Origin of the sequence: Delftia sp. WY8, assembly GCF_018437695.1 — a bacterium.
Lineage (GTDB): Bacteria > Pseudomonadota > Gammaproteobacteria > Burkholderiales > Burkholderiaceae_C > Comamonas > Comamonas tsuruhatensis.
In genome coordinates, this window is record NZ_CP049795.1 from 3,001,491 (window position 1) to 3,111,931 (window position 110,441).

Consider the following 110,441-nt stretch of genomic DNA (forward strand, 5'->3'; position numbering starts at 1 on the left):
GCGCCATGCCCAATACGCCTGCCCTGGTGGGCAAGGGCATGACGGGCCTGTTCGCCCGCGCCCAGGTCGATGCCGCAGGCAAGAGCGCCATCGAGCAGGTGGTGGCCACCACGGGCCAGTTCGTCTGGGTCGACCAGGAAGCGCACCTGGACGCCGTGACCGCCCTGTCGGGCTCGGGCCCGGCCTATGTCTTCCTGTTCCTGGAAGCCATGACACAGGCTGGCGTGGACATGGGCCTCACGGCCGAGCAGTCCTACCGCCTGGGCGTGGCCACCTTCCAGGGCGCCTCGGAGCTGGCCGCCCGCTCCAGCGAAAGCGCCGAGGTGCTGCGCCAGCGCGTCACCAGCAAGGGAGGCACCACCCACGCCGCCATCACGCACCTGCAGGCGCAGCAGGTGCCCGAGCATTTCGTGGCCGCCATGCGGGCGGCGGAAACACGGGCCAAGGAGCTGGCCGCAGAGTTCGGCCGCTGAGCCCGGCGCAGCGCGCCCAGGCACCATGCAAAAGGGAGGCACCGGCCTCCCTTCTTTTTTCAGCGCTGAGCCCTCAGCGCAGCGCAAACCCCAGCGCCACGCCCGCGAACAGGCTGGCACCGATCCAGTGGCTCTTGCTGAATGCCACGAAGCAGCCTTCGCGCGTGCGGTGGCGGATCAGGGTGAAGTGCCAGATCACCTGGGCCGCAGCCACGGCCAGGCCCAGCCAGAAAGGCCAGGCCAGGCCGAAGGGCGCCAACGCCCAGACCGTGAGCAGGCCGCAGAGCACGAAGAAACCCATGACGGCCACCACGTCGAAGCGGCCCAGGGTGATGGCCGAGGTCTTCATGCCGATCTTGAGGTCATCGTCACGGTCCACCATGGCGTATTCGGTGTCATAGGCCAGCACCAGGAACATGTTGGCCAACCACAGAATCCAGGCCGTGGCGGGCACCTGCCCCTGCACGGCGGCGAAGGCGATGACGATGCCGAAATTGAAGGCGATGCCCAGAAACGCCTGGGGCATGGCGAAGAAGCGCTTGGTGAACGGGTAGAGGATGGTGAACAGCACGGCGGGCACGGACCAGGCCACGGCCTCCCAGCGGGTGGTCAGCACCAGGCCCAGCGAGACCAGGGCCAGGGCCGCGCCCAGCAGCGCGGCCTCCTTCACCGAGACCAGTCCCGAGGTGATGGGGCGCTGCGTGGTGCGCTTGACGTGGCGGTCGAAGTCGCGGTCGGCGATGTCGTTGATGCAGCAGCCGGCGCTGCGCATCAGCACCGTGCCCAGCACGAAGACCACCAGCAGATGCCAGCCCGGAAACCCGCCCGCCGCCACCCACAGTGCGGCCAGCGTGGGCCAGACCAGGACCAGCCAGCCGGCCGGCCGGTTGAAGCGGACCAAGTCCAGGTAGAGCGACAGTTTGCTGCGCCGGGGCGCAGGCATGGGCGTAGAGGAGGAGGTAGGCATGGCGTCTGGGCGCCGATGGCGGCCGTGGGCCGACCATCGCACGCATCACATTCGAAAATGCCCGCATTGTCGCCGCTGGGCGGGCGGGCTCGGCGGCGCGCCTCAGCCGCGCCTGCCGGCAACGCGGGTTTGCGCCCACTCCACGGCACAGATCACCAGCGCCATCCAGGCCAGGCCCAGCAGCCAGCCAGCCAGCACATCGCTGGCATAGTGCACGCGCAGCACGACGCGGCTGGCGCCCACGCCCAGGGCAACGGCCAGGGCCGCCAGGCCCACGCACCAGCGCCAGGCAGGCCGCAGGTACGGCAGCAGCAGCCAGGCCAGCATCAGATAGAGCACGAAGGTGCCGGCGCTGTGGCCGCTGGGGAAGCTGAAGCCGCCCTCGGGCACCCAGCCGCCCACGGGGCGCGGGCGGCCCACGCTGGTCTTGATGGCGCGTATCCACAGGCCGACTCCCGCCGTGGCCACCACCCAGGCGGCCGCATGCAGCCAGTCGCGGCGCCACAGCAGCAGCGCCAGCACGGCAACAGACAGCGACACCATCCAGCCCACATGGCCCAGCTGGGTGAAGGCGACCACGGGGCGCACCCAGGCATCGGTGGCATGGCCAGCAAGCCACTGGTGCAGGGCATCGTCCAGCACCGGCCAGTCGGTGCAGGAGTCGCAGCCTGCGGGCTGGCCCAGGCCCAGCATGTCGCGCACCATCACGCCCAGGGCCAGCGTGGCCAGCAGGCCCGCCGCAACCAGGCCCTGCCATGCGGCGCGTGGCATCGGCAGGCCTGCATGGCGCAGCCGCGCGGCGGCGGGCAGGCGCAGGTAGAAAAAAAGGCCGCCCAAGGCGGCCAGTACCAGGCACAGGCCGCTCGTGGCGGCGTGTGCGTCAATCCAGGTCCGGAGCATGCGCGGTCATCACTCCCGGGCCGTGGCAGGTGCTTGGGACATGTGCAGCATCACTCTTCAAGCAGGGCACGCAGCATCCAGGCGGTCTGCTCATGCACGGTCAGGCGTTGGGTCAGCAGGTCGGCCGTGGGCTCGTCGCTGGCTTTGTCGGCCAGCGGGAAGAGGCTGCGCGCCGTGCGTGCCACGGCTTCATGGCCTGCCACCAGGATGCGCACCATCTCCAGGGCCTTGGGCGGATCGTGGGGCACGTCGGCCAGGCTGGTGAGCTTGCCGAAGTCGGCATAGGAGCCCGGTGCGAAATGGCCCAGGGCGCGGATGCGCTCGGCGATGGGATCAACGGCGTTCCACAGTTCCGTGTACTGCCCCATGAACATGGTGTGCAGTGTGTTGAACATCGGGCCCGTGACGTTCCAGTGGAAGTTGTGCGTTGTCAGATAGAGCGTGTAGGTGTCGGCCAGCAGGGCCGACAGGCCCTTGGAGATGGCGGCACGGTCCTTGTCGCTGATGCCGATGTGGATGGCGCTGGAGCGCACGGACACCGGTGCGACATCGGCCGTCGCTGCCTGCACGGTCTTGGCGGCCTGCACGGCCTCTGGCTTCTTTGCACCGGACTTGTCTTTGCTGGCATTTTTGGCCATGGGATCCCTTTCAACTTCGTACGGATGGAATATGCCCCGGGCAGACCGCCCGGAGACCGAAAGCAACGATAACGCAAGCGCGGTGGCCCTGGAGGCACGGCCCGCGCAGCGGTGCAGTCATCAGGACAGGCGTTTGACGCCGGGCAAGGCGCAGGCGTAAACCGCGTTGCGCAGGGCGGCGATGGCCTCGTAGCGCGTGAAGCTGCGGCGCCAGGCCAGGACCACGCGGCGCGTGGGCGGGGCCGAGCCGTCGTCCTCGAGGATGGGCAGGTAGCGGATGTGCGGCTCGTCGGTCTTGCGGCGGCGCGCCGTGGTCTCCAGCGCATCGGCGGGCACGGACAGGCGCGGCACCAGGGTCACGCCCATGCCGGCGGCCACCATGTGCTTGATGGTCTCCAGCGACGAACCTTCGAAGGTGCGGCGAATGCCTTCGGCATTGCTGGCATAGCGTGCGAACTCGGGGCAGACCTGGAGCACATGGTCGCGGAAGCAGTGGCCCGAGCCCAGCAGCAGCATGGTCTCGTTCTTGAGATCGCTGGTGGAGACATGGTCCTTCTGGGCCAGCGCATGGGTGCTGGGCACGGCAGCCATGAAGGGCTCGTCATACAGCGGCGCCAGCGCCAGGCCGGTGTCGGGGAAGGGCTCGGCGACGATGGCGCAGTCGATCTCGCCCGTGCGCAGCATCTCCAGCAGCTTGATGGTGTAGTTCTCCTGCAGCATCAGCGGCATCTGCGGCGTGCGCAGGATGGAGTTGCGCACCAGATCGGGCAGCAGGTAGGGGCCGATGGTGTAGATCACGCCCAGCGTGAGCACGCCCGACAGCGGGTCCTTGCCGCGCTTGGCGATTTCCTTGATCTCGGCGGCCTGCTCCAGCACGCTTTGCGCCTGCCGGATGATCTCCTCTCCCAGCGACGTGACCGACACTTCGCCGGCGCTGCGCTCGAAGAGCTTGACATCGAGCTCCTCCTCCAGCTTTTTGATCGCCACGGACAACGTGGGCTGGGACACATAACAGGCTTCGGCGGCGCGGCCAAAATGCTTTTCACGTGCCACGGCCACGATGTATTTGAGTTCGGTAAGTGTCATTGGCGAGCTGTGTCTGGGAGGGAACCTCGGGAAATACGATGGTCTTAGACCTGGAACCTGGGCCGAAACCTTTGTGTAACCAGGCCTTGCGGCCCGGTTGCCGGGGTGCTCCCCTCAAAAGTTCCTGTGCAGACTCTAGGATTTGTCCTATTTCGATTGTGCCAGTCCTCGTCCACGCATGACCACTGCGCGCTCCCCGACCTGCCGGCTTTTTGCATTTATCCACCTAGTGCAGCGGCCGGCGCATCCGGTCGCGCTGCTGCATGAGCTGGTCCATGCCTATCAATGCTGCCAGGCCTATGGCCACGATCACGGTAAAGACGGGAAGGTCCAAAGCGCTGATCACGGCAAAACCTTGCGGCCGAGCATACCGCTGTGTCTCGGAAATGCATACAAAGTCTGCTGCGGCCATGCCCGTGTAATGCATGGAGCATACTGCCGCCCCCATCACGGCAGCCGCCAGCGCCCGCATGCCCAGCGAGCCGGTGCGAAACGACAGCCAAAGAGCGGCGCTGGCCGCCACCACGGCAATGGCCACGGACAGCACCACGGTGGGAACGGACCAGACGATGAAGCCCGGAAAGCGCATGCCGTACATGCCCAGGTAATGCATGAAGGCCACGCCCAGGCCCAGCAGGGTGCCGGCGCCCAGCACGCGCAACCCGCTTTCGGGCCGCCGCGCGACAAAGGCCAGCGCCACCGAGGTCGCAGCGACGGCAGCCACCAGGGACACCAGGGTTTCGACCATGGAGTAGCCCGAGCCCATGCCCAGGTTCAGCGCCAGCATGCCCGTGAAATGCATGGACCACACGCCTATGCCGCCCAGCGCCGTGCCGGCCGCCAGCAGATTCAGCCAGCTGATTCCCGTGCGCCTGCGGATGCGCTGTGCCGCCGTGAGGGCCACGAAGGAGCCCAGCACGGCAATGCCATAGGACAGGGCCACCAGGCCCATGCGCCAGGAGGTCTCGACGAGTTCATTCGCTTGAACGGCTTCATTCATGTGGACGGCTCCTCATTCTCAGAAAGATGGGACAACACAAGAGTGATCACGGCCGTCCTCCCCGTGGGGAAGCGTGGGGAGGAGTGGCAGGCCATCCCCTCCCGGATGGACCTACCCTGTTTTTTGCGACTCAATGTACCAAAATGTCACAAATACTCAATGCCGTCGCCGCGCGCAGCTGTCACCGCCAGGACCGCATGAAGCGCTCCCTACCGACAGCTACAACGCACACGCAAACCTTGTCTGGCGCGGGCTGCAGGCCTGCGGAGCAGGCCGCCACCAGGCAGCGCCCGGGCGCGTAAAAATACGTAACAGGAACATCCCGCAAGCAGGGGCCGGCCCATCAGGCCTTGAGGAATTCGGCCTTGCCGCCCAACCAGCGGTCCACATGCCGCTGGGCCAGTTGCGGGTGCTGCTCCAGCATGCGAGGCGCAAGCTCGCGGGCCCAGTCGAGCAGCATCAGGTCCTGCTCCAGATCGGCAAAGCGCAGCATGGGAGCGCCTGATTGGCGCGCACCCAGGAATTCACCCGGACCGCGAATCTCCAGGTCGCGCCGCGCGATCTCGAAGCCGTCGTTGGTTTCGGCCATGGCACGCAGCCGGTCCTTGGCCGTCTCGCCCAGGCGGCCGCTGTCTCCCACCGAATACAGCAGCACGCAGGCCGAGGCCGCCGCCCCCCGCCCCACGCGCCCGCGCAGCTGGTGCAGCTGCGACAGGCCAAAGCGCTCCGCATGCTCGATCACCATGAGCGAGGCATTGGGCACATCGACGCCCACTTCGATCACGGTGGTGGAGACCAGCACGCCCATGACGCCGGCCGAGAACAGCTCCATCACCGCCTTCTTCTCGGCCGTGGGCATGCGCGAATGCAGCAGGCCGACCATGACATCGGGCAGCATCTCGCTGAGGTAGGCGTGGGTGGCCGTGGCGTTGGACAGGTCCAGCGCCTCGCTTTCCTCGATCAGCGGACACACCCAGTAGACCTGGCGCCCCTGGGCGACCTGGGCGCCGATGCGTTCGATGACTTCGTCCTTGCGGCTGTCGGCAATGAGCTTGGTGACGATGGGCGTACGCCCAGGCGGCAACTCGTCGATGGTGGAGACATCCAGGTCGGCGTAGTAGCTCATGGCCAGGGTGCGCGGGATCGGGGTGGCGCTCATCATCAGCAGATGGGGCTCCATGCCCGAGGCTGCGAGTTTCTGGCGCAGCGCCAGCCGCTGGGCCACGCCGAAGCGGTGCTGCTCGTCGATGACGGCCAGCGCCAGGTTCTTGAACTCCACCTGGTCCTGGATGACGGCATGCGTGCCCACCACCAGGGCCGCCTCGCCGCTGCGGACCAGCTCCAGCATGGCGGTGCGCTCCTTCTTCTTCTGCGCGCCGGCCAGCCAGGCCACGCGCTTGCCCAGCGGGGCCAGCAGCGGCTCCAGCCAGCCGACCAGCTTGCCGAAATGCTGCTCGGCCAGGATTTCGGTGGGCGCCATCAGCGCGCACTGCCAGCCGGCCTCGATGCAGGCCACGGCCGACAGCGCCGCCACCACCGTCTTGCCCGATCCCACATCGCCCTGCAGCAGCCGGTGCATGGGCATGCGGCGCTGCATGTCGGCGAGGATCTCGCCCACCACGCGCTGCTGGGCACCGGTCAGGCCAAAGGGCAACTGGTCGAGAAACTGGCGCGCCAGTCCCTGGGCGCTGTCCATGGGCAATGCGCGCAGCACGGGCGCCCTGAGCCGCGCGCGCTCGCGCTTGGCCTCGTATTGCGACAGTTGCTGGGCCAGCAGTTCCTCGGCCTTCAGGCGCTGCCAGGCCGGATGCGAATGGTCTTCCAGCGTGGCCAGGGCCACATCGGGCGTGGGATGGTGCAGGAACTGCAGCGCGTCACGCAGGCTGAACAGCGGCGGCAGCCCGCCGTTGCCGTGGAAATGGGCCACGGGCGGGTGCTCTCCTGCGGGCAGCGTATCGGAGAGGTCGGCCCGCAGCATGGCCGTGGCCGCTGCGCGGCGGATATAGGCCTGGGGCAGTCCTGCCGCCACCGGATAGACGGGCGTGAGCGCCGTGGGCAGATCCCCCCCGGCCGCGCGGAACGCGGGGTGCAGCATCTGCCGTCCCCAGAAGCCGCCCTTGACCTCGCCGCGTATGCGCAGCCGCGCGCCCACGGACAGGGTTTTCTGGTGCGAAGGGTAGAAGCTGAAGAAGGTCAGCACGCATTCGGCCGTGCCGTCGTCCACCGTGACCTTGAGCATGCGGCGAGGGCGCAGCTGCACTTCGCTGTGGGTGACCGTGGCCTCGATCTGCACCGTATCGCCTTCGCGCGCATTGCGCAGCGCGGTGATGCGGGTCTCGTCCTCATAGCGCAGCGGCAGGTGCAGCGCCAGGTCGATGTCGCGCACCAGTCCCATTTTCTGCAGCGCCTTCTGCGCGGGACTGGCGGCAGGCCTGGCAGCGGACTGTGCAGGCGTGGCGGCCTTGTCGCCCGAAGTGGCCGAGGCCTTGCCGGCCTTCCTGGCGCCGCCCTTGCCTGCGCCAGCCTTTGCCTTGCCGGCACGCGCGGCCTTGCCACCAGGGGCGTCGCGCCCCAGGTCGGGAAAGGCAGAGGAGACGTTCAGGGGCATGGGCTTTCCTGTTTCAGAACATGCGCGTTGGCTGGCAGCATAGTGTATGAATATACAGGTGTAGGCAACACGCCACGTTCATGCCGGCCGGCCCTGCCCAAAGCACCCTTGACGCCCCGGGTCTCTGGGGAAGCCGCTACCATGCACGCTGACGTTACGTAGTGTTACCCCGCCACCGAATGCCATGTTGAAGCGTATCAATGTCCAGCATGTCACTCTGGGCATGTTCCTGCACGAGTTCTGCGGCTCCTGGATGGAGCATCCCTTTTGGCGAACCCGTTTCCTGCTTCGCTCCGAGGCCGATCTCCAGCGTCTGCGCGCCACCTCCATCCAGGAGGTCTGGATCGATGTGCGCAAAGGCCTGGACGTGGGCGTGCAGGTGCCCTGCCTGCGCTTCGACCCGCAGGACGAGCTTCGCCACCAGATCCCCGACAACGCCCGCCCTGCGTCCGAGCAGAGCACGGCCCCCATCTCCACCGCCACCGAGCTGCGCCGCGCGGCCCAGACCTGCGCCCAGGCCAGGCAATTGCTGAGCCGCCTGTTCAGCGATGCGCGGCTGGGCCGGCCCGTGGACGCCTCGGCCGCCGGACAGCTGGTGGACGATGTGACGGCCTCCGTGGCACGCAATCCCCATGCGCTGATCGGCCTGGCCCGCCTGAAGACCGCCGACGACTACACCTACATGCACAGCCTGGCCGTGTGCGCGCTGATGGTGGCCCTGGCCAAGCGCATGGGCCTGGACGACCACAGCCTGCGCAAGGCCGGCATGGCCGGCCTCATGCACGATCTGGGCAAGACCGCCATTCCGGTGACCGTGCTCAACAAGCCCGGCCCGCTGGACGACGCCGAATGGGCGCTGATGCGCGCCCATCCACGCCACGGCGAGCAGCTGCTGCGCCCGCTGGGCCTGGACGACGAGGTCATCGATGCCTGCCTGCACCACCATGAAAAGGTGGACGGCAGCGGCTACCCCGACGGGCTGCAGCAGGGCGACATCGGCCTGCTGGCGCGCATGACGGCGATCTGCGACGTCTACGATGCCATCACCTCGGACCGGCCCTACAAGAAGGGCTGGCCGCCTTCGGAGGCGCTGCGTCGCATGGCCGAGTGGAGTCCGCGCCATTTCGACAAGCGGCTGTTCGAGCAGTTCGTGCAGACCGTGGGCATCTACCCGCTGGGCTCGCTGGTGCGCCTGCATTCGCAGCGTCTGGCGGTGGTGGTCGATGCCTCGCCGGCCAGCCTGCTGGCGCCGCGCGTCAAGGTCTTCTATTCGCTGCGCCAGTCCTGCCGCATCACGCCGGAGATCGAGGACCTGTCCGAAAGCCAGGGCAACGACCGCATCATCGCGCGCGAAGACCCTGCGGACTGGGACTTCCCCGATCTGGAATCGCTGTGGCTGGAGTTCGAGCGCCAGCCCCAGGCCGCCATGGCCAGGTGATCGCCGGCAATTCCGGGGATGACCCCAGGGTTTGCGACAATTGCCAGCTTCCGTTCAACGAACTTGGAACGGGCCATGTCCGGCCCTCAAGCACTGCATGTCCTCCCTGTCCCGTGTGTTCTCGCTCAGCGATTTCGACTTCGAGCTTCCCGAGAAGCTGATTGCCCAGCATCCTGCCGCCCAGCGCAGTGCCTCGCGCCTGCTCGACGGCCGCGACGATGCCAACCCGCCCACCGACCGCATCTTCCACGAGCTGCCCGATCTGCTGCAGCCCGGCGACCTGCTGGTGTTCAACGACACGCGCGTGATCAAGGCGCGCATCTTCGGCGAGAAGGCCAGCGGCGGCCGGCTGGAGCTGCTGGTCGAGCGCGTACTGGAAGGCAACGACGTCGTGGCCCACATGCGCGTCAGCAAGAAGCCCCTGCCCGGCTCGAGCATCCACCTGTGCGGCGGCAAGAACGGTGGCGGCTTCGACGCCGTGCTGCGTGGCCGCTGGCCCGACGAGAACGGCCCGCTGTTCCACCTGAGCTTTGAAGGCCCGCGCGGCGAGACGCCCCATGAGCTGATGGAGCGCTTCGGCCATCTGCCGCTGCCGCCCTACATCGAGCGCCACCAGGAAACCGGCAACGACCCCGATGCCGCCGAAGACAGCGAGCGCTACCAGACCGTCTTCGCGGCCCGCCCCGGCGCCGTGGCCGCGCCCACGGCCGCACTGCACTTCGACGACGCCGTGCTGGCCCGCCTGGCCGAGCGCGGCATCGAACGCGCCAGCGTCACGCTGCACGTGGGCGCCGGCACCTTCCAGCCCGTGAAGACCGAGAACCTGGCCGACCACCAGATGCACAGCGAGTGGTACGAAATCCCGCTGGCCACCCTGGCCGCGCTGGAACGCTGCCGCCAGCGCGGCGGCCGCATCATCGCCGTGGGCACGACCACGGTGCGCACGCTGGAGTCCTGGGCCCAGACGGGCAACTTCTCAGGCGATACGCGCATCTTCATCACACCGGGCTTCGAGTACCAGGTGGTCGATCTGCTGATCACCAACTTCCACCTGCCCAAGAGCACGCTGATGATGCTGGTCAGCGCCTTCGCCGGCTACGAGCAGGTGATGGCGCTGTACCGCCATGCGATCGCGCAGGAGTACCGCTTCTTCAGCTATGGCGACTCCATGCTGTTGAAGAAGAAAAGCACCCCCTGAGCGGCCGGCTTAGGCCCTTGCTTGGTGTCCCTCGCCTCAGGCCGCGCCAAGCCCGAAACACCGCATGTTCAACCAAAGTAATGGCAAAGCCTGCGGCCCTTGACCTCGTGCACGCTGACGGGGATGCCGTAGAGGCTGCTGAGGACCTCGTCCTGCACGACCTCGGCCGGCGTGCCCGCCACGGCCAGGCGGCCGTCCTTGAGCGCGATGATGTGGTCGGCGTAGCAGGAGGCGAAGTTGATGTCGTGCAGCACCATGACCACGGTCTTGCCGCGCTCGGTGACGGCACGGCGCAGCAGGCCCATCATGCTGACGGCGTGGGCCATGTCCAGGTTGTTCAGCGGCTCGTCCAGCAGGATGAAAGGCGTGTCCTGGCACAGCACCATGGCGATGTAGGCGCGCTGGCGCTGGCCGCCTGACAACTCGTCGAGAAAGCGCTCGGCCAGCGGCGTGAGCTGCAGGTACTCCAGCGCCTCGTCCACATGGCGCACGTCCTCGGGGCCCAGCCGGCCCTTGCTGTGCGGAAAGCGGCCAAAGCCCACCAGGTCGCGCACCGTCAGGCGCAGCGCGCTCTGGTTGTCCTGGCGCAGGATGGCCATGATGCGCGCCAGCGCCTCGGTGGGCGTGGTGGCCACGTCGCGGCCAGCCACCAGCACCTGGCCTTCCGTGATCGGCATGAGGCGGCTGACCAGGGACAGCAGCGTGGATTTGCCGGCCCCGTTGGGGCCGATGATGGCCGTCAGCGCCCGCTCGGGCACGTTGAAGTTGAGCTCCTGCAGCACGGTCGTGCCGCCATGGCGCTTGAGCAGATCACGCACCTCGATCATTGGGTCCCCTTGCGCATGAGCAGCACGATGAAGACGATTCCACCCAGGAACTCCACCACGATGCTCAGCACGGTATTGAATTGAAAAAGCTGCTCCAGCAGCACCTGGCCGCCCATGAGCAGCACGCAGCCCCAGAGCACGGCCGCAGGCAGCACCCAGGCATGGCGGCGCGTGCCCATGGCGTGATACGCCATGTTGCTGACCAGCAGGCCGAAGAAGATGACAGGCCCGACCAGGGCCGTGGACACGGCCACCATGCAGGCCACCACGGCCAGCAGCCGCAGCACGCGGCCATCGTAGTCCAGGCCCAGGCCGATGGCGGCATCGCGCCCCAGCGAGATCACGTCCAGCACGTGGCGCTGGCGCCAGATCCAGGCGCTGCCCAGCGCGATCAGCAGCAGCGACGGCACCAGCAGCTGCAGGTTCACCGCGTTGAAATTGGCGAACATGCGGTCCTGCAGCGCCGTGAACTCATTGGGATCGAGCACGCGCATGGCCAGCCCCGCCAGGCTGCGAAAGAAGATGCCGCCCACCATGCCCACCAGCAGCATCAGGTGCAGGCTGCTGGCATGGCCCACGAAGAGCCAGCGCATCAGCAGCACGCTGAAGCCCACCATCAGCACGATGTTGAGCGCATAGCGCCCGACCTCGCCCATGGCGGACACGCCTGCCGCGCCCAACATCAGCACCATGGCCGCCTGCACGAACAGGTACAACGCATCCAGCCCCATCACCGAAGGCGTGAGGATGGTGTTGTGCGACACGGTCTGGAACACCACGGTGGACAGGCCGATGGCGCAGGCCACCAGCGCCATGGTCAGCACCTTGGCGCCCCGGTGCTCCAGCACGAAGGCCCAGTCGGTCCTGACGCCCACGGTCATGAAGGCCAGCAGGCACAGCAGCGCCAGCCCTCCCAGCAGCGCCAGGCGTCGGCCCCGGCCCCAACTGCGCGCAGACGGATCGGCGCAAGCAACGGATTGCGGCAGGCTGCTCATGCTCGGTCCTTGCGGCGGCGCAGGATGAGCGCCAGGAACAAGGCACTGCCCAGCACGCCCAGCACGGTGCCCACGGGGATTTCATAGGGCGCGATCAGCATGCGCCCGACCAGATCGCACAGCAGGGTCAGGCCCGCGCCGATCAGCGCCACCCACAGCACGCTGCGGCGGACGTTGTCACCCAGGACCAGGCGCACCACGTTGGGCACGATCAGTCCCACAAAGGGAAGGCTGCCGGCCGTGACCACCACGGCGGAAGTGGCCACGGCTACCACCACCAGCCCCTGCCAGACCAGGCGCCGGTAGTTCAGGCCCAGATTGGTGGCAAAGCTCTCGCCCAGGCCGGCGACGGTGAAGCGGTCGGCCGCCAGGCAGGCCAGGGCGGTGACACCCAGCGACAACCACAGCAACTCGTAGCGGCCCTGAACCACCAGCGAGAAATCGCCGTTGGACCAGGACTTGAGCGCCTGCATCATGTCGAACTGCAGCGCCAGAAAGCTGGCGGCTGCCTCCAGCACGCCGGCCAGCACCAGGCCGACCAGGGGCACCATCCACGACGAGCGCAGCCGGATGCGCGAGAGCACGGCCAGGAACAGCGCCGTGCCCAGCAGTGCCGCCACGGCCGAAATTCCCATCTTGGCCATCACCGGCCAGTGCGGCACCCAGAGGAACGCAGCCAGCATGCCCAGGCTGGCCGACTCCACCGTGCCCACGGTGGAAGGCTCCACGAAGTGGTTGCGCGCCAGCATCTGCATGAGCAGTCCGCAGACCGCCATGGACGCGCCGGCCAGCAACAGGGCCAGGGTGCGCGGCACGCGGCTGTAGACCAGCACCTGGCTGGCCAGGTCGTCCTCGCTGCGCGACCACAGCACGCTCCAGTGCATGTCGCCCGCGCCCACCATCAGGCTGGCCAGCGACAGCGCCAGCAGCAGGCCCAGCGCGAAAAGCCAGGCAAGGGCCTGGCGAGAGGGGCGTGACATGGGCACGGCGTGCGCGGTGGCGACAGGCGGGCTCAACGCTTTGGCGTCATGTGCGGGCAAAGGCATCCGACAGCTGCTGGATATTGGCCTTCAGCGCGCCCGGCCCGGCGTTGGACAGGGTGTACCAGTTGGCTGCGTTCAGATAGACCACCTGCTTGCCGCGCCAGGCCTTGGTGGCGCGCACCAGCGGGTTGTCCAGCAGTTGCTGGGCGGTCTTGCCATCCTGGCCGATGGCCACGTCGCGGTCGATGACGAACAGCCAGTCGGGATTGGTCTTGAGCAGGAACTCGAAGGAGACCACCTGCCCATGGCGCGCCACCGTCAGGTTGTCGATGGCCGGCTTCACGCCGAACACATCGTGCAGCATGCCGAAGCGCGAGCCCGGACCGTAGGCGCTGAGCTTGCCGCCCGAGGTCAGCAGCACCAGCCCCTTGCCCGCGTTCTGCGCCTTGCCATGCAGCGCGGCGATGGCCTGCTCCACGGCCCGGACCTCGGCCTCGGCCTTGTCCTGCAGGCCGTAGACGGCGCCCAGCGTGCGGATGTTGCGGTAGATATCGGCCATCTGGTGCTGGTCGCTGACGCTCAGGTCCAGCACGGGGGCGAAGCGCGACAGCTCCTTGTACTTGGCCTCGGAGCGGCCGCCCACGATGATGAGGTCGGGCGACAGCGCCTTGACGGCCTCGTAGTCGGGCTCGAACAGGCTGCCGATGCGTGCGTATTTCGCATCGGCATAGCGGGCCAGCAGCGGCGGCATCTTGAACTCGGGCACGCCACGCACCTCGCCGCCCAGCGCCTGCAGCGTGTCCAGCGCCGCCAGCTCGAACACCAGCACGCGCACGGGCTTGAAGGGCACCTGGACCTCGCCCTTGGCGTGCGGCACGGTCACGGTCTTGCCGACCGCTGCCGTCTGCGCATGGGCCATGGACAGTGCCAGAGGCAGCGTGACCAGCATGCCCGCGCCCTGGCCCATCGTCGCCAGGATGTGGCGCCGGGAATGATTTGCATTCAAGGTGTTCATTCTTTCAATGATTGCTGTATCGCCAGGAAGTTCAAACATTGGCCTTGGCGGCCTCAGGGAAGTGCGGGCGTGCTGTCCGGCGTGCGCTCGCAGGCCGGCAGGCCCTGGGCAAAGCGCCCGGGGTTGAGCAGGGCCACCAGGCCGCAGGCCAGCGATCCCTGCCATTGCAGGTAGTCATGGCTGGTTTCATGCTCGGCCTGCGTGACCTCGTAGCCCTTGGCGCGCAGCACGTCGGCCAGGTGGCGGTTGGTTTCCAAGATGCCGTCCTGCCCGCCGCGTGCACGCTCGTAGCGGCCTGCATCCAGATAGAAACGCACGGGCTGGCGCGGCTCCTGGGCATAGCGGCGCTGCACCCAGCCCGGCACCTCGCCGGCCGGCGACCACCAGAACGATCCCGACATGCTCAGCACATTGCCGAACCAGCGCGCATTGACCAGGCCCGCATAGGCCGAGGCCAGGCCGCCGAAGCTGGAGCCGCCGATCACCGTGCGCGCCGCAGGCTGGCCCAGGCCCTGCTCCCCCACCCAGGGCATCAGCTCCTCATCCAGAAAGCGCGCGAAGGCGGTGTTGGGCGGCAATTCCCTGCCGCGTGCCTGCGGGCTGGCGTTGTCCACCAGGACCACGGCCGTGGGCGGGATAAGGCCGTCGGCCATGAGGTTGTCGATGAGGGTGGGCGTGGACACCTGCTTTGCATAGGCATTGCCGTCGAACAGCACCAGCAGCGCCTCGGGCGCCTGGCCGCCCGCCGGGCGGTAGGTCCAGACATCGCGGCTGCTGCCCAGCACGCGGCTGGACAGGCGGTGCTGCACCAGCGCCCCCTGGGCCACGCCCGCGCGCGGCACCACCCAGGGCTGGGGCGGCGCCTTGGGCAGCTCCAGCACGGAGGCGCCCTGGAAGACATCGATGAAGCCGCCCTCGGGCGGCTGCGGGAAGGTCTTGGGATTGAGCGGATCGCGCTGCGCCGTGGCCAGCAGAGCGCGGCGCTGCTCCATGGCCGAGCCTTCGATCAGCGGCACATCGGGCGCCAGCCGGTAGCTGAGCCTGGCGTTGTCCGCCATGCGGAAGCTGGCCCACCAGACATCGCTGCCGGGCAGATGCTGCAGCGGATCATGGTTGCCGGCCGGGCTGCCGAACAGGCGCACGCCCTGCATGCCCGCACGCGGCTGGCCGCGCCACAGGAAGGTGACCAGGGAGTGCCCCTCGGACAGAGGCTCGACCATGGGTGTTCCTTCCTCCTGCACGCGCCGCCAGAAGGCGTCGGCAGCCACACCAGCCCCCGCGCCGCGCTGGATTGCCTGCGCCAGAGCCCGCAGCCGCGGGCTTTGCAGTGCCGGAGGCTCGGAGGTGGCCGAGGCCTTGTTGCCGGCAGGCGCCAGGCTGGAGGTCAGCCGCAGCGCGAAGCGCCCCGCTTCTTGCGCCTCACCGCCGGAACGGGGGTCAGCCAGGGCCACACGCCTGGCCACCAGCCGCTGCCGTCCGGCTCCCTCCGTGACCCACATCAGCGACTGCGCGCCGCCATCGGCCCGCGCCAGGCGGCGCAGGTGCCGGCCCTGGACATCCTCCAGGTCCAGGGCCACGCCCTGCCCCTCGAATTCACCCTGGACCACGTGGCCGGCGGGCAGATCGACGCGCCAGGACTCGCGCCCACCGGCAGCCAGGACCCCTGTGGCCGCCTGGCCCGGCGCCAGCGTGCCCGACCGTGCGGCCAGGGCCTGCCGTGATGCGGCTGCCGTCATGTCTTCAGCGGCATGGACGGCTGCGCCCAGCAGGCACAGCAGCGAGGCGGCCAGGCACAGGCCTTGTCGTGCAGCTTGTGCCATGGCGTCAGAAGTCCACCGTGGCCGAGACACGCACCGTGCGCGGGCCGCCCGTGGTGGCGAAGTTGTCGTTGAAACTGCCGGCCCAGTAGGACTTGTCGAACAGGTTCTCCACCGTGGCGCGGAAGGTGACGGGTTTGGCCGCGATGCGGGTGGCATAGCGCGCGCCCACGTCCACGCGGGTCCAGCTGGGCATCTTCAGCGTGTTGGCCGAATTCACCCATTGCGCGCCCGTGTAGATCAGGCGGCCGGTGAGCGTGGCGCCCGGCAGCGCGGGCACATCCCACTCGCCGCCCAGGTTGGCCGTCCAGCGCGGCACGCCGTAGACGCCGTAGCCGTCGCGCGCGCCGCCCTGGGTCTTGCTCTGGATGGCCTGCGTATAGGCCAGGCCGCCCAGCACGCGCGTGCCGCGCAGCGGCTCGCCGAACACATTCCACTCCAGGCCCCGGTTGCGCTGCTCGCCATCCATCAGCAGGCGGTTGGTCGCAGTCTCCACCACGGACGAAGGCCGCTCGATCTGAAACAGCGAGACCGTCTGCGTGAAATCACCCGTGCGCCACTTGGCGCCGATCTCGAACTGCTTGGTCTTGTAGGGCGCGAACACTTCGCCGGCATTGGCGTAGGTGGTGCCGACGATGGAGCCCGCGCTCAGGCCCTGCACATGGTTGGCGTACAGCGAGACCGTATCGCCCCAGGGCTTGACCACCAGGCCCAGCGCGGGCGAGATGGCATGTTCGTCATAGCGCGCCATCTTCTGGTTCACGCGCTGCAGACGCGCGCCCACGGTGAGCTGTACGGTGTCGCCACCCCAGCTCAGCGTGTCGGCCAGGGCCAGGCTGCTGAGCACGTCGTCGCGCTCCTGCTTGATGGCGCCGTAGGGGCCGGCCAGCGTGATGGGCGCAGGGTCGTAGATGTTGGTGATGTAGCTGGCGCTGGTGGCCACGGCCGCGCGGCCGCCCTTCTGGTTCATCCAGTTCACGGAGGCGACCAGCAGATGGTTCACGCTGCCCGTGCGCAGGCGCCCGCGCACGCCGAACTCGGCCGCCATGCTGTCGGTGTAGCCGTACTGGTTGTAGGTCTGACCCACGGCCGAGCCGTCGCCCTGGGCGCGCAGCACCACGCGCGTGCCGTTGAGCATGCCGTCATAGGAATGCTTGCCGCTGCCCACCGAGCCGAACAGCGTCCAGTCCGCCCCCAGGTCCACCGAGCCGCGCAGCATCAGCGCATCGCTTTGCTGCTGGGCACGTATGCCCGGGAAGAGATTGGTCTTGGCGTCGGGCGCTGCAATCACCTGCTTGAGGTTCTGCATGCTGACCATCATCGGGCTGCCGTCACGGATGTTGGAGCGGTAGCTGTAGGCATCCAGGCCCAGCGTGAATCCGTCGCCCTGGTAGTCGAGCGCCAGTGCGCCCAGGCCATGGCGGCGGTTCTGGCCGTCGATCTCGGTATCGCCGCCCGAGGTGCTGCCGTTGATGCGTATGCCCAGGCGGCGTTCCGGGCCGAAGCGGCGCGACACATCGGCCTGCAGGCCCAGCTGCGAGGAGCTGCTGAGCATGGTGGTCACGCGCGTGAGGTCCCGGGCCAGCGGGCGCTTGGTCACCAGGTTGATGGTGCCGCCCACGGCGCCGCCCGGCGTCATGCCGCTCAGCAGCGCACCCGGGCCCTTGAGCACTTCCACGCGCTCGATCATCTCGGTGGGCACATGGCCATCGGGCGCCAGGCCGTACAGGCCGTTGAAGCCCAGTTCCGAGGCATTCACACCCAGGCCGCGGATGGTGAAGTTCTCGTAGGCGTGGCCGGTGTTGGTGGTGAAGCGCACGGAGGGGTCGTTTTCCAGCACCGACATCAGCGTGGTCGCGTGCTGGTCGGCAATGCCTTCGGCCGTGTAGGAGGTGATGTTGAACGGCGTATCCATCACATCGCGCTGGCCCAGCACGCCCAGGCCCGCGCCCTTGGCCACCTGGCCGCCCGGCGCCACGGTGGGCAGTGCCTGGGGATCGGTGGTGCTGCGCACCGTGATCTCGCCCAGTTCGGCGTCGGCCGCCCAGGAGGCGGCGGGCAAAGCGGCAGCGGCAACCATGGCGCAGACACGGGCGATGGTGCCCAGGCCGTGGAACGGTGAAACGGGGGCGAAGGGGCTGACAGCGCCTGCGCGCGGCAGGCCGGTGCGGGAACGAGAGGACATCCGGGAGGGCTTTCAAGGCGGAAGAAAATGCGCCGCATCCAGGCCCGCAGCCCGTCGGGACACAGGCCGGATACGGCATCTGCCCGAATTATAGAAAATGAGAATTATTCTTATTTGAGAAAACAACGACAACGCACCGCGCGCAAACATGGGCGCACGGTCCGCAAACAATCCCGGGGAAAACAGTGGGGCCCAGGCAACAGGCCGCCGGCAACAGGCAGCCGGACGCCACGACGGCGCAGACCGCTAGAAGGTGTCGCCGCGTTCCATGGCGCGGCGGTGGCGCTGCACGAATTCCTGGTAGGTGTCGATGCCGCGCAGCTGCAAGATGGCATTGCGCACGGCCGCCTCCACCAGCACGGCGATGTTGCGGCCCGCCACCACCTGGATCACCACCTTGCGCACGGGCACGCCGAGCACATCCTGCGTCAGCGGCTCGGCTGGCAGCCGCTCGTATTCGCGCTCCATGGTTTCCTTGCGCACCAGGTGCACGATGAGCTTGAGACGCATCTTGCGGCGCACGGCCGTCTCGCCAAAGATGGCGCGGATATCGAGCAGGCCGATGCCGCGCACCTCCAGCAGGTTCTGCAGCAGCTCGGGGCACTTGCCTTCGATCGTGGTCTGGTTGATGCGGTACAGGTCCACGGCATCGTCGGCCACCAGGCCGTTGCCGCGCGTCACCAGCTCCAGCCCCAGCTCGCTCTTGCCCAGGCCCGATTCGCCCGTGATCAGCACGCCCATGCCCAGGATGTCCATGAACACGCCATGCATGGTCGTGCGGTCGGCGAAATGCTTGGCCAGGTAGGCACGCAGCACATCGATCACGAAGGCCGACTGCTCGCGCGTGGCGAACATGGGAATGTGGGCGCGCTCGCACATGGACAGCAGCGCCTCGGGCGCCGTCTGGCCATCGGCCAGCACCAGCACGGGCGGCTCCAGCGTGACGATGCGTGCCACGCGGCGCTGGCAGTCCTGCGGCGTGGCGTTGGTCAGATAGGCGATCTCACGCTCGCCCAGCACCTGCAGCCGGTAGGGATGGATGTAGTTCAGGTAGCCGACGAGATCGGCGCCCGAGCGCGCCGAGCGCACGGCCATCTCGTCGAAGCGGCGCTCCGAGGCCCCCAGGCCCGCCACCCACTCCCAGCGCAGGCTGGAGCGGAACTCCTCGAAAAGGACGTCGGCGCTGATGGCACTGGGTCTCATGGCAAGGCCCGTGAAAAGGGGAAGACGAAAGTCTAGACCAGCGGGGCGGCGGAAGACTGCCAGCCGGCAATCATTCCATGCAGCCGGGCCGCATCGCCGCAGGACTTCAGCCGCTCGCGCAGCTGGCTGTCGCTGAGCAGTTCGGCGATTTCAGAAAGGATTTCCAGATGCTTTTGCGTCGCCGCTTCGGGCACCAGCAAAAAAATCAGCAGGCCCACGGGCTGCTCATCGGGCGCATCGAAGCCAATGGGATGGTCCAGCTGGAACACGGCTGCCATCGGAGCGGTCAGCCCCTTGATGCGACCGTGGGGAATGGCCACGCCATGGCCCAGCCCCGTCGAGCCCAGGCGTTCACGCGCGAAGAGGCTGTCGGTGATGAGTGCGCGGGACAGGCCATGCAGGCTCTCGAATAGCAGACCTGCTTCTTCGAAAGCGCGCTTTTTGCTGGTGACGTCGACGCTCACGAGCACTTGAGCGGCGGGCAGGATGGAGGCAAGACGGTTCATGGTTCGGGAAACAATTATGCACCGCAGTGCCGGAAACCGTGGGGAAACCCTGACCCCCATCAAAAACCGCCCCGAAGGGCGGTGGTCATGCGTGGCACATCAGCCACAAAAACGCAGGTATTGTAAGCGCCCGCACAGGGCCGGCGCCTTACCTGTCACCCGACTGACGCCAGGGTCAGTCCAGCATCATCGAGCCGCTTGGCCGTGCCGTAGCGGCTGCCCTGCTGGCGGGTCTTGTAGCGCACCACGAGGCGGTCCAGCTTGTCAGCCAGCGCGTCGACGGCGGCATAAAGGTCGAAGTGAGAGGTTTCGACAAAGAGATCCTGGCCCTTGACGCGCAGCGTGCAACCGGCACGTTGGCGCTTTTCCTTCTCCTTCTGGTTATGAACGGTCAGCAAGACCTTGACATCCACCACCTGGTCAAAGTGTCGAAGAATGCGTTCGAGCTTGGCCATGACGTAACTGCGCAGCGAGGGAGTGACCTCCAGGTGATGCCCACTAATCGTCAGATTCATATCTAAACACTCCTTGCTCTGGATGGAAACAGCCCGGTCCACCGGGGGACGATCCGCCGGGACAGGTGCTTGCAGGCCGGAATGCGCATTCGTTTGCTTGCGAATCCACTATGCGCCCGGGTCGGGTCAAAAGCAACGCCGCAAGCCGATAGCGCAGGACGGTGCAGGGCCTTGGAGGCGGGTTTTGCGCGCCATGCGATTGGGCGCACAATCGGCGGGTTTGCCAGGCTGCGCCCCTGGGGTGGGGGTGGCCACAGGCCGTCCGTCACCGTGAGGCGCCGTTGGGTAGAATCGCGCTCCTGCGCGTGCCGCTTGCAGCCCTCCGGCCCCTGCAGCCTCTTTGCCAGATTGCCCCTTGCCTCACATGACCACCCAGTCCCGTCCCTCCGCCCTGCACACTTCCAACATTGCCTCGCTGCCGCTGCTCGCGCGCGGCAAGGTGCGCGACAACTATGCCGTGGGCGATGACCGCATCCTGATGGTGGCCTCGGACCGCCTCTCGGCCTTTGACGTGATCATGGGCGAGCCCATCCCCGGCAAGGGCGAGCTGCTGACGCAGATGGCGCTGTTCTGGTTCGACAAACTCGGCCACATCTGCCCCAACCACCTGACCGGCGAAGCGCCCGAATCCGTGGTCACGCCCGCCGAAGTGCCCCAGGTCACGGGCCGCTCCATGCTGGTCAAGCGCCTCAAGCCCGTGCTGATCGAGGCCGTGGTGCGCGGCTACCTGGCCGGCAGCGGCTGGAAGGAATACCAGGAATCGCGCTCGGTCTGCGGCGTTCCCCTGCCCGAAGGCCTGACCAACGCCGCCAAGCTGCCCGAGCCCATCTACACGCCGGCCGCCAAGGCCGAGATGGGCGACCATGACGAGAACATCACCTACGAGCGCACGGTGGAGATGGTCGGCGAGAAGCTGGCCTCCCAGATCCGCGATACAGCCATCCGCATCTACAAGGAAGCCGCCGCCATCGCCCTCGAAAAGGGCATGATCATTGCCGACACCAAGTTCGAATTCGGCCTGGACGAAAACGGCGAACTGGTGCTGATGGACGAGGTGCTCACGCCCGACAGCTCGCGCTACTGGCCCGTGGAAGGCTATGCCCAGGCGCTGGCCAAGGGCGAGAACCCGCCCAGCTACGACAAGCAGTTCGTGCGCGACTGGCTGGAGCAGGCCCAGGTCAACGGCAAGCCCTGGGACAAGAGCGCCCCGGCGCCCCGCCTGCCCCAGGAGGTGACCGAGAAGACGGCCGCCAAGTACCGCGAAGCGCTGCAGCGCCTGACGGCCTGAGCTGCAGCCTGCCTGTCCCCGCAAAAGAGAGCTTCGGCTCTCTTTTTCATTGCGCGGGCCCGTTTCTGCAGCCGGTCACGTTGGCGTCACCGACACTGCCACAATGCTTGTTCCCTCTGACTTTTTTCGAAGGAGCAAGCACATGGCCGGCAAGAAGATTCTGATGATCTGCGGAGACTACTGCGAGGACTACGAAACCATGGTCCCGTTCCAGGCCCTGCAGGCCGTGGGACACACGGTGCACGCGGTCTGCCCCGACAAGAAGGCGGGGGACCACATCAAGACGGCCATCCATGATTTCGAGGGCGCCCAGACCTACAGCGAAAAGCCCGGCCACAACTTCACGCTCAACGCCAGCTTCGCCGACATCAAGCCCGAGCAGTACGACGCCCTGGTGATCCCCGGCGGACGCGGCCCCGAATACCTGCGCAACTACGATGCCGTGCGCGCCGCCGTGCGCCACTTCTTCGACAACAACAAGCCCGTGGCCGCCGTCTGCCATGGCGCCCAGCTGCTGGCCGGCGCCGGCGTGCTCAAGGGCCGCACCTGCTCGGCCTACCCGGCCTGCCGTGCCGAGGTCGAACTGGCCGGCGGCACCTACGCCGACATCGGCGTGGACCAGGCGCACACCGAAGGCAATCTGGTCAGCGCCCCCGCCTGGCCGGCCCATCCGGCCTGGATCGCACAGTTCCTGTCCCTGCTGGGCACGCGCATCAGCCACGGCTGAGCACGCAGCCGCCGTTGGCGCCGGGCGGATCAACCGCCCCAGCGCACCAGCACGATGCCGCCGAACACCAGGGCCGAGGCCAGCATGCGCACGCGGCCCAGGCGCTCGCGCATCAGCCAGGCGGCAATCCAGCCTGCAAACAGCACGCTGCTTTCACGCAGTGCAGACACAAGCCCCATGGGCGCCTGCGACAGCGCCCAGGTCGCCATCCAGCTGGCGCTCAGCTGCATGGCGGCGGCCAGGGCACACAGGCGCCAGGTGCGTGCATCGGCGCGCAGCACGGCGGGGCCGCGCCGCCAGGCAACGATCAGCACCGTGGCCAGGCCATCGCCCAGCGTGAGCAGGGCCGCATAGAGCAGCGCGGAGCCGGATGCGCGCGCACCCAGCCCGTCGATGACCGTGTAGCAGGCAATCATGGCGCCCGTGGCCAGCGCATAGCCGCTGCCGCCATAACCGCTGGCCGCGCCGCTGCGCAACGACAGCGCCAGCACGCCCAGCGACAGGCACAGCACGCCGGCCAGCCCGGTCGCGCCCGGCCACTCTCCGGCCAGCAGCGCCGCGCCCAGCGTCACGAACAGCGGCGCACTGCCGCGTGCCACCGGGTAGACCACGCCGAACTCGCCATGCTGGTAGGCCCGCGGCAGCACGAAGTGGTAGACGGTGTGCACGGCCACCGAGGCCGCCAGCCACCCCCAGACCGATGCATCCCACAGCGCCGCCGCACGCCAGTCCAGCCAGGGCAGCACCAGCAGCGACCACAGGCTGGCCAGCCCCGTGGTCAGCGCCATGGCGACCATCTTGTCGCCGCCCAGCTTGATGGCGCTGTTCCATCCCGCATTCATCAGCGCGGCCCCCAGGGCCGCGGCCAGCACCGCGTTGCTCAATTCCATTCCATGGCCTCGTTCCTGATACGGGACGGGATGATGGATTCACATCCAGATTAGATAAAGTCGAATCTTCGGAACCTTATCTTCAGGAAACCTGATGCGACGCCTGAACCTCGACCAGCTCCAGACCCTGGTGGCCGTGGCCGACCTGGGTACCCTGGCCGCCGCCGCCCAGGCCCTGCACCTGTCGCCGCCTGCCGTCAGCCTGCACATCCAGGAGCTGGAAGCGCGCCTGGACACACCGCTGCTGGTGCGCGGCAAGCGCCAGGCGCAGCTGACGCCTGCGGGCGAACTGCTGGCCGAAGGCGGACGCAGCCTGCTGGCAGACAGCGAATCCCTGCTGCGCCAGGTGCGCAAGCGTGCCGAGGGCTTTGGCGCCAGCGTGCGCATAGGCGCCTCGGCCGGCGTCAGCCCCCTGCTGCTGCCCGAACTGCTGCAATGGCTGGCCGAGCACGCACCAAGCGTGGAGCTGCGCCTGGAAGTCGTGAGCTCGGCCCAGGCCATGCAGCGCCTGGCGGCCGGCAGCCTGGACCTGGCCCTGGTCGGTCTGCCCCAGCCCGTGGCTGCGGGGCTCGAGGTGCTGGCCTGGCGCAACGACCCCATGGAGCTGTTCGCGCCGCCGCAGATGCCGCTGCCCGACCAGATCACGCCCGAATGGCTCAACGCCCAGCCCTGGATAGGCTTTGCCGCCGGCACCCAGATGCACCGCCTGCTGTCGCAATGGTTTGCCCAGGCCGGCCTGCTGCCCCAGCCGCGCATGGAGATCAGTTATCCCGAAGGCATACGCGCCCTGGTCGCCGCAGGCCACGGTCCCACCGTCCTGCCACGCGAGGAGCCCATGGACGCCGTCAGCCGCACCCTTCAGCAGCGCGAGCTGAGTCCCGCCCTGACACGCCCGCTGGGTCTGGCCTGCCGCAGCGCCTCGCAGCAAGACCCGGCCGTGCAGGCCGTGGTGCGCGGGTTGATGCGATTTGCCGACACTCTTTGATCGCGGCAGCCCAGCCCTCGAAATCCCATAGTCGGGGCCTATGACATCGGACAAAATGCCTCCCCACATCATTGAGAGGGAGTGCAATGCTAGTTGGAATCGATCTGGGCACCACCAATAGCCTGATCAGCATTTATCGCGATGGCAAGACCGAACTCATACCCAATTCGCTGGGCCATTTCCTGACTCCGTCGGCCATCAGCATTTCGGACGATGGTGCCATTCTGGTGGGCCTGGCGGCCCGGGAACGTGTTACCACGCATCCCCAACAATCGGCCATGGCGTTCAAACGCTGGATGGGCACGGACCACACGGTTGTGCTGGGGCCCAAGCGTCTGCGCGCCGAGGAGTTGAGCGCGCTGGTCATTGGCGCACTGGTGGCGGATGCGCAAGCCTATCTGGGCGAACCCGTGACCGAGGCAGTCATTACCGTGCCGGCCTATTTCAACGATGTGCAGCGCAAAGCCACGCAGGCGGCTGGCCAATTGGCAGGTATCAAGGTGGAACGGCTGCTCAACGAGCCCACGGCAGCCGGCCTCGCCTATGGCCTGCAGGAAAGGCCGGATCACTCGACCTTTCTGGTGTTCGATCTGGGCGGCGGCACCTTTGACGTTTCCGTGCTCGAGTACTTCGAAGGCGTGGTGGAAGTGCGCGCCAGCGCCGGGGACACGCGCCTGGGCGGCGAGGACTTCGCGCAGGTATTGGTGGATTGGTTCATTGAGCAGACGCCTGCCCTGCGCAGCGTTCCGCGGGAGACCCTGTCTTCGGACGGGGGGCTCTGGCATGCCGCTGAACAGGCCAAACGCGACCTCAGCGAGAGCGAGTCGACTGAAATGCGGTTTACCTACCAGGAGACGCCGCATGCATTGACGCTCAGCCGTGCCGACTATGAAAACCGCTGCGCAGACCTGCTGCAGCGACTGCGCAGGCCGCTGGAACGCGCCATGCTCGATGCGCAATTGGACATCGCCAATCTGGATGAAGTGGTACTGGTCGGGGGCGCCAGCCGCATGCCCATGGTCCGCCAGTTGGTCACGCGCCTGTTCGGCCGACTGCCGCTGCGCACCATCCATCCCGATGAAACGATTGCACACGGCGCAGCCATTCAGGCCGGCCTCAAATCACGCAATGCCGCACTCAGCGAAATCGTGTTGACCGATGTGATGCCTTATTCGCTGGGAGTCGTGAGTTCGGAAAATATCGATGGACGGCATTACAGCGACCGCTTTTCACCCATCATCGAACGCAATACGCCGGTGCCGGTATCGCGTGTCCAGACCTACAGCACCGTTCAGGATGGACAGACGCGCATCGTCATCGACGTGCGCCAGGGCGAGTCACCCATTGGCACAGAGAACCTGAAACTCGGCGATCTGGAGGTCGAGATACCGGCGAAGGGACGCGGCGAGATCAGCATCAATATCCGCTTCACCTATGACGTCAATGGTCTGCTCGAAGTGGAAGGGCATATTCCGGCAACCGGCCAGACCACCAGCACGCTGATCAAGCGCAGCGATCATGTCCTGAGCGACGAGCAGATCCAGGAGGCCCTGCTCAAGCTGCGCGCACTCAAGATCCATCCGCGCGACAAACAGGAAAACGCTTATCTGGTCGCCCGGGCCAAGCGGCTGTACGAAGACAGGCTGGGCCCTGCGCGACAGGACATAGGTCACGCGCTGGCGCGTTTCGAAGCCATTCTCGACAGCCAGGACGAGCAGCAGATCCGCCAGTGGCGCGGCGAGTTCAGGAAGTACCTGGACAGCATCGACAAGGGCTTCGTGCTATGAGCTTCTGGCAAGTACTGGGCATTGAAGCCACGACCGACCTGCCGGCCATCAAGAAGGCCTACGCATCCAGGCTCAAGCACACGCGGCCCGATGACGATGCGGCCGCCTATCAATCACTGCGCGAGGCCTATGACCTGGCCCTGCAGCACGCCAGGCGACCGGCCACGGGCGATACGCAGATGCCGAGCATGGCTGCAGTTGAGCAGGTATCCAGTGCCAGGTCTGCGCAGCAGGAACAAGAGCCTGCACCGCTGTCGGAGCCGGTCCCGGGCCCCGGGACTCAACCTCTGCCCGGCAACACGGACGCAGCAGAACCCCAGGCACAGGAAGCCGCCTTCATCCCGCCCAGGGATCTGGCGCACGAAACGCTCAACTACCTCAAACAGGCAGGGCCTGATGCACTGCTGAACGGCTGGCCCAATCTGCGGCGGGAGCTGGACAAGCTGCCCCTGTCACAGCGTCCTGACGCCTGCAACTGGTTTGCGCAGTTGGTGATCGAGGTGCCCGAGCTTCCGCCGGCATTTGCGCGCGCCCTGTCGGAGTATTTCGCCTGGGAGACGGATTTCCGCGCCTGGCAATGGATGGGGCATGCCCGCGCCACCGCCTTGCGGGAGCAACTGGACCAACTGGAATCCCGTTTCTACCCCGATCCTGCCTTCAGGCAGTACTACGGCCAAATCGCGCTGTTCGGGCAACTGGTGCAGCAGCTTGCAAAGTGGCGCATCTACCTGCTGGCGATGCTCGCCCCCAGCCGGTTTGCCCGCCTATGGAACGAACTCAGCCCGGGGCAGCGCTATGCGCTCGGCGTCCCGAAGCCGCCGCTGCATTCACTTGCCGACCACGCCATGGAAATGGGCTGCGCCTTCCGGACTGCCCTGGTGGTCTTTCTCTCGTCCGTGCTGATGTCCTGGAGCGAATATGCCCATGAGCCCTGGTGGGTCCGACTCATGGCGGTGCTCCTCATCGGGTATGGCACGTTCGTGATGGCCGGCTACGCCTACCGCGGGGTGCTGCACGTCAAGCACGCCCAGCACGCGGCACTGTGGAAGGGGCGACTCAGCCGCAACAGGATGCTGGCGATGGTCTGGACTGCCGTGGCGCTCATGGTGACGGCGACGGCCATTTTCGGCATATGGGAGGCCCGCATGTGGCCCGTGCTCTTCACCTCGGTGGACAGCACGCCGCTGCTCTTCGTGGCCGTGATGCTGGTGCTGGTTGCCTACTGGCTGGCGCTGCTGCCCGCCAGCCCGGCTGGCAAGGCCTTGCCGCCTCTGCTGCTGTGGTGCGCCCTGGCCGTGCAGGCCCTGCCATGGTTCAAGGGCATGCCCTGGACCGGAGCCCTGGTCGGCGCAACCTGGTTTCTGGTCTGTGCCATCGCGTACACGCTGCACGGTGACCGCATGGAGCAGGCATGGCATGGATTCAGGCAGTCGGTCGTTCTGCGCAAGCAGCAGCGGCGCAGTTCGAGCCTGCAGGAAATACTCGTACTCTCGCTGGCATTGCTGCGCCGCACAATCGCACTGCCCTACCGGCTGATGGTGCTGGGCTCGGAACAATCCCCCCATTTCTTGGCTGCTGTACTTTGCATGTCGATGGTGGCCATCGTCCCCGAATATCGTGCGTGGCAGATCCCTCTGACGGCCTGTGCCATGGCCGCTGTATCCCTGTTCAGCAGTCTCTGCTTCGACAACGCAGCGACCGCCCTGATACCCGACCAGCCGAAGTCCGCCTGGCGCGGCTGGCTCGGCTTGGCGATGCTGGGCCTGTGGCTGATCTGGGCCGGGATGTACTGGCGCGATCCCGCTGCGATCCACGCACTCCTTGGCGGTGCGCCGCACAAGGAGGCCGCGGGGTCACCTTTCCTGGACGCCATCGTCTTTTATCTGGTGCCGCTGCTGCCCCTGTTTCTCAACCAGGGCTGGTTCCAGTTCCAGAGGATCAAGCCTGCGAACACCTGAATCGCAGGCTCAGGCGGGCAGCAGCCCGTCTCCTGCCAGCCCGGCCTCTTGCAGCACCCACGCACGCAGCGCCTCGATGGCCGGCTGGCCCTGGCTGCGCCGGGGGTACAGCAGGTGGTAGGCATAGGCCGGGCCCAGGCCCACGGCGATGTCGAACAGGCGCACCAGGCGGCCACGGGCCAGGTCTTCGGCCACCAGGTCCTGCTCGACCAGGCCCACGGCGCCGCCGTCCAGCACGGCCTGCACGACATGGCTGGAGTCGGTGAATGCGATGCAGCGGCCTGCGTCCAGGCCCTCCACGCCGGCCGCCGCCATCCACATCGGCCAGTTCGGCCAGACCTGGCCGTCCACCATGCAGTCCACGTGGCACAGCGTGTGGCCCAGCAGGTCGGCGGGGCTGGCCAGCGGCGGGCCGGACTGCAGCAGGGCGGGGCTGCAGACGGGGATGACCCTGGCGTCGAACAGGCGCACCGCCAGGGTGTGCGGATCACGGCCGGTGCCGAAGCGGATGGCGGCGTCGATGTCATCGGCGTCGAAGTCGCGCACCTCGTCGCTGATGTCAAAGCTCAGTTCGATCTGCGGATGCGCGGCGCGAAAGCGCGGCAGCCGGGGCAGCAGCCACTGCGTGGCAAAGCGCGCGCCCAGCGACAGGCGCAGCCGCGTCTCGCCCCGGGCCAGCTGGCGCGCCCGGCCGGTGGCGCGCCGCAGCAGGCCCAGCGCCTCGGCCGTGGCCTCCAGCAGCACGCTGCCTGCGGGCGTGAGCTGCATGCTGCGGCTATTGCGCGTGAAGAGGACGAGGCCCAGCTGTTCCTCCATCTCCTTGATCTGGTGACTGACCGCCGCCGGGGTCAGCCCCAGTTCGTCGGCCGCACGCGTGAAGTTCAAGTGGCGCCCTGCGGCCTCGAAGCTGCGCAGGGCGCGCGTGCCGGGTGGAAGCTGGCGCATGGATCTTCAAATCTTTCTTGATGGAGCATCGAATACTACTTGCTTCCTCTTTTGGAACCGCCATCGAACAATCAAGAAAACTTGTTGATGGATGAATCCATGGAAACCGCCTCTTTCTTCACCAGCCTTATCGATGGGCAGCCCGCTACGGCGGCCGAACTCGCCGCCCTGGCCTTTGCCGGCCATGCCCATTTCACGGCCATGCAGGTGCGCGGCGGCAGGCTGCGCGGGCTGGACCTGCATCTGCAGCGCTTGCGCCAGGCCTCGCTGGAGCTGTACGGCCAGGCCTTGTCCGATGACCATGTCCAGGCACAGCTGCGGAAGGCGCTTGCCAACGGCCCGCAGGATGTGTCGCTGACCGCCACGGTGTACTCGCCTGCCGGTGAATTCACGGCCGCCGATGCGCGGCCGCGCATGCTGGTGCGGACCTCGGCACCCGCCTCGGGCCCTGCCGGGCCCTTGAGCCTGGCGCTGTTCGAGCATGAACGCATGCTGCCCCACCTCAAGCATGTGGGCGAGGTGGCGAAGACGCATCTGCTGCGTCGCGCCGTAGCCCAGGGCTTTGACGATGCCGCCTTTGCCGATCGCCACGGCCGTATTGGCGAGGCCACCATCTGGAACCTGGCCTTCTGGGATGGAGATGCCGTGGTCTGGCCGCGCGCCCAGGTGCTGCCGGGCACGACCGAGTCCATGCTGCGGCGCCAGCTGCAGCGCCTGGGCGTGGCGCAGCGCGAGGCCGTGCTGACCCTGGCCGACCTGCCATCCCTGGCCGGCGCCGTGGTGATGAATTCATGGTCCCCCGGCATTGCGGTCAGGCGCCTGGCCGATGTGCATCTGCCGGATGCGCCCGGCTTCGTGCAGTTGCTGCACCGCGCGCATGCGGCCGAGGAGCCGGTTGCACCCTGAGCCCTCGCCATGAAAAAAGGGAGCCGCAAGGCTCCCGTCTCTTCACCGGCGCGCGGCCGGACTCAGTTCAGCGCCATGCTGAGCTTGCGGCGGTAGCCGTTGACCAGCTGCGTGGCCTCGTCCTGCTCGGCCGCGCCCTTGCCCAGCAGCTCGATGCCGCCGCTGCTCTTGCCGGGGATGGCGTCCTGCTTCTTGGGCTTCGGGGGTGTGAGCAGCTCCAGGATGCCCACATAGAGCTTGCGCGCGGCCTGGCCGTTCCATTCCTTGTCGCGCATGATGATTTCCAGCAGCTCGTCCATGCTGGCTGCCCACTGGCCTTCGGCGGCCAGGGCCTGGGCCTTGCCGAAGCGGGTGTCGAAGTCGCGCTTGTTCTGTGCGATGACGGCATCGAACTGGGCAAACTCCCAGTTGCCGCGATCGTCGTTGTGCACGAAGAGCATGCACTGCAGCCATTGGTTGAGCGCCTCGAAGCGTGTGGGCTGGGGAATGCGCTTGAGCGGCTCGGTCAGCAGGGCGCCGGCCTCTTCGTAGCCGCCCGTGGCGATCAGCAGGCGCACGTAGTCGAAGCGCGCATCGTCATTGGCCGGGTCGGCGGCCAGGGCGTCGGCCAGCTTTTGCAGGGCGGCCTGCGTGTCGCCGGCTTCCAGCAGCTGGTGGGCCTCGTCGGCTTCGGCCTCGGCCGCCAGCTCGCCTTCGGAGGGCAGGTGCTTGTCCAGGAACTCGCGCAGCTTGCCTTCGGGCTGGGCGCCCATGAAGCCGTCCACGGGCCGGCCGCCCATCATCAGGATGCAGGTCGGGATGGAGCGGATGCCGAACATGCCGGCCAGCTGCTGCTCCTGGTCGGAATCGATCTTGACCAGCTTGAAGCGGCCTTCGTAGGCCACTTCCAGCTTTTCCAGGATGGGGCCCAGCGTCTTGCACGGGCCGCACCAGGGCGCCCAGAAGTCGACGAGCACCGGCACCTGCATGGAGGCGGCGACGACTTCGGCTTCGAAATTCTCAATGGTGACATCAATCATGTGATCAGACCCTGTGGCAAGGCGCGCGGCCAGGGCGCGCGAACTGTGGCGGTTCGGAGTTCGGCGGCCGGATGCCTCCGATGCGGACCGTGTGATTCTCCAGCAATTCCAAGGCCCAGGGCGTGAACGCCATGGACGGCAACCACCCCAGTTGGGAGCCGGCTGCGTGCATTTCAAGCCGCCCGGCCGGGGACGAGGCGCGGCAGCGCTGGGCTATATTGGCGCGCTGAGCCGCCATTGCGGCCTGCCATCAACACAATGAGGGAGGGCTCGCCTTGATCAAGGTTTCGCAGCTGGTGTTCGAGTACCCGGGCCACCGCGCGCTGGACGGCGTCAGCGTCCATATCGCCGCAGGCACCGTCACGGCCCTGGTGGGGCCCAACGGCGCCGGAAAATCCACGCTGATGCGCTGCATCGCCGGGCTGGACCAGCCGCTGTCGGGCCAGGTCGAGGTGCATGGCATTGCCGTGCAGGAGCAGCCCCGCGAAGTGCACCGGCACCTGGGCTATCTGTCGGATTTCTTCGGCCTCTATGACCGCCTGAGCGTGCGGCGCTGCCTGCAGTACGCAGCCCTGTCCATGGGCGTGCCCCCGTCCGAGGCGCCGCAGCGCGTGGCGCACGTGGCCGGGCAGCTGGGCCTGGCCGATCTGCTGGAGCGCCTGCCCACCGAGCTGTCTCGCGGCCAGCGCCAGCGCGTGGCCATCGGCCAGGCCATCGTCCACCAGCCGCGCGTGCTGCTGCTGGACGAGCCGGCCAGCGGCCTGGACCCCGAGGCACGCGCCAGCCTGTCCCGGCTGATGCGTGCGCTGCAGGCCCAGGGCATGACCCTGATCGTCTCCAGCCACATCCTCAGCGAACTGGACGAGTACTGCACCCACATCCTGAGCCTGCGCGGCGGCCGCGTGGAAAGCCACGAGGCCCTGCACGGCGGCATCAAGGCACCTGCCGCCGGCGGCGATGCGCCGCTGGCACTGTCCGCACTGGAGCTGGCGCCGCCCCCGGGTGCCTCGGCCGGGTCGCTGGCACGGCAGCTGCACCTGGTCCTTCCCGACACCCCTGTGCCGCCGCCCGATGACCAGGGCCTGGTGCATCTGCAGCTGTGGCTGCCCACCCTGCCGCGCGAGCGCGCCGATCTGCTGGCCCGCCTGGTCGGTACCGGCCTGCCCGTGGCCAGCCTGGCCCCGATGCGCGAGCGCCTGCAGGACCGCTATGCGCGCGGCCTGCAGAACGCAGCAACCCCCACCCCTGCGGAGCAGCCATGACGCACAACCCCGAATTCCAGCGCCAGCTCTGGCTCAACTGGCGGCCGTCCCAGCTGGGCTGGAGCCTGCTGCTCACCGCCTTGCTGCTGGCCACGCCAATGGCCCTGGTCCAGCCCGACCGCCGCTTGCACACGCTGCTGATCGCCGCCCTGGTCGGCATGTGGATCGCCGCGGCCGGCCTGGGCAGCGTGCTGGCCGGGCGCGGCCTCAACGAGGAAGCGCGCCAGCACACCTGGGACTGGCAGCGCCTGTCAGCCCTCACGCCCTGGCAGATGGCCTGGGGCAAGCTGCTGGGCGCCCCGCTGCCGGCCTGGCTGTACATGCTGTGGTGCGCGCTGGCCGTGCTGGCCACCTCGGCAGGCCAGCCGGGCGGGCTGGCCTGGGGCGTGCACGCCGTGCTGCAGGCCGCGCTGTGGGGCCTGGCCCTGCAGGCCTGGAGCATGCACTCCGTGCTCATGGGCTGGGGGCCGAAGGAGCAACCCGCGCGCCGCATCCGCTTCGTGCTGGTGCCGCTGCTGTTCGTGATGGTGCTGCCCGGCCCCATCCTGGGCCGGTTGACCGAGCAGCTGGGCCGCGAGGAAGGCCGCCCTGTGCTGTGGTGGTCCGTACCGCTGCACGGGCGCGGCGCCATCTACCTGTTCGGCGCCATCGCGCTGGGGCTGGGCCTGCTGGCCCTGTGGCGGCTGCTGTGCACGCGGCTGGATGTGCGCACCCTGCCCTGGGCCTGGCCGCTGGGCCTGTGCGTGGCGGGCCTGGCCTTTGGCGGCATGCACCTCGATGCAATGCAGTTGCAGGGCCCCGGCCCGGCCTCCTTCTTCGCATGGACCACGGGGCTGGCGCTGGCGGGCACGGCCTATGTCTGCCTGCACGGCATGGACGAAGGCCTGCGCAGCTGGCGCCAGGTGCAATGGTGCGTGTTGCAGGGGCGCTGGCGTGGCGCGCTCGAGGCCCTGCCGCTGTGGCCCGTGAGCTGGCTGCTGGCCGTGCTGGCCTGTGCGCTGTGGCTGCTGTGGCCCGCAGGCGGCCAGCCCATCCTGCCCGGTACAGCCCAGTTGGCGGCACTGGCAACGGCGCAGTTGCTGCGTGATGCCGCGCTGGCCACGGGCTTTTCCCTGCTGGCCGGGCGCATCAAGTCGCCGCTGGCCGCGTTCGCCGTCACCTGGCTGCTGGTCAACATCGTGCTGCCGCTGCTGGCCTTTGGCCTGGCCGGGGCCGATGCCGCCATGCTGGCCCAGCCGCTGGCAGCCGGCCTGACCAAGCCCGTCACCAGCGGCATGTGGCTGTCGCTGGCCGTGCAGGTGGGGCTGGCCCTGGCCTGGCTGGCCCATGTGTTTCGCCAGCGTGTGCTGGGTTTTGCGCGCGAGCAGCACACGGCTGTGCGGTGATTTGCAGGGGGATGCGGGCCGATCCGGACTAAAAAAGTAAAATCGCGGGTTCCACTAGGCCGGGCCGCAGGCGCCCTCACGACATGAACTCCATCCAGATCGGTGTGGTCATGGGCTCCAGCAGCGACTGGGAGACCATGCAGCACGCAGTTGCCATTCTTCAGCAATTTGGCATCGCCCATGAAGCCCAGGTCGTCTCGGCCCACCGCATGCCCGACGACATGTTCGCCTATGCCGAAGCCGCCGCCGGCCGGGGCCTGAAGGCCATCATCGCGGGCGCCGGCGGCGCCGCCCACCTGCCCGGCATGATCGCCGCCAAGACCGTGGTGCCCGTGCTCGGCGTGCCGGTGGCCAGCCGCCACCTGCAGGGCGTGGACTCGCTGCACTCCATCGTGCAGATGCCCAAGGGCGTGCCCGTGGCCACCTTTGCCATCGGCGCGGCCGGCGCGGCCAATGCGGCCCTGTTCGCCGTGGCCCTGCTGGCCAATGAGGACCCGGCCCTGCGGGCGAAGCTCGAAGCCTTCCGCGCCGAGCAGACCGCCGCCGCGCGTGCCATGACGCTTCCCTCGGTGGCCGCATGAGCGCCGCTGAAGTGATCCTGCCCGGCGCCACCCTGGGCGTTCTGGGCGGCGGCCAGCTCGGCCGCATGTTCGTGCAGTCGGCCCAGGCCATGGGCTATTTCACGGCCGTGCTCGACGCCGACCCGACCAGCCCCGCGGGCCTGGTGAGCCACCACCACATACGCACCGGCTACGAAGACCCGCAGGGCCTGGCCGAGCTGGCGCGCCTGGCGGCCGCCGTCACCACCGAATTCGAGAACGTGCCCGCCGCGGCGCTGAACCTGCTGGCCGCCCAGCGGCCGGTCTCGCCGGCTGGCTCCTCCGTGGCCATTGCCCAGGACCGTGCCCAGGAGAAGGCCCACTTCGTGCGCTGCGGCGTGCCCTGCGCGCCCTATGCGGTGATCGAGACGCCGGCCCAGCTGGCGGCCGTGCACGCCAGCCTGCTGCCCGGCATCCTCAAGACCGCGCGCATGGGCTACGACGGCAAGGGCCAGGTGCGCGTGAAGAACGCCGCCGAGCTGGCCACCGCCTGGGAGCAACTGGGCCGCGTGGCCTGCGTGCTGGAAAAAATGCTGCCGCTGGCCCATGAATGCTCGGTCATCGTGGCGCGCGGCCGTGACGGCTCCATGGTCAACCTGCCCGTGCAGCGCAACCTGCACCGCGAGGGCATCCTCTCCGTCACCGAGGTCTACGAAGGCAACCTGCCACAGGCCCAGGTCGAGCAGGCGCTGGCCGCCGCACGTTCCGTGGCCGACGGCCTGGCCTACGTGGGCGTGCTGTGCGTCGAATTCTTCGTGCTGCAGGACGGCATGCTCGTGGTCAACGAGATCGCGCCGCGCCCGCACAACAGCGGCCACTACAGCCAGAACGCCTGCGATGTCTCGCAGTTCGAGCTGCAGGTGCGCTGCATGACCGGCCTGCCGCTGACGCAGCCGCGCCAGCACAGCCCGTCCATCATGCTGAACCTGCTGGGCGACCTGTGGTTCAAGGACGGCGAACAGGCCCAGGCGCCGGCCTGGGACCAGGTCCTGGCCCTGCCCGGCTGCCACCTGCACCTGTACGGCAAGCACGACGCCAAGCGCGGCCGCAAGATGGGCCACCTGAACGTCACCGGCCCCACGCCCGAGGCCGTGCGCTCCACCGCCCTGCAGGCCGCTGCCATCCTGGGTATAGAGCCGTTCTGAAGGCCCGCGCGATGATTCTTGATGGAACGCTGGCGGCCTCTGTCCAAGCCGCCGCACAGGCGCTGCAGCGCGGCGAACTGCTGGGCCTGCCCACGGAAACCGTCTACGGCCTGGCGGCCGATGCCGACAACGACGCGGCCGTCGCGCAGATCTTCACTGCCAAGGGCCGGCCGCCCAACCATCCGCTCATCGTGCATGTGGCCGACAGCGGCGCCATCACGCGCTACGCACGTGAAGTGCCGCTGTTCGCGCAGCAGCTGATCGACGCCTTCTGGCCCGGCCCGCTGACCCTGATCCTGCCGCGCCTGCCCCAGGCCGCCCGCGCCTCGACCGGCGGCCAGGACAGCGTGGGCCTGCGCTGCCCCTCCCACCCCGGCGCCCATGCCGTGCTGGCCGCCTGCCAGCAGTTGCAGCCGCCCGTCTGGGGTGTGTCGGCGCCCAGCGCCAACAAGTTCGGCCGCGTCAGCCCCACCACGGCGGCCCATGTGGCCGACGAGTTCGGCGACGCGCTGCTGGTGCTGGACGGCGGCGCCTGCGAAGTGGGGATTGAATCGACCATCGTGGACTGCACGCGCGGCGTGCCCGTGCTGCTGCGCCCCGGCGCCATCACGCGCGACGACATCGAGCGCGCCTGCGGCCAGCGCCCGCTGTCCAAGGAAGAGCTGCAGGAGAACACCCCACGCGCCTCCGGTACCCTGCTGGCCCACTACGCGCCCAACGCCAAGGTCCGGCTCATGGATGCAAGGCAGCTGCAGGCCGGGCTGGACGTGCTGGGCGCCGACGCCCGGAACCTGGCCGTCTACCACCGCGCACCGCTGCGCACCGCCTCGCGCGCCGTCACGCTTCGCGCCATGCCCGCCGACGCCGCCGCCACCGCGCGCGAGCTGTTCGGCGCCCTGCGCGACTTCGACGAGATCGGCGCCCAGCTGATCTGGATCGAGACCCCGCCCGACACGCCGGACTGGGAAGGCGTGCGCGACCGGCTGCTGCGCGCGGCGGCGGCCGGCTGACACCAGCACCCTCTTCTAAGGCTTGCGGGACGGTTCGTACGCCAGCTCCATCCGGTAGGCCAGCGCCAGGAACAGCGACTGCGCCAGGGTCAGCGTGCTGGTCAGGGAGCGAAAGCCGAAGGTGGCTGCGTCCTGGGCCAGCAGGGTGACGGTGGCGCGGGATGCCAGGGGGCTGAGCTGGCTGTCGGTCAGCGCCAGCAGGCGCGCGCCGCGTGCCAGGGCCGCGTCCACCACCTCCAGCGTTTCGGGCGCATAGGGCTCGAAGGAGACGGCCAGCATCACGTCGCCGGGCGACAGCGCGCGCAGCTCGCCCTTTTGCATGGCGCCCAGGCCGTGCAGCCAGTGCACGGGCTTTTCGGTGTGCTGCAGCGCATAGGCCAGGTAGGCGCCCACGGGGAAGGCGCGGCGCGAGGCGGCCAGCCACAGCGAGGGGGCATCCAGCATGAGGTCCACCGCCGCCTCGAACTGCTCGGGCGGCAGGCCGCGCTGCAGGGCCTGCAGGCTTTCGATGCTGCCTTCGATGACCTCGTGCGCCAGGCGCGCGCTGCTGCGTGGCTCGTTGCCCGAGGCGATCAGGCCCCGGATGCGGTCCTGGTAGTCATGCTGGGCCGAGAGCTGGCGCGCCGCATCGGCGCGGAACAGCGCCTGCAGTTCCGAGTACCCCGAGAACCCGAAATGCTTGGCAAAGCGCACCACGGCAGAAGGCTGCACACCGCACTGTTCGGCCGTGGCCTGGATGCCGTCGAAGGCCAGGCGGTCGCCCTGCATCTCCACATGCCGGCCTATGGCCTTGAGCTGGCGGCTCAGTGCCTCGAAGCCCTGGCGCAGCACGTCCAGGAAGGCAGCGCGGTCGGCGTAAGGGCCGCAGGCCGCAGTGGCGCCCGCATCGGCCAGTGTTTTTCTATTTTTCATATTTGTGGAAAATATTTTCTATTTCGATCTATGATCGCACGAACGCAACGATTATGGGGAGGCCCGCACGCCCCGGGCCCCTCGCAACGCACGGGCCTATGACCATGAGCATGCTGAACTTTCCCTCCGACCGTCCGCTGGACGTGGCCTGCCTGGGCCGTCTGGCCGTGGACCTGTACGCGCAGCAGATAGGCTGCAGCCTGGAAGAGGCCAGCAGCTTTGCCAAGTACCTGGGCGGCTCCTCCGGCAACATGGCCTTCGGCACGGCGCGCCTGGGGCTGCGCTCGGCCATGATTTCGCGCGTGGGCAATGAGCACAACGGCCGCTTCCTGGTCGAGACGCTGCAGCGCGAGGGCTGCGACACCAGCCAGGTGCAGGTCGATGCCCGGCGCCTGACCGGCATGGTGCTGCTGGGCATCAAGGACCAGGAGACCTTCCCCCTGCTGTTCGCCCGCGAGGACTGCGCCGACATGGCGCTGGACGCCGCAGCCATCAGCGAGGAATTCCTGGCCCGCTGCCGCTGCCTGGCCATCACGGGCACCCACCTGAGCGCGCCCGGCGTGCTGGCCGCCAGCCGCAGGGCGCTGGAGATCGCGGGCCGCCACGGACTGGTGCGCGTGCTGGACATCGACTACCGGCCCGTGCTGTGGGGCCTGACCGGACGGGGCGACGGCGAGACACGCTATGTCGCCAGCGCCGAGGTCAGCCGCAGGCTGCAGGCCGAGCTGGGCCCGTTCGAACTCATCATCGGCACCGAGGAGGAATGGCTGATCGCCGGCGGCGTGGAGGGTGACCTGATCGCCAGCCTGCGCCGCGTGCGCGAATGCAGCCGCGCCGTCTTCGTGGTCAAGCGCGGGCCGCTGGGCTGCTCGCTGATCGAAGGCGCGGTGCCCGATGCCATCGACCAGGCGCCCACGGTGCCGGGCGAACGCGTGGAAGTGCTCAATGTGCTGGGCGCGGGCGATGCCTTTGCCTCCGGCCTTCTGTCGGGACTGCTGCGCGGCAAGAGCCTGGCCGAATCTGCGGCGATTGCCAACGCCTGCGGCGCCATCGTGGTCTCGCGCCATGGCTGCGCGCCGGCCATGCCCACGCAGGCCGAGCTGGCGCACTGGTTCTCGGGCCACCGCCATCCGCGTCCCGACCAGGACCCCGAGCTGTCCCACCTGCACCGCGTCAGCCGCGCGCGGCCGCAGTGGCCCGCGCTGTGCGTGCTGGCCTATGACCACCGCAGCCAGTTCGACGATCTGGCGCGCGAGGCCGGCGCAGCGCCCGCGCGGCTGCGCCCGCTCAAGCGGCTGATCAACGAGGTGGTCGCCCAGGTCGAGCGCGACCCGGGCAATGCGGGCCGCATGGGCGTGCTGATCGACGGCCGGCACGACCTGGGCGAGGCTGCGCTGCACGACGCCACGGGACGCGGCTGGTGGATAGGCCGGCCCATCGAGCTGCCGGGCTCGCGCCCGCTGCGCTTCGACGGCACGGACTCGCTGGCTTCCGAGCTGCTGCACTGGCCGCAAAGCCATACCGTCAAATGCCTGGTTTTCTACCACCCCGACGACACGCCCGCACTGCGCGCCGAGCAGGATGCCTGGCTGCAGCAGGTCTGGACCGCCACGCGCGCCAGCGGCCATGAGCTGCTGCTGGAAGTGATCCCGCCAAAGGACACGCTGGCGCCCGACGACCGGGGCGAGGCCGTGCTGCGCGCCATACGCCATTTCTACGACCTGGGCCTCAGGCCCGAATGGTGGAAGGTCGGCACCATGGCGCGCGAGAACTGGGAGGCACTGGACGCCCTGGTGAACGATCGCGACCCGTGGTGCCGGGGCGCCGTGATCCTGGGCCTGTCCCAGCCCGTGGAGCAACTGGTGCAGGGCTTTGCCCAGGCGCGGGCGCCCGTGGTCAAGGGTTTCATGATCGGCCGCAGCGTCTGGGCCGGCCCGGCCCTGCAGTGGCTGCGCAACGAGCTGGACGACGCCGCGCTGCGCGATGCCGTCGCCGCCAACTTCCGTGCGCTGATCGCCGGCTGGGATGCCAGCCGCGTGGAAACCTCCCAGGACATCACCGAAGGAGCTGCAGCATGAGCCTGCTCGTCAAGGCCGCGCCCGGCCGCATCGTCACCGACATCACGCCGGCCAGTGCGGGCTGGAAGCACATCCACTTCAAGGCCCTGAGGCTGCAGGCAGGCGAGCAGGAGGAGTTGTCCACGGGATCGCTTGAATACTGCATCACCGTGCTCACCGGCCAGGTGGATTTGCAGGTCGGCAGCCAGGCGTTCAGCGCCCTGGGCAGCCGCGCCAGCGTGTTCGAGGAGAGTGCGCCCACGGCCGTGTACGTGCCGCCCGGCCAAAGCCTGCGCATCACGGCGCGCAGCCCAGCCGACGTTGCCTTGAGCGCCGCACCCGCCACGGGCCGCCATGCCACGCGCGTGATCGCGCCCGAAAGCATGCGCCGCAGCGTGCGAGGCCAGGGCAGCAACACGCGCCATGTCTGCGACATCCTGCCCGAGACCGAGGCGGCCGAGTCCCTGCTGGTGGTCGAGGTCATCACGCCGGCGGGCAACTCGTCCAGCTACCCGCCGCACAAGCACGACAGCGCCGACCCCGCCGCGCCGGACGCCGAGACCGTGCTGGAGGAAACCTACTTCCACCTGCTCAACCCCAGCCAGGGCTTTGCCTTCCAGCGCGTCTACACCGATGACCGCAGCATCGACCAGGCCATGGCGGTGGAGCATCGCGACACCGTGATGGTGCCGCGCGGCTACCACCCCTGCGTGGCCCCGCACGGCTACGACCTCTACTACCTCAACACCATGGCCGGGCCCGAGCGGCGCTGGGCCTTTCGCAACGACCCCGCGCATGAATGGATGCTGCGGCCGCGCTGACGCACGGCGCAACAGACACCCATAAAAACCACCGGAGACAAAAAATGCTGTTCAACCCAATGGCCCTGCACCGCCAGGCCTGGCTTTCCTGCGCCCTGCTGACGCTGGGCATGGGCACCGCCCAGGCGCAATCCACCCCAGCCCCGTCCTCCCAGGGTGCGCCAGCCTGGCCCACCCAGCCCGTCAAATGGGTGGTGCCCTACGCACCGGGCGGCACCACAGACGTGATCGCGCGCCAGCTGGCCGTGCAGATGGGCAAGGACCTGGGCCAGCCCGTGGTCGTGGACAACCGTCCCGGCGCGGCCAGCATCATCGGCGCCACGCTGATCGCACGCGCCCCGGCCGATGGCTACACGCTGGGCACGGCCGACTCGGGCACGCTGGCCTTCAACCCCGCCATGTATGCGCGCCTGAGCTATGACGCGGGCAAGGATTTCAGCTACATCGGCGGCCTGGGCCGCATGCCGCTGGTGCTGGCCGTGCATCCGTCCTTCCCTGCGAAGAACGTGCAGGAATTCCTGGCCATGGCGCGCAAGGAGCCGGGCGGCATCTCCTCGGCCTCGTCGGGGCCGGGCTCGCCGCTGCACGTGGCGCTGGAGCTGTTCAAGCAGCGCACGGGCACCCAGATCCTGCACGTGGCCTACAAGGGCTCGGCCCCGGCGCTGCAGGACCTCATGGCCGGCCAGATCCAGTCCATGTTCGTGGACCTGCCGCCCAGCATCTCGGCCATCCGCGCGGGCAAGCTGCGCTTGCTGGCCGTGGCCACGCCCCAGCGCCTGCCCATCCTGCCCGACGTACCCACCATGGCCGAGGCCGGCGTGCCCGGTTTCGAAGCCTATGCCTGGCAGGGCTTCGTCGGCCCCGCCCACCTGAGCCCTGCACTCACCGAGCGCCTGAACAGGAGCCTGGCCACAGCCCTGCGCCACCCCGAAACGCGTGCCAAGCTCGAAGAGATCGGCATACAGCCCATGGAGATGACGCCGCAGCAGTTCGCAGGCTTCGTGCGCTCGGAACAGGCGCTGTGGAGCGGCGTGATCAAGGCGGCCCAAATCAAAATGGATTGAAGCGCAGCAGCGACAAAAGACACTTAGAACAGATTCCGGAGACAACATGACCACCGCATCCCGCCGCCATTTCATCCGCTCACTCGGCGCCCTGGCCGCAGCGCCCGTCCTGCCCGCCGTGGCACAAGCGCCTGCCGGCGCCTGGCCCCAGCGCCCCATCGAACTCATCGTGCCCTTCGCTGCCGGCGGCGGCACCGACGTGCTGGCACGCGCGCTGGCCGAGGTGGCGCGCAAGCACCTGCCGCAGGACCTGATCGTGCTCAACCGCGCAGGCGCCAGCGGCGCCGTGGGCTGGACCGAGCTGGCCAATGCCCGGCCGGACGGCTACAAGATCGGCATCATCACCGTCGAGCTGACCATGATCCCGCACATGGGGCTGACCAAGATCAGCTCCGACGCCCTGCTGCCCGTGGCCCGCCTGAACGCCGACCCCGCCACCATCGCCGTGCGTGCCGACTCGCCCTATCGCAGCATCGAGGAACTGATCGCCGCCGCGCGCAAGGACGAGGCAGCGGTGCGCATCGGCAATGCCGGCCCGGGCTCGCTGGGCCACCTGGCCGCCGCCGCGCTGCAGGACAAGGCGGGCGTGAAGTTCAACCACGCGCCCTACCGCGGCGCCAACCCCGCCGTGCTCGACCTGCTGGGCGGCCACATCGAGGCCGTGGCCGTCACGCCCGTGGAGGTGGCCACCTATGTGGCGGCCGGCAAGATCCGCCCGCTGGCCATCATGGCCGAGCAGCGCATACAGGCCGGCTGGGAAGCCGTGCCCACGCTCAAGGAGCGCGGCATCGACCTGCTCATCGGCGGCTGGCGCGGCCTGGCCGTGCCCCGCAACACGCCCGACGCCGTGGTCCAGACCCTGCGCAAGGCCATGACCCAGACCCTCAAGGACCCCGTCCTGCGCGAAACCATGGCCAAGCAGAACATGGGCGAGGGCTACCTGGACCAGCCCGAATTCAAGGCCGTGATCGACCGCGACAACGCGGTGTTCAAGCAGTTGGTGGACAAGCTGGGGATCAAGGCCTGAGGGCTCGCCCTCAGCGGATGAACCCCGCCGCAAACGACTCCCGCAGAAAGTCCACGAACACCGCCACCGCGCGCGGCACGTGGCTGGCGTAGGGGCGGATGGCGAACAGCTGTTCGCCGAAGGCGTCGACGGGCCGCCAGCCGGGCAGGACTTCGCTCAGGTGGCCGGAGGCCAGGCCTGATTGCGCGCTGAAGTCCGGAACCAGGGCGATGCCCAGGCCGGCCAGTGCCGCGTCGCGCAGGATTTCGCTGTTGTTGGCGGCAAAGCCGCCGGTCACGGGAACGACGACGCGCACGCCGTCCACGCCGGCGTCGCGGGGAACGAAGCTCCAGGCCGGGGCACCCTGGGTGCGCGGATAGTGCAGGCAGTGGTGCGCGGCCAGGTCCTGCGGCGTGGACGGGGTGCCGTGCGCGGCCAGGTAGTCCGCGCTGGCCACGAGCAGCGAGCGCGTGGGCGCCAGCGCCCAGGCCACATGGGTTTCGGGCGGCGCCGTGACGTGGCGTATGGCCAGATCAAACCCTTCCAGCGCCAGCGAGCGTATCTGGTCCGATAGGTCCAGCTCCAGCCGAATCTGCGGATGGGCACGCAGGAAGGCCGGCAGGCGCGGCATGAGTTGCTGGCGCGAAAAGGCCAGCGGCGCCGTCACGCGCAGCAGGCCGCGCGGTGCGGCAGCCAGGTCGCGCACGCCGGAGAAGCTGTGGGCAATGTGCTCGAAGGCACCGCGCGTGTCGTCCACCAGGCGCTGGCCCGCTTCGGTCAGGCGCACGCTGCGCGTGGTGCGGGTGACCAGGGCGATGCCGGCTGCACGCTCCAGTTCGGCCACGCGCTGGCTCATGGCCGCCTTGCTCACGCCCAAACGCGCGGCGGCCGAGGTGAAGCTGCCCTGCTGCTCCAGCACGACCAGCCAGTGCAGGTGGCTCCACAAGGCCTCGGCCTTGGCATCGGGTTTTTCATTTGCCATACATGGATTGTTCAGCAAATTGAACAATCAATTCAAGCGCAGCGCCTAGGCAGGCAGAAAGCGCACTTCTAGACTGCCTGGCATGAACACCGCAAACACCTCCTTCGCTTCCATCGTCCACTACGTCAACGGCCAGCGCACGGCAGGTGCCAGCGACCGCGGGCAGGACGTGACCAACCCGGCCACCGGCCAGGTCACGGGCCGCGTGGCCCTGGCCTCGCGCGCCGATGTCGATGCCGCCGTGGCGGCGGCCAAGGCGGCCTTCCCGAAGTGGGCCGATACGCCGCCCATCCGCCGTGCACGCGTGCTGCTGCGCTTCCTGGAGTTGCTCAACCAGCACAAGGACGAGCTGGCCCATGCGATCACGGCCGAGCACGGCAAGGTCTTCACCGATGCGCAGGGCGAAGTCAGCCGCGGCATCGACATCGTGGAATTCGCCTGCGGCATTCCGCAGCTGCTCAAGGGCGATTTCACCGACCAGGTCTCCACCGGCATCGACAACTGGACGCTGCGCCAGCCCCTGGGCGTGGTCACGGGCATCACGCCCTTCAATTTCCCGGTGATGGTGCCGATGTGGATGTTCCCGGTGGCCATTGCGGCGGGAAATACCTTCGTGCTCAAGCCCAGCCCCATCGATCCCACGCCGTCGCTGCTGATCGCCGACCTGCTCAAGCAGGCGGGCTTGCCTGACGGCGTGTTCAACGTGGTGCAGGGCGACAAGGAGGCGGTGGACGCGCTGATCGAGCATCCCGACGTGAAGGCGGTGAGCTTCGTGGGCTCCACGCCCATTGCCAACTACATCTACGAGACGGGCGCGCGCCACGGCAAGCGCGTGCAGGCCCTGGGCGGCGCCAAGAACCACATGGTGGTCATGCCCGATGCCGATATCGAGCAGGCCGTGGACGCGCTGATCGGCGCCGGCTACGGCTCGGCCGGCGAGCGCTGCATGGCCATCAGCGTGGCCGTGCTCGTGGGCGACGTGGCCGACCAGCTGCTGCCGCGCCTGATCGAGCGCACCAAGGCGCTGAAGGTGCTGGACGGCGAGGACCTGGCCGCGGAAATGGGCCCCATCGTGACCCGCGCCGCACACGAGCGCATCAGCGGCTACATCGACCTGGGCGTCAAGGAAGGCGCGCAGTTGCTGGTCGATGGCCGGGGCTTCGACGGCAAGGCGGCCGGCGCCTCCACAGGCACGGACACCTCGGGCGGCTTCTGGCTGGGCGGCACACTGTTCGACCATGTCACGCCCGACATGCGCATCTACAAGGAAGAGATCTTCGGCCCCGTGCTGGCCGTGGTGCGCGCCAAGGACTTCGCCGAGGCCGTGCAGCTGGTCAACGACCATGAGTTCGGCAACGGCGTGGCCTGCTTCACGCGCGACGGCAATGTGGCGCGCGAGTTCGGCCGCCGCATCGAGGTCGGCATGGTCGGCATCAACGTGCCGATTCCCGTTCCCATGGCCTGGCACGGCTTCGGCGGCTGGAAGCGCAGCCTGTTCGGCGACATGCACGCCTATGGCGAGGAAGGCGTGCGCTTCTATACCCGCCAAAAGAGCATCATGCAGCGCTGGCCCGAGAGCACGCCCAAGGGCGCGGAATTCGTGATGCCCACGGCCAAGTAGGCGCAGTCCCCCTCCATGAAAAAACCAGCCCGCGGGCTGGTTTTTCTTTGGGGACTGCGACCTGTCAGAAGCGGTATCCGATGCCGATGGCGTAGACGTTCGGATTGAGCTTGAGCGACACGCTCTGGCCCGAGGACAGGTGCGCCGTGGTCTTCAGGAAGCTCTTGTAGTAGGCCACGTCCAGGAACCAGCGCTCGTTGAAGTTGTAGACGAAGCCGATCTGGGGCGTCAGGCCCCATTTGCTGTCCACCGAGGCCGTGGTCGGGTTGGCCAGCGTGCCGCCGGTCAGGCCGTTGAGGGAGGCCGTGGTGCGCTCGCCGAAGAACTTGGCATAGGTCACGCCCAGGCCCAGGTAGGGGCGGAAGGCGGAGTTGGCCTCGCCGAAGCGGTACTGCGCGAACACGGTGGCGGGCAGCACCTTGGTGCGGCCCAGCTTGCCCGTGCCGGAGATGGCGCCATTGCCCACGAAGTCATGCTTGAACGGCAGGCCCATGGGCACGTCGATGGCCCAGTTGTTGGTGACCATGTAGGTCACGCCGCCCGTGAGCTGGCTGTTGGCCTTCACGTCCACGCGGGTGTCGGGGAAGCTGGGTGTGCTCAGCCAGCCGCTGCTGGTCTGGGGATCGATGCGCGTGGCGCCCAGGCGCACGCTCCAGGTGCCGGCGGACTGGGCGGTGGCGGCCATGCAGGCCGTGGCCATGGCCACGGCGGCGGTGATGCGCAGGAATGTCTTCATGGATGTGTCTCCTCGTGCTGCATGACTGCGATCACAGCCAGCCGGCACGGGCCAGGGTGCGGGAGGCCAGCTGGCTCATCTGCTGATGGCCATAGGGCGTGGGGTGGAAGCTGTCGGCAAAGGCATAGCTCTTCCACCAGTTGGCGCTGGTCTCGCCCACGGGAATGGAGGCGGACAGCGCGGCCTCGGTGCAGGTCGGGAAGCTGTAGGTGGGCAGGCCGTCGGCGCCCGCGCCGGTGGCAGGGCAGGCCGCCTTTTTCACGTTGGTGTAGGCGTACTGGGCGGGGTCGGCCATCTGCTGGCGGAACTCGCTGTAGAAATCGATGATGGCCACGCGGCTCTCGCCCGCGAAGCCGGTGGCAACCTGCTGGTTGAAGGCCTTGACCCAGCCGTCGAACACGGTCTCCAGCTGGGCGGCGGCGGCCGAGCCCTGCTGCTGGGCCACCGACTGCAGTACCAGCTGGAAGCGCGGCGTCAGCGTGATGGCCGGCACGTTGAGGATGGCCACGCGCGTGGCGCCCTTGCCCAGCACATTCGCCTGAATGGTGGACACATAGCCCTTGGCCAGGTTCTGCATGTACAGGCCGCCGGCCTGGGCCATGCCGGCCTGGCCCTGCTGCAGCAGCGCACCCAGCGTGGCCGCGTCGATCTTGGTGGACAGCAGCGCCTTGAAGTTGGCGCCCTGGTCCCTGGAAGCGGCCAGGAAGGCGCCGATCACGTCGGCCGCGTCATTGGCGCCGCCGTCGATCACGGCCAGGTCATCGGCCGTGAAGCCCGCCGCGCCGGCCAGCAGGATCTGCTGCGTGATGGAGATGGGCGCCGTGGGCGCGCTGGTGTAGTTGATGCGGCCGCCGCCCACGGCGTAGTTGTTGCACGAGGTGTTGGGCGTGAAGGCCGTGCCGTTGAAGCGCGGGCACAGGGAGATGTTGTACAGGCCCGCCACGCGCTCGGCCCAGACCTGGTTGGAGCCGGCGCCTGTCAGCGTGGCGTTCTGCACGGTGAACTTGTAGCCGAAGGTGCCGCTGTCGGAGAGGCTGTCGCCCATCACCTTGACGGAGGTGATCTTGGCACGGGGGGTGGTGTCGGCGCCGCTGCCGCCACCGCAAGCGGCCAGCAGGCCGGCCGTGGCCAGGGAGGCCGCGAGGATTCGATAACGATTTGCCAAGGTGTGATCTCCGTGAAGTGTTGTGAATAGCACGACCGTGCTTTTTTTGGTGATTGCCATCGTAGCGACAGTCGCACCTTGGCGACACCGGGCAAGTACCGATAGGAATCGCGGGCCGACCGGGCATTTCGCACGCGGGCGAATAGACGATAAATACCGGTCTGGCGCCCGCAGGCAGGACAAGGCCCTTGCCGGGCAGGAGGCGGAAACACAACGGAAAGGGCCTGCAAAAGCAGGCCCTGGAACAGGAGCGCAGGCGGCGTATCAGCGGTCGTGCGCCGTCCAGTCCACCAGCGCATCCCAGGCCGCGCGCGCGGCGGCCGCATTGGCGTGGTTGGCCATGGCCACCAGCACGTACCGGCGGCCGCTGGCGCCATCCACATAGCCGGCCAGGGCCGAGGCATCGCGCAGCGTGCCGGTCTTCAGGTGCGCCATGCCCTGGACGCGGCTGAGGCTGCGGCGCAGCGTGCCATCGACGCCGACGATGGGCATGGAGGCCACGAACTCCGGCATCACGGGCGAGGCCCAGGCCTGCTGCAGCATGCGGCCCAGGCCGGAGGCCGTGATGCGCGCCTCGCGGCTCAGGCCCGCGCCGTTGTCGGCCACGGGCTGCTCGGCCGCACCCCAGCGCGCCTGCCACCACTGGCCCAGCACCTGGCGCGAGGCCTCGAAGCTGGCCACGCCGGTGCGCTGCATGCCCATGGTCAGGAACACCTGCTGGGCCATGACGTTGTTGCTGTATTTGTTGATGTCCCGCACCACCTCGGCCAGCGAGGGCGATTCGCTCTGGAAGGCCGGCTGCAGGCCGACCGGCACGCGGCCGTCGCGCACGGTGCCCGTGAGCTTGCCGCCCAGCTCGCGCCACATGCCCTCGATGGCGCGCGCCGCGAAGGCCTCGGGCTGGGCCGGCGCCAGCGACCAGCTCTTGTCGCCGCAGCTGGCCGGGAACGTGCCGGCAAAGGCGATGCGCAACGGGTCGGCCATGTCCAGCTGCAGCCGGGCGCGCCAGTCGCCGCACTCGCTGCCTGCCGGCGCCAGGGGCACGGTTTCCTGTTGCTGGATTCCGGCCAGCGGCGGATCGTATTGCAGCCGCGCCACGCCCGCCGCGGCGTCGGGCACAAAGCCGACCGTCACGGCCTTGTAGTTGACCAGCAGGGCGTCGGGCGCGACGTTGTAGGGGCGCCAGGGCTCGTTGTCGAAGGTGGAGGGATCGTGGGCGGGGACGGAGAACGCGCTGCGGTCCAGCACGATGTCGCCCACGATGACCTTGATGCCCATGCCCTGCAGGCGGCGCAGCATCAGCCACAGCCGCTCCATCACGAGCTTGGGATCGCCCTGGCCCTGGATGTACAGCGGCCCGCGCAGCACGCCGTCCTGCACCGGCCCGCCCAGGAAGACGGGCGTGCGCCAGACATGGGCAGGACCCAGCTGGTCCAGCGCCGCATAGGTGGTGACCAGCTTCATCACCGAGGCCGGGTTCATGGCCACATGGCTTTGCCAGTCCAGGCGCGGAGCGGCCCGGCCATCGACCTCGACCACCAGGGCCGAGACCGCGTCGCGCGGCAGCTTGGCGCGCGCAAGCGCCGCCTCCACGGCCGGGGGCAGCCGGCTTTCGCGTGCAGTCTTGGTGGACAGCGAGGCCGGCGAGGTGGGCGCATCTGCCTGGGCGCTTGCCACGCCGGGCAGGACGGACGCCGCCAGCAGCGCGGCCGCCAGGCCCCGGCGGGAAAGCGGCAATCCAAGAGAGAAGGCGGAGGAAATCGAGGAAATAAGGGAAGAAGACGTCGAAAGATGCAACATGGCCGGCAAGTCTACGCCGGTCATTGCAGCCCTGCCGGGCGCGGGACGGGCGGGGCACCGATAATCCTGCACTTGCTGCGGCACCGCCGCCTGCCCCAAGCCATGAATCTTCTTGCCCTAGACACCAGTACCGACACCCTCTCCATCGCCGTGCAGCGCGGCGATGCCGTCTGGGAACACAGCGGCCCCGGCGGCCCGCAGACCTCGACCGAGCTGATCCCCGCCATCCTGGCCCTCATGGCCCAGGCCGGACTGGAGTTCGCCGAGCTGCGGGCCATCGTCTTCGGCCGGGGTCCGGGCTCGTTCACGGGCCTGCGCACGGCGTGCTCCGTGGCCCAGGGCCTGGCCTTTGCCGCCCGCGTGCCCGTGCTGCCCATGGACAGCCTGCTGGCCGTGGCCGAGCAGGCGCGCATGCAATACGGCTGCACCGACCTCATCGCCGTGATCGATGCGCGCATGAACGAGGTCTACCACGCCGCCTACCACTGGGCCGATGGCCGCTGGAACGACATCGGCGAGCAAAGCGGCGACTTCGGCCTGTGCGCGCCCGAGGCCCTGCAGTTGCCGCCCGGCACCGTGGTGGCCGGCAACGCCCTGGCCGCCTATGGCGAGCGCCTGGCGCCCCAGGCCAGCCATGTGGCTGCGCTGCCCACGGCCGCCGCCATGCTGCGCCTGGCCCCTGCGATGCTGGCGGCCGACCGCGCCCTGCCGGCCGACCAGGCCCTGCCGCGCTACATCCGCGATAAAGTCGCGCAGACCACGGCCGAGCGCGAGGCTGCCAAGGCGGCAGCCGCGCTTGCTTCACCCGTGCAGACCACAGAGACCCCTCCTGCCCAGGCATGAGCACGCACACGCCACAGCCCTCGCGGCCGCTGCCGCCCCTGACCGACGCCTTGGCGTCGGAGCGGGACAGCGTGCGCTTCGAGCCGCTGAACGTGCTGTGGCTGGACACGCTGCTGCCCGTGGAGCAGCAGGCCTATTCCCATCCCTGGACGCGCGGCAACTTCATCGACGCCATGGCGGCCGGCTATGAAACCCAGCTGCTGGTGGATGCCCAGGGCGGGCTGGTCGGCTACTTCGTCGCCATGATCGTGCTCGACGAGGTGCACCTGCTCAACATCACCGTGGCCCCGGCGCGCCAGCGCCAGGGCTGGGCCCGCATCCTGCTGGACGCCCTGGCCCTGTGGTCGCGCCAGCGCCAGGCCCAATGGATCTGGCTGGAAGTGCGCGAGAGCAATGTCCGCGCACGCAGCATCTACGCCGCGCATGGCTACCAGGAGGTGGGCCTGCGCAAGAACTACTACCCCATGCACGACGGCCCGCGCGAGCATGCCGTGCTCATGAGCCTCAAGCTATGGCCCTGAATCTAGACACCCGCCAGCGGGCCATGCTGCATGCCATGGGCATCACTGTCTGGCTGCCCGAACCCGAGACCGCGCCCGCCGTGCTGTCCGAGGCCCTGGCTGCGCCCGCCGATGCGCCTGCAGCGGCGCCCCTGGCGGATCCGCCGGCGGCCCGCCCCGTTCCGCCGCCCGTGCAGGAGGCGCCCCTCCCGGCGCCTGATGCACCGGCGCCTGCTGCATCGTCGCCTGTCGCCGCGCCAACGCCCGCACGCGTTCAGGTGCCTGTTCAGGCGCCGGTCCAGGCGCCACCGCCTCCCGCACCCGTGCACGCCTCTCCCGCACCCGTCATCCCCGAACGCGAACGCCCGCCGCGCCGCTACGTGCAGCAGCCCGTGGCCGGCGCACCGGGCCTGGGCTGGCGGCTGGGCCCCGTGCGTCCCGTGTATGCGGCAACGCCGCCGGCCGGTGATGGCGGCGAAGGCGGCTGGCTGATCCTGCTGGAGCCGCCGGCCAACTCCCTGCCGCTGCCGCCCGCCCGGCGCCCCGGCCCCGACTGCGCGCGCACCGCGCTGGAAGGCGACGCGGCCCGGCTGCTGGACAACATGCTGCGCGCGCTGAACCTGCAGGACCATCCGCGCCTGTACAGCGCCGCCCTGCACCGCGTGCAGCCTCCGGCCGAAGGCCAGGAGGCGCCCGAGGTCCCGGCCCTGCAACCGTCGCTGGAGGCACTGCTGCGCGATCTGCGCCCGGCCTGCGTGCTGGTGCTGGGCCTGGCCACGGCGCGCGCCGTGCTGGGGCGCCAGGAGGCCCTGGGCCGCCTGCGCGCCGAGCCGCACCGCATCGCCGGTGTGCCGGCCGTGGTCAGCTACGACCCCAACTATCTGCTGCGCGCCCCCCAGGCCAAGGCCGGCGCCTGGGCCGACCTGTGCCATGCCCAGGCTTTTGTGACAGGCCGCCAGATGCCCCCTGGAGCCGCTTCCGAATAGCGCGGCCGGCCCGCATGCTGCAGCGCAACGCTGCATAATCCGATGCTTTGCATCTTGGAGAAAGCTCCGTGGAAACCTACCCCAGTTGGTAGCTTTCAACTCCCGGTTGGCCTGTGGGGTTGAAAGCACCCCCGATACCCCGCACGCCTGAGAAGAACACCTGGAGTGAGCCTATGCTCAACATCTTTACGCTGGCCAATGGCCGCCTGGTTCAAGAAGAGATCGAGTCGCTGGAGGAGCTGTCCCGCTTCAAGCCGATCTGGGTGGACCTGGAGTCGCCCACGGTCGAGGAAAAGCGCTGGATCAAGCAGCACTACGAGTTGTCCATCCCCGAAGATGCGATGGACGACGACATCGAGGAATCGGCCCGCTTCTACGAAGAAGACAACGGCGAGCTGCACATCCGCAGCGACTTCCTGATCGACGATGACGAGGACCCCCGCTCCGTGCGCGTGGCCTTCATCGTCAACGAGCACAACAAGAACCTGCGCAGCTGCGGCGTGCTGTTCTCCATCCATGACGAGGACGTGCCGGTCTTCCGGCTGCTGCGCATGCGCGCGCGCCGCGCGCCGGGCCTGATCGACGAGGCCAAGGACGTGCTGCTCAAGCTGTTCGACGCCGACGCCGAGTACTCGGCCGATACGCTCGAAGGCATCTACGACGACCTGGAGAAGGCCAGCAAGATGGTGCTGTCCGGCGACGTGACCGACGACGTGGCCCGCGAAGTGCTGGGCGCCATCGCGCGCCAGGAAGACCTGAACGGCCGCATCCGCCGCAACGTCATGGACACGCGCCGCGCCGTCAGCTTCATGATGCGTTCCAAGATGCTCAATGCCGAGCAGTTCGAGGAAGCGCGCCAGATCCTGCGCGACATCGAATCGCTGGACAGCCACACGGCCTTCCTCTTCGACAAGATCAACTTCCTGATGGATGCCACCGTCGGCTTCATCAACATCAACCAGAACAAGATCATCAAGATCTTCTCGGTGGCCAGCGTGGCCCTGCTGCCGCCCACGCTGATCGCCAGCGTCTACGGCATGAACTTCCGCTTCATGCCCGAGCTGGAGTGGGAGTTCGGCTACGTCTACGTCATCGCGCTCATGGTGCTCAGCGCCGTCGGGCCCATGCTGTATTTCCGCAAGCGCGGCTGGCTGAAGTAGCGGCAGCCGGCCCCCTCGGGCCGGGCTTTCTTCAGGCCAGCGCCACGGCCTCGATTTCCACCTTCAACCCGAAATGCAGCGCCCCCGTGGGCACCACGGCGCGCGCGGGCCGGTGCGTGCCGACCCAGTCGGCATAGAGGCGGTCGAAGGCCGGCCAGTGCGCCATGTCGTCCAGGTACACGCGCACCTGCAGCAGCCGCGGCACGCCGCTGCCGGCCAGCTCCAGCGCCGCTGCCAGATTGGCCAGCGCCTGGCGCGCCTGGTCCTCGAAGCTGGCATCCACCAGGCGCGTGCCGTCGGGCCGTATGGGCAGCTGCCCTGACACGAAGACCAGCCCCTGGCCCATGGCCGTGTGGCTGTAGTGGCCGCCCGGCGCAGGCAGGTTCGGCGATGCATGGCGCAGATCGATCCCGTTTTCACCAGCCATGGAGCCGCTCCCAGGTTTGCACCGAGCCATCTGCCCCCAGCGCCTGGTAGGCCGGGAACTGCGCGCCCGTGGCGCAGGCATGGTTGGGCAGGATGCGCAGCCGCGTGCCCAGGGGAAAGCGGGCGGCGATGTCGGCCTCTATCGCGCCATCAGCGCGCGCCAGGATGCCGTGCTCCTGGTTGGCGCCGGTCAGCACGAAGCCCGGCATCACCTCGCCATGCAGGTCGCAGACCTGGCCGTAGCCGAAGTCCTGCCGCTGTTTCGCCGTGCCCCGGTCGCGGCTCATGGCCATCCAGCCTGCGTCCACGATGGCCCAGCCCTTGTCGGCCTGGTGGCCGATCACGGTGGCCAGCACCGACAGCGCCACGTCCTCGGCCGTGCACACGCCGATGTTGCGCATCACCAGGTCGAAGAACACATAGACGCCTGCGCGCACCTCGGTCACGCCGTCCAGCCGGCATGCCGCCAGCGCGGTGGGCGTGGAGCCCACGCTGACCACGGGGCACGGCAGGCCGGCCGCGCGCAGGGCTTCGGCGGCCTGCACGCAGCCGGCGCGCTCGCGCTCGGCCAGCGCCTGCAGCGCCTCGGGCGTGTCCAGCTCGTAGCTGGAGCCGGCATGCGTGAGCACGCCGCCCAGGCGCATGCCGCCGTCGTGCAGCGTGCGGCCAATGGCCAGCAGCAGCGGCGCATCTTCGGCGCCCACGCCGGAGCGGTGGCCGTCGGTGTCGATCTCTATCCATACCTCGAAGGCCTCGCCCTGTTCGCGGCCGAACGCGGCAATGGCCTGGGCCGCCGCCACGCTGTCCACGATGAGCTTGAGATCGCAGCCGCGCCGGCGCAGTTGCAGGGCCTGCGGCAGGCGGTGCGGCGCCATGCTGACTGCATAGAGGATGTCGGTGGTGCCAGCGGCAAAGAACTGCTCGGCCTCCTTCAGGGTGGAGACCGTGATGCCCGAGGCCCCGGCCGCGCGCTGCGCGGCGGCCACGGGCACGCTCTTGCTGGTCTTCACATGGGGGCGCAGGCGCACGCCCTGCGCGTCCATGCGCTGCTGCATGCGGTGGATGTTGCGCTGCATGCGTGCGAGGTCGATCACGGCAGCGGGCGTGTCCAGGGTCAGTAGTGTGTCTTGCATGGTGTTTCTCTCTCCATCGTCAATCCAGGTATTGGCCTTTGGCCTTGAGGGCAGGCACGTCGTTGCGCAGTCCCTGTTCGATCAAGGCGGAGACCGTGGCCGGCACGGCCTGCTCGGGCGACGGCAGCTCCACCCCCAGCGCGGCCATCTGTGCGCGCAGGCCCGCATCGCCCATGGCGTGCTGCAGCGACCGCGTCAGCCGCGCGAGCACCGCCGGCGGCGTGCCGCGTGGTGCGAAGATCGCGTTCCATGAGCGCGCCTGCAGGGGGTGGCCGGCCTCGGCGCTGGCCGCCGTGCCCGGCAGCTGAGCCAGGCGCTGTGTTCCCAGCACCGCAATCGCCTTGATGCGGCCGCCCGCGATCTGCGGCAGCGCCGTCGTCGTCTGGTCGCACATGAAATCGGTCTGTCCGCCCATGAGATCGTTCATGGCAGGCGCGATCCCGCGATAGGGAACATGGGTGGGGCTTTGGCCCAGCGCCGACAGCAGCAGCACGCACCCATAGTGCGATATCGAGCCCACGCCGGCGCTGCCATAGGAGGCTGCGGCCTGGTTGCGCTTGAGCCACTCGGCGAACTGGCGCAGATCGGAGGCCGGCAGATTGGCACGCGCCAGCAGCAGCATGGGCGCCGCGCCCGCAGGTCCCACAGGGGCGAAGTCGGCCACGGGGTCATAGGGCAGCTTGCGGTACAAGGCCACATTGACCACATGCGTGCCTATGCCGCCAAAGGACAGGGTGTAGCCGTCGGCGGCGGCCTTGCGCGCCTGGTTCAGGCCGATGGTTCCATTGGCGCCACCCAGGTTCTCGATCACCAGGGGTTGGCCCAGATGCTCCCCCATCTTCTGAGCCACGGCACGGGCCAGCGCATCGCTGGGGCCTCCCGGGGGAAACGGCACGACCAGCGTGACCGGCCTGGCCGGAAAGGCAGCGCCGGCCTGCGCCAGGGCTCCCTGGCTCCACGCCATGGCACAGACGATGGACAGGACCGGGAATGCGGACACAAGGGACAACGGCAGGGCTGGACGCAGCTGCATGGCAGGCTCCTCACAAGGGTGGACAGAAAAGGACGGCGGGCACAGCACCGGCTGCACCCTCGGGGTTCAGCCCTGCTGCGGGGAAAAGTCCCTGAGCCAGGGCAGTGCCGGCGCCAGCGTGGGTGCTTCGGCCTCGGCCTGCGGCGCGCCCGTGGGCCGCGACAGGCCCACGCGGTTGTGCCAGAAGGTACGCAGGCCCACGGCCGAGGTGCCGAACAGGTCATAGCCCGATCCGGCCACGAAGGCGGCCTGGCCCGCAGGCAGCCCCAGCCGGTCCAGCGCCAGCTGGTAGGGCCGGGGGTCGGGCTTGTAGAAGCCTGCTGCTTCCGAGGTCACCACCACATCCCAATCCACTCCCAGCAGCGCGGCGGCACGTTGACCCAGGCGCTCGGAGCAATTGGTCACCACGGCCAGGCGGCAGTGCGGGCGCAGGGCGGCCAGCAGCTCGCGTGCGCCATCCCAGGGCTGCAGCTGCTCCCATTGCGCCTCCAGCCTGTCGGCCACCGCCTCGGGCAGGCCCCGGTTGCGGGCCGCCGTGCGCACCAGATCCTCATAGGGCTGGTAGGCGCCGCAGCCATAGGTCAGACGCAGGTATTCGGCGCGCCAGTCGCGCCCGGCAGCCTCGCTGCCGGCGGCCGCATTCCAGACGGTCCAGGAGTCCAGCAAGGCGGTCAGCAGGTCGAAGAGCACGGCCCGGGGCCATGCGGCAGAGGTGGGGTATGGGGTGTTCATGCCTTGGCACTGTACGGACCAAGACCATGGTCGTGGTTAAATCCGCCGTCATCAATCGTTAAGGCAAATTGAATGATTGCCATCGAAGACCTGCAGCTTGCCGCCGCCTTGCTGCGCGAAAGCTCGCTGAGCGCGGCGGCCCGTGCGCTTGACGTGACACCGCCTGCACTGTCCATGCGCCTGCGCCGACTGGAGGCCGAACTGGGCCTGTCCCTGGCCAACCGCAGCGCGCGGCGCCTGGCGCTGACACCCGAGGGCGAGCGCTTTGCCCGCGAGGCCGTGCGGCTGCTGGGCCAGATCGAGGAGTTGCGCGACTCGCTGCACGGCGATGCCCGCCAGCTGGGCGGCACGCTGCGCTTGGCCGCACCCTTCGGCTACGGGCGCAGCCGGCTGGCCCCGGCCCTGGTGCCCTTCACGCGCCAGCACCCGCAACTGAAACTGCAGCTGGACCTGCGCGAAACGCCTTTCCCCGACCGCCACGATGCCGATGCCGTGGTCCACATCGGCACGGTGCGCGACTCCTCCTGGGTGGCGCGCGAGCTGGCTGCCAACGACCGCTGGCTGTGCGCCAGCCCCGACTACCTGCGCCGCCATGGCACGCCCGCCACGCCGCGCGAGCTGTTGGAGCACGCCTGCATCTGCATCCGCGAGAACGAGGAGGATGTGACGCTGTGGCACCTGCGCCCCGCCGCAAGCCGGCGTGCCGTGGACGGCCAGACCCTGCGTGTGACGCCGTCCTATGTGACCAACGATGGCGGCGTGGCCCGCCACTGGGCCGAACAGGGCCTGGGCCTGGTGCTGCGTTCGCAATGGGACATGGCACCGGCCATTGCCGAGGGCCGGCTGGTGCGCGTGCTGCCCGACTGGCATTTCGGCAGCGCGCCCGTCACCCTGCTGGTGCCCACGCGCAAGGGACGCACGGCGCGCGTGCAGGCCCTGGTGACGTTTCTGGAGCAGTGCGCCGCAGCGGGCGCGCTGTAGTGCAGGTCAGGCCGTGCGCGCGGACGTATCCCGGGCATCGCTGGCACCGTGGGTGCCCTGGCCGCGCTCGCGCAGCCACAGCACCAGGCCGCAGACCATGACCACCAGCTGCGTGCCCACCAGCAGGCCGAAGCCGGCAACGAAACCGCCGCCGGCCGAATGCGATGTCCAGCCGATGACGGCCCCCATGAGCGCGGGCATGAAGCCCGCCACCAGGGTCGCCGTGCCGTTGACGACGCCGTAGGCGCTGGCCACATGCTCGGGCCGCGCGCAGTACTGCACGGTGCTGGGGATGGCCGGGCTCATCAGGCCCCAGCAGAAGTTGGCGGCGATCAGGCAGTAGGCCGCCGCGTAGCGGTCTTCCATGTGGATGGCCAGCCAGATGGCCAGCGCCAGGCCCAGGCTGCCGCCGACGAAGATCAGCGGCACCTGGCGGCGCGGCAGGCGGTCGATGACGATGCCGCCGACCAGCACGGCCAATACCGTGGCGTACTGCGGCAGCGAGGCCAGCCAGCCCATCTCGCGCAGCGAAAAGCCGCGCGACTCCAGGTAGGCCGGCAGCCAGTTGCTGCTGCCCCAGAGGTAGGAGAAGAAGGCCGCCGACAGCACGGCCACCAGCACCAGATAGCGCGTGTGCATGGCGCCGCGCACGATCTGGCCGACCTGGCCCACCGCCTCGCCCAGCGAGCGCGGGCGCGGCATGCCGGTGTCCACGCGGGGCATGCGGATGAAGGCCAGCACCAGCGGAATGCCGATGGCCACATTGATCAGGCCCAGCACGTGGAACGAGGTCTGCCAGTCATGGCCGGCCACCAGGTAGCCGATCAGCGGATAGCCCACCGCCAGCCCCAGTCCCGTGCCCATGTTCACGAAGGAGTTGGGCAGGCCGTTCTCGTGGCTCTGGAAATGCGCCTTGATGTAGCTGCCCGCCAGCGAGTACAGCGGTCCTTCGGAGATGCCCAGCAGGATGCGCGAGGCCAGCAGCAGGCCATAGCTGTTCATGGCCGGGGACAGAAAGGACACGGCGCCCCACAGCAGCAGGCCGACCACCAGGCTTCGGCGCACGCCGAAGAGCGCCGCGCAAAACGGCGTCAACACGAAGGAAGAAACGCCGTAGCCCACCATGAAGGCCGTGGCCAGCAGGCCCTGGCGCGTGCGGTCGTCGTGCGTCAGCCCGATGTGGTCCAGAAATCCCTGGTCGAGGATGAGGATCGAAAGGTTGATCCGGTCCACATAGGAGATGGCGACGATGATGAAGAGGCTGATCACCCCCCACCAGCGGGCCGCACGCATATCTTTCATGGCAAGTCTCTATCGCCCGATGGGCTGTATCAGAAGAAGTGGCGCACGCCCACCTCGAAGCCGGAGGAGCGGCCGCCCAGCGTGGTGCCCGGGGCCGACAGGCCCTGCACGCCGATGGACTTGGCCGCGCCGTCCTTGTTCTTGAGGAAGGCCACCGTGCCGTAGACCTGGGTGCGCTTGGACAGGTTGTGCCCGTAGCCCACGCTGATCTTGTTCCAGTCGGCATTGCTGCCGTCGGTGTTGTAGTGGCCGTAGGAGGCCTTGAACTCGCCCATGCCCACGGGCGCGGTCACGCCCAGCTGCAGGGCGGTGACCTTGAGGGCGCCGCGCTTTTCGCTGGCCCACAGCAGCATGGGCTTGGCCACGCCGAAGTCCCAGCTCAGGCCCACGTTGCTGGCCGTGAGGTTGGTCGCATCGCTGTCGCCATAGAACTTGCCCGTGGCCAGTGCGCCGTTGAAGGGGCCCTGGCGGTAGCCGAAGCGCAGGCCGCGGTAGTCGCCCTGGTTCTTGTTGGGTGCGCTGCGCGCCTGCTCGCCCATGGCCACCTGCACCTGGCCGTAGAAGCCGCCCAGGTTCTGCGGCAGGAAGTAGCTGACCGCGTTGCTGATCTGGATGGGCGCGCCGCCCGTGGCCGTGCCCGTGCCGGGAATGCCCAGCATGGTGAAGCCCATGGTGCCGCCCACGCCGTTGGTGAGGAAGGGGTCGAAGATCAGCGTGCTCAGGAAGGTGGCCGAGTCATCGCGGCCCAGGCGCACTTCGCCGAAGTCGCCCGACAGGCTCACGGTGGAGCGGCGGTTGAAGCTCAGGCCGCCACCGCTGGCCTTGCCCGAGCCGCTGTCCACGTCCATGCCCGCCTCCAGCCAGAAGCCAGCGCGCAGGCCGCCGCCCAGCTCTTCCGTGCCGCGAAAGCCGAGGCGACTGATGTTGGCGCCGCCCGTGGACAGGCCGGTCTTGGACGGGCCGGAGCCGTTCAGGTGCGTGACGCCGACATCGACGACGCCGAAGATCTCGACCTTGGACTGCGCCGAAGCGGCACTGGGCAAGGACGCCAGGCAGGCTAGCGCCACGCCCAGCATGGGCGTATGGATGGTTTTCATGGGGTTGTCTCCTCTGGGGTGGTGGCTTGGGGGGCTTGGGGGGCTTGGGGGTGGTGGGTTGTTGCCGTGCAGGTCTGATTGCCTGCTCAGATATCGAGCACTAAACGTTCGCTCTTGCAGCCGGAAACGCAGACCATCATCACTTTGTTGCTGGCCTTTTCCTTGGGGCTGAGCACCGAGTCGCGGTGGTCCGGAATGCCTTCGAGCACGCGCGTCTCGCAGGAGCCGCAGACACCTTCGCAGCAGCTGTGGTCCATCTGGATGCCGGCATCCAGCAGGGTGTCGAGCAGCGACTTCTCGGGCGTGATCTCGATGAAGCGGCCGCTGCGCTTGAGTTCCACCGTGTAGTTGCTGCGCGCATCGTCGGCGGCCTTGACCTCCACGGGCGTGAAGCGCTCGATGTGGGCGTTGGCGTGGCCCAGCTCGGCGCAGAACTTCTCGAAGGCGTCCAGCATGGGCGTGGGGCCGCAGGCGTAGTGGTGCGTGCCCGCGTCGGGCTGGCGTTGGGCCAGCAGCGCGCGCAGGTCGGGCGGGCCGCCGGCCTCGCTGTCGAAGTGCAGGTGCAGCGGCATGCCCAGCGCCTGCAGCTCTTCCAGGAAGGCCGCGCCCTTGCGCTCGCGGGCGAAGTACAGCATCTCGAACGAGCGGCCCTGGCCCTTGAGGCGGCGTGCCATGCACAGCAGCGGCGTGATGCCGATGCCGCCGGCCACCAGCACGGTGTGCGCGGCGCTTTCGTCCAGCGCGAAATGGTTGCGCGGCTCGGAGATGGTGATGGGCATTCCCACGCGCAGCGACTCGTGCACGCAGCGCGAGCCACCGCGGCTGGCGCGGTCGCGCAGCACGCCGACCACGTAGCGGTGGCGCTCCTCGCTGGGGTTGCTCAGCGAGTAGCTGCGCACCAGGCCGTTGGGCAGGTGCAGATCGATGTGCGAGCCCGGCGTGAAGGCGGGAAGCTCCCCGCCCGCCACGGGCCGCAGGTCCACGCTGATGGTGTCCTGGGCCTCGAAGCGCAGCGTGTGCACGAAGGCCTGGAGGTTGGTGCTCATGATGCGGCGCCTTCGTCGATCTGCTCCTGGGCCAGGCGGCGCAGGTGGCGGCGCAGGCGCACTAGGCCGATGTCGTGCTGGTAGAGGTTCTCGCGCTCGTTGGCGTCCAGCTCCATCTGCTCCATCATGATCCGGTCCTGCTCCAGCACGGCCCAGTGGCGCGCCTCCAGGCGGTTGCGGTACAGGAAGCGCCAGGTGTCGCGCATCCAGCCCTGCACCTTGCGGCAGCGCCAGAAGAACACGGAGCACAGGTCGGCGCTGATGGGCGTGACGCAGGCCACGATGGCGAAGTTGCCGCCGGGGCCGCCGGTCTTGGGGTACGGAATCTCCAGGCGCATCCAGTGCACGCCCGTGCTGCCCCACTCGGTCCAGTCGAAGTTCACGCCGCGCTGGCCCACCTTCTCGAAGACGAAGCCGTCATCGGTCTCGCGCACCTGGAACGTGGCCTTGCTGTCACCCTCGGCCATGGAGTGCGACTGCTTGTGCAGGAAGGTGCCGTGCATGGGGTCCATGACGTTGTCCAGCGCATAGCGGTAGTCGCTGCGCCACTCGGCATAGCACAGGAAGTTGGAGTACTCGGGCGAGGTCAGCTCCTCGGGCAGCGTGAACTCGGGCGCCTCGTCAACGGCCTTGTCGCTGTTGTAGAGAAAGATGGCGCCATGGGCCTCGCGCGCATGGAAGGCCAGCGCCGCGCGCGAGCCTTCGAGCTTGCAGCCGGGGCTGCCGGGCACCTTGGTCACGGTGCCGTCGCAGCGCACTTCCACGCCGTGGTAGGGGCAGGCCAGGCGGTCGCCCAGGATCACGCCCTGCGACAGCGGCGCGCCGCGGTGCGGGCAATGGTCTTCCAGCGCGTGGACCTGGCCGGCGGCATCGCGCCACAGCGCGATCTTGCGGCCGAAGCGGCGCACGGACACGGGCTGGGTCTTCACGAAGTCCGAGGGGCAGACCGCGTACCAGAGGTTCTTCAGGCCTTTGTTGAGCAGGCCGTCCACCGGATCGATGGTGATGGTTTGTACGTTCATGGGGCTCTCCAGTCCTGCTCGGTATCAATAGCCCAGCCGCGCCATCAGCGCCTGGAAGCTGTCTTCGGTCCAGGCCTCGCCGTTCTCGCCGGAGGGGCCGCTGCGGTTGAGGTAGGCCACCAGTTCGGGCAGGGTCTGCACGCCTTCGCCGAAGGCGCGTTCGATGGAATCGCCCAGCAGGTCTTCCATCAGGGTGGGGGCACGTTCGCGCGCCTGGTGCGGCTCGAGATAGCGATCAGCGGCCATGGTTCTCTCCTTCGAAAACTGTCTTGTGTGGGGGGTGCTCAATCAGCCCTGATATCCAGGTCTTTGATGAGCTTGCCGAAGCGGTTGAAGTCCGCTGCATTGGTCTTCTCAAGCCTCGCGGGATCGCCGCCTGCGGGCAGCGCGCCGAAGGTGGCCATCTTGGAGACCACGTCGGGCATCTTCAGGATCTCGTTGAGGTGCGTGTTCAGCAGCTTCACGGTCTCGGGCGACATGCCCTTGGGGCCGAACAGGCCCTGCCATGCGGACACTTCCACATCCTTGACGCCCAGCTCGGCCAGGGTGGGCACATTGGGGGCCAGCGCGCTGCGCTGGCTGTCGGCCACGGCCAGGGCGGCGACCTTGCCGCCGACGTAGGGCGCGATCGGTCCCCAGGTCATGAAGGTCGTGGGCACATGGCCGCCGATCAGGTCGTTGACGGCAGGTGCCACGCCCTTGTAGGGAATGTGGGCGATGCGCGTGCCGGCGGCGCGGTTGAACATCTCGCCCAGGATGTGCATGGGCGAGCCGCTGCCGGGGCTGGCGTAGGTCAGGCCGTCGCGCTTGCCCTGGGCGATCAGGGTCTTCATGTCCTTGATGCCCGAGGCCTGGTTGGTGGCCACGAACATGGGCTGCACGCTGGTCTGCACGATGGGCGTGAAGCCGTGCAGCACGTCGTAGCTGGAGCCCGAGGCCGTCTTGAGCACGAACTGCGCGATGGCGAAGGTATTGGGCGCCAGCAGCAGCGTGTAGCCGTCCGGCGAGGCCTTGGCCACATGCACGCTGCCGATGGTGCCGCTGGCGCCGGGGCGGTTGTCCACCAGCACGGGCTGGCCCAGGCGCGTGGACAGCTTCTCGGCATACAGGCGCGCCATGGCATCGGTGTCGCCACCGGCCGGATAGGCCACGATGATGGTGATGGGCTTGGCCGGATAGGCCTGGGCCATCGCGGTGCCGGACAGCGTGGCTGCAGCCAGGAATGCAGCGGCAAGAGAAACCTGGCGACGTGTCTTGTTCATGGTGGGGGGCCGTGGGGTGGTTGGGTTGTGGGGGTAGGCCGTCAGGCGCGGTCTCAATGCCGCTTGTCGGTGATGAATTTCCCGTCGCTGGTACCCACGCCCTTTTGGCGCCGGGTGTTGCCGTCGATGCCGCCATCGATGGCCCATTCTGCAAACACCGTGGGGCCGGGCTCGAACTCGCGGGGCTGCCAGTCGGCGGTGAGCTGGTCCTCGTCGGCGTAGTACTCGACCAGGGCGCCGGCCGGATTGCGGAAGTACCAGAAATAGGCCGAGGACACGGGATGGCGGCCCGGGCCCAGCTGGGTGTCCCAGCCGCAGCGCGAGATGTGCATGCCGCCGCCGAAGACCTCGTGGATGTCGCGCACCGTGAAGGCCACGTGGTTCAGGCCCGCGTCCTTGGCGGGGCGCTGCAGCAGGAAGATGTCGTGGTGGCCGCCGTCGGGCGCGCAGCGCAGGAAGGCACCGCGCTCGGGGTAGCGGTCCGAGGCCGCGAAGCCGAAGTTGTCCACGTAGAAGCGCTCGCAGGCCTGCACGTCCTTGACGAAGAACACCACATGGCCGACCTCGATGGGCTGGGCGCGTTCGTAGGCCGGGCTGGCCTGGTTGACGCGGTCCTTGCGGTTCCAGGTGTTGTAGGCGGCGCCTTGCACATCCACATCACGCTTTTGCGTGACCTGCAGGCGCACGGACAGGCCGTTGGGGTCGGTGCAGCCTATGCGCCCCTGGCCCTGTGTGAAGCCCGGCAGCGCGGCAATGCGGCTGGCGTACAGCGCAAGGTCCGCCTCGCTTTCCACACCCCAGACCACCTCGCGCAGCGTGGGGCCGGCCTCGATGGCGGGCGGCAGATCGGGATGGTCCACGGCGGCCACGATCACGCGGCAGCCGTTGAGGGTCTCGAACACCAGCCGGTCGTCCGCTTCCTGCACCAGCGCCAGGCCCCAGTCCAGGAAGAAGCGGCGGCAGGTGGCCAGGTCGTCCGCGCCGTAGGTGATTTCGTCTATGCCCAGTACGCTCATGTCGATTCCCTTTCAGTTCGCCCAGGCCAAAGGCTGGTCGTTCAAGCCCCAGTACATGCTCTTTTGCTCCATGTACTGCTGTATGCCCAGCCGTCCCTTCTCGCGGCCCAGGCCGCTGTCGCGCCAGCCGCCGAAGGGCGTGGAGATGGAGAACTGCTTGTAGGTGTTGATCCAGACGGTGCCGGCCTGCACGGCGCGGCCAATGCGCCAGGCGCTCTTGTAGTCGCGCGTCCAGATGCCGGCGGCCAGCGCGTAGACGCTGTCGTTGGCCTGGGCGAGCAGGTCGTCCTCGTTGTCGAAGGGCATGGCCACGAGCACGGGGCCGAAGATTTCCTGCTGGCAGATCTGCCAGTCGTTCTTCACGCCGTCGATGATGGTGGGGCGGTAGTAGTAGCCGCGCTCGAACTGCGCGCCCTCGGGCCGCTGGCCGCCCGTGAGCAGCCGGCCGCCCTCGGACAGGCCCAGGGCCACATAGCTCTCTATGGATTCGCGGTGCTTGGCGGTGATCAGCGGCCCCATCTGCGTACGCTCGTCGGCCGGGTCGCCCACCTGCAGCGCAGCGGCCTTGGCCGTCAGGCGCTGCATGAATTCGGCATGCAGGCTGCGCGCCACGAACAGGCGCGAGCCCGCGATGCACGACTCGCCCGAGGAGCTGAAGATGCCGTAGAGCACGCCGTTGACGGCATGGTCGATGTCGGCATCGGCCAGCACCATGGTGGCCGACTTGCCGCCCAGCTCCAGCGAGACCGGCATCATCTTGTCGGCCGCGATGTGGGCGATGTGCTTGCCCGTGGACGTGCCGCCCGTGAACGACACGCGCTTGACCAGCGGATGCTTGGTGATGGCGTCGCCGATCACCGAGCCCCGGCCCGGCAGCACGCTGACCAGGCCCTTGGGCACGCCGGCCTCTTCGCAGATCTTCGCCAGCTCCAGCGCCAGCAGCGGCGTGGCCTCGGCGGGCTTGACGACCACGGCGTTGCCGGCGGCCAGCGCGGGCGCCAGCTTTTGCGCCTCGCTGGCGATCGGCGAGTTCCACGGCGTGATGGCCGCCACCACGCCCATGGGCTCGTACACGCTCATGGTCATGAAGTCGCCGCGCGAGGGCGTGATGGTTTCCTCCATGGTCTCGCAGGCCGCTGCAAAGAACTGGAAGGTGGCGGCGGCGCTGGCCACCAGCATGCGTGTTTCCTTGATGGGCTTGCCGTTGTCCAGGCGCTGCAGCTGGGCCAGGGGCTCGGCGCGCTCGCGGATCAGCTGGGCCACGCGGTGCAGCACGGCCGCGCGCTCATGGGGCTTTTTCTGGGCCCAGCCGCTGGTGCGGAAGGCGTGGTCGGCCTTCTGGATGGCCTCTTCCACATCCTCCAGGCTGGGCGCGCGCAGGCGGCCCACCACTTCGCCGGTGGCGGGATAGAGCGTGGTGGATTCGCCACCGCCGCCCAGGCGCCATTCGCCGGCGATATTGATGGGGAGCAGTTCCAGGTTCGACATGGTGAGCCTCTCTCGTTCGTTCGAATCCAGCCGCCTCAGGCGGCCTTGGACGCCGTGCTGGTGGCCGGGATCTGGTCCAGCTTGTTCACGGGCGGGCCAGAGAACGTGGCCTTGAAATTGCCGATGGCACGCATGTCGATCTCCAGCAGGAAGGGGCCCTTCTTCGTCCAGGCCGACTGCAGCACCGCCGGCAGCTCTTTGAGGTCTTGCACGCGGGCATGGGGCAGCTGGATGGAGGCGCACAGCTGCGCGTAGTCGGGCGTGTGCAGCTCCACATAGCAGCGGCGGCCGCCGTAGGAGGCGTCCTGGATGTTCTGGATCACGCCGTAGCGCTGGTCGTTCATCAGCACGATCAGGGTGTCGCACTCTTCCTGTACCAGCGTGGCCAGCTCGCCCAGGTTCAGGATGAAGCCGCCATCGCCCGCCAGGCCCAGCGTCTTGCGGCCCGAGCCGCTGACCGCCGCGCCCACGGCCGCGCCGATGGCCATGGGCATGCCCATGCCGATGCCGCCGCCCGTGGCGTGCACACCCGCGTTGGGCTCGAAAAAGCGCAGCTCGCGGTTGCCCCAGGTGCTGTTGGAGACGGTCACGTCGCGCACCCAGTTGAAGTTGCGGCCCACGGCCTTTTGCAGCTCCTGCACCAGCACGCTGTACGGGCCCAGGCCGTCGCGCATGGTGGCCACGGCCTCGTCGTGCACCTGGCGCAGGTCGGCCAGCAGCTCGGGGTCGGCCTTGTAGCCGCGCGCCTCCAGCCGGTCGGCCAGGCCCGTCAGCGCCAGGGCCGAGTCGCCGCAGACAAAGCCGTCATCGGCATAGCAGCGGCCCTGCTGGGCGGCGTCCACATCGATGCGCAGCAGCGGGCGCGGCAGCTTCAGTTCGTACTTCAACGTTTCGTTGCTGCGCAGGCGCGTGCCTACGGCCAGCATGGCGTCGCAGCGCTGGTAGAAGGCCTCCACGGGCTTTTGGATGTTGTAGGCGCCCAGCGAGGCCGGATCGTCCTCGGCCACGATGCCGCGGCCCTGGCCCGTGCTGACGATGCCGAAGCCCAGCGCCTTCAGGCGCTGCACGGCAGCGACTGCGTGGCGTGCGCCGCCACCCAGCCACAGCAGCGGGCGGCGTGCCTTGGCCAGCGTGTCGGCCAGCGCATCCAGCGATGCCTCGCTGGGAGCCAGCACGGCCACCGGCAGCGGCGACAGGTCGGCCGGCATGTCGATCACGGTCTGCTGGATGTCGATGGGAATCTCAACGCTCACCGGGCCGGTCGGCGCGGTCATGGCGGCCTGCACGGCGGCCTTCAGGGTGGACAGGCAGGTCTCGGCGCTGCGCACGCGGAACGCCGCCTTGGACACGGCGCCCAGCATGGTCAGCTGGTCGGGCGCCTCGTGGATGTACGACAGCTTCTGGTCCAGGTACTGCGTCTCGATCTGGCCCGTGATGTGCAGCAGCGGCGTGCCGGCCGTATAGGCCTCCACCAGGCTGCCCGCAATGTTGCCGGCGGCCGGGCCGGTGCTGGTGATGCACACGCCCAGGCTGGAGGTGGAACGCGCGCAGGCATCGGCCATGTTGCCGGCGCCGGCCTCGCCGCGCGCCATCACGAAGCGGACCCTGCCGCGCGCATGCATCGCGTCCAGGATGGGCATGTTGTGGATGGAGATCACCCCGAACGCGGCCTGCACGCCGCAGTGTTCGAGGAACTGGGCCACAACGGCGCCGACGGTGATTTTGGATGCGGAAGAAGTCATGTTCTGCTTTGAATCGGGTGAAGGGGCTGGAGCACTACGCTTGCCGTGCAAGACCACCGGAGACGTCGATGTGGCTGCCGGTCGTGTAGGAGGACAGGGGCGTGGCGAGATAGAAGATGGCGCGCGCGGCCTCGTCGGGCGAGCCCAGGCGGCCCAGCGGAATGGACTTCTTGCGGGCGAGGTCGGCGCTCCAGGCGTTCCAGTCCTGGCTGCGGTCCTCGCGCGCCTCGAAGCGGCGGCGCCACTGGCCGGACTCGATCAGGCCGACCAGGATGCCGTTGACGCGCACGCCCTTGGGCGCGAACTCGGTGGCCATGGAGCGCACCAGGTTCTTGAGGCCGGCGCGCGCGGCCGAGGTGGCCACCATGTGCGGCTCGGGCTGCGAGGCCAGCAGCGAATTGACGCAGACGATGGCCGGCTCAGCCGTGCGCTCGAGCTGCGGCAAAAAGGCGCGCGTGGGATGCAGCACCGAGAAGAACTTCAGGTGCAGCTCCTCGGTCCAGGCCGCATCGTCGGTGCTGGCAAACGTCGAGACCCGGCCCTGGCCCGCGTTGTTCACGAGGATGGAGGCCGGACCCAGCGCAGCCTCGCTGTCACGCGCGAACTGCTGCACCTGGGCGGCGTCGAGCACGTCGCAGGCCTGGGCGAACAGGCGGGCCTCGGGATGGCGTCCGCGCAGTTGCTGCACGGCCTGATCCAGGCGTTCGGCGCTGCGCCCGCACAGGGCGACACGCGCGCCCTGCGACAGCAGCAGATCGACCGTGGCCAGGCCAATGCCCGAAGAGCCGCCGGTGACGACGGCCGTGGTGTCCTTGAGTTGGGAATCAAACATGGCCGCCTCCTGCGCGCCGGGAATTGAGGGAAAGCAGCTGTGCCGTCTGCGTTTGCGTCTGCGCTTGCGGGCGGTAGTTCAGCAGCTCGGACAGCTCGGCCGCCGCGTCGCAGACGCCGGCGATCAGGGTCTCGGCACGGCCCTCCTCCACATGGGGCGCGGGAACCGTCGTACCCAGCGCCGCCACCACGCGGCCGCTGTGGTCGCGCACGGGGGCGGCGATGGTGCAGATAGAGCTTTCGTAGAAGCCCTCGCTGAACACATGGCCGCGCTCGCGGTCGGCCTCGACCAGGTTGAACAGGTCCAGCACCGTGCGCGGCGTCTTGGGCGTGTGCGCTTCCAGGTGCTCCTCGGGATAGAGCGCGCGCAGCTCGGGCAGGGACAGGTCGGCCAGCAGCACGCGGCCCAGGGCCGTGGCATGGGCGGGCAGGCGCGTGCCCACACGCACCGAACTGGTCAGCGGCGTGGGTGGCGTGACCTTGGCCACATAGACGATGGAGCGGCCATCACGCACCACGATGTTGCAGGGGTAGCGGATCTCGCCGCACAGCCGTGCGATCACGGGCTGGCCCAGCTCGGTCAGGTCCATGGACGACAGGAACTCGAAGCCCAGGCGCAGCACGGACAGGCCCAGCCGGTAGTCATTGCTGCCCTCGGCACGCTGCAGAAAGCCCATGGCCTCCAGCGTGTTGAGCATGCGGAACACCGTGGCGCGCGGCAGCTGCAGGCGGCGGGCCAGCTCGGGCGCGCCCAGCGTGGCATTGCCGCGCCCGAACTCCTGCAGCAGGCGCAGGCCGCGCTCCAGCGCGGGCACCATGTACTTGTCGGTGCCGTTGTCCGCGCTGTCGGCGCTCTCGGCATTCCCGGAAGAGGGGGTGTCGGTCATGGCGAAACCCCTTCAATTCATGACGAAGCCGCCGTTGACGGGCAGCACCTGCCCCGTCACGAAGCGCGCGCCATCGGACAGCGCATAGGCCACGGCGCCCGACACATCCTCGGGCCGCTGCTCGCGCTGCAGCGCGCGCTGGTCGATGTACAGGCGGTGGCGGTGCTCGGGCACGTATTCCGTGGCCTCCACCAGCACCAGGCCCGGCGCCACGGCGTTGATGGTGATGCCGTCGGCGCCCAGCTCGCGCGCCATGGAACGCGTCATGGCCATCACCGCGCCCTTGCTGGCCACATAGGCCATCAGGTTGGGGGCGCCCCACATCGCGGTATCGGACGCCAGGTTCACGATGGCGCCCCGGCCGCTGTCACGCAGCGCGGCGCGGCAGGCGCGCGTCATCAGCCACACGCCGCGCACGTTCACGTTCATCACCTGGTCCCACTTGTCCAGATCGATGTCGTCCATGCCCTTGCCGCCCGAATCGGTCACGGCCGCGTTGTTCACCAGGCCGTCCAGCCCGCCCAGCGCCTGCACGGCCTGCTGCGCGCAGCGCTCTATCGACTCCGGATTGCCGGCATCCAGCCCGAAGCCATGGGCCTCGAAGCCCTGCGCACGCAGCCGGGCCACGGACTCGGCCAGCAGCTCCTCGCGCAGATCGGCCATGGCGACACGCGCGCCCTGCTCGCAAAAGGCCTTGGCGAACGCAAAGCCCAGGCCGCGCGCCGAGCCTGTGACGAGGATGCGGCGGCCGGCAAGCTGGCCTGTGGAGGGCGTGGTGTTCATGGCGTACCTCAATCGAAGGGGGTTTGTGTCTGTTTCAAATTTGAAATGACACTTTTTTCTTGAAACAAGCGTGAGTTTAGGACTGATGGTTCGGGGTGGGATTGGGGAAAACACGGAGACGTGTGGGAAATGGATGACAGAGGTGTGTCTGGGTGTGTTTTGGATGGGGGCGTTTTTATGGCTTGCGAGGACATGCCCGCCCTGCGGGCGCGTTCATACGGGGAGTGGGGTGCGGGCCGTCGCTTCGCTCGGCCTGGGGTTTGAGGCGGGGTTGTGGAATGCCTCTATGATTTCGGTGGCCCCCTGTTCCGGGGCTGGTGCTTGAAAACACCATCAACACACAGCGGCAGAGCCTCCCCGAAAGTGAGGCCTCGTCACGTCTGAACACTTGGACAGTGGGCATCGCACCCGCACGTCCACACGGTTTTGGATGGGATGGGGCTACCCGCAAGGCTGCCCGCACGTCTGTGTGCGTGTTTTCAACATCCCATCCACCCTTTCTGCGCTTGAAAACGCAGGTCGGGTGTTTCCGTCTCGCACAGGAGTACGAAAACATGAACGATCAGCGCACCGCTCTTCCCACGCGCGCCAGCTTCGAGCAACTGGCTCGCACCATCACCGACACCAATGGATGGGTACAGGAAGGCTGCAACGAAATACGGGCCCTGGCCCAACTTGCATTGGCCAGCCTCCATGCCCCAGAAGACTTGCGACGTCCGCAAGCCATGGCTCACGCACTGCGCGCCATCCGCGACGGCGCTGAGTCACTGGCCGACTATGTGCAAGGCGAAGCCAGAAGCGTAGGTTGCGACCCCACTCAAAGCCCATAGCCGCGAGGGCGGCCACATCCGGCCGAGCGCAGCGAAGGGGTCGCAGGCATTCGGGTTGCCGTCTTTGACCTGACCTTTCTTGGCGCATCAAGATGGGCCATCGGCTGCCAGGCCAGGAACCAGGCATCGAAACCAAGCAATCGCAGTGGCAGGAATTCCCCTCGCGTCCAGCGTCAAGGCTTTGGCCTCCGATGACACACGGGCTACACGGTCATCAGCAACGACACGCAGCAAAATAGTACTTTTTTAGATACACTTTTCCGATGGAAGAGCCCATTCTTTCCGTTGTCTTCTACCGGTCCGATGCCGGCAAGGAGCCCGTGCGTGACTGGCTTCTTGAACTTACGGTGGAAGACCGCAAAGCCATCGGCGCCGATATCAAGACTGTCCAATACAACTGGCCTCTGGGCATGCCCGTAGTACGCAAGATGGAGCCAGGACTGTGGGAGGTGCGGTGCAGCATTGGCGATGGCATCGCACGTGTCCTATTCACGGCCCAGAATGGAAAAATGGTTCTGCTGCATGGCTTCATCAAGAAGTCGGCCAAGACCCCCGCGCCGGATCTGACAACTGCCAGAAACCGGCTCAAGAAGCTGAGGAATACACCATGAACAAACATCTAGGCAGCAATTTCGATGACTTCCTCGAAGAAGAAGGCCTGCTTGAGGAGGCCACAGCTATCGCAGTGAAGCGGGTGATTTCCTCGCAATTCGCACAGGCGATGAAAGCCCAGAAAGTCAGCAAGACCGAGATGGCGACACGCATGCGCACCAGCCGCATGGTGGTGAACCGCCTGCTGGACGAAAACGACACCGGCGTCACCCTGGCCACGTTGGCCCGCGCCAGCGTGGCGCTTGGCACGGCTTTGCACTTTGAACTGGACGATGCGACGGTTTTCCAGGCATCAGCGGCATAAAAGCACGACCGCTCAGCGCTGCGCCGACAGCCGCCGCAAAAACCCATCCACCACCCGCAACGCATACCGACTCGCCACCACCCTCACAAACTCCGCAAAGTCCACATGCGCACTGTCATCCGCCCGATCGGAAACAGTCCGCATGGCCGCAAACGGCACGCCATAGTCCAGGCAGGCCTGCGCCACGGCGGCGCCTTCCATCTCCACCGCCAGCACCTCATGCCCTGCAGCACGCAGGCCCAGCGCCAGGGCGCAAGAAGCGCCCGCCGTGCCCACGAACTGGTCACCGCTGGCAATCAGCCCCTGGTGCGCGCGCGGCGCCGTGGTGGCGTGGGCGGCGCGCAGGTCTTCGCCCGCCTCGGCCACGCAGGCCTGGGCGGCCGCCAGCAGCGCGGCGGTCATTTCAGGGTCGCAGGGCAGGCGCGTGCGTCCGTAGCCGGGCATTTCCCAGCGCGGGAAGATGGGCGAGGCGTCCAGGTCGTGCTGCAGGTATTCGTCGGCCACGACCACATCGCCCACGCGCACGCCTTCGCCCAGGCCGCCGGCGACGCCGGTGAAGGCGATGCGGCGCGCGCCGAAGCGCTCGATCAGCGCCGTGGCCGTGGTGGCGGCCGCCACCTTGCCTATGCCCGACAGCGCGCAGACCACGTCGTGCCCGTGCAGGCGCCCGCGCCAGAACATGCGGCCGGCGTGGGCCGTGCCCTGGGCGTCGGACAGGGCATGGACCAGGCCTTCCTGTTCCTGCGGCAGGGCACTGAGGATGGCGATGGTCATGGTGGCTTCTCTTTCAACGGCACAGGGAAAAAGCAAAGGCGGCCCGGGGGCCGCCTGCGGGGCGAAAGCGCCCATTGTGCCGCGAGCCTGTGCCCGGCGCGGCTCAGATGGCAATGGCCGTGGCCTGGTTGAGCACGGCGCGCACCACGCTGTAGACGGTGAGGGCCGAGGTCTTGGGGTTGGCCGCCAGCGGCTTGCCGCGCATGGTCAATTCCATGGACCCGAAGGCGCCGCGCGCGGCCACATGGTGCACGTTCTCGTCCACGCCCGGGTCGGCGTACAGGCGCACCGTGGTGCGGTCCAGGCCCATGCCGGCCAGCGACAGGGTGGCGGCCACGTTGGCGTTCTTGGGGTAGAGCTGGGCGGCCTCGCGTGCGCTGCCTTCGAAGATGCAGAAGGCTTCCTGGAGGCTGGCGAGGTCGCAGCGCTGTTCTGCGGGCGTGCCGGTCCAGGCCAGGGGCGGCTTGCGGCCGGTGTAGACCACTTCGTCCAGGCCGCCGATGCGCGCAGCGGCCAGCGCATCCACGCCGCCGATGGCACCCGACAGCAATTGCACCTGGGTGCCTCCGGCCTCGGCCGCCGCCTGCACGGCCTCGGCCATGCCCGGGGCGCTGAGTGCGCCGATGGAGGCCACGACGGCAGGAATGCCGCGCCGCAGGGCGGGCAGCACATGCTCCTCGATGGCGGCATGGCCCGCGCACTCCACGATGAGGTCGGGCCGGTCTTCGGCCGCCAGCGAAGGCACGGCACGCGCCTGGGGCGCATGCAGGGCCAGGGTGGCGCGCACGGCGTCGGTCACTTCCGGCACAAGCACCCAGCCCACCTGCACGGCGGCATGTCCCTTGAGCAGTTCGAGCACGCTGGCGCCAATCGCACCGCAGCCAATCACAGCAATCTTCATCGTCATATCTTTCTGGGAAGGAATGCGCTGGCGGCCGGTGTGCCCACCATCCGTTCAGCGCAGAAAACCGGGATGCTGGGTGCGCAGGTGGCCGGCCAGCTCATCGGCGGCGGCACGTACCTGCTCCACCCAGTCGGCCATGCGGCCGGGAGCGATTTCGGTGAAGGCCACGGCCATGCCCAGGCCCGCCACGATGCGCCCCTGCGCATCGCGCACGGGCGCGGCGATACTGGAGACGCCGGGCTCGTAGAAGCCCTCGCCCATGGCGTAGCCGCGTTCATGGTCCTGCTGCAGCAACTGCAGCAACTGCTCCACGCTGCGCGGCGTGCTTTCCGAGAACTGGGGCAGTTCGCTGCCGCCGAACAGGGCGCGCAGCTGGTCCACGTCCATGTCCTGCAGCAGTGCCCGGCCCAGCACGGTGGCATGGGCCGGCAGCCGCGAGCCCACGCGCACGGCGCCCTGGAAGGCGCCGGCCGGCGCGATGCGCGCCACGTAGACCACCGAGGTGCCGTCCAGCAGCGCCAGGTTGGTGGTGAAGCCCAGCCGGTCGCACAGCGACTGCAGCACGGGCTCGGCCAGCTGGGCCAGCGGCTGGGTGGACAGGTAGTCGTAGCCCAGGCGCAGCACGGCCAGGCCCAGCCGGTATTCGGTGCCCGAGCGTTGCAGATACCCCATGCCCTCCAGCGTCGTCAGCATCCGGAACACCGTGGACCGGGGCAGCGCCAGGGTGCGCGCCAGGTCGGGCGCGCTCCACACGGGCTGCGAAGGCGTGAAGCAGGCCAGCAGGCGCAGGCCGCGCTCCAGCGCGGGGACGGTGTAGCGGTCGTTGTCGTTCGAGAGGGTTTCGGAGGTATCGCTCATCGCAATTCGGGCAGGTAGGCCATCAGGTCAGCAGGGTGGCCAGCCTCTGTGCGACATCCGCAGGTTGTTCGACGACAGAGGCATGGCCGGCTGCCGCAAGCGTAACGTACCGCGCCCCCAGTCTTGCGGCCCAGGCCGCGCAGGCGGCCGGCGGCGTGACCACGTCGTGCTCTCCCACCCAGACCTCGACCGGCATGGCAAGGCGCCCCGCCGCCTGCCCCAGGTCGCTGCCGCACAGCAGCTCCACGGCCTGGGCGTAGCCTGCGGCATGCAGGCGCGCCGTGTTCCAGCGCACCCATTGGCGCACGGGCTCGGGCGCGGCGGGCGAGACCAGGCGCTGGTCGATGGCGGCAGCCAGGCCTTCGATGCCTTTTTCCTGCAGGGCCGCAAGACGGCCCTGGCGTACCTTGGCCTGCTGCTCGCCCATGCCGGGTGCGCCATAGCCGCCAGCGGGGCTGATCAGCACCAGTTGCTGCACGCGCCCGGCACCGGCCTGCACCGCCCAGGGCGTGCCCATGAGCGCACCCAGCGAGTGACCCACCAGCAGGCAGCGGCGCACGCCCAGCGCCTGCAGCGACTGCTCCAGCACGCGGGCGTAGTCGGCGCCCGTGGGCGCGGCGGGTGTCAGCGGCGTGGAGCGGCCATAGCCGGGCGCGCCCCAGGCCAGCACACGCGTGCGCGGCGCCAGCGCCAGGGCCACGTCCATCCAGGACGCGGCGCCCGAGCTGATGCCGTGCAGCATCACCACGGCAAAGTCCGAGGCCGTGTCGCCGGCCTCGCGCCAGGCGACCTGGGCGCCCCCGGGCAGGGCGATGAGGTGTTCGGGAAACTGCGCCTGAAGGCGCTGCTCCATGCATGCTGTTACCGAGGGGGTCATTTCAGTTATCCATGGCGATGGCATGGCCCTTCAGCCATGAGACTGGCACGATCCCCGCCAGGGACAGCAAGCGAGGGCCTGCGCCGGCTGCACCGCCCCGCCGCGAGGCTGTCGTCCCCCTTTCAAGGGGGAAGGCGCGAAGCGCCTCAGGGGGTGCTCCATTTCTAGCCTAGCGTTTGATTTTTGCCAGAGGGTGCTCGGGCGGGTATGTGGGCGTGATGGGCTTCTTGGCACCCAGCATCACGCACATCAGCGCGTCTTCGTCGCCGATGTTGATTTCCTCGCGGTACACGCCGGGCGGCACGGAGACCACGTCGCGGTCGGTCAGGATGGTCTCGAAGCGCTGGCCGTCCTTCTCCAGCACGAGCTTGAGCTTGCCGCGGATCAGGAAGAAGACTTCCTCCACATCGGTATGCAGGTGCGATGGGCCTTCATTGCCGGCCGGGATGACCATGGTGGAGAAGGTGAAGTGCTCGGCCGGAATGGTGTTGCTGTCCGCAGCCACGCCCGTGCCGCCCGTGCCGATGTAGCGCATCTGGCCACGGCGGTACTTGGGATCGAAGTCGGCCTGGAACTTCAGCGCGTCGAAGTCGTACTTGCGCGTGGAAAACCGCGCCACGCGCGATTCCATCCATTGTTCGAAGCTGGAGCCTTCGGGCTGGTCCCAGGTGCGGGGCGTGTTCTGAGCGGATTCGGACATGTGTCTCTCCATCAACGTCGGTGGATCATGGCGGGGAAGGCGCCATTTGTTTTATCCATGAATCACAGTTCATGGGGTAAAACAATTATAGGAAGATTGATCGCACGCAACAAGGGCCACACGCGCAGCGGCATGTGGCCCCTTTGCTGCCCCGTCCGTTAGGGAACAGCGATGCGGGTGCAACAGCGATGGCCGTGCCTCAGGCAGCCATGCTGCGCCGCCCAGGCCGAAAGCCCGCATGGCTGGCCGGCCAGACCACGGACAGGCAGGCCAGTGCCAACACCGCCAGCGCCCAGGGCAAGGCGCGGGCACCCAGCCAGCCCAGCAGCAGTCCGCCGGCCACGCCGCCGCTCGCCACGGCCAGGTTGAAGACCGTCACCAGCATGGACTGGGCCACGTCGGCGCCCTCGCCTGCCGCGTCGGCCAGCGCGGTCTGCAGCAGCGTGGGCGCGCCGCCAAAGCTCAGGCCCCAGGCCGCAACGCCGATCAGAACGGCCACGGCCGACTGCCCGGCCAGGCCCAGCACCAACGCAGACACGGCGAACAAGGCCAGGCTCAGCACGGTGAGTGCGCGCAGCCAGCGGTCCACCAGCAGGCCCGTGAGCCAGATGCCGGCAATGGCCGCAAGGCCGAACAGCAGCAGCACCCCATCCACCCTTTGCCCCAGACCCGCCGAAGCCAGGAAGGGCGCGATGAAGGTGTAGAGCATGTTGTGGGCCAGCATCCAGCCGAACAGCGCCAGCAGCACGGGGCGCACGCCGGGCATGAGCAGGATGCGCGCCACGGGCAGGCGCTGCTGCGCCGTCTGCCCGGCGTAATCCGGCACACCCAGCCGCACCCAGGCCAGCAGCAGCAGGCATAGCGCCGACAGCGCCCAGAACACGCCGCGCCAGTCGAACAGGCTGCCCAGCCAGGCGCCCAGCGGCACGCCGGCCGCCAGGGCCAACGGCTGGCCCACGCCCGCCACGGCCAGTGCACGCCCCTGCAGATGCGGCGGCACCATGCGCCGCGCATAGCCGGCCACCAGCCCCCAGATCACGCCCGCAGCCATGCCTGCGGCAAAGCGCGCGGCCAGGGTCAGGCCGTAGTGGCCGGACAACGCGGTGAGGCTGTTGAACAGCAGCAGCCCGCCCACCGCCGCCATGAACAGCGGCCGGCGCCTGAGCCCGCGCGTGGCGGCCACGACGGGAATGGCGGCCAGTACCGAACCCAGCGCGTACAGCGTGACCATCTGGCCGGCCATGGCTTCGGACACTGCCAGGCCCGTGCCGATCTGCGGCAGCAGGCCGGCCGGCAGGGCCTCGGTCATGATGGCCAGAAAGCCTGCCATCGCCAGGGCCAGCAGCCTGCCCAGCGGCAGGCCCGTGTCGCCGGAGGTGTCCATGTGCTGGTTCATTGCCTTTTCCTCGCTGCGCATCTCAGGCATGGGAGGCTGGATGGGATGCCAGGTGGGATGCCGCCATGTCCTTGTCGCCATGCCCGGCGGCCAGCGCGCGCTCGAAGCGGCGCAGCCCGGCCTGGGCGCCATCCAGCAGCAGGCCTGCGCCGGCGGCGGCATCGGCCACCAGTTGCGCGTCCTTGACGGCATTGGCCACGGTGAAGCTGGCGTCGTAGCGGCCTGACAGCATGGCAGCGGCCTTGGCCTGGAAGAAGCCGCTGTCCATGGGCCCGCCCGTGACGGCATCGACCACCAGGGCCGGCTCTATGTCCAGCCCCTTGGCCAGCGCCAGGCTTTCGGCCAGGCCATGCGTGAGTGCGAAGGCCCAGTGGTTGAGCGCCAGCTTGAGCCGGCTGGCGGCGCCTGCCTGCTGCGCAATCCACAGGCTGCGTTTGCCAATGGCATCGAACACCGGCTGCACCTGGCCGCGCTGCGCCAGCGGGCCTGCGGCCAGGATGACCAGCTGGCCCTGCTCGGCCGGCTGGCGCGTGCCCTGCACGGGGCAGTCGTAGAACACCAGGCCATGCCGATCGGCGAATTGCGCCAGCGGCGCGATGGCGTCCACACCCACCGTGCTCAGTTGCAGCCACAGTGTGCCCGGCTGCAATGCGGGCGCTGCGGCCTGCATGGCCTGCAGCACGGCCGGCCCGTCCTTGAGCACAGTGACGACGATGCGGGCGCCACGCACGGCGTCGGCCGCGTCGCCACAGGCCTGAACGCCGTCGGCCGCAAGGGCCTGGGCCTTGGCGGCCGTCCGGTTCCAGGCCCGGACGGTGAAGCCCTTGCGTTGCAGGTTGCGCGCGACGGGCGCACCGATCAGGCCCGTGCCGAGCACCGCAATGGTGGTTTGAAGGTTTGAATGCATGGGAACTCCAGGGTGATGAGAGAGTGAAACAGACAAGGAAAACTGAGATCCGGATTACTGGAACGATCATTCCAATTCAAGGAAAATAAAAACCCGCAACGGCACGACATGCGCGCGGCGGGTGGCGGGTGGCCGGCTATTGCGCCTGCAGCGCCATGTCGACCACGTCGACCACATCCATCAGGCACTGGCGGCGCTGCGGCGCGCTGCTGCCCTTGCCCAGCACGCGCAGGCCTTGCACGGTGTTCAGGACGAAGCGCGCCAGGGCACGCGGCTTTTTGCTGTCGGTGATGTCGCCTTCCTGCTGGCCGCGCAGGATGAGCTTTTCCAGCGCCTTTTGCAGGCGCTGGAAGTTGCCGGCCACCCTCTCGGCCACGGCCTCGTCATGGCCGGCCAGCTCCAGCGCGGCATTGGCGACCAGGCAGCCCCGGCGCCCGGCATCGCTCAATTCGTCCTGCACGATGCGCAGCAGCAGCTGCCGCACCAGGTCCCGGGCGCGTCCTGGGCCGGACAGCAGTTCCACGTTGGAGGTGGTCACGGCCTCATAGCGGCGCAGCGCATGCTGGAACAGCCCCTGCTTGTTCTCGAAGGTGCCGTACAGGCTGCTGCGCGACAGGCCCGTGCCGTCCACCAGGTCCTGCACCGAGGTGGCCGCGTAGCCGCGCTGCCAGAACACCTGCATGGCGGCGTCTGCGATGTCATCGGGGTCGAAGTCCTTGGTGCGCATGGTGGCTCATTGAATTGGAACGATCATTCCATTCAATGTAGGCGGCCGTTTAGCGGCTGTCAAGATTGCGCCAAAGGGCCTTCACTCGCAGGGAATTTCCAGCCCGACCTTCACGCGGTCCAGCGCCACGATGGTCTTGAACCATTTGACGTTGGGGTTCTCGGCGAACAGGCGCCGCGCCAGCGCCTCGTACTCCTGCATGGTGGCCACGGTGAGGACGAGCACGAAGTCCACCTCGCCCGTGACGTAGTAGCACTGCTGGACCTCGGGCACGGCGAAGTGCGATTTCATGGCGTTGAGCGCATCGATGCTGGTGCGCTCGGTCATGACCTCCACGATGATGGTGATGGGCCGGCCCACGCGCGTGGGGTCCACGGTGGCGGCCTGGCCGGTGATCACGCCTTCGGCCTGCATGCGCTTGAGGCGGCGCTGCACGGCGGCCGTGGACAGGTTGACCTGCTCGGCCAGCAGGCGCAGCGGTACCGTGCTGTCGCGCTGGACGATGGCCAGGATGGCGCGGTCGAAGCCGTCGAGGTCGGCCAGGTGTGCAGGGTGGGCGGTGTGCTTGGTCATGGGACGCGAGGACTTTTGGAGGGTGAGAAATTTTCTCGCAAACACCCTCAATTCAGAGACCAAAAAACAGGTGCCGCGAAATAGTATTTCGTCGTTTTCCGCATCCTTTGCATGCGGACCTGCCTGCCGAGAAAGCCCCCCATGGCCACCCTGCTCCACCTGTCTCCCGTGTTTCTTGTGATGTCCATGCTCATGGTCTTGCGCCGCCCGCCTGTGCAGGCGGCCATGGCCGGGGCGGCGCTGGTCGCCCTGCTGTGGCTGGTCGATGCCTGGATGGCGACGGGCACCGCCGCTTCCGGCGCCGCCCTGGCCGCAGCGCGCGACACGGGTGTGCTGTTCCTGAGCACGGCCTTCGTGATCGTGCCGGGCCTGGGCTTTGTGATCCTCATCGAACGCATGGGCGTGAACCAGGCGCTGAGCCAGTGGGTGCGCTCGCTGGGCCTGGGGCCGGCCGATCAGGTGGTGTTCATCGTGCTGGGCCTGGCGCCGCTGCTGGAGGCGATGACGGGTTTTGGCGTGTCGCTGATCGCCACCGTGCCGCTGCTGCTGAGCCTGTTCGAGCGGCGCGCCGCGCTGCGCATGGCGCTGGCGGGCATGGCCATCATGCCCTGGGGCACGCTGGGCCTGGCCACGGTGATCGGAGCCTCGCTGGCCCATGTGGATGCGGCCGCGCTGGCCGCTGTGTCCTCGCTGACCAGCGCGCCGGTGTTCCTGGTGCTGGGCGCCCTGTCCCTGCACCTGGCAGGCGAGCGCGGTGCGCGGGCCTGGCTGCTGCTGGGCGGCTTTGGCCTGCTGTTCGTGGGCGTGCTGCATGGCATCAGCCGCTGGCTGGGTCCCGAGGTGGCGGGCGTGGGCGCGGGCTTTGCAGTGGCGCTGGGCATGCTGGTACGCGCACTGCTGCTGCGCGGAACGGCCCAGGCGGCACCCGGCTGGCCGCGACAGGCCTGGCCGTATCTGGCGCTCGCCCTTGCCATCGTGCTGCTCAAGCTGCTGGCCCTGGCCACGCAGTGGGACCAGCGCTGGATCGTGCAGGGCGCCCAGGTGGCCTGGAAGCCTCTGGCCTCCCCGGGCGTGGCGCTGACCCTGGTGCTGGCCCTGCTGCTGGCGCGCGGGGCCGGCCGTGGCGTTGCCCTGGCTGGTGCCCTGGCCGCCCGCGCCAAGCGCCCGCTGCTGACCATCTTCTTCTTCCTGGCGATGTCCCAGATGATGGTCAAGGCCGGTTTCCTGTCCGGCCTGGTGCAGATGCTGTCCGAGCTGGCGCCTGCGGCCCTGGCGCCGATCGTGGCCGCCTTCGGTGCGCTGGCCGGCTACATGACGGGCTCCAACGTGGGCGGCAACGCGATCTTCATGCCCGCCATCGCCCTGCTGCCCGAGTCCTCGCGCCTGCTGCTGGCCGCCGTGCACAACAGCGCCGCCGGGCATGCGGCGCTGGGCTCTTTGTCCATCGTGATGCTGGTGCTGGGCCTGGCACGGACCACCGCGCAGGAAGAAGGCGAGCTGGTGCGCTTCGGCTTTGCGCTGGCCTGCCTCAATGCGGCGGCCGTGGCGCTGGCGGCGCTGGTCCTGGCGGGTCCGGGCGTGTTCTGAAGACGTGTTCCCTCCCAATGAAAAGAGGCGCCGCAGCGCCTCTTTGCAAACACGGCAAGCCGCCCGCGTTACTTGCTGTCGCGCAGCTCCCGGCGCAGGATCTTGCCAACCGGGGTCTTGGGCAGTTCGGTGCGGAACTCGATCACGCGGGGCCGCTTGTAGCCCGTGAGGTTGTCGTGGCAGAAGTCGCGCACGGCCTGTTCGGTGAGGCTGTCGTCCTTGCGCACGATGACCAGCTTGACGGCCTCGCCGGTCTTCTCGTCGGGCACGCCGACCACGGCGCATTCGAGCACGCCGGGGCAGTTGGAGACCACGTCTTCCACTTCATTGGGATAGACGTTGAAGCCGCTGACCAGGACCATGTCCTTCTTGCGGTCCACGATCTTGAAGTAGCCGCGCTCGTCCATGGTGCCGATGTCGCCGGTGCGAAAGTAGCCGTCGGCGGTGAAGACCTTGGCGGTTTCGTCGGGGCGCTGCCAGTAGGCGGCCATGACCTGCGGGCCCTTGATGGCGACCTCGCCGCGCTCGCCGATGGTGGTCACGTCGTTTCCTTCGTCATCGACGAGCTTCATCCAGGTGCTGGGCAGGGGCACGCCGATGGTGCCCGAGAACTCGGTGGAGGTGACGGGGTTGCAGCTGACCGAGGGACTGGTCTCCGACAGGCCGTAGCCCTCGCAGATGGGGCAGCCGGTCTTTTGCAGCCACAGCTGGGCCACGGCGCTTTGCACCGCCATGCCGCCGCCGACCGAGACCTTCAGGTGCGACCAGTCCACGGTGTTGAAGTCCGGGTGGTTGGCCAGGCCGTTGAACAGCGTGCTCACGGCCGGGAAGCTGTGAAAGCGCTGCGTGGATAGCTCCTTGAGCGTGGCCTTGAGGTCGCGCGGATTGGGAATCAGGATGGTTTTGCCGCCCGTGCGCATGGACAGCATCATGTTCACCGTGAAGGCGAAGATGTGGTACAGCGGCAGCGCGCAGATGCTGGTGGGCTGCTCGCCGGCCGGCACCTTGCCCATGGCGGGCTGGTTCCAGGCCTCGGACTGCAGCACGTTGGCGATGATGTTGCTGTGCAGCAGCACCGCGCCCTTGCTCACGCCCGTGGTGCCGCCCGTGTACTGCAGCAGGGCCATGTCGGAGGCCTGCAGCTGCGGCGCCTGGAAGGGCGAGCGCATGCCCTTGGCCAGCGCGTCGTTGAAGCGCACGGCCCCCGGCAGCGAGAACGGCGGCACCAGCTTCTTGACCTTGCGCACCACGTAATTGACGATGGCGCCCTTGAGCATGCCCAGCTGGTCGCCCATGGTGCACAGCACCATGTGCTGCACGGGCGTGGCGGCCTTGCAGGCCTGCAGCGTGTGGGCGAAGTTCTCGATGATGACGATGGCCTTGGCGCCCGAGTCCTTGAGCTGGTGCTCCAGCTCGCGCGCCGTGTACAGCGGGTTGACGTTGACCACCACGAAACCGGCGCGCAGCACGGCGGCCACGGCCACGGGGTACTGGGGCACGTTGGGCATCATCAGCGCCACGCGGTCGCCGCGCGCCAGGCCCAGGCTCTGCAGATAGGCAGCGAAGGCGCGGCTTTGCGCATCGACCTGGGAGTAGGTCAGCTCCTTGCCCATGAAGGAATAGGCCACACGGTCCGCGTAGCGGCTGAAGGCCTCCTCCATCAGGGCCACCAGCGAAGGGTATTGGGAGGGATCGATGTCGGCGGGCACACCTGCCGGATAGGCACCCAGCCATGGGCGGTCACTCATGCTGCTTGTCTCCTGGTTGTCTCGACTAATCGTGCATTCTCATAAAAAGCACGGTCGTTCGATACTGTGATAACCCTAGTACTACCCCTAGGGTCCGCATTGCGTTGCTCCAGGTCAAAGCTCGCCGGGCCGCCCAGGCCCTCCGTCACGATCGCGGTTCAATCCCAGGCCGGAGCCAGCCCGTCTGGGCTGACCTGGCGGTCGCCGCGCTCCAGCGCGGCGATGCGCTGCATGTCTTCGGCGCCCAGCACCAGCTGGCAGCTGTCCAGGTTGGCCTGCAGGTGGGCGCGCCGGGTGGACGAGGGAATGACGGCATAGCCCATGGCCATGGCCCAGGCCAGCGCCACCTGGGCGGGCGTGGCGCCGTGGGCGGCGGCGATGTCGGCCAGCACGGGATCGGCCAGCAGCTTGCCGTAGCCCAGCGTCATGTACGAGGTGGTGTGAATGCCCTGCTGGCGTGCGAAGTCGGTGACGGCACGGTTTTGCAGATAGGGGCTCAGTTCGATCTGGTTGGTGGCGATGTTCGTGGCGCCCACGGCGGCGATGGACTGCTGCAGCAGCGCGATGTTGAAGTTGGACACGCCGATGTGGCGCGTCAGCCCCTGCTCCCTGGCGCGCATGAGGGCGCCCAGGCTGTCCTCCAGCGGCACGCTGCGCGAAAGCCAGTGGATCAGCGTCAGCTCCACATGGTCGGTGCGCAGGGCTTCAAGGCTGCGCTCCAGGCTGGGGATCAGCGCGTCGGCGGACAGGTTCTCGGTCCAGATCTTGGTGGTGAGGAACAGCTGATCGCGCGGTACGGCGCTGGCGGCGATGGCGGCCCCCACATCGGCCTCGTTGCCGTAGATCTGGGCGGTGTCGATGGCGCGGTAGCCCACTTCCAGGGCCTGGCCCACGGAGTGGCGCACCACCTCATCCTTGAGGCGGAAGGTACCCAGGCCGAAGGCGGGCACCACGGAAGCGAGAGAGGCAGTCGATGTCATGCAGGTCTTTCAAAAAGGCAAAAAAGGCGCGGAACAACGCCTCGAAGACTGCAGTCTGGCGCGTTCACGCTTGCAGATAAAGCCTGGTATCGACAGAAAATATTTGACGCTGCAGCAACAATTGCGCCAAGCTGGCATCCCATGAAAACCACGCTGGACGAACTGCAGGCCTTTCGCGCCGTGATCGACTGCGGCAGCATCACGGCGGCGGCCGAGCAGTTGGGACAGACCACCTCTGGCATCAGCCGCAGCCTGTCGCGCCTGGAGAAAAAGCTGGCCACCACCTTGGTGCGGCGCACCACGCGCAGCCTGGAGCTGACCGAGGAAGGCGCGCGCTTCCTGGCCCGCACGCGCGAGGTGCTGCAGGCCCTGGACGCGGCCGAGGAGGAACTGGCCGCGCGCCGTGAGGCGCCGGCCGGGCTGCTGCGCGTCAACGCGGCCTCGCCCTTCATGCTGCATGCCATCGTGCCGCTGGTGGGTGAGTTCCGCGCGCTCTATCCGCTGATCACGCTGGAGCTGAACACCGATGACCTGCACATCGACCTGCTGGCCCAGCGCACCGACATCGCCATCCGCATCGGCGAGCTGCGCGACTCCACGCTGCATGCGCGACTGCTGTGCCACAGCCTGCTGCGCGTGCTGGCCAGCCCCGCCTACCTGCAGGCCCATGGCCCCGTGGCGAGCGTGGCCGCGCTGGCGCGCCACCAGCGCATCGGCAACAGCCAGGTGCCGGGCCTGAACCACTGGCCGCTGCGCACGCCCGAGGGCGGCGACCGCTGGGATGCCGCGCCCCAGCTCACGGCCTCCAGCGGCGAGACCATGCGCCAGCTGGCCCTGGCCGGCCAGGGCGTGGTCTGCCTGGCCGACTTCATGACCGTGCGAGACCGCGCCCAGGGCGAGCTGGTGCAGGTGCTGGCGCGCGAGACCGTGCAGCAGCGCCAGCCCATCCACGCCGTCTACTACCGCAACACGGCGCTGGCCGCGCGCATCACGGCCTTCCTGGACTTTCTCGCGCAGCGCATGGCGCAGTCCTGAGGGCCCTGTGACGTCCGCCTGAACGGCCTGAACGGCTTGATCGGCCCGTTCGGCTTGTGCATGCAGGGCGCATGCATATGCGTTTTGCTTCGTTGCCGCAGGGCTGGCGGCTTTACAGAATCCGGGATTCGCCGCAGCAGGCATGGGCCGGCTGCGGCCGGAGACCGTCTTGCCCCACCTGATCGAAAGCTTTGCCGACATGGCGCCCTTCGTGGCCCTGCGGCGCGACCTGCATGCCCACCCCGAGCTGGGCTTCGAGGAACACCGCACCGCGGCCATCGTGGCCGAACGCCTGGCCGCCTGGGGCGTGGAGGTGCACACCGGCCTGGCCGGCACGGGCGTGGTGGGCGTGGTGCACGGCAGGCATACGGACGCACGCCATGGCACGCGCACCATCGGCCTGCGCGCCGACCTGGATGCGCTGCCGCTGCAGGAAGAAAACCGGTTCGCCCACCGCTCGCAGCACGCAGGCCGCATGCATGCCTGCGGCCATGACGGCCACACCACCATGCTGCTGGCCGCGGCCTGGCATCTGGCGCGCACGCGCGACTTCGCGGGCACGGTGCACCTGATCTTTCAGCCGGCCGAAGAGATGGGCAAGGCCGGCGCACGCAGGATGATCGACGAAGGCCTGTTCGAGCGCTTTCCCTGCGATGCGGTCTTCGCACTGCACAACTTCGCGCTGGACCGCGTGGGCAGCTTCGCGCTCAACCCGGGCGCGCTCATGGCCTCCAGCAACACCTTCCGCATCGCGCTGCATGGGCAGGGCACGCATGCCTCGCTGCCGCACACGGGCACCGATCCGGTGGCCGCCACCATTGACCTGGCCCAGCAGCTGCAGACCCTGGTCGCGCGCCATGTGGATTCGCGCGAACGCGCACTGCTGGCGGTCACGCAGATCCAGGGCTCGGACGCGCCCAACGTGATTCCCGACAGCGCCTGGGTGGGCGGCACGGTGCGCACCTTCTCCGTGGCGGCGCTGGACATCCTCGAAGCCGCCCTGCGCCGCCAGGCCGAGCACACGGCCCTGGCCCATGGCTGCCGAGCCGAGATCCATTTCCGGCGCGCCTCTCCGCCCCTGGTCAACCACGCGGCCGAGACCGCCTTCGCCGCCGCCGTGATGCGCGAGATCGCGGGCGACGACGCCGTGGACACGCAGTTCCCCGGCGTGCTGGCGGCCGAGGACTTCGCCCACATGCTGCAGGCGCGGCCCGGCTGCTACGCCTTCATCGGCAACGGCCAGGGCGATCACCGACTGCCCGGCCATGGCGACGGCCCCTGCCTGATCCACAACCGCTCCTACGACTTCAACGACGACATCCTTGCCATCGGCGCCAGCTACTTCGTGCGGCTGGTGGAGCGGTGGCTTGCTGTCCCCCAGGAAACTTCCCCATGAAAACCTCTCATCCTTCTCCCGTCACCCGCCGTGTTCTGCTGGCAGCAGCCCTGGCCTTGGGACTGGCCCCGGCCGTGCATGCCGAACGCGTGATCCGCATCGTCGTGCCCTTCGGCGCAGGCGCCACGCAGGACACGGTGGCACGCACTTTCAGCAATGAACTGGGCCAGGCCCTGGGCGCCACCGTGGTGGTGGAAAACCGGGCGGGCGCGGGTGGCAGCCTGGGCACGGCCCAGGTGGCCAAGTCCGCGCCGGACGGCAACACCCTGGTGCTGGCTGCGGCCAGCCACAACCTGGCCGGCCATCTGTACGCGAAGCTGCCCTATGACCCGCTCAAGGACTTCGTGGGTGTGTCCTTCCTGGGCCGCACGGGCTATGTGGTGGGCGTGCCGGCCGCCTCGGGCGTGCAGACCCTGGGCGAGCTGCTGCAGCGCGCCAGGGCCCAGCCGGGCCAGCTCAACTATGCGTCGGCCGGCAATGGCAGCGCCTCGCACCTGGCCTCGGCCTCGCTGGCCGCGCAGGCGGGCATCAAGCTGCAGCACATCCCCATGAAATCCACGGGCGACGCCACGACCGAACTGCTGGCTGGCCGCGTGCAGCTGGTCACGGGCGCCACCATCGGCATGCTGGCCTTCCAGAAGGACCCGCGCGTCAAACTGCTGGCCTACTCGGGCCAGCAACGGTCGCGCTTCCTGCCCGATCTGCCCACGGTGGCCGAGTCCGGCGTGCCCGGCTATGCCTTCGACTCCTGGCTGGGCCTGCTGGCACCGGCCGGCACGCCGCCCGCCGAAGTGGAGCGCATCAACACCGCCGTGCGCAAGGTGCTGGCCGAGCCCGTGGTCCAGGAGCGACTGGCCCGCGTGGGCGTGGAAGCGGCCACCCTGCCGGCCGCCGAATTCCAGCGCCTGCTCAAGGACGACTGGGAAGCGTCCGGGCGCATCGTCAAGGCGGCCGACGTGCGCATCGAATAGTCACCCAGGCCGTCACAGCAGCTTGGTGCCCAGCGGCACCTCGCGGTCGGGCACGCACAGCGCGACCTCGCCGTTCTCGTTGTGGAATCCCGTGACCAGGCATTCCGAGCGCATGGGACCGATCTGCTTGCTGGGAAAGTTCAGCACGGCCACCACCTGGCGGCCTATCAGTTCCTCGGGCCGGTACAGCGCCGTGATCTGGGCGCTGGACTTGCGCAGGCCCAGTTCGGAGCCGAAATCGACTTGCAGCACATAGGCCGGGCGGCGCGCCTCCTTGAACACCTGGGCGTCCACGATGCGGCCCACGCGCAGCTCCACCTTGAGGAAGTCGTCAAAGCCAATGGTCTCGTGCAATGCGGATGAAGTAGTCATGCGGCCATGATGCCGCGCCGCCGGTGCCGGCTTTGTCGAGCAACGCTTGCAGTGCCGGGGCACACTGTCCGCCATGAAAAAGGCCGGCATCGCGTCCGATGCCGGCCTGGTGCGAGGCCCTTCGACAGGCCCCGCAGCGGTTCACGCCAGGATTACTTGGCGGCGACCACGCGCACCATTTCCAGGCACTTGTTGGAGTAGCCCCACTCGTTGTCGTACCAGGACACGACCTTCACGAAGGTCTTGTCCAGGGCGATGCCGGCTTCGGCATCGAACACCGAGGTGCAGGACTCGCCGCGGAAGTCCGTGGCCACGACCTTGTCTTCGGTGTAGCCCAGCACGCCCTTGAGCGCGCCTTGCGACTGGGCCTTCATTTCGGCGCAGATCTCTTCGTAGCTGGCTTCGCTGTTCAGCTCCACCGTCAGGTCCACCACCGACACGTCGGAGGTGGGCACGCGGAAGGACATGCCGGTCAGCTTCTTGTTGAGCTCGGGAATCACCACGCCCACGGCCTTGGCTGCGCCCGTGCTGGAGGGAATGATGTTTTCCAGGATGCCGCGGCCGCCGCGCCAGTCCTTGTTGCTGGGGCCGTCCACGGTCTTTTGGGTGGCGGTGGCAGCGTGCACGGTGGTCATCAGGCCGCGCTTGATGCCCCACTTGTCGTTGAGCACCTTGGCCACGGGAGCCAGGCAGTTGGTGGTGCAGGAGGCGTTGGAGATCACGTCCTGGCCAGCGTAGGTCTTGCAGTTCACGCCGAAGACGAACATCGGGGTGCTGTCCTTGGAAGGCGCGGACATGATGACCTTCTTGGCGCCGGCAGCCAGGTGCTTGCGTGCGGTCTCGTCGGTCAGGAACAGGCCGGTGGCCTCGATCACGATGTCGGCGCCGACTTCGTTCCACTTCAGGTTGGCGGGGTCGCGCTCCTGCGTCAGGCGGATGGTCTTGCCGTTGACGATCAGGTTGGAGCCCTCCACCGAGACCTCACCCTTGAAGCGGCCGTGCACGCTGTCGTACTTGAGCATGTAGGCCAGGTAGTCGGGCTCGAGCAGGTCGTTGATGCCCACGACTTCGATGTCGCTGAAGTTCTGCACGGCAGCGCGGAACACCATGCGGCCGATGCGGCCGAAGCCGTTGATACCGATCTTGATCGTCATATTTGCCTCTTGGATTGACGGATTGCGAAAAACGGAAAAACTGAAACGGTGAGGGCCAGGCCGGGCCTGGCGGGCGGCAAAAAGGGGCCACAGGCCCCTTCTCGCAGCTTTACTTGCCGGCGCGCTGCAGCGCAGCCTGCACGGTGTCGGCCACGTTCTCGGCCGTGAAGCCGAAGTGCTTGAACAGCACGGGCGCGGGGGCCGATTCGCCGTAGGTGTCGATGCCGACGACAGCGGCGCAGCCGTACTTCCACCAGAAGTCGGTCACGCCCATTTCCACGGCGATGCGCGGCAGGTTGGCCGGCAACACCTGGCTCTTGTACCTGGCGTCCTGCTTGTCGAAGGTGGTGGTGCTGGGCATGGAGACCACGCGCACGGCGACCTTGCGCTCGGCCAGCAGCTTCTGGGCGGCCAGGGCCAGCTGCACTTCGGAGCCGGTGGCGATGATGACGGCCTGGGCCTTCTTGTTCAGGCCGACGGCCTTGGGCTCGGACAGCACGTAGGCGCCGCAGGCGATGTCGTCCAGCGCGTCTTCGGTCTTGGCTGCGTAGGCCAGGTTCTGGCGCGACAGCAGCAGGGCCGTGGGCTTGTTCTTCTGGCTCAGGGCCACGGTCCAGGCGACGGCGGTTTCCGTGGTGTCGGCAGGGCGCCAGACATCCAGGCCCGGGATCAGGCGCAGAGAGGCGGCGTGCTCGATGGACTGGTGGGTCGGGCCGTCTTCGCCCAGGCCGATGGAGTCGTGCGTGAAGACATGGACCACGCGCTGCTTCATCAGCGCGGCCATGCGGATGGCGTTGCGGCTGTAGTCGCTGAAGGTCAGGAAGGTGCCTGCGTAGGGGATGTAGCCGCCATGCAGGGCGATGCCGTTCATGATGGCGGCCATGCCGAACTCGCGCACACCGTAGTTGATGTGGCGGCCGATCTTGCCGTCTTCGGTCAGGACCACGGCACCCTTGTCGTCCACGCGCAGCGAAGGCGTGCTCTTGGTGTTGGTCAGGTTGGAGCCGGTCAGGTCGGCCGAGCCGCCCAGCAGTTCGGGCAGGGCTGCGGTCAGGCCTTCCAGGGCCAGCTGGCTGGCCTTGCGGCTGGCCACGGTGGCGCCTGCGTCATGCGCGTCGGAGGCGATCTGCGCGGCGATCTCGCCGAAGTTGGCGGGCAGGTCACCGGCCATGCGGCGCTTGAATTCGGCAGCCAGTTCGGGGAAGGCCTTGGCGTAGGCGGCGAACTTCTTGTTCCAGGCCGCTTCGGCCTTGGCGCCGGCGGCCTTGGCATCCCAGTCGCCGTAGACGCTGGCGGGGATGTCGAAGGGACCGTGCTCCCAGCCCAGGGCCGCGCGGGTCAGCGCGATTTCCTCGGCGCCCAGGGGCTCGCCGTGGGCCTTGGCCGTGTCCTGGCGGTTGGGCGAGCCCTTGCCGATGCTGGTCTTGCAGCAGATCAGCGTGGGCTTGTCGCTGCTCTTCTTGGCGGCAGCGATGGCGGCATCGATGGCCTGCACGTTGTGGCCGTCCACGTCGCGCACCACGTTCCAGCCATAGGCTTCGAAGCGGGCGGGCGTGTTGTCGATGAACCAGGGGGCGACCTTGCCGTCGATGGAGATGCCGTTGTCGTCGTACAGCGCCACCAGCTTGCCCAGCTTCCAGGCGCCGGCCAGGGCCGCGGCCTCGTGGCTGATGCCTTCCATCAGGCAGCCGTCACCCAGGAACACGTAGGTGTGGTGGTCGACGATGGCGTGGCCTGCGCGGTTGAACTCGGCGGCCAGCAGCTTTTCGGCCAGCGCGAAGCCCACGGCATTGGTGATGCCCTGGCCCAGCGGGCCGGTGGTGGTTTCCACGCCGGGGGTGATGCCCACTTCGGGGTGGCCGGCCGTCTTGCTGTGCAGCTGGCGGAAGTTCTTGAGTTCGTCGATCGGCAGCGCGTAGCCCGTGAGGTGCAGCAGCGCGTAGATCAGCATGGAGCCGTGGCCGTTGGACAGGATGAAGCGGTCACGGTCAGCCCATTGCGGGTTGACGGGGTTGTGCTTGAGGTGACGGCTCCACAGTGCCACGGCCATGTCGGCCATGCCCATGGGGGCGCCGGGGTGGCCGGAGTTGGCTTGTTGAACGGCATCCATTGCGAGTGCGCGGATCGCATTCGCCATTTGTTGAGTGTTGGCCATCAGGGCGCTCCGTGAAGGAGGGGGTAATCAGAGTAAGCCGGCTATTTTAAAGGACGCGGGTTTTCGGCTCCCGCGCGCGGGGCAATGGCCGCTGGCAATGGTCTACAGTTGCGCTCCATGACCGCCTCGCCCATCCAGCCGTTCCCTGCCGCCAAGGCGCTTTTCCTCACCGAGCAGCCACCGGCTATGCTGCTGGCCGCAGGTCGTGGCGAGCGCATGCGGCCGCTGACCGACACCTGCCCCAAGCCGCTGCTGCAGGTGCAGGGCCGGCCACTGCTGCAGCACCACCTGCAGGCCCTTGCGCAGGCCGGCGTGCGCCGCGCCGTGGTCAACACGGGCTGGCTGGGCGAGCAGATTCCCGCGCGCTTCGGGGCGCGCTTCGCGCCCGACACAGGTGGCGAGCCGCTGCATCTGGCCTATTCCCCCGAGCCCGAGCAGGCGCTGGAGACCGCAGGAGGCATTGCGCGCGCGTTGCCGCTTCTGGACACGGTGTTCTGGCTGGCGGCCGGCGATGTCTACGCGCCCGACTTTGATTTCCCGTTCGAGGCGGCCCGCGAATTTGCCGCCAGCGGACGGCTGGCCCATCTGTGGCTGGTGCCCAACCCCGAGCACCATCGGCGTGGCGACTTCGGCGTGGACGAACTGGGCCTGGCCTGCGACTGGCCCGAGGGCGATGCCCGCCCGCGCCAGACCTACGGCACGATCGCACTGCTGCGCGCCGAGCTGTTTGCCGCGCCCTGGTGCGACATCCCGCCCGGCAACCCCGACGGTTGGCGCGTGCCGCTGGTGGCGCTGCTGCGCCGGGCGATGGCCGCCGGCCAGGTGAGCGCCAGCCTGTATACCGGGCGCTGGACCGATGTGGGCACGCCCGAGCGGCTGCAGCGGCTCAACACGCCAGCCGCCTGAGACGTCGGACTGACACGCCGGCCTGGCACGTTGGCCTGGGGCGCCCGCTGGTGACTTCGGCGCCCGGGCAGGCGAAGGCGCTCCGTGTTAGCGTCGCCGGTTCGGCGCAGCGGCGCGCCAGAAAGCCTTTCGATGAGCGTGATCCAGTATGTGATGTTCCTGGCCCTGGTGGGCCTGGCGACGTTTTGCCAGAACCTGACGGGCTTTGCCTTCGGGCTGATCTTCGTGGGCGTGGCCGGTGCCACGCACCTGATGGGCATTGGCGATGCGGCCAACGTGGCCTGCCTGCTGTCCGTGGTCAACGGCGTGGCCTACCTGCGCGCCCACCGCCAAGTGCCGCAGTGGACGCTGCTCAAGCCCATGCTGATCAGCAGCGTCATCGGCGTGATCGGCGGCGTGCTGCTGCTGCAGTGGCTCAGCGGCAATGCGCTGAGCGGGCTGCGCATGCTGCTGGGCCTGGCCATCGTGGCCTGCGCGCTGTTGCTGTTGCTGCAAAAGCAGGTCAACGCGCAGGTGTCGGGGCCGGTGTCGCTGTGGGTGGCCGGTGTGGCCTCGGGGCTGCTGGGCGGGCTGTTTGCCACGCCGGGCCCGCCCATGGTCTACCACCTGTACCGCCAGCCGCTGGACCGCCTGGTGGTGCGCCAGTGCCTGTTTGCCATGTTCCTCACCTGCGCGCTGCTGCGCCTGGCGATGGTGGCCTGGGAGGGCGAGATCACCGCCAGCGTGCTGCTGGCCGCAGCCCTGGCCTTTCCCGTGGTGACGGTGGTGACCTGGCTGCACATGCGCCATCCGCCCGCCCTGCCCAAGCGGCTGGTCGAATGGATGGTCTGCCTGCTGCTGGTGCTGTCGGGCACCAGCCTGCTGGTGTCGGGCTGGAACGCCAGCCACCCCCAGCCCGTGGTGCCCGATGACGAGATGGCCATGGCCGTACCCCAGCGGTCCCAGGCTGCGGCCCCCGCGCCGCGCTGACAACAAAAAAGCCCGCCGGGCGGACCGGCGGGCTTTTTTTGAAGGGGGAAGGAACCGATCAGTTCACGACCTGCTGCAGCGAACCGGCAGCGTACTTGGCGGCCATCTGCTCCAGCGTGTAGCCCTTGATCTTGGCGCCCTGGCCTTCGCAGCCGAACTCGATGTAGCGGGCCTTGCAGATCTGCTTGGCGGCTTCGCGGGCAGGCTTGAGCCATTCGCGGGCATCGAACTTCTCGGGGTTCTCGGCCAGGAACTTGCGCACGGCGCCGGTCATCGCCAGGCGGATGTCGGTGTCAATGTTGATCTTGCGCACGCCGTGCTTGATGGCTTCCTGGATTTCCTCGACGGGCACGCCGTAGGTTTCCTTCATGGCGCCGCCGTACTGGCGGATGATTTCCAGCAGTTCCTGGGGCACGGAGGAGGAGCCGTGCATGACCAGGTGGGTGTTGGGCAGGCGCGCGTGGATTTCCTTGACGCGCTGGATGGACAGGATGTCGCCCGTGGGCTTGCGCGTGAACTTGTAGGCGCCGTGGCTGGTGCCGATGGCAATGGCCAGCGCGTCCAGCTGCGTGGCCTTGACGAACTGGGCCGCTTCCTCGGGGTCGGTCAGCAGGGCCGAGTGGTCGAGCACGCCTTCGGCACCCACGCCGTCTTCCTCGCCGGCCATGCCGGTTTCCAGCGAGCCCAGGCAGCCGAGTTCACCTTCGACGGTGGCGCCCAGCTTGTGGGCCATTTCCACGACCTTGCGGGTCACGTCCACGTTGTATTCGAAGGAGGAAGGCGTCTTGCCGTCTTCCATCAGCGAGCCGTCCATCATCACCGAGCCGAAGCCCAGGTTCAGCGCGCCCTGGCAGATGGCGGGCGAGGTGCCGTGGTCCTGGTGCATGACCAGGGGGATGTGGGGATACTGCTCGGCGGCGGCCTGGATCAGGTGCTTGATGAAGGGCTCGCCGGCGTACTTGCGGGCGCCTGCGCTGGCCTGCAGGATGACGGGCGCGCCCACTTCGTCGGCGGCCGACATCACGGCTTGCACCTGCTCCAGGTTGTTGACGTTGAAGGCGGGAAGACCGTAGCCGTTTTCGGCAGCGTGGTCCAGCAGTTCGCGCATCGAAACGAGAGGCATGTGTAGGGTCCGTATCAAGTTGTTGAGAGGGGGATGCCCCTGCCGCATGGCGGCCGCCGCTGCGTCATGGGTTCGCTGCGGGGCTGCGGCCGGGGGATCGCGGCAGTAACCGCTTGGTAACTGGCGATTTTAACCAGCTGCCGCCAACCCTGTCCCGGGCATTCCCATGCGGTAGCAGGTCGTGAAGCCTTCGGGCGGCGCGGCCTCGCCAAAGCTTCCCTGGTGGGCGCGCAGCACGCGCGCCACGATCTCGTGGCCCAGGTGCAGGCTGTCCACGGGCGCTGCCGCGCGCTCTGCGCCGTCACGGCGGCCGTCGCTACGGCGGCCGTCATCGCAGACCTGCAGCCAGACCTCGCCATCCGGCCCCTGCCCGGCCTGCACCTCGATCTGCGTGCCGTGCGGTGTGTGCTTGAGGGCGTTTTCCACCAGGTTGCGCAGCGCCAGCTCCAGCAGCACGGCATTGCCCATCACGCCCAGTGCCTCAGGCGCCTGCACGGACAGGCTGCAGCCGCGCGGCCAGGCCGCCTGCGCATGGGCGGCCACCACCTGACGGGCCAGCGCGGCCAGGTCCACGGGCACGGGCGGGTCGGCCAGCATGGCGCGTCCTGCGCGCGCCAGTGCCAGCAGCTGGCTGAGCACATGGCCGGCGTGCAGCGCGTCCTGGCCTATACGCGCCAGCGCGGCGCGCTGGGCCGGGGCATCCATGGCGCCGGCCGGCGCATCGCCCAGGGCACGCGCCTGCAAGGCGATGGAGGCCAGCGGCGTGCGCAGTTCATGGGCCACTTCGTTGGCCAGGCTGCGCTCGCGTTCCAGCGCCTCCTGCTGGCGGTCCAGCAAGGTGTTGATGGAGTTCACCACGGGCATGAATTCCCGCAGCGCGTGGCGGTGCGAGACGCGCTCGGCCTGGGCCAGGTCCAGGCGCTCGACCTCGCGCGAGAGTTCGTTGAGCGGCCGCATGCCGCGTCGAATGGCCAGCCCCAGCGCCAGCGCGACCACAGGCAAAAGCCACAGGCCCGGCTCGATCATCTGGCCCGCGATGTCGTCGGCCAGTTCGTCGCGCTCCTGCAGCTCGATCATCACGCTGACCTTGCGTGCATGGTCGCGGCTCCATTGGGTGAAGCTGCGCCAGGCCCGATGCTCGGGACCCAGGCGCAGGGTGGCAAAGCCCTGCTCGGTGTCGAAGGCGGGCTCGGGCGCATCGCCCGTGCGCGAGATCAGCCGCCCCGCGCCATCCCACAGGGCCACGCTCAGCGACTGCTGGTAGTCGTGGGCCATGAGGCCGGGGGGCTCATGCACGGGCGTGGCTGCTCCCTGGCCTACGGCGCCTGCGACTTCCAGGTTGAGCACCAGCGCAGCGACGCCGGCCAGGTGGCCGTCGGTCAGCTCGTCTGCCTCGTGCACGCCGGTCTGGTAGCCCAGTGCCACGAAGCTGGCCCAGACCACGACCAGCGCGCCCAGCATCCAGGCCATCAGATGCCAGATCAGCGAGGGGCGGCGCTGCTGCGCGGTGCTCATGGGTTCTCCGCAGGAAGAAAGTAGCCCACGCCGCGCATGGTGACGATGCTGGCATTGCCCAGTTTCTTGCGCAGGTGGTGGATATGGACCTCGACGGCATTGCTTTCCACGGCCGTGCCCCAGCTGTAGAGATGTTCCTCGATCTGCTGGCGCGAGAGCACGCGCCCGCGCGCCTGCAGCAGCACCCAGAGCACGGAGAACTCGCGCGGCGACATCTCCACCAGCTTTCCGTCGCGGCGCACGGTGCGCGCGGCCGGATCGACCTCCAGCTCGCCATGGCGGATCACGGGTGCCGCCTGCCCGCCTGCGCGGCGCAGCATGGCGCGCAGCCGCGCCTCCAGCTCGTCGATGTCGAAGGGCTTGACCAGGTAGTCATCGGCACCCAGGTCCAGCCCGGCGATGCGCTCGCGCACCTGGTCGCGCGCGGTGAGGATGAGCACGGGCGTGTTGGGGTCCGGCAGGGCGTGGCTGTCGCCACCCGGGCGGCGCGGGCTCCGCAGGCGGCGCAGGATTTCGCTGCCATCGCCGTCGGGCAGGCCCAGGTCCAGCAGCACGGCGTCGAAGCGCTCCATCTCCAGCGCATGCCAGGCATCGGCCACGGTGGAGCAGACGTCGACCGCATAGCGGCGCTGTTGCAGATTGGCCTGCAGGCCTGCGGCAATGCCCGCGTTGTCTTCGACGACCAGTATTCGCATGCGCGCATTGTGCAATGGCCGCTGCCGGCTGCGGCGCCAGACGATGGCCGCACGCCGGGGCATGCGTTAAGACGGGTTTAAGCCGCGCTTCTCATGCTGCCGGCCATGCCGACACCCGACCCCCGAGATTTCTCCGCCGCCCCCGCGCAGGGCCCCTCCTTCAAAAGCACCCTGCTGTGGACCCTGGCGGCCCTGGCCGTGGTCCTGGCCTGGGATGCCGGCGCCCTGGACCTGGCCATGGCCCGCTGGTTCGGCGACGCCGATGGCTTTGCGCTGCGTTCGGACTGGTTCTTCGTGAACATCGCCCACGAAGGCGCACGCCGCCTGGCCTGGCTGGTGGTGCTGGGCCTGACGCTGTGCGTCTGGCGGCCCATCGGCCCGCTGCGCCTGCTGCCTCACGGGCGGCGCGTGCAGCTGGTGGCGGGCATCTTGCTGTCGCTGGCCCTGATCTCGCTGCTCAAGTACACCAGCGCGACCAGCTGCCCCTGGGACCTGGCCGAGTTCGGCGGCGTGGCGCGCCATGTCTCGCACTGGTCGCTGGGCCTGGCCGACGGCGGGCCGGGCCGCTGCTTTCCCGCAGGACACGCCTCTGCAGGCTTCGCCTTTCTGGCCGGCTATTTCGCGCTGCGCCGCCATGCACCCCGCGCAGCCTGGATCTGGCTGGCCGTCTCGCTGGCCGCAGGCCTGTCGATGGGCCTGGCCCAGCAGATGCGCGGCGCCCATTTCATGAGCCACACGCTGTGGACCGGCTGGCTGTGCTGGACGGCGGGCTGGCTCTTCGACCTGGCGGTCACGCGTGCGCTGCGCACCCGGGACAGCGCGCCTGACTCCCTGTGGCCCGCCGCCAGCCTTCCGCCTTCCACTCCCTGATCAAGCGTTGCCATGCTGCCCCTGGACCCCGCCCTGTTCACGCTGCTGAACGCCAACGCGCAAACGCCCGCCATCTCGATCGAGGCGGCGCGCGCCATCTCGTCCTGGCTTCCCTCGCTGTGCGCCGTTCCCGTGATGGTCGGGTTGCTGCGCGGCTCGCCCGCCCTGCGCCGCACCCTGGTGCTGGCCCTGCTGTCCATGCTGGCCGCCTGGGCCGTGGCACGGCTGATCCGCTGGAGCTTCCCGGCGCCGCGTCCTGCCCAGCTGGGCATGGGCGTGCAATGGGTGGAACACGCGCTGCGGTCCAGCTTTCCGAGCATGCACGCCACGGGCGCCTTTGCCCTGGCCCAGGCGCTGACCCTGGGCTGCACGCGCCACCGCCGCTGGGTCATGGTGTCCGCCTGGTCGCTGGCCCTGGGCATGGGCTGGAGCCGCGTGCACCTGGGCGTGCACTTCCCGTCCGATGTGGTCGGCGGTGCCATCGTGGGCATCTGCAGCGCCACCCTGGTCTGGCATGCTGCGCTGTGGCGCCGCCTTGCCGTCATGCCCAACCTGCTGCCCTACAACGCACGAACCCACTCAGGCAGGCCCCAATAGACCATGGCGAAGGCATAGCGCACCGCACATAAAACTGGCGCACCCCAGAACGAGGGACACCGAGCAAGGGCCGCCCCGCCGCGAGGGTGTCGTCCCCCCCCCCCGCGTAGCGAGAGGGGGAAGGCGCGAAGCGCCTCAGGGGGTTAGTTCACACGACATATCTTCAGCATGTTCGTGCCACCGGGCTGGCCCATGGGCTCGCCGCAGGTGATGGCGTAAACATCGCCGCTTTGCACGATGTTGCGCGCGCGCAGATGGCCTTCGGCCTGGTCCAGCGCGGTGTCGCGGTCGGCGCTGGTGTCCATAAGCAGGGGGCGCACGTTGCGGTACATGGCCATCTTGCGCTGCGTGGAGATCTTGGGCGTGAGCGCGTAGATGGGGATGTGGATGCGGTGGCGGCTCATCCACAGCGCGGTGGAGCCGCTGTCCGTCATGGCGACGATGGCCTTGGCGCCCAGGTGGTGGGCCGTGAACAGCGCGCCGATGGCGATCGACTGGTCGATGCGCGAGAACTGGCGGCCGGTGAACTCGGCATCGCTGTCCGGGTCTTCGGCCGCTTCCGCGGCGGCGCAGATCTTGGCCATTTCCTGCACGGTCTCCAGCGGGTACCTGCCGGCGGCGGTCTCGGCGCTGAGCATGACGGCGTCTGTGCCGTCCAGCACGGCGTTGGCCACGTCGCTGACCTCGGCGCGCGTGGGCACGGGGTTGGTGATCATGCTTTCCATCATCTGCGTGGCGGTGATCACGAACTTGTCCATGTCGCGCGCCATGCGGATCATCTTCTTTTGCAGCGCGGGCACGGCCGCGTTGCCCACTTCCACGGCCAGGTCGCCGCGCGCCACCATGATGCCGTCGGAGACATGCAGGATCTCTTCCAGGCGCGGAATGGCCTCGGCGCGCTCGATCTTGGCGATCAGGCCGGGCTTGTGGCCGTACTGGGCCGCAGCCACGTTGCACAGCTGGCGCGCCATTTCCATGTCGGTGGCGTTCTTGGGAAAGCTCACGGCCACGTAGTCGGCCTGGAAGCTCATGGCGGTCTTGATGTCCTCCATGTCCTTGGCCGTCAGCGCCGGGGCCGTCAGGCCGCCGCCCTGCTTGTTGATGCCCTTGTTGTTGGACAGTTCGCCGCCGAGCTTGACGGTGGTGTGCACCTCGTCGCCGCGCACATGGTCCACGGTGAGCACGATCAGGCCGTCGTTGAGCAGCAGCACGTCGCCGGGCTTCACGTCGCGCGGCAGTTCCTTGTAGTCCAGGCCCACGCCGTTGATGTCGCCGGGCTCGGTGCGCGATGCGTCGAGCACGAAGCGCGCGCCGGGCTCCAGCATGACCTTGCCTTCGGCGAACTTGCCGACGCGGATCTTGGGGCCCTGCAGGTCGGCCATGATGGCCACCTCGCGGCCTGCGCGCTGGGCCGCCTCGCGCACCATGGTGGCGCGGTCGATGTGGTCCTGCGCCTTGCCGTGGCTGAAATTCAGGCGCACCACGTTGACGCCTTCGCGCACCATCTGTTCCAGCAGTTGCGGGTCGCTGGAAGCGGGGCCCAGGGTGGCGACGATCTTGGTGGCACGGCTCACTTGCATGGAATGTCTCTCGCTCAGGGTTTGTAATCGGGTTTCAATTCTCACACGAATGCGGTTACATGAAGGCAACATTCCGGCATGCGGTGCGGGCCTGAAGACCCCGCGTCCTGAGCCTGCGCAAGGGGGCGGCCGGATGCCGTTGCCATCGCCGAACACTGCGGTGCACTGCCTTTGCCGCTATTGCTTTTGATGCTGCACGGCAGCATTCCCGGCAAAGGCGCTGTGCCATGCCGGCCTCCTGTGAAAGCAGTTTTGCCCGCCGCGTTCGCAATGCCTGCTGCACCGCACCGCAGGACACCACAGAATCAGACTGGTCCACATTGACGCGGCCCGCCCCTGCTTCCTAGCATCGCCTTCATATTCCTGTGGTCCACCCGGCCCGCAGGCCGCAGCCAGAACATACGGTTCCCCTTGGTTTCGCATGCTCAGCCAGTCCATCCACAGCTTTGCCATGCCACCAGGAAATCCACCATGCTTGACCGCAGACGCTTTGTTCTGACCACCCTGGCCTCCCCGGCGCTGACCGCCTGCGGCGCGGGTGGCGATGTTGCCGCCAACCGCTATGTCCAGACTCCCCTGCTCGCCAGCCATGCGCGCTACGGCGCGCGCTTCACGCAGCCCGGCTTCGTCAACGGCTGGGGCATCGCCATCCGCCCGGCCGGCGCGGGAGGCCATTTCTGGATTGGCGGCGGGGGCACGTCCTGGCAGTTCATCGGTGACGTGGCTCGCTCGGCCGATCCCGGGATGCGCGCCCTGCACCAGGACGGCCTGCGCGAAGTGGCCGTTCCGCGCTCCGATGCCCTGACCGGCGATGACAGTGCCGGCAAAGTCACCGGCGTGGTCTACAACGGTGCGCCCCTGGACTCGCAGCTGCTGCGGATCCGGCAGCAGCCTGCCGCCGGACGCCTGCTCGAGGGCTCGGCCCGCTTCGTCTTCGTGACCGACAGCGGCAGCGTCAGCGCCTGGACGGAGCGCGATGCGCAGACGGGCGCCATCGTCCGGGTGGATGGCCCTGCGGTGGAAATGTTCAATGGCGCCGACCAGGGCATGGCTTTCTTCGGGGCCGCCATCCACACGGGCCGCTGGGACCGCGTGTGGATGGCCGACTTCGGCGCCCGGCCCCAGATCCGCACGCTGGACGCGCAGTGGCAACTGGTGCCCACCCAGGGCTTCGCCAACCCGTTCGCATCAGGCGCGGCAGGCGAGGCCCGGCCCGGTGATCCGGTGCCCTTCAACATCCAGGTCGTCAACGACGGCCGCCGCGACCGCGTGTTCGTGCTCTATGCGATCAGCCAGCCCGACCCGGACGATCCCCTGGCGTTCCATGCCGGCGAGGAGGATGCGGTGGACGCAGCCGCAGAAGCGGCCAGCGGCAACCGGCCTGCGCGCGGCAGGCTGGCCGAGTTCGACCTCGACGGCCGCCTGCTGCGCATGTATGAGGACGATGGACGCCTGAATGCGCCCTGGGGCGTGGCCATCGCTCCTGACGGCTTCGGCGCACTGGCGGGGCACCTGCTGGTCGGCAACTTCGGGGGAGCAGGCCGCATCTGTGCCTTCGACCTGTCCACGGGCCGCTATGTGGACGATCTGCGCGACGCGCAGGACCGCCCCGTGGCCATCCCCGGCCTGTGGGCCCTGCAGTTCGGCAACGGCGTGGCCCTGGGCGACAGCGACGCGCTCTACTTCGCCGCCGGCCCCGAGGACGAGACCGAGGGCCTGTTCGGCTCGCTGAGGCTTCTGTGACGCTTCATCCTGGCGGTGTCATTGCGCAGACGCCAGGCCTCACACCAGCCCGTGCGAGAGCAGGTAGGTGATGGCATGGGCCACCATGGCCGCCTCCAGGCCATAGCGCCAGAACAGGAAGCCGCCCACGGCGCCGTGGACGACCTCGAACAGCAGCAACTGCAGCACCAGCGCGTCCGACAGGCCGCCCCAGGTGCTCCAGGCCAGGGCCAGCTGCAGCATGCCCCACAGCAGGGCCGACAGCATGACGGACCACCAGCCCAGCGTCCATCCCGGGCGGCGGTCTGTGCGCCCGCTCAGCCGCCACAGCAGCCACATCACCAGCGTCATGCCGCCCAGCCGCATCACCAGCTCGGCCGTGATGCCCGCGTACAGCATCTTGGCGCCCAGCGGCATGGCGTAGACGGGGTCGATCAGGGTCAGGTCGTCGGGCCAGGCCAGGGCCAGGGTCACCAGCCAGGCCGCGCCGACCACGCCGCCGGCCAGCCCCGGCAGCGTGAGGTAGCGCACGGCGCGCTGGGGCGAACGCCCGGCCACCCAGGTGGTCAGCAGCGGTGCGGACAGGCCCAGCCGCGGCCCCAGCCACACGCCCACGCCCACGGGCAGGGCCAGCAGCGCGGCCATCACGCCAATGCCGATGAGCGGCGTGACCAGCGGCTCCACGGGCAGGCCCAGCATGCGCATCCAGTCGGGCAGCACGAACCAGGCCATGGCCGCCACGCCGGGCAGCCCCAGCAGCCAGAGCACCGTGAAGATGCGCCAGCTCAGCCGGGGCAGTGCGGGTGCGGCATAGGCCGATGGGGCGGGCATGAGAGTGGACACGGGGCCGGTGGTGGGCAGGCTGGCGTTGTCAGTCACGCATCAAGGCTTCTATCTCGTCGGGCTCCACGGGCACGCCGCGCGTGATCAACTCGCAGCCGGTCTCGGTGACGATGGCATCGTCCTCGATGCGGATGCCGATGTTGTGGAACTGCTCGGGCACGCCGGCCGCAGGGCGCACGTAGATGCCCGGCTCGATGGTGGTGCACATTCCCGGACGCAGGATGCGGCTGGGGCGGTTGGTGATGGTCTCGCCCGACAGCGGGTCCTTGCGCTCGTGCGACTGGCCCAGCTCCGAAGGCTCCACATAGCTGCCGCAGTCATGCACGTCCATGCCCAGCCAGTGGCCGGTGCGGTGCATGTAGAACTGGAAGAAGGCGCGCTGCTCGATCACGTCCTGGGCATTGCCATAGACCTTTTTGTCCAGCAGGCCCAGATCCAGCATGCCCTGCGCCAGCACGGCCACGGTGGCGTCGTGCGGATCGTTGAAGCGCGCGCCGGCCCGCGTGGCCGCCACGGCAGCCTTCTGGCTTTCCAGCACCAGCTCGTAGAGCGCGCGCTGCGGGCCGGTGAAGCGGCCATCGGCGGGGAAGGTGCGCGTGATGTCGCTGGCGTAGCCGTCGAGCTCGCAGCCGGCGTCGATCAGCACCAGTTCGCCCGCGCGCACGGGGGCCTTGTCGGCCTGGTAGTGCAGCACGCAGGCATTGGCGCCGGCGGCCACGATGGAGCCGTAGGCCACGTACTGCGAGCCCTGCTGGCGGAATTCATGCAGCAGCTCGGCATCCAGGTGGTATTCACGCACTTCCTGGCCTGCGCGCAGCATGCGCGCCGAGCGCTGCATGGCGCGGATATGGGCCTGGGCGCTGATGGCGGCGGCGCGGCGCATGATGTCCTGCTCGTGGGCGTCCTTGACCAGGCGCATCTCGTCCAGCAGCGTGCACAGGTCGCCCTGCTCGGACGGGCACAGCGCGCCAAAGCGCACGCGTGCGCGCACCTGGCCCAGCCAGCCTTCCACGCGCACGGCCAGCCCTTCATGCGTGGCGAACGGATACCAGAGGCGGCCCCGGTTCTCCAGCAGGCGGGGCAGGCGCGTATCGATCTCGGCGCTGGAGAACGCCTGGCTCACGCCCAGCGTGGCCACGGCAGCCTCGGGGCCCAGGCGGATGCCGTCCCAGATTTCGCGCTCCAGGTCCTTGGGCTGGCAAAACAGCACGCTGGTGCCATCGGCGGCCAGTACCAGGCAGGCATTGGGCTCGGCAAAGCCGGTCAGGTAATAGAAATAGCTGTCGTGGCGGTACAGATAGCCGGTGTCCCGGTTGCGCTGGCGCTCGGGAGCGGTGGGAATGATGGCGATGCCGCCGGCGCCCAACTGGGCGGCCAAGCGTGCGCGGCGTTGGGCATAAACAGATGTCATGCAGCTATCGTACTGCCGTCCGGGGTTCTCCACAGTCCCCGGAACAGGGGAAGGAGGGGGGGCAGCCGGCCGGCGTCAGGTGGACTTCAGCGCAGACACCGTCACTGCCCCAGGGCGCGCCGATTCCAGGGCGCCTTCATCAGCATGCGCGCCAGCCCGCAAAAGCCGGTGGCACCAGCCACGATCAGACCGCAGCCCACGAAGGCCGAAAGCAGGTGCCACCACGGTGAAACCGTGGCACCGAGCACGGCGCCCAGCAGAGCCAGCCCGCCCGCACCCAGTTGCACCTGGCGCTGCAGCTCCAGCGGCTGGCGGCTGTCTTGCAGCACGGGCAGGCCTTCGGCCTTCCAGGCGTCCAGGCCTCCGTCGAGCACATGGCCGGCACAGCCGGGCGGCAAGGCAGCCGCCAGGGCCTGGGCGTTGAGCCGCGTGCGGTTGCCGGAGCGGCAGTGAAAGACCACGGCGGCCGGCGCATTGCCCCAGGCCTGGGCGCCCAGACGCTCCATGGGCATGCTGCGGGCGCCTGCCATGCGTTCGCGCGCATGTTCGTCGGGCGCGCGGATGTCGATGAGCCAGGCGCCTTGCGCCTGCAACTGGCGGGCGGCCTGGGCCGAGATGAGGGGAAGGGACATGGGACGACTCCTGGGGTGGGGGTTTTCAGGGACAGAAGATGCTCTTGAGTGCCGCCACCAGCTTTTGCGCATCGGGATCGGCGATGCGGTAGTACAGGGTCTGCGACTCGCGGCGGTAGGCGACCAGGCCCTCCTCGCGCATGCGCGCCAGATGCTGGGACAGGGCCGACTGGCTCAGCGGGATGCGCTCCAGCAGCCCGCCCACCGACAGCTCGCCATGCTCGATCAGCAGGCACAGCACCAGCAGGCGCCTCTCGTTGCCCACGGCGCGCAGCAGGGCGGCGGCGCGCGCCGCACCCTGCTGCAGGAAAGCCTGTTCGGAGGAGAGGATGGGTTGGTTCATGATTAAGAAAAATCTAATTTAGCAAATTCTAATATACTTGCCGGCAGGCTGCACTGGAGCCATCGACAAAGGAGTGCTTTCATGACCTCGCCGCTGCGCATCGCGCCATTCTTCGACGAAGCCACCCATACCGTGTCCTACCTGGTCTGGGATGCGAACACGGGCGAGGCCGCCGCCATCGACCCCGTGCTCGACTACGACCATGCCAGCGGCCAGGCCCACACCGGCTCGGCCGATGCCGTGCTGGCCGCCGCGCAGGCCCAGGGCCTGCGCCTGCGCTGGATCCTGGAAACCCATGCGCATGCCGACCACCTCAGCGCGGCCCCGTACCTGCGCGAGCGCACAGGCGCCCCGATCGCCGTGGGCGAGCACATCCGCGAGGTGCAGCGCATCTTCCGCCCCGTCTTCAACCTGCCCGCGCCCGCCGGGGAGCCGCCTTTCGACCGACTGCTGGCAGACGGCGACAGCCTGCCCCTGGGCGGGCTGCGCATCGAGGTGCTGCACACGCCCGGCCATACGCCCGCCTGCGTGTCCTACCGCATCGAGGATGCGGTCTTCGTGGGCGATACGCTGTTCATGCCCGACTACGGCACGGCGCGCGCCGACTTTCCGGGCGGCGATGCGTGCACGCTGTTCCGCTCCATCCAGCGCCTGCTGGCCCTGCCGCCCGCAACACGCCTGTTCATGTGCCATGACTACAAGGCGCCGGGCCGCGACCGCCATGCCTGGGAAACCACCGTGGCCGACCAACGTGCCGGCAACGTGCATGTGCACGCGGGCGTGGACGAGGCCAGCTTCGTGGCCATGCGCAACCGGCGCGACGCCACGCTGTCGGCGCCCGCCCTGCTGCTGCCCGCCATCCAGGTCAACATGCACGCAGGCCATTGGCCCGAGGCCGAGGCCAACGGCGTGCACTACCTCAAAATTCCGCTGCGCATGAAGCATCGGCCCCAGGCAGCGGACGCGAAGCAGGCGTAGAGTCGTCCGTTGGCTCCGCCACCCCTCTTGCGACACCCCCAGGACAAAGGACTTTCCATGATCCACAGCGCCCATGCCACCAGCACGGACACCCCCTATCGCGTCACGCTTGGCGACCCCCAAGGCCACAACTGGCATGTGGACGAGCCCGCGGACAAGGGCGGCGGCGACACGGCGCCCAACCCCCTGCAGCTGCTGCTGTCGGCCCTGGGCGCCTGCACCACGGTCACGCTGCAGATGTATGCGGCGCGCAAGCAGTGGAAGCTGGAGCAGGTGGATGTGCAATTGCGCCTGAACCCCGAAGGCACGCCGGCCAGCGGCAATCTGATCGAACGCCAGATCACCCTGCAAGGCGACCTGGACGACGAACAGCGCCAGCGCCTGCTGCAGGTGGCCGAGGCCTGCCCCGTGCACAAGCTGCTGGCCGGCGAAGTGCACATCCAGACCGCGCTGCAGTTGCCCGCCTGAGCGAAGGACTGGCCACCATGCAAAAGGCCCTGCGGCAGGTATGCCGCAGGGCCTTCGGAGTGGACGGGGACATGGCCGGCGTCAGGCTTCGCTGACCTCGATCTCCCCCGTATCGACATAGAGTTCGAACTCCCGCTTGGCCAGCGACACGGTGATCGGCTGATCCTCCTGGGTCCAGGACAGCACATAGCTTCCGATGGCCGTGGCCACCTGCACACGGGTGCCACGCGGAATGTCTTCCAGTTGGCCGTCGCCTACCCGGTGCTGCACATTGCCGGTGACCGTGGCTTCGAATTTCTCGGGGAATCGCTGGACTTCCACGGCGCTCTGGACCGCCTCTTCAGCGGCTTCGGCGTGCGTCTGTACGGATGTATTCATGGCGTTTTCTCCTGTAAGAGTGAGGCCGGCGCCCGCCAAAAGGACGGGCGCCGGGCCGTTCCTCGAATGTAAACAATGTTCCTGAGAATGCGCTGTCAGCGAACAGGCCCAATATCTGCGATCCTGGTTTGCCTGCTGCGCCGAGCTGCACGACACTGGTGGCCTCCCCCACGAACCAGGCCGATCCGCCTATGTCCGACACGTCCCCACCCAACTCCCAGCCCCAGCACCTTCCCACCCGCACCGCCGACGTGGGCGGCATTCCCATCCAGCGCGCCATTCCGCAGCGCGCCCTGCGCAAGGTCGGTGCCTGGTGCTTTCTCGACCACGCCGGCCCCGCCGATCCCGCGCCGCCCGGCATGCAGGTCGGCCCGCATCCCCATATCGGCCTGCAGACCTTCACCTGGATGATCCGCGGCGAAGTGCTGCACCGCGACAGCCTGGGCAACACCCAGATCATCCGGCCCGGACAGGTCAATCTGATGACGGCAGGCCACGGCATCGCCCATTCCGAGGAAAGCCAGACGCCCTCGCACATCCACGCCGCCCAGCTGTGGATTGCGCTGCCCGAATCGCACCGCAACGGTCCGCCCCGCTTCCAGCACTACCCCGAGCTGCCCAGAACCACGGTGGGGGACTTCACGGCCACGGTGCTGGCCGGCGAGGCGCTGGGCCTGACGTCGCCCGCCGAGGTGCACACGCCCCTGATGAGCGTGGACCTGCATGCGGACAGCGCACGCAGCGCCAATGCCGTCGCCACGTTGCCGCTGCGCGCCGATTTCGAGCATGCCGTGCTCAGCCTGGAAGGCGACGTGCGCGTGAACGGCCAGCCGCTGCCGGTGGAGGAATTGCTCTACCTGCCCCTGGGCACGCCCTCGGTCGCCATCGAAGCGGCGCCCGGCAGCCGCCTGCTGGTCATTGGCGGCGAGCCCATGGATGAAGCCATCTTGCTGTGGTGGAACTTCGTGGCGCGCACGGGAGAGGAAATCGCCGAGGCCCGCGCGCAGTGGGAGGCCGAGACCCGGCAGCCCGCCACTGCGGCGCGCCGCTTCGGACCGCCGCTGGCTTCGCCCCTGGCGCCGCTGCATGCGCCTTCGCTGGACGGCGTGGTGCTGCGCGCCTCGTGCTGAAACGCGCCGTACCGCAGTCTTCGCGGCGATCGCCGCCCCAGCAAAAAGGCGCCCCGAAAGGGGCGCCTTGCCGTTGATGTTGCGGGAGTTTCGAGGGTCAGGCCGGGCTGGCCGCATCCACCTCGGTGCCATCTTCCACGCCGCGCACGCTCTCGCGGCCATGCTTGTCCTTGAGCTTGCCCAGATCGGTTTCCACCGCCCGCTTCAGCTTATCGATGGCGGCATTGAAGGCGTCCTTGACCTTCTCGGCCTCGGCGTTCACGGCGATCGGCGGGCGTCCATTGGCCCGGGTCTCCAGAACGCAGCGCTTGCCGGGAGCCCCCGAGGTCTTGAGCGCATCGACACCCGTGAGGAACACCTCCACGCGCACCACATAGTCCTTCAATCTCGCCAGCTTGGCGTTGATTTCTTCCTGCGCCCATTGCGCCAAGGACTCGCCACCCTGGATCGAATCGTCGGCATGAACCTGAACTTGCATGCATATCCTCCTAGTCGCCAAAAGCCGCACCACCGGCGCGGCGGGGTTGTCGGGGCCATTGATGAACTGGCGAAACCATCGTAACGCCATGCGGGCTGCCTGCACAGCAAGTCGCACCCTGCGTCGTCAGGTTTTTCGCACTGCAGCATCCGCAGTCCCCACCCTGCCTACAGGCTACACCCAGAGGGGCGACGCCGGGTTCAGCGCGCTGAAGAAGCTTGAGATGCCTCAAGACAACTCTTGCATTCACCTACACCTATTTGCGGTGATGGCCCTGCGCCGGTCGCGGGCGTTCAACCCCTTCCTACAGGTCGCAGGCACGATTGGGCTTACAACGTGACCATCAGGACTTTCCCCTTGCCCACCACCCCATGAGCCCACTTGCCTCACGCCGCCTCAAGATCGGCCTTTCGGCCTGTTTCTCCCATGCGGACCCGCAGCGTCCGCTTTTCACGGGCAAGACGCTGCAGTACGTGGAGCAATCGATAGCGCACTGGATCATGTCGGCCGGCGCCATGGTGGTGATGGTGCCCTGCCCCACAGGCGAGACCGCACGCGGCGACGTGACGCTGGAGCACTACGCCGAATGGCTGGATGGGGTGGTCATGCACGGCGGCGCCGATGTCTGGCCCGGCAGCTATGGCGAGGAACCCATGCGTCCCGAATGGCTGGGCGACCGCGTGCGCGATCTCTACGACCTGGCCGTGGTCGAGGCGTTTTCCCAGGCCGGCAAGCCCATCTTCGGCGTCTGCCGCGGTCTGCAGCTGATCAACGTGGCCTTCGGCGGAACGCTCTACCAGGACATCGAGACCCAGGTGCCCGGCTCGCAGCTGCACCGCAATCCCACCGAGTACGACCGCCACTACCACGACATCGCCATCGTGCCCGGCAGCCGGCTGGAGGCGCTGTATCCCACGCTGGACCGCGCACGCGTGAACAGCATCCACCACCAGGGCATCAAGGACGTGGCGCCAGAGTTCGATGTCGAAGCCTGGAGCCTGCCCGACCGCATTCCCGAGGCCATCTTCCGCAAGCCCGGCACGCTCAAGAGCTATATCGCGGCCACGCAGTGGCACCCCGAATTCCAGTTCCGCAACCCCGACACCAGCACGCTGGATGACAGCGTGCTGCTGCGCGACTTCCTGGCCGCCTGCTCACGCGCCCGCGTGAGCCCGGCCGTGAGCCACAGCCCCTTCCAGATCCGCAACCGCGCAGCGCGCCTGCTGCGCCGCGCCTTGCTTCGCAGGCATTGACGGCCCGGCGCCGCCAAGCGCCTGCGCCACCACTTGCTGCAACTGCCCGCGCAGCCACGCATGGGCGGGATCGGCCTGGTGGCGCGCGTGCCAGATCATGAACATGGGCAGCGGCGGGCAGTCCACGGGCACCGCAACGCTGGCCAGCGATGACAGGGCCGTGCGGCCCAGCAGCGATGGCGCCGTCGCCAGCAGCGGCGTGCCGCGCACAAAGGCGGCCAGCGCCGCAAAGCCCGGCACGCGCACGGCAAAGCGGCGCTCCAGCCCGCGCGCCTGCAGTTGCAGGTCCAGGTCCAGCGCCTGGCGGTCGGCATAGGCCACGGTGGCGTGGTCGGCCTGCAGATAGTCGGCCAGGCTGGCCGGCGGCTGTCGCACGGCGCTGTCATAGAAGACTGCGTACTCATCGCTGAACAGGCGCTTTTGCACGATGTCCGTGGCATCGGGCGGGCGCGGGCTGATGGCCAGCAGGCAGGCGTCCGAGCGCAGCAGTCCGGCATCGGGCGCGCCGCTGTCGATCACGCGCAGCACCGTCCGGGGCGCGGCTGAGCGCAGGCGCCGGGCCAGTGCGGGCAGCAGCAGCTCGCGCTGCAGGTCGTTGGCGGCAATGGTGATCTCGGCACGCCAGTGCGCGGGGTCAAAGCTGGGCCCCTGGCCGAACTGCTGCATCTGCCGCAGCAGCTCGCGCGCAGGGCCCTGCAGCGCCAGTGCATGGGCCGTGGGCGCAATGCCCCGCCCCTGCCGCACGAACAATCGGTCGCCCGTGATGGCGCGCAGCTTGTCCAGCAGATGGCTGACGGCCGATTGCGTCACGCCCATGCGCTGCGCCGCCGCCGTGACGCTGCCGGTCTCCAGCACGGCCAGCAGCAGTTGCAGCAGCCTGCCATCGAGCTGCGATCCATCGATTTGTCTCATGCATTCCATGATTGGCCGCCGCTTTATCTTTGGCAACGCGGGCCGGACACTGCCGCTGATCCAACGCAAATACCGGAGACAAAACATGGCCGATCAGCCGCAGATTCCCGGCACCACCCTGTTCGACGGCAGGCAGGCCCGCAAGGGCTATGCGCTCAACAGCATGTGCTTTTCCTTCAACGAGCTGACCAACCGCCAGGCCTTCCTGGCCGACGAGGAGGCCTATATGCGCAGCTACGGGCTGAACCAGGAGCAGGCCGATGCCGTGCGCGCGCGCAACGTGCTGCAGATGATCGCGGCAGGCGGCAACGCCTACTACCTGGCCAAGCTGGCCGGCATCTTCCACCTGGACATGCAGGACATAGGCGCCCAGCAGACCGGCATGACCAAGGCCGAATTCCAGGCCCTGCTGCGCTCGCACGCCTGAGCCCCGCCACAGACCATACGCAAGACACAGTACAGGAGACACCCACCATGGCACATCTCATCGGCGGCCTCGGCACCTCGCACATTCCCGCCATCGGCAACGCCATCCACAAGGGCCTGCAGAACGAGCCGTACTGGAAGCCCTTCTTCGACGGCTTTCCGCCCATCCGCGAATGGCTGGCCGCCCAGCGCCCCGACGTGGTGGTGGTGTTCTACAACGACCACGGCCTGAACTTCTTCCTCGACAAGATGCCCACCTTCGCCGTGGGCGCGGCCGAGCGCTACTGCAACGCCGACGAAGGCTGGGGCATTCCCACGCTGGCACCGCTGCGCGGCCACGCGGAGCTGTCATGGCACCTGATCGAGTCCCTGGTGGGGGAGGACTTCGATGTGGTCAGCTGCCAGGAGATGCTGGTGGACCACGCCTGCACGCTGCCGCTCAAGCTGTTCTGGCCCGAGGGCGACTGCCCGGTGGCCGTCGTGCCGGTGTGCATCAATACCGTGCAGTTCCCGCTGCCCTCGGCGCGCCGCTGCTATGCGCTGGGCCAGGCCGTGGGCCGGGCGATTGCGCGCTGGAACAGCGACCAGCGCGTGGCCGTCATTGCCTCAGGGGGCCTGTCGCACCAGCTCGATGGCGAGCGCGCGGGCTTCATCAACAAGGCCTTCGACCTGCAGTTCCTTGAAAGCATGGCCACCAATCCCGAATGGGCCACGCAGTTCAGCGTGCATGAACTCGTGGAAAAGACCGGCACCCAGGGCGTGGAACTGCTGATGTGGCTGGCCATGCGCGGCGCCCTGTCCGCGGCTGCGCCCGGCGTGCGCCGCGTGCACGGCAACTACCACATACCGATCTCCAACACCGCCACGGCGCTGCTGGCGCTGGAGGCGGTCTAGTCGGAAATACAAAGGCCGCCGGCATGCCAGGCGGCCTTTGTGCTCTGCGTAGCCGTGCGGACCGGGTGTACCCGGCCCTGCCTCTCAATGGTGGTGGCCGTGGCCGCCGTGCACGTGGCGGTGCTCGATTTCCTCGGGCTTGGCCGCGCGCACTTCGGTGACCTTGCAGGCAAAGTGCAGCGCCATGCCGGCCAGCGGGTGGTTGCCGTCCAGCAGCACCACGGGGCCCTTGATCTTGACCACGTGGTAGATCTGGGGCTGACCCTGGTCATCCGTGCCGCGCAGCTGGCCGCCGACCTTCACGCCGGGCGGGAACTCGCCCTTGGGGATGGTGCGGGTCAGGCTCTCGTCGCGCGCGCCGAAGGCGTCTTCCACGGCCAGGTCCACGGTCAGCGTGTCGCCCACGGCCTTGCCGTCCAGGGCGGCTTCCACCTTGGCGAAGATGTTGTCGTAGCCGCCATGCAGATAGGCCACATCGCCCTTGTCGAGCAGCTTGCCCAGCTTGTCGGTGATCTTGTAGTTGATGGTGACGGCGGTGTCTTTGGTGATGTTCATGGCAAAGGCCTTGGAAAACCGCAGCGCAAAAGGCGCGCCGCGCAAAGCCGCCATTGTCGGCGACCTGGGGCATTCCAGCGTCGGGACCGGGGGTTCACCGGCTGCCCAGCCTCAGCCCAGGCACTCGCGCGCGCATTCGAGCAGGCTGCGCGCCCAGCGCGCGCGGGCCGAGGTGTTCAGCCACAGCAGGCCGACCTTGCGCGCGTCGG

109 protein-coding genes (2 of these 109 cut by a window edge) are annotated in these 110,441 nt (G+C 68.4%); 43 read left to right on the forward strand and 66 right to left on the reverse strand.

What is annotated here, in order from left to right:
* Positions 1-473, forward strand: the 3' portion of a protein-coding gene (gene proC / locus G4D77_RS13850) for a pyrroline-5-carboxylate reductase (RefSeq protein WP_016449158.1). The gene continues 367 nt to the left of window position 1, outside the view; 473 of the gene's 840 nt are visible here — the last part of the coding sequence; its start codon lies off the left edge, out of view; it ends in the stop codon at positions 471-473.
* A gap of 73 nt (positions 474-546) precedes the next feature.
* On the opposite strand, the gene ubiA is transcribed toward proC, so the two are convergent.
* From ubiA to recG, 6 genes are all read right to left on the reverse strand, one after another.
* On the reverse strand, positions 547-1,416 hold the full coding sequence (ubiA, locus tag G4D77_RS13855; protein WP_016449157.1) for a 4-hydroxybenzoate octaprenyltransferase: 870 nt from the start codon (positions 1,414-1,416) through the stop codon (positions 547-549).
* 126 nt (positions 1,417-1,542) lie between these two features.
* On the reverse strand, positions 1,543-2,340 hold the full coding sequence (locus G4D77_RS13860; RefSeq protein ID WP_154836016.1) for a phosphatase PAP2 family protein: 798 nt from the start codon (positions 2,338-2,340) through the stop codon (positions 1,543-1,545).
* A 50-nt stretch (positions 2,341-2,390) separates the two neighbouring features.
* Positions 2,391-2,978, reverse strand: coding sequence for a Dps family protein (locus tag G4D77_RS13865; RefSeq protein ID WP_016449155.1), 588 nt, complete (start codon positions 2,976-2,978; stop codon positions 2,391-2,393).
* Positions 2,979-3,098: 120 nt separating this feature from the next.
* Complete coding sequence (locus tag G4D77_RS13870) at positions 3,099-4,064, reverse strand: LysR substrate-binding domain-containing protein (protein WP_016449154.1); 966 nt, start codon at positions 4,062-4,064, stop codon at positions 3,099-3,101.
* Between the two features lie 226 nt (positions 4,065-4,290).
* Positions 4,291-5,064: an MHYT domain-containing protein gene (locus G4D77_RS13875; RefSeq protein ID WP_154836018.1), complete on the reverse strand. Its 774-nt coding sequence runs from the start codon at positions 5,062-5,064 to the stop codon at positions 4,291-4,293.
* Between the two features lie 343 nt (positions 5,065-5,407).
* The gene (gene recG / locus G4D77_RS13880) at positions 5,408-7,672 is read right to left on the reverse strand and encodes an ATP-dependent DNA helicase RecG (RefSeq protein ID WP_061287265.1); all 2,265 of its coding nucleotides are present in this window, start codon (positions 7,670-7,672) and stop codon (positions 5,408-5,410) included.
* Positions 7,673-7,856: 184 nt separating this feature from the next.
* Here recG and G4D77_RS13885 point away from each other — a divergent pair, with 184 nt between their 5' ends.
* Together G4D77_RS13885 and queA are read left to right on the forward strand one after the other, a co-directional pair.
* Entirely contained in the window at positions 7,857-9,110 is a 1,254-nt protein-coding gene (locus G4D77_RS13885; protein WP_016449151.1) for an HD-GYP domain-containing protein, read from the forward strand.
* 97 nt (positions 9,111-9,207) lie between these two features.
* Positions 9,208-10,308 (forward strand): tRNA preQ1(34) S-adenosylmethionine ribosyltransferase-isomerase QueA, encoded by a 1,101-nt coding sequence (gene queA / locus G4D77_RS13890; protein WP_154836020.1) that lies wholly within the window; start codon positions 9,208-9,210, stop codon positions 10,306-10,308.
* A 68-nt stretch (positions 10,309-10,376) separates the two neighbouring features.
* Here the strand turns inward: queA and G4D77_RS13895 are convergent, their stop codons facing one another.
* The 9 genes from G4D77_RS13895 to hpf form a co-directional block, all read right to left on the reverse strand.
* Positions 10,377-11,135 (reverse strand): iron ABC transporter ATP-binding protein, encoded by a 759-nt coding sequence (locus G4D77_RS13895; protein ID WP_154836022.1) that lies wholly within the window; start codon positions 11,133-11,135, stop codon positions 10,377-10,379.
* Positions 11,132-12,130, reverse strand: a complete 999-nt coding sequence (locus tag G4D77_RS13900; RefSeq protein WP_016449148.1) for an iron chelate uptake ABC transporter family permease subunit — start codon at positions 12,128-12,130, stop codon at positions 11,132-11,134. Before G4D77_RS13900 ends, G4D77_RS13895 begins: the two co-directional genes overlap by 4 nt.
* Positions 12,127-13,110, reverse strand: coding sequence for an ABC transporter permease (locus tag G4D77_RS13905; protein WP_016452016.1), 984 nt, complete (start codon positions 13,108-13,110; stop codon positions 12,127-12,129). The genes G4D77_RS13900 and G4D77_RS13905 overlap by 4 nt, the downstream gene beginning before the upstream one ends.
* A 46-nt stretch (positions 13,111-13,156) precedes the next feature.
* The gene (locus tag G4D77_RS13910) at positions 13,157-14,128 is read right to left on the reverse strand and encodes a siderophore ABC transporter substrate-binding protein (protein ID WP_349303797.1); all 972 of its coding nucleotides are present in this window, start codon (positions 14,126-14,128) and stop codon (positions 13,157-13,159) included.
* A 53-nt stretch (positions 14,129-14,181) separates the two neighbouring features.
* Positions 14,182-15,948 carry an enterochelin esterase domain-containing protein gene (locus G4D77_RS13915; protein WP_154836024.1) on the reverse strand — a complete coding sequence of 589 codons (1,767 nt, stop codon included), beginning with the start codon at positions 15,946-15,948 and terminating at the stop codon, positions 14,182-14,184.
* A gap of 4 nt (positions 15,949-15,952) precedes the next feature.
* Positions 15,953-18,130: a TonB-dependent receptor gene (locus G4D77_RS13920; protein WP_154836026.1), complete on the reverse strand. Its 2,178-nt coding sequence runs from the start codon at positions 18,128-18,130 to the stop codon at positions 15,953-15,955.
* A 246-nt stretch (positions 18,131-18,376) separates the two neighbouring features.
* Positions 18,377-19,333: an HPr(Ser) kinase/phosphatase gene (gene hprK, locus G4D77_RS13925; RefSeq protein ID WP_016449143.1), complete on the reverse strand. Its 957-nt coding sequence runs from the start codon at positions 19,331-19,333 to the stop codon at positions 18,377-18,379.
* Between the two features lie 32 nt (positions 19,334-19,365).
* A complete protein-coding gene (locus tag G4D77_RS13930; RefSeq protein WP_016452020.1) occupies positions 19,366-19,839 on the reverse strand; it encodes a PTS sugar transporter subunit IIA in 474 nt (157 codons plus the stop codon).
* A 155-nt stretch (positions 19,840-19,994) separates the two neighbouring features.
* Positions 19,995-20,354: a ribosome hibernation-promoting factor, HPF/YfiA family gene (gene hpf / locus G4D77_RS13935; RefSeq protein WP_016449141.1), complete on the reverse strand. Its 360-nt coding sequence runs from the start codon at positions 20,352-20,354 to the stop codon at positions 19,995-19,997.
* 364 nt (positions 20,355-20,718) lie between these two features.
* Between hpf and G4D77_RS13940 the strand changes: the two genes are divergently transcribed.
* Both G4D77_RS13940 and G4D77_RS13945 read left to right on the forward strand, forming a co-directional pair.
* Positions 20,719-21,642 (forward strand): phosphoribosylaminoimidazolesuccinocarboxamide synthase, encoded by a 924-nt coding sequence (locus tag G4D77_RS13940; protein ID WP_016449140.1) that lies wholly within the window; start codon positions 20,719-20,721, stop codon positions 21,640-21,642.
* Positions 21,643-21,784: 142 nt separating this feature from the next.
* A complete protein-coding gene (locus tag G4D77_RS13945; protein ID WP_016449139.1) occupies positions 21,785-22,369 on the forward strand; it encodes a DJ-1/PfpI family protein in 585 nt (194 codons plus the stop codon).
* Between the two features lie 29 nt (positions 22,370-22,398).
* Here G4D77_RS13945 and G4D77_RS13950 read toward each other — a convergent pair whose 3' ends face one another.
* On the reverse strand, positions 22,399-23,259 hold the full coding sequence (locus tag G4D77_RS13950; protein ID WP_154836028.1) for a DMT family transporter: 861 nt from the start codon (positions 23,257-23,259) through the stop codon (positions 22,399-22,401).
* Positions 23,260-23,353: 94 nt separating this feature from the next.
* Between G4D77_RS13950 and G4D77_RS13955 the strand changes: the two genes are divergently transcribed.
* From G4D77_RS13955 to G4D77_RS13965, 3 genes are all read left to right on the forward strand, one after another.
* On the forward strand, positions 23,354-24,244 hold the full coding sequence (locus G4D77_RS13955) for a LysR family transcriptional regulator (RefSeq protein WP_154836030.1): 891 nt from the start codon (positions 23,354-23,356) through the stop codon (positions 24,242-24,244).
* A gap of 86 nt (positions 24,245-24,330) precedes the next feature.
* The gene (locus G4D77_RS13960; protein WP_016449136.1) at positions 24,331-26,031 is read left to right on the forward strand and encodes a molecular chaperone HscC; all 1,701 of its coding nucleotides are present in this window, start codon (positions 24,331-24,333) and stop codon (positions 26,029-26,031) included.
* Positions 25,974-27,989, forward strand: coding sequence for a J domain-containing protein (locus G4D77_RS13965; protein WP_411527991.1), 2,016 nt, complete (start codon positions 25,974-25,976; stop codon positions 27,987-27,989). Before G4D77_RS13960 ends, G4D77_RS13965 begins: the two co-directional genes overlap by 58 nt.
* A gap of 9 nt (positions 27,990-27,998) precedes the next feature.
* Here G4D77_RS13965 and G4D77_RS13970 read toward each other — a convergent pair whose 3' ends face one another.
* Entirely contained in the window at positions 27,999-28,934 is a 936-nt protein-coding gene (locus G4D77_RS13970; RefSeq protein WP_047217899.1) for a LysR substrate-binding domain-containing protein, read from the reverse strand.
* 99 nt (positions 28,935-29,033) lie between these two features.
* Between G4D77_RS13970 and G4D77_RS13975 the strand changes: the two genes are divergently transcribed.
* A complete protein-coding gene (locus G4D77_RS13975; RefSeq protein ID WP_154836035.1) occupies positions 29,034-29,840 on the forward strand; it encodes an aminotransferase class IV family protein in 807 nt (268 codons plus the stop codon).
* Between the two features lie 62 nt (positions 29,841-29,902).
* On the opposite strand, the gene trxA is transcribed toward G4D77_RS13975, so the two are convergent.
* A complete protein-coding gene (gene trxA, locus G4D77_RS13980; protein WP_016449132.1) occupies positions 29,903-30,859 on the reverse strand; it encodes a thioredoxin in 957 nt (318 codons plus the stop codon).
* Positions 30,860-31,134: 275 nt separating this feature from the next.
* Here trxA and G4D77_RS13985 point away from each other — a divergent pair, with 275 nt between their 5' ends.
* The 5 genes from G4D77_RS13985 (at position 31,135) to G4D77_RS14005 (ending at position 36,260) form a co-directional block, all read left to right on the forward strand.
* Entirely contained in the window at positions 31,135-32,121 is a 987-nt protein-coding gene (locus G4D77_RS13985) for an ABC transporter ATP-binding protein (protein WP_213757970.1), read from the forward strand.
* Positions 32,118-33,506 (forward strand): hypothetical protein, encoded by a 1,389-nt coding sequence (locus tag G4D77_RS13990; protein WP_154836039.1) that lies wholly within the window; start codon positions 32,118-32,120, stop codon positions 33,504-33,506. The genes G4D77_RS13985 and G4D77_RS13990 overlap by 4 nt, the downstream gene beginning before the upstream one ends.
* Positions 33,507-33,589: 83 nt before the next feature.
* On the forward strand, positions 33,590-34,087 hold the full coding sequence (gene purE, locus G4D77_RS13995) for a 5-(carboxyamino)imidazole ribonucleotide mutase (protein ID WP_016449129.1): 498 nt from the start codon (positions 33,590-33,592) through the stop codon (positions 34,085-34,087).
* Positions 34,084-35,250 carry a 5-(carboxyamino)imidazole ribonucleotide synthase gene (locus G4D77_RS14000; protein ID WP_016452029.1) on the forward strand — a complete coding sequence of 389 codons (1,167 nt, stop codon included), beginning with the start codon at positions 34,084-34,086 and terminating at the stop codon, positions 35,248-35,250. The genes purE and G4D77_RS14000 overlap by 4 nt, the downstream gene beginning before the upstream one ends.
* Positions 35,251-35,261: 11 nt before the next feature.
* Entirely contained in the window at positions 35,262-36,260 is a 999-nt protein-coding gene (locus G4D77_RS14005; RefSeq protein WP_016452030.1) for an L-threonylcarbamoyladenylate synthase, read from the forward strand.
* A gap of 15 nt (positions 36,261-36,275) precedes the next feature.
* Here G4D77_RS14005 and G4D77_RS14010 read toward each other — a convergent pair whose 3' ends face one another.
* Positions 36,276-37,172: a MurR/RpiR family transcriptional regulator gene (locus G4D77_RS14010; protein WP_154836041.1), complete on the reverse strand. Its 897-nt coding sequence runs from the start codon at positions 37,170-37,172 to the stop codon at positions 36,276-36,278.
* 104 nt (positions 37,173-37,276) lie between these two features.
* Between G4D77_RS14010 and G4D77_RS14015 the strand changes: the two genes are divergently transcribed.
* From G4D77_RS14015 to G4D77_RS14030, 4 genes are read left to right on the forward strand one after another with little or no spacing between them, the layout of a single operon-like run.
* Positions 37,277-39,250 (forward strand): bifunctional 5-dehydro-2-deoxygluconokinase/5-dehydro-2-deoxyphosphogluconate aldolase, encoded by a 1,974-nt coding sequence (locus tag G4D77_RS14015; protein ID WP_154836043.1) that lies wholly within the window; start codon positions 37,277-37,279, stop codon positions 39,248-39,250.
* Positions 39,247-40,050, forward strand: a complete 804-nt coding sequence (gene iolB, locus G4D77_RS14020) for a 5-deoxy-glucuronate isomerase (protein ID WP_154836045.1) — start codon at positions 39,247-39,249, stop codon at positions 40,048-40,050. The genes G4D77_RS14015 and iolB overlap by 4 nt, the downstream gene beginning before the upstream one ends.
* 44 nt (positions 40,051-40,094) lie before the next feature.
* A complete protein-coding gene (locus G4D77_RS14025) occupies positions 40,095-41,114 on the forward strand; it encodes a Bug family tripartite tricarboxylate transporter substrate binding protein (protein ID WP_154836047.1) in 1,020 nt (339 codons plus the stop codon).
* A 46-nt stretch (positions 41,115-41,160) separates the two neighbouring features.
* Entirely contained in the window at positions 41,161-42,141 is a 981-nt protein-coding gene (locus G4D77_RS14030) for a tripartite tricarboxylate transporter substrate binding protein (RefSeq protein WP_133073070.1), read from the forward strand.
* Positions 42,142-42,151: 10 nt separating this feature from the next.
* On the opposite strand, the gene G4D77_RS14035 is transcribed toward G4D77_RS14030, so the two are convergent.
* Complete coding sequence (locus G4D77_RS14035; RefSeq protein WP_016449120.1) at positions 42,152-43,102, reverse strand: LysR family transcriptional regulator; 951 nt, start codon at positions 43,100-43,102, stop codon at positions 42,152-42,154.
* A gap of 82 nt (positions 43,103-43,184) precedes the next feature.
* Between G4D77_RS14035 and G4D77_RS14040 the strand changes: the two genes are divergently transcribed.
* Complete coding sequence (locus tag G4D77_RS14040; protein ID WP_133073068.1) at positions 43,185-44,723, forward strand: CoA-acylating methylmalonate-semialdehyde dehydrogenase; 1,539 nt, start codon at positions 43,185-43,187, stop codon at positions 44,721-44,723.
* A 64-nt stretch (positions 44,724-44,787) separates the two neighbouring features.
* On the opposite strand, the gene G4D77_RS14045 is transcribed toward G4D77_RS14040, so the two are convergent.
* From G4D77_RS14045 to dacB, 3 genes are all read right to left on the reverse strand, one after another.
* On the reverse strand, positions 44,788-45,459 hold the full coding sequence (locus G4D77_RS14045) for an OmpW/AlkL family protein (RefSeq protein ID WP_016449118.1): 672 nt from the start codon (positions 45,457-45,459) through the stop codon (positions 44,788-44,790).
* Between the two features lie 31 nt (positions 45,460-45,490).
* Positions 45,491-46,624 (reverse strand): SGNH/GDSL hydrolase family protein, encoded by a 1,134-nt coding sequence (locus G4D77_RS14050; RefSeq protein ID WP_017404003.1) that lies wholly within the window; start codon positions 46,622-46,624, stop codon positions 45,491-45,493.
* A 264-nt stretch (positions 46,625-46,888) separates the two neighbouring features.
* A complete protein-coding gene (dacB, locus tag G4D77_RS14055; RefSeq protein ID WP_154836049.1) occupies positions 46,889-48,448 on the reverse strand; it encodes a D-alanyl-D-alanine carboxypeptidase/D-alanyl-D-alanine endopeptidase in 1,560 nt (519 codons plus the stop codon).
* A 78-nt stretch (positions 48,449-48,526) separates the two neighbouring features.
* Between dacB and tsaB the strand changes: the two genes are divergently transcribed.
* The 4 genes from tsaB to corA all read left to right on the forward strand — a co-directional run bounded on the left by tsaB (position 48,527) and on the right by corA (position 51,913).
* Positions 48,527-49,267, forward strand: coding sequence for a tRNA (adenosine(37)-N6)-threonylcarbamoyltransferase complex dimerization subunit type 1 TsaB (gene tsaB, locus G4D77_RS14060; RefSeq protein WP_016449115.1), 741 nt, complete (start codon positions 48,527-48,529; stop codon positions 49,265-49,267).
* Entirely contained in the window at positions 49,264-49,788 is a 525-nt protein-coding gene (gene rimI / locus G4D77_RS14065) for a ribosomal protein S18-alanine N-acetyltransferase (protein WP_016449114.1), read from the forward strand. The genes tsaB and rimI overlap by 4 nt, the downstream gene beginning before the upstream one ends.
* Entirely contained in the window at positions 49,779-50,753 is a 975-nt protein-coding gene (locus G4D77_RS14070) for a uracil-DNA glycosylase family protein (RefSeq protein WP_154836051.1), read from the forward strand. The genes rimI and G4D77_RS14070 overlap by 10 nt, the downstream gene beginning before the upstream one ends.
* A 173-nt stretch (positions 50,754-50,926) precedes the next feature.
* Positions 50,927-51,913, forward strand: coding sequence for a magnesium/cobalt transporter CorA (gene corA / locus G4D77_RS14075; RefSeq protein ID WP_016449112.1), 987 nt, complete (start codon positions 50,927-50,929; stop codon positions 51,911-51,913).
* 31 nt (positions 51,914-51,944) lie between these two features.
* On the opposite strand, the gene G4D77_RS14080 is transcribed toward corA, so the two are convergent.
* From G4D77_RS14080 to G4D77_RS14095, 4 genes are all read right to left on the reverse strand, one after another.
* Entirely contained in the window at positions 51,945-52,340 is a 396-nt protein-coding gene (locus G4D77_RS14080; protein ID WP_154836053.1) for a RidA family protein, read from the reverse strand.
* Positions 52,330-53,472 carry a DSD1 family PLP-dependent enzyme gene (locus G4D77_RS14085; protein WP_016452040.1) on the reverse strand — a complete coding sequence of 381 codons (1,143 nt, stop codon included), beginning with the start codon at positions 53,470-53,472 and terminating at the stop codon, positions 52,330-52,332. The genes G4D77_RS14080 and G4D77_RS14085 overlap by 11 nt, the downstream gene beginning before the upstream one ends.
* Positions 53,473-53,491: 19 nt before the next feature.
* Positions 53,492-54,505: a tripartite tricarboxylate transporter substrate binding protein BugD gene (locus G4D77_RS14090; protein WP_012202902.1), complete on the reverse strand. Its 1,014-nt coding sequence runs from the start codon at positions 54,503-54,505 to the stop codon at positions 53,492-53,494.
* Positions 54,506-54,571: 66 nt separating this feature from the next.
* Positions 54,572-55,237 carry an HAD family hydrolase gene (locus G4D77_RS14095; protein WP_034363438.1) on the reverse strand — a complete coding sequence of 222 codons (666 nt, stop codon included), beginning with the start codon at positions 55,235-55,237 and terminating at the stop codon, positions 54,572-54,574.
* Between the two features lie 72 nt (positions 55,238-55,309).
* Here G4D77_RS14095 and G4D77_RS14100 point away from each other — a divergent pair, with 72 nt between their 5' ends.
* Positions 55,310-56,218 (forward strand): LysR family transcriptional regulator, encoded by a 909-nt coding sequence (locus G4D77_RS14100; RefSeq protein WP_034363435.1) that lies wholly within the window; start codon positions 55,310-55,312, stop codon positions 56,216-56,218.
* A 6-nt stretch (positions 56,219-56,224) separates the two neighbouring features.
* Here G4D77_RS14100 and G4D77_RS14105 read toward each other — a convergent pair whose 3' ends face one another.
* From G4D77_RS14105 to G4D77_RS14160, 12 genes are all read right to left on the reverse strand, one after another.
* Positions 56,225-57,520, reverse strand: coding sequence for an MFS transporter (locus G4D77_RS14105; protein ID WP_016449106.1), 1,296 nt, complete (start codon positions 57,518-57,520; stop codon positions 56,225-56,227).
* A gap of 29 nt (positions 57,521-57,549) precedes the next feature.
* The gene (locus tag G4D77_RS14110) at positions 57,550-58,617 is read right to left on the reverse strand and encodes a porin (RefSeq protein WP_154836055.1); all 1,068 of its coding nucleotides are present in this window, start codon (positions 58,615-58,617) and stop codon (positions 57,550-57,552) included.
* A gap of 86 nt (positions 58,618-58,703) precedes the next feature.
* Positions 58,704-59,663 carry a PDR/VanB family oxidoreductase gene (locus G4D77_RS14115; RefSeq protein ID WP_016449105.1) on the reverse strand — a complete coding sequence of 320 codons (960 nt, stop codon included), beginning with the start codon at positions 59,661-59,663 and terminating at the stop codon, positions 58,704-58,706.
* Positions 59,660-60,685, reverse strand: coding sequence for a Rieske 2Fe-2S domain-containing protein (locus tag G4D77_RS14120; RefSeq protein WP_034363433.1), 1,026 nt, complete (start codon positions 60,683-60,685; stop codon positions 59,660-59,662). The genes G4D77_RS14115 and G4D77_RS14120 overlap by 4 nt, the downstream gene beginning before the upstream one ends.
* 24 nt (positions 60,686-60,709) lie before the next feature.
* Positions 60,710-60,931 (reverse strand): recombinase-like helix-turn-helix domain-containing protein, encoded by a 222-nt coding sequence (locus G4D77_RS14125; protein ID WP_016452043.1) that lies wholly within the window; start codon positions 60,929-60,931, stop codon positions 60,710-60,712.
* A 38-nt stretch (positions 60,932-60,969) separates the two neighbouring features.
* Positions 60,970-61,947, reverse strand: a complete 978-nt coding sequence (locus G4D77_RS14130) for a Bug family tripartite tricarboxylate transporter substrate binding protein (protein WP_154836057.1) — start codon at positions 61,945-61,947, stop codon at positions 60,970-60,972.
* A 53-nt stretch (positions 61,948-62,000) separates the two neighbouring features.
* A complete protein-coding gene (locus G4D77_RS14135) occupies positions 62,001-62,963 on the reverse strand; it encodes a VOC family protein (protein ID WP_047217885.1) in 963 nt (320 codons plus the stop codon).
* A gap of 12 nt (positions 62,964-62,975) precedes the next feature.
* Positions 62,976-64,451, reverse strand: coding sequence for an aldehyde dehydrogenase (locus tag G4D77_RS14140; protein WP_047217884.1), 1,476 nt, complete (start codon positions 64,449-64,451; stop codon positions 62,976-62,978).
* Positions 64,452-64,486: 35 nt separating this feature from the next.
* Positions 64,487-66,193, reverse strand: a complete 1,707-nt coding sequence (locus G4D77_RS14145) for a thiamine pyrophosphate-binding protein (RefSeq protein ID WP_047217883.1) — start codon at positions 66,191-66,193, stop codon at positions 64,487-64,489.
* A 34-nt stretch (positions 66,194-66,227) separates the two neighbouring features.
* Complete coding sequence (locus G4D77_RS14150) at positions 66,228-67,025, reverse strand: SDR family oxidoreductase (protein WP_047326348.1); 798 nt, start codon at positions 67,023-67,025, stop codon at positions 66,228-66,230.
* A complete protein-coding gene (locus tag G4D77_RS14155; RefSeq protein ID WP_046987872.1) occupies positions 67,018-67,911 on the reverse strand; it encodes an IclR family transcriptional regulator in 894 nt (297 codons plus the stop codon). The genes G4D77_RS14150 and G4D77_RS14155 overlap by 8 nt, the downstream gene beginning before the upstream one ends.
* Positions 67,912-67,923: 12 nt before the next feature.
* Positions 67,924-68,694 carry an SDR family oxidoreductase gene (locus G4D77_RS14160; RefSeq protein ID WP_012202888.1) on the reverse strand — a complete coding sequence of 257 codons (771 nt, stop codon included), beginning with the start codon at positions 68,692-68,694 and terminating at the stop codon, positions 67,924-67,926.
* Between the two features lie 554 nt (positions 68,695-69,248).
* On the opposite strand from G4D77_RS14160, the gene G4D77_RS14165 reads away from it, so the two are divergent.
* The 3 genes from G4D77_RS14165 (at position 69,249) to G4D77_RS14175 (ending at position 70,440) form a co-directional block, all read left to right on the forward strand.
* The gene (locus G4D77_RS14165; protein WP_074931722.1) at positions 69,249-69,524 is read left to right on the forward strand and encodes a hypothetical protein; all 276 of its coding nucleotides are present in this window, start codon (positions 69,249-69,251) and stop codon (positions 69,522-69,524) included.
* A 263-nt stretch (positions 69,525-69,787) separates the two neighbouring features.
* Complete coding sequence (locus G4D77_RS14170) at positions 69,788-70,135, forward strand: type II toxin-antitoxin system RelE/ParE family toxin (RefSeq protein WP_017406311.1); 348 nt, start codon at positions 69,788-69,790, stop codon at positions 70,133-70,135.
* Positions 70,132-70,440 carry an XRE family transcriptional regulator gene (locus tag G4D77_RS14175; protein ID WP_016452050.1) on the forward strand — a complete coding sequence of 103 codons (309 nt, stop codon included), beginning with the start codon at positions 70,132-70,134 and terminating at the stop codon, positions 70,438-70,440. The genes G4D77_RS14170 and G4D77_RS14175 overlap by 4 nt, the downstream gene beginning before the upstream one ends.
* A 12-nt stretch (positions 70,441-70,452) precedes the next feature.
* Here the strand turns inward: G4D77_RS14175 and G4D77_RS14180 are convergent, their stop codons facing one another.
* The 9 genes from G4D77_RS14180 to G4D77_RS14220 all read right to left on the reverse strand — a co-directional run bounded on the left by G4D77_RS14180 (position 70,453) and on the right by G4D77_RS14220 (position 78,156).
* A complete protein-coding gene (locus G4D77_RS14180) occupies positions 70,453-71,214 on the reverse strand; it encodes a 5'-methylthioadenosine/adenosylhomocysteine nucleosidase (protein ID WP_154836059.1) in 762 nt (253 codons plus the stop codon).
* 103 nt (positions 71,215-71,317) lie between these two features.
* Positions 71,318-72,115: an aspartate dehydrogenase gene (locus G4D77_RS14185; protein ID WP_154836061.1), complete on the reverse strand. Its 798-nt coding sequence runs from the start codon at positions 72,113-72,115 to the stop codon at positions 71,318-71,320.
* Positions 72,116-72,169: 54 nt separating this feature from the next.
* Positions 72,170-72,976, reverse strand: a complete 807-nt coding sequence (locus G4D77_RS14190) for an IclR family transcriptional regulator (RefSeq protein ID WP_154836063.1) — start codon at positions 72,974-72,976, stop codon at positions 72,170-72,172.
* A 22-nt stretch (positions 72,977-72,998) separates the two neighbouring features.
* Positions 72,999-73,829 (reverse strand): alpha/beta fold hydrolase, encoded by an 831-nt coding sequence (locus G4D77_RS14195; protein WP_227740854.1) that lies wholly within the window; start codon positions 73,827-73,829, stop codon positions 72,999-73,001.
* A gap of 193 nt (positions 73,830-74,022) precedes the next feature.
* Entirely contained in the window at positions 74,023-74,553 is a 531-nt protein-coding gene (locus tag G4D77_RS14200) for a cupin domain-containing protein (protein WP_016449821.1), read from the reverse strand.
* Between the two features lie 199 nt (positions 74,554-74,752).
* The gene (locus tag G4D77_RS14205) at positions 74,753-75,949 is read right to left on the reverse strand and encodes an MFS transporter (RefSeq protein ID WP_154836067.1); all 1,197 of its coding nucleotides are present in this window, start codon (positions 75,947-75,949) and stop codon (positions 74,753-74,755) included.
* Between the two features lie 22 nt (positions 75,950-75,971).
* Entirely contained in the window at positions 75,972-76,856 is an 885-nt protein-coding gene (locus G4D77_RS14210) for an NAD(P)-dependent oxidoreductase (RefSeq protein WP_016449823.1), read from the reverse strand.
* Between the two features lie 136 nt (positions 76,857-76,992).
* Positions 76,993-77,583: a TetR/AcrR family transcriptional regulator gene (locus G4D77_RS14215; RefSeq protein WP_013804518.1), complete on the reverse strand. Its 591-nt coding sequence runs from the start codon at positions 77,581-77,583 to the stop codon at positions 76,993-76,995.
* Between the two features lie 81 nt (positions 77,584-77,664).
* A complete protein-coding gene (locus tag G4D77_RS14220; RefSeq protein ID WP_016449824.1) occupies positions 77,665-78,156 on the reverse strand; it encodes an Lrp/AsnC family transcriptional regulator in 492 nt (163 codons plus the stop codon).
* Positions 78,157-78,297: 141 nt separating this feature from the next.
* Here G4D77_RS14220 and G4D77_RS14225 point away from each other — a divergent pair, with 141 nt between their 5' ends.
* Positions 78,298-79,743 carry an L-lactate permease gene (locus tag G4D77_RS14225; protein ID WP_154836069.1) on the forward strand — a complete coding sequence of 482 codons (1,446 nt, stop codon included), beginning with the start codon at positions 78,298-78,300 and terminating at the stop codon, positions 79,741-79,743.
* 68 nt (positions 79,744-79,811) lie between these two features.
* Here the strand turns inward: G4D77_RS14225 and G4D77_RS14230 are convergent, their stop codons facing one another.
* Both G4D77_RS14230 and dkgB read right to left on the reverse strand, forming a co-directional pair.
* Entirely contained in the window at positions 79,812-81,491 is a 1,680-nt protein-coding gene (locus tag G4D77_RS14230) for a long-chain-fatty-acid--CoA ligase (RefSeq protein WP_016449826.1), read from the reverse strand.
* A gap of 158 nt (positions 81,492-81,649) precedes the next feature.
* Positions 81,650-82,471 (reverse strand): 2,5-didehydrogluconate reductase DkgB, encoded by an 822-nt coding sequence (gene dkgB, locus G4D77_RS14235; protein WP_154836071.1) that lies wholly within the window; start codon positions 82,469-82,471, stop codon positions 81,650-81,652.
* Between dkgB and G4D77_RS14240 the strand changes: the two genes are divergently transcribed.
* The 4 genes from G4D77_RS14240 (at position 82,470) to G4D77_RS14255 (ending at position 85,873) form a co-directional block, all read left to right on the forward strand.
* Positions 82,470-82,616, forward strand: a complete 147-nt coding sequence (locus tag G4D77_RS14240; RefSeq protein WP_193726179.1) for a hypothetical protein — start codon at positions 82,470-82,472, stop codon at positions 82,614-82,616. The two genes, dkgB and G4D77_RS14240, sit on opposite strands and share 2 nt — an antisense overlap.
* The gene (locus tag G4D77_RS14245; RefSeq protein ID WP_016449828.1) at positions 82,613-83,506 is read left to right on the forward strand and encodes a LysR family transcriptional regulator; all 894 of its coding nucleotides are present in this window, start codon (positions 82,613-82,615) and stop codon (positions 83,504-83,506) included. The genes G4D77_RS14240 and G4D77_RS14245 overlap by 4 nt, the downstream gene beginning before the upstream one ends.
* A 142-nt stretch (positions 83,507-83,648) precedes the next feature.
* A complete protein-coding gene (locus tag G4D77_RS14250) occupies positions 83,649-84,902 on the forward strand; it encodes a M20 aminoacylase family protein (protein ID WP_154836073.1) in 1,254 nt (417 codons plus the stop codon).
* Entirely contained in the window at positions 84,899-85,873 is a 975-nt protein-coding gene (locus tag G4D77_RS14255; RefSeq protein ID WP_154836075.1) for a tripartite tricarboxylate transporter substrate binding protein, read from the forward strand. The genes G4D77_RS14250 and G4D77_RS14255 overlap by 4 nt, the downstream gene beginning before the upstream one ends.
* A 12-nt stretch (positions 85,874-85,885) precedes the next feature.
* Here G4D77_RS14255 and G4D77_RS14260 read toward each other — a convergent pair whose 3' ends face one another.
* The 3 genes from G4D77_RS14260 to tkt all read right to left on the reverse strand — a co-directional run bounded on the left by G4D77_RS14260 (position 85,886) and on the right by tkt (position 89,554).
* Positions 85,886-86,245: a tRNA-binding protein gene (locus G4D77_RS14260; RefSeq protein ID WP_154836077.1), complete on the reverse strand. Its 360-nt coding sequence runs from the start codon at positions 86,243-86,245 to the stop codon at positions 85,886-85,888.
* Positions 86,246-86,397: 152 nt separating this feature from the next.
* Positions 86,398-87,399, reverse strand: coding sequence for a type I glyceraldehyde-3-phosphate dehydrogenase (gap, locus tag G4D77_RS14265; RefSeq protein WP_012202871.1), 1,002 nt, complete (start codon positions 87,397-87,399; stop codon positions 86,398-86,400).
* 109 nt (positions 87,400-87,508) lie between these two features.
* Positions 87,509-89,554 (reverse strand): transketolase, encoded by a 2,046-nt coding sequence (gene tkt / locus G4D77_RS14270; protein ID WP_154836079.1) that lies wholly within the window; start codon positions 89,552-89,554, stop codon positions 87,509-87,511.
* A gap of 117 nt (positions 89,555-89,671) precedes the next feature.
* Between tkt and G4D77_RS14275 the strand changes: the two genes are divergently transcribed.
* Both G4D77_RS14275 and G4D77_RS14280 read left to right on the forward strand, forming a co-directional pair.
* Positions 89,672-90,460 (forward strand): nucleotidyltransferase family protein, encoded by a 789-nt coding sequence (locus G4D77_RS14275; protein WP_133073467.1) that lies wholly within the window; start codon positions 89,672-89,674, stop codon positions 90,458-90,460.
* Between the two features lie 132 nt (positions 90,461-90,592).
* The gene (locus G4D77_RS14280; protein WP_154836081.1) at positions 90,593-91,429 is read left to right on the forward strand and encodes a sulfite exporter TauE/SafE family protein; all 837 of its coding nucleotides are present in this window, start codon (positions 90,593-90,595) and stop codon (positions 91,427-91,429) included.
* 58 nt (positions 91,430-91,487) lie between these two features.
* Here the strand turns inward: G4D77_RS14280 and fba are convergent, their stop codons facing one another.
* The 3 genes from fba to G4D77_RS14295 form a co-directional block, all read right to left on the reverse strand.
* Positions 91,488-92,552, reverse strand: a complete 1,065-nt coding sequence (gene fba / locus G4D77_RS14285) for a class II fructose-bisphosphate aldolase (protein ID WP_013804528.1) — start codon at positions 92,550-92,552, stop codon at positions 91,488-91,490.
* Between the two features lie 129 nt (positions 92,553-92,681).
* Positions 92,682-94,067, reverse strand: a complete 1,386-nt coding sequence (locus tag G4D77_RS14290; protein WP_154836084.1) for a histidine kinase dimerization/phospho-acceptor domain-containing protein — start codon at positions 94,065-94,067, stop codon at positions 92,682-92,684.
* The gene (locus G4D77_RS14295; protein ID WP_026062623.1) at positions 94,064-94,762 is read right to left on the reverse strand and encodes a response regulator transcription factor; all 699 of its coding nucleotides are present in this window, start codon (positions 94,760-94,762) and stop codon (positions 94,064-94,066) included. The genes G4D77_RS14290 and G4D77_RS14295 overlap by 4 nt, the downstream gene beginning before the upstream one ends.
* Before the next feature lie 93 nt (positions 94,763-94,855).
* Between G4D77_RS14295 and G4D77_RS14300 the strand changes: the two genes are divergently transcribed.
* On the forward strand, positions 94,856-95,632 hold the full coding sequence (locus G4D77_RS14300; RefSeq protein ID WP_017406325.1) for a phosphatase PAP2 family protein: 777 nt from the start codon (positions 94,856-94,858) through the stop codon (positions 95,630-95,632).
* Between the two features lie 12 nt (positions 95,633-95,644).
* Positions 95,645-96,229, forward strand: a complete 585-nt coding sequence (locus tag G4D77_RS14305) for a phosphatase PAP2 family protein (protein WP_154836086.1) — start codon at positions 95,645-95,647, stop codon at positions 96,227-96,229.
* Between the two features lie 143 nt (positions 96,230-96,372).
* Here G4D77_RS14305 and pyk read toward each other — a convergent pair whose 3' ends face one another.
* A complete protein-coding gene (gene pyk / locus G4D77_RS14310; RefSeq protein ID WP_016449840.1) occupies positions 96,373-97,809 on the reverse strand; it encodes a pyruvate kinase in 1,437 nt (478 codons plus the stop codon).
* A gap of 471 nt (positions 97,810-98,280) precedes the next feature.
* On the opposite strand from pyk, the gene G4D77_RS14315 reads away from it, so the two are divergent.
* Positions 98,281-99,552 (forward strand): TIGR03118 family protein, encoded by a 1,272-nt coding sequence (locus G4D77_RS14315; protein ID WP_154836089.1) that lies wholly within the window; start codon positions 98,281-98,283, stop codon positions 99,550-99,552.
* Positions 99,553-99,591: 39 nt separating this feature from the next.
* Here the strand turns inward: G4D77_RS14315 and G4D77_RS14320 are convergent, their stop codons facing one another.
* The 4 genes from G4D77_RS14320 to G4D77_RS14335 form a co-directional block, all read right to left on the reverse strand.
* On the reverse strand, positions 99,592-100,410 hold the full coding sequence (locus G4D77_RS14320; protein ID WP_154836091.1) for an abortive infection protein: 819 nt from the start codon (positions 100,408-100,410) through the stop codon (positions 99,592-99,594).
* Positions 100,403-101,785: an aminopeptidase P N-terminal domain-containing protein gene (locus tag G4D77_RS14325; protein WP_016452064.1), complete on the reverse strand. Its 1,383-nt coding sequence runs from the start codon at positions 101,783-101,785 to the stop codon at positions 100,403-100,405. Before G4D77_RS14325 ends, G4D77_RS14320 begins: the two co-directional genes overlap by 8 nt.
* 101 nt (positions 101,786-101,886) lie before the next feature.
* On the reverse strand, positions 101,887-102,417 hold the full coding sequence (locus G4D77_RS14330; RefSeq protein ID WP_154836093.1) for a rhodanese family protein: 531 nt from the start codon (positions 102,415-102,417) through the stop codon (positions 101,887-101,889).
* 25 nt (positions 102,418-102,442) lie between these two features.
* Positions 102,443-102,760, reverse strand: coding sequence for an ArsR/SmtB family transcription factor (locus G4D77_RS14335; RefSeq protein ID WP_017404646.1), 318 nt, complete (start codon positions 102,758-102,760; stop codon positions 102,443-102,445).
* Positions 102,761-102,841: 81 nt separating this feature from the next.
* Here G4D77_RS14335 and G4D77_RS14340 point away from each other — a divergent pair, with 81 nt between their 5' ends.
* Positions 102,842-103,738, forward strand: coding sequence for an MBL fold metallo-hydrolase (locus G4D77_RS14340; RefSeq protein WP_154836095.1), 897 nt, complete (start codon positions 102,842-102,844; stop codon positions 103,736-103,738).
* 57 nt (positions 103,739-103,795) lie between these two features.
* Entirely contained in the window at positions 103,796-104,206 is a 411-nt protein-coding gene (locus G4D77_RS14345) for an OsmC family protein (protein ID WP_213757971.1), read from the forward strand.
* An 81-nt stretch (positions 104,207-104,287) separates the two neighbouring features.
* Here the strand turns inward: G4D77_RS14345 and G4D77_RS14350 are convergent, their stop codons facing one another.
* A complete protein-coding gene (locus G4D77_RS14350) occupies positions 104,288-104,584 on the reverse strand; it encodes a hypothetical protein (RefSeq protein WP_016449848.1) in 297 nt (98 codons plus the stop codon).
* 191 nt (positions 104,585-104,775) lie between these two features.
* Here G4D77_RS14350 and G4D77_RS14355 point away from each other — a divergent pair, with 191 nt between their 5' ends.
* Positions 104,776-105,714: a pirin family protein gene (locus G4D77_RS14355; RefSeq protein WP_154836099.1), complete on the forward strand. Its 939-nt coding sequence runs from the start codon at positions 104,776-104,778 to the stop codon at positions 105,712-105,714.
* Positions 105,715-105,811: 97 nt separating this feature from the next.
* On the opposite strand, the gene G4D77_RS14360 is transcribed toward G4D77_RS14355, so the two are convergent.
* Entirely contained in the window at positions 105,812-106,192 is a 381-nt protein-coding gene (locus tag G4D77_RS14360) for an HPF/RaiA family ribosome-associated protein (RefSeq protein WP_016449850.1), read from the reverse strand.
* A 371-nt stretch (positions 106,193-106,563) separates the two neighbouring features.
* Here G4D77_RS14360 and G4D77_RS14365 point away from each other — a divergent pair, with 371 nt between their 5' ends.
* Positions 106,564-107,445: a gamma-glutamyl-gamma-aminobutyrate hydrolase family protein gene (locus tag G4D77_RS14365; protein ID WP_012202849.1), complete on the forward strand. Its 882-nt coding sequence runs from the start codon at positions 106,564-106,566 to the stop codon at positions 107,443-107,445.
* Here G4D77_RS14365 and G4D77_RS14370 read toward each other — a convergent pair.
* Complete coding sequence (locus tag G4D77_RS14370) at positions 107,347-108,366, reverse strand: LysR family transcriptional regulator (protein ID WP_154836101.1); 1,020 nt, start codon at positions 108,364-108,366, stop codon at positions 107,347-107,349. The genes G4D77_RS14365 and G4D77_RS14370 overlap by 99 nt on opposite strands.
* A 76-nt stretch (positions 108,367-108,442) precedes the next feature.
* Between G4D77_RS14370 and G4D77_RS14375 the strand changes: the two genes are divergently transcribed.
* The gene (locus G4D77_RS14375; protein ID WP_154836103.1) at positions 108,443-108,784 is read left to right on the forward strand and encodes a protocatechuate 4,5-dioxygenase subunit alpha; all 342 of its coding nucleotides are present in this window, start codon (positions 108,443-108,445) and stop codon (positions 108,782-108,784) included.
* A gap of 47 nt (positions 108,785-108,831) precedes the next feature.
* The gene (locus tag G4D77_RS14380; RefSeq protein WP_016449853.1) at positions 108,832-109,677 is read left to right on the forward strand and encodes a class III extradiol dioxygenase family protein; all 846 of its coding nucleotides are present in this window, start codon (positions 108,832-108,834) and stop codon (positions 109,675-109,677) included.
* Between the two features lie 84 nt (positions 109,678-109,761).
* On the opposite strand, the gene G4D77_RS14385 is transcribed toward G4D77_RS14380, so the two are convergent.
* The gene (locus G4D77_RS14385; RefSeq protein ID WP_034399899.1) at positions 109,762-110,232 is read right to left on the reverse strand and encodes an FKBP-type peptidyl-prolyl cis-trans isomerase; all 471 of its coding nucleotides are present in this window, start codon (positions 110,230-110,232) and stop codon (positions 109,762-109,764) included.
* A gap of 111 nt (positions 110,233-110,343) precedes the next feature.
* Positions 110,344-110,441: the end of a LysR family transcriptional regulator gene (locus G4D77_RS14390; protein WP_154836105.1), read on the reverse strand. 796 nt of this gene lie beyond the right edge of the window; 98 of the gene's 894 nt are visible here — the last part of the coding sequence; its start codon lies beyond the right edge, outside the window; the stop codon is at positions 110,344-110,346.

Bases quoted from the DNA above. Each gene is read 5' to 3' on its own strand.
- ubiA (WP_016449157.1), bottom strand. From the start codon at position 1,416: ATGCCTGCGCCCCGGCGCAGCAAACTGTCGCTCTACCTGGACTTGGTC.
- G4D77_RS13860 (WP_154836016.1), bottom strand. From the start codon at position 2,340: ATGCTCCGGACCTGGATTGACGCACACGCCGCCACGAGCGGCCTGTGC.
- G4D77_RS13865 (WP_016449155.1), bottom strand. From the start codon at position 2,978: ATGGCCAAAAATGCCAGCAAAGACAAGTCCGGTGCAAAGAAGCCAGAG.
- G4D77_RS13870 (WP_016449154.1), bottom strand. From the start codon at position 4,064: ATGACACTTACCGAACTCAAATACATCGTGGCCGTGGCACGTGAAAAG.
- G4D77_RS13875 (WP_154836018.1), bottom strand. From the start codon at position 5,064: ATGAATGAAGCCGTTCAAGCGAATGAACTCGTCGAGACCTCCTGGCGC.
- recG (WP_061287265.1), bottom strand. From the start codon at position 7,672: ATGCCCCTGAACGTCTCCTCTGCCTTTCCCGACCTGGGGCGCGACGCC.
- G4D77_RS13885 (WP_016449151.1), top strand. From the start codon at position 7,857: ATGTTGAAGCGTATCAATGTCCAGCATGTCACTCTGGGCATGTTCCTG.
- queA (WP_154836020.1), top strand. From the start codon at position 9,208: ATGTCCTCCCTGTCCCGTGTGTTCTCGCTCAGCGATTTCGACTTCGAG.
- G4D77_RS13895 (WP_154836022.1), bottom strand. From the start codon at position 11,135: ATGATCGAGGTGCGTGATCTGCTCAAGCGCCATGGCGGCACGACCGTG.
- G4D77_RS13900 (WP_016449148.1), bottom strand. From the start codon at position 12,130: ATGAGCAGCCTGCCGCAATCCGTTGCTTGCGCCGATCCGTCTGCGCGC.
- G4D77_RS13905 (WP_016452016.1), bottom strand. From the start codon at position 13,110: ATGTCACGCCCCTCTCGCCAGGCCCTTGCCTGGCTTTTCGCGCTGGGC.
- G4D77_RS13910 (WP_349303797.1), bottom strand. From the start codon at position 14,128: ATGAACACCTTGAATGCAAATCATTCCCGGCGCCACATCCTGGCGACG.
- G4D77_RS13915 (WP_154836024.1), bottom strand. From the start codon at position 15,948: ATGGCACAAGCTGCACGACAAGGCCTGTGCCTGGCCGCCTCGCTGCTG.
- G4D77_RS13920 (WP_154836026.1), bottom strand. From the start codon at position 18,130: ATGTCCTCTCGTTCCCGCACCGGCCTGCCGCGCGCAGGCGCTGTCAGC.
- hprK (WP_016449143.1), bottom strand. From the start codon at position 19,333: ATGAGACCCAGTGCCATCAGCGCCGACGTCCTTTTCGAGGAGTTCCGC.
- G4D77_RS13930 (WP_016452020.1), bottom strand. From the start codon at position 19,839: ATGAACCGTCTTGCCTCCATCCTGCCCGCCGCTCAAGTGCTCGTGAGC.
- hpf (WP_016449141.1), bottom strand. From the start codon at position 20,354: ATGAATCTGACGATTAGTGGGCATCACCTGGAGGTCACTCCCTCGCTG.
- G4D77_RS13940 (WP_016449140.1), top strand. From the start codon at position 20,719: ATGACCACCCAGTCCCGTCCCTCCGCCCTGCACACTTCCAACATTGCC.
- G4D77_RS13945 (WP_016449139.1), top strand. From the start codon at position 21,785: ATGGCCGGCAAGAAGATTCTGATGATCTGCGGAGACTACTGCGAGGAC.
- G4D77_RS13950 (WP_154836028.1), bottom strand. From the start codon at position 23,259: ATGGAATTGAGCAACGCGGTGCTGGCCGCGGCCCTGGGGGCCGCGCTG.
- G4D77_RS13955 (WP_154836030.1), top strand. From the start codon at position 23,354: ATGCGACGCCTGAACCTCGACCAGCTCCAGACCCTGGTGGCCGTGGCC.
- G4D77_RS13960 (WP_016449136.1), top strand. From the start codon at position 24,331: ATGCTAGTTGGAATCGATCTGGGCACCACCAATAGCCTGATCAGCATT.
- G4D77_RS13970 (WP_047217899.1), bottom strand. From the start codon at position 28,934: ATGCGCCAGCTTCCACCCGGCACGCGCGCCCTGCGCAGCTTCGAGGCC.
- G4D77_RS13975 (WP_154836035.1), top strand. From the start codon at position 29,034: ATGGAAACCGCCTCTTTCTTCACCAGCCTTATCGATGGGCAGCCCGCT.
- trxA (WP_016449132.1), bottom strand. From the start codon at position 30,859: ATGATTGATGTCACCATTGAGAATTTCGAAGCCGAAGTCGTCGCCGCC.
- G4D77_RS13990 (WP_154836039.1), top strand. From the start codon at position 32,118: ATGACGCACAACCCCGAATTCCAGCGCCAGCTCTGGCTCAACTGGCGG.
- purE (WP_016449129.1), top strand. From the start codon at position 33,590: ATGAACTCCATCCAGATCGGTGTGGTCATGGGCTCCAGCAGCGACTGG.
- G4D77_RS14000 (WP_016452029.1), top strand. From the start codon at position 34,084: ATGAGCGCCGCTGAAGTGATCCTGCCCGGCGCCACCCTGGGCGTTCTG.
- G4D77_RS14005 (WP_016452030.1), top strand. From the start codon at position 35,262: ATGATTCTTGATGGAACGCTGGCGGCCTCTGTCCAAGCCGCCGCACAG.
- G4D77_RS14010 (WP_154836041.1), bottom strand. From the start codon at position 37,172: ATGAAAAATAGAAAAACACTGGCCGATGCGGGCGCCACTGCGGCCTGC.
- G4D77_RS14015 (WP_154836043.1), top strand. From the start codon at position 37,277: ATGAGCATGCTGAACTTTCCCTCCGACCGTCCGCTGGACGTGGCCTGC.
- iolB (WP_154836045.1), top strand. From the start codon at position 39,247: ATGAGCCTGCTCGTCAAGGCCGCGCCCGGCCGCATCGTCACCGACATC.
- G4D77_RS14025 (WP_154836047.1), top strand. From the start codon at position 40,095: ATGCTGTTCAACCCAATGGCCCTGCACCGCCAGGCCTGGCTTTCCTGC.
- G4D77_RS14030 (WP_133073070.1), top strand. From the start codon at position 41,161: ATGACCACCGCATCCCGCCGCCATTTCATCCGCTCACTCGGCGCCCTG.
- G4D77_RS14035 (WP_016449120.1), bottom strand. From the start codon at position 43,102: ATGGCAAATGAAAAACCCGATGCCAAGGCCGAGGCCTTGTGGAGCCAC.
- G4D77_RS14040 (WP_133073068.1), top strand. From the start codon at position 43,185: ATGAACACCGCAAACACCTCCTTCGCTTCCATCGTCCACTACGTCAAC.
- G4D77_RS14045 (WP_016449118.1), bottom strand. From the start codon at position 45,459: ATGAAGACATTCCTGCGCATCACCGCCGCCGTGGCCATGGCCACGGCC.
- dacB (WP_154836049.1), bottom strand. From the start codon at position 48,448: ATGACCGGCGTAGACTTGCCGGCCATGTTGCATCTTTCGACGTCTTCT.
- tsaB (WP_016449115.1), top strand. From the start codon at position 48,527: ATGAATCTTCTTGCCCTAGACACCAGTACCGACACCCTCTCCATCGCC.
- rimI (WP_016449114.1), top strand. From the start codon at position 49,264: ATGAGCACGCACACGCCACAGCCCTCGCGGCCGCTGCCGCCCCTGACC.
- G4D77_RS14070 (WP_154836051.1), top strand. From the start codon at position 49,779: ATGGCCCTGAATCTAGACACCCGCCAGCGGGCCATGCTGCATGCCATG.
- corA (WP_016449112.1), top strand. From the start codon at position 50,927: ATGCTCAACATCTTTACGCTGGCCAATGGCCGCCTGGTTCAAGAAGAG.
- G4D77_RS14080 (WP_154836053.1), bottom strand. From the start codon at position 52,340: ATGGCTGGTGAAAACGGGATCGATCTGCGCCATGCATCGCCGAACCTG.
- G4D77_RS14085 (WP_016452040.1), bottom strand. From the start codon at position 53,472: ATGCAAGACACACTACTGACCCTGGACACGCCCGCTGCCGTGATCGAC.
- G4D77_RS14090 (WP_012202902.1), bottom strand. From the start codon at position 54,505: ATGCAGCTGCGTCCAGCCCTGCCGTTGTCCCTTGTGTCCGCATTCCCG.
- G4D77_RS14095 (WP_034363438.1), bottom strand. From the start codon at position 55,237: ATGAACACCCCATACCCCACCTCTGCCGCATGGCCCCGGGCCGTGCTC.
- G4D77_RS14100 (WP_034363435.1), top strand. From the start codon at position 55,310: ATGATTGCCATCGAAGACCTGCAGCTTGCCGCCGCCTTGCTGCGCGAA.
- G4D77_RS14105 (WP_016449106.1), bottom strand. From the start codon at position 57,520: ATGAAAGATATGCGTGCGGCCCGCTGGTGGGGGGTGATCAGCCTCTTC.
- G4D77_RS14110 (WP_154836055.1), bottom strand. From the start codon at position 58,617: ATGAAAACCATCCATACGCCCATGCTGGGCGTGGCGCTAGCCTGCCTG.
- G4D77_RS14115 (WP_016449105.1), bottom strand. From the start codon at position 59,663: ATGAGCACCAACCTCCAGGCCTTCGTGCACACGCTGCGCTTCGAGGCC.
- G4D77_RS14120 (WP_034363433.1), bottom strand. From the start codon at position 60,685: ATGAACGTACAAACCATCACCATCGATCCGGTGGACGGCCTGCTCAAC.
- G4D77_RS14125 (WP_016452043.1), bottom strand. From the start codon at position 60,931: ATGGCCGCTGATCGCTATCTCGAGCCGCACCAGGCGCGCGAACGTGCC.
- G4D77_RS14130 (WP_154836057.1), bottom strand. From the start codon at position 61,947: ATGAACAAGACACGTCGCCAGGTTTCTCTTGCCGCTGCATTCCTGGCT.
- G4D77_RS14135 (WP_047217885.1), bottom strand. From the start codon at position 62,963: ATGAGCGTACTGGGCATAGACGAAATCACCTACGGCGCGGACGACCTG.
- G4D77_RS14140 (WP_047217884.1), bottom strand. From the start codon at position 64,451: ATGTCGAACCTGGAACTGCTCCCCATCAATATCGCCGGCGAATGGCGC.
- G4D77_RS14145 (WP_047217883.1), bottom strand. From the start codon at position 66,193: ATGACTTCTTCCGCATCCAAAATCACCGTCGGCGCCGTTGTGGCCCAG.
- G4D77_RS14150 (WP_047326348.1), bottom strand. From the start codon at position 67,025: ATGTTTGATTCCCAACTCAAGGACACCACGGCCGTCGTCACCGGCGGC.
- G4D77_RS14155 (WP_046987872.1), bottom strand. From the start codon at position 67,911: ATGACCGACACCCCCTCTTCCGGGAATGCCGAGAGCGCCGACAGCGCG.
- G4D77_RS14160 (WP_012202888.1), bottom strand. From the start codon at position 68,694: ATGAACACCACGCCCTCCACAGGCCAGCTTGCCGGCCGCCGCATCCTC.
- G4D77_RS14165 (WP_074931722.1), top strand. From the start codon at position 69,249: ATGAACGATCAGCGCACCGCTCTTCCCACGCGCGCCAGCTTCGAGCAA.
- G4D77_RS14170 (WP_017406311.1), top strand. From the start codon at position 69,788: ATGGAAGAGCCCATTCTTTCCGTTGTCTTCTACCGGTCCGATGCCGGC.
- G4D77_RS14175 (WP_016452050.1), top strand. From the start codon at position 70,132: ATGAACAAACATCTAGGCAGCAATTTCGATGACTTCCTCGAAGAAGAA.
- G4D77_RS14180 (WP_154836059.1), bottom strand. From the start codon at position 71,214: ATGACCATCGCCATCCTCAGTGCCCTGCCGCAGGAACAGGAAGGCCTG.
- G4D77_RS14185 (WP_154836061.1), bottom strand. From the start codon at position 72,115: ATGAAGATTGCTGTGATTGGCTGCGGTGCGATTGGCGCCAGCGTGCTC.
- G4D77_RS14190 (WP_154836063.1), bottom strand. From the start codon at position 72,976: ATGAGCGATACCTCCGAAACCCTCTCGAACGACAACGACCGCTACACC.
- G4D77_RS14195 (WP_227740854.1), bottom strand. From the start codon at position 73,829: ATGGAGCAGCGCCTTCAGGCGCAGTTTCCCGAACACCTCATCGCCCTG.
- G4D77_RS14200 (WP_016449821.1), bottom strand. From the start codon at position 74,553: ATGTCCGAATCCGCTCAGAACACGCCCCGCACCTGGGACCAGCCCGAA.
- G4D77_RS14205 (WP_154836067.1), bottom strand. From the start codon at position 75,949: ATGAACCAGCACATGGACACCTCCGGCGACACGGGCCTGCCGCTGGGC.
- G4D77_RS14210 (WP_016449823.1), bottom strand. From the start codon at position 76,856: ATGCATTCAAACCTTCAAACCACCATTGCGGTGCTCGGCACGGGCCTG.
- G4D77_RS14215 (WP_013804518.1), bottom strand. From the start codon at position 77,583: ATGCGCACCAAGGACTTCGACCCCGATGACATCGCAGACGCCGCCATG.
- G4D77_RS14220 (WP_016449824.1), bottom strand. From the start codon at position 78,156: ATGACCAAGCACACCGCCCACCCTGCACACCTGGCCGACCTCGACGGC.
- G4D77_RS14225 (WP_154836069.1), top strand. From the start codon at position 78,298: ATGGCCACCCTGCTCCACCTGTCTCCCGTGTTTCTTGTGATGTCCATG.
- G4D77_RS14230 (WP_016449826.1), bottom strand. From the start codon at position 81,491: ATGAGTGACCGCCCATGGCTGGGTGCCTATCCGGCAGGTGTGCCCGCC.
- G4D77_RS14240 (WP_193726179.1), top strand. From the start codon at position 82,470: ATGCAGGTCTTTCAAAAAGGCAAAAAAGGCGCGGAACAACGCCTCGAA.
- dkgB (WP_154836071.1), bottom strand. From the start codon at position 82,471: ATGACATCGACTGCCTCTCTCGCTTCCGTGGTGCCCGCCTTCGGCCTG.
- G4D77_RS14245 (WP_016449828.1), top strand. From the start codon at position 82,613: ATGAAAACCACGCTGGACGAACTGCAGGCCTTTCGCGCCGTGATCGAC.
- G4D77_RS14250 (WP_154836073.1), top strand. From the start codon at position 83,649: ATGGGCCGGCTGCGGCCGGAGACCGTCTTGCCCCACCTGATCGAAAGC.
- G4D77_RS14255 (WP_154836075.1), top strand. From the start codon at position 84,899: ATGAAAACCTCTCATCCTTCTCCCGTCACCCGCCGTGTTCTGCTGGCA.
- G4D77_RS14260 (WP_154836077.1), bottom strand. From the start codon at position 86,245: ATGACTACTTCATCCGCATTGCACGAGACCATTGGCTTTGACGACTTC.
- gap (WP_012202871.1), bottom strand. From the start codon at position 87,399: ATGACGATCAAGATCGGTATCAACGGCTTCGGCCGCATCGGCCGCATG.
- tkt (WP_154836079.1), bottom strand. From the start codon at position 89,554: ATGGCCAACACTCAACAAATGGCGAATGCGATCCGCGCACTCGCAATG.
- G4D77_RS14275 (WP_133073467.1), top strand. From the start codon at position 89,672: ATGACCGCCTCGCCCATCCAGCCGTTCCCTGCCGCCAAGGCGCTTTTC.
- G4D77_RS14280 (WP_154836081.1), top strand. From the start codon at position 90,593: ATGAGCGTGATCCAGTATGTGATGTTCCTGGCCCTGGTGGGCCTGGCG.
- fba (WP_013804528.1), bottom strand. From the start codon at position 92,552: ATGCCTCTCGTTTCGATGCGCGAACTGCTGGACCACGCTGCCGAAAAC.
- G4D77_RS14290 (WP_154836084.1), bottom strand. From the start codon at position 94,067: ATGAGCACCGCGCAGCAGCGCCGCCCCTCGCTGATCTGGCATCTGATG.
- G4D77_RS14295 (WP_026062623.1), bottom strand. From the start codon at position 94,762: ATGCGAATACTGGTCGTCGAAGACAACGCGGGCATTGCCGCAGGCCTG.
- G4D77_RS14300 (WP_017406325.1), top strand. From the start codon at position 94,856: ATGCTGCCGGCCATGCCGACACCCGACCCCCGAGATTTCTCCGCCGCC.
- G4D77_RS14305 (WP_154836086.1), top strand. From the start codon at position 95,645: ATGCTGCCCCTGGACCCCGCCCTGTTCACGCTGCTGAACGCCAACGCG.
- pyk (WP_016449840.1), bottom strand. From the start codon at position 97,809: ATGCAAGTGAGCCGTGCCACCAAGATCGTCGCCACCCTGGGCCCCGCT.
- G4D77_RS14315 (WP_154836089.1), top strand. From the start codon at position 98,281: ATGCTTGACCGCAGACGCTTTGTTCTGACCACCCTGGCCTCCCCGGCG.
- G4D77_RS14325 (WP_016452064.1), bottom strand. From the start codon at position 101,785: ATGACATCTGTTTATGCCCAACGCCGCGCACGCTTGGCCGCCCAGTTG.
- G4D77_RS14330 (WP_154836093.1), bottom strand. From the start codon at position 102,417: ATGTCCCTTCCCCTCATCTCGGCCCAGGCCGCCCGCCAGTTGCAGGCG.
- G4D77_RS14335 (WP_017404646.1), bottom strand. From the start codon at position 102,760: ATGAACCAACCCATCCTCTCCTCCGAACAGGCTTTCCTGCAGCAGGGT.
- G4D77_RS14340 (WP_154836095.1), top strand. From the start codon at position 102,842: ATGACCTCGCCGCTGCGCATCGCGCCATTCTTCGACGAAGCCACCCAT.
- G4D77_RS14345 (WP_213757971.1), top strand. From the start codon at position 103,796: ATGATCCACAGCGCCCATGCCACCAGCACGGACACCCCCTATCGCGTC.
- G4D77_RS14350 (WP_016449848.1), bottom strand. From the start codon at position 104,584: ATGAATACATCCGTACAGACGCACGCCGAAGCCGCTGAAGAGGCGGTC.
- G4D77_RS14355 (WP_154836099.1), top strand. From the start codon at position 104,776: ATGTCCGACACGTCCCCACCCAACTCCCAGCCCCAGCACCTTCCCACC.
- G4D77_RS14360 (WP_016449850.1), bottom strand. From the start codon at position 106,192: ATGCAAGTTCAGGTTCATGCCGACGATTCGATCCAGGGTGGCGAGTCC.
- G4D77_RS14365 (WP_012202849.1), top strand. From the start codon at position 106,564: ATGAGCCCACTTGCCTCACGCCGCCTCAAGATCGGCCTTTCGGCCTGT.
- G4D77_RS14370 (WP_154836101.1), bottom strand. From the start codon at position 108,366: ATGGAATGCATGAGACAAATCGATGGATCGCAGCTCGATGGCAGGCTG.
- G4D77_RS14375 (WP_154836103.1), top strand. From the start codon at position 108,443: ATGGCCGATCAGCCGCAGATTCCCGGCACCACCCTGTTCGACGGCAGG.
- G4D77_RS14380 (WP_016449853.1), top strand. From the start codon at position 108,832: ATGGCACATCTCATCGGCGGCCTCGGCACCTCGCACATTCCCGCCATC.
- G4D77_RS14385 (WP_034399899.1), bottom strand. From the start codon at position 110,232: ATGAACATCACCAAAGACACCGCCGTCACCATCAACTACAAGATCACC.